The sequence below is a fragment of the Rhizorhabdus histidinilytica genome (assembly GCF_900167915.1).
Classification (GTDB): Bacteria; Pseudomonadota; Alphaproteobacteria; order Sphingomonadales; family Sphingomonadaceae; genus Rhizorhabdus; species Rhizorhabdus histidinilytica.
This window is the reverse complement of sequence record NZ_FUYM01000003.1, coordinates 386,324-494,424: the sequence shown is the minus strand read 5'-3', so window position 1 is coordinate 494,424 and position 108,101 is coordinate 386,324. Positions and strand designations below refer to the sequence as shown.

119 protein-coding genes and 1 pseudogene (2 of these 120 running past the window's edge) are annotated in these 108,101 nt (G+C 67.6%); 80 read left to right on the top strand and 40 right to left on the bottom strand.

The window, feature by feature from the left end; genetic code table 11:
- Positions 1 to 1,000 carry the 3' portion of a dihydrolipoyl dehydrogenase gene (gene lpdA, locus B5X82_RS09200; protein WP_079647838.1) on the top strand. 398 nt of this gene lie to the left of the window's left edge, so the window shows 1,000 of its 1,398 coding nt (coding positions 399-1,398); its start codon lies beyond the left edge, outside the window; it ends in the stop codon at positions 998 to 1,000.
- Between the two features lie 109 nt (positions 1,001 to 1,109).
- On the top strand, positions 1,110 to 1,331 hold the full coding sequence (locus tag B5X82_RS09195; RefSeq protein WP_235862640.1) for a hypothetical protein: 222 nt from the start codon (positions 1,110 to 1,112) through the stop codon (positions 1,329 to 1,331).
- A 114-nt stretch (positions 1,332 to 1,445) separates the two neighbouring features.
- Here the strand turns inward: B5X82_RS09195 and B5X82_RS09190 are convergent, their stop codons facing one another.
- From B5X82_RS09190 to B5X82_RS09180, 3 genes are all read right to left on the bottom strand, one after another.
- Positions 1,446 to 2,372 (bottom strand): D-alanyl-D-alanine carboxypeptidase family protein, encoded by a 927-nt coding sequence (locus B5X82_RS09190; RefSeq protein WP_079647919.1) that lies wholly within the window; start codon positions 2,370 to 2,372, stop codon positions 1,446 to 1,448.
- Between the two features lie 156 nt (positions 2,373 to 2,528).
- Positions 2,529 to 3,167, bottom strand: coding sequence for a murein L,D-transpeptidase catalytic domain family protein (locus B5X82_RS09185; protein WP_079647918.1), 639 nt, complete (start codon positions 3,165 to 3,167; stop codon positions 2,529 to 2,531).
- 152 nt (positions 3,168 to 3,319) lie between these two features.
- Positions 3,320 to 4,600, bottom strand: coding sequence for a L,D-transpeptidase family protein (locus tag B5X82_RS09180; protein ID WP_079647837.1), 1,281 nt, complete (start codon positions 4,598 to 4,600; stop codon positions 3,320 to 3,322).
- 158 nt (positions 4,601 to 4,758) lie between these two features.
- On the opposite strand from B5X82_RS09180, the gene B5X82_RS09175 reads away from it, so the two are divergent.
- Both B5X82_RS09175 and cutA read left to right on the top strand, forming a co-directional pair.
- A complete protein-coding gene (locus tag B5X82_RS09175) occupies positions 4,759 to 5,694 on the top strand; it encodes a cation diffusion facilitator family transporter (protein ID WP_079647836.1) in 936 nt (311 codons plus the stop codon).
- Positions 5,691 to 6,011 carry a divalent-cation tolerance protein CutA gene (gene cutA / locus B5X82_RS09170; RefSeq protein WP_079647835.1) on the top strand — a complete coding sequence of 107 codons (321 nt, stop codon included), beginning with the start codon at positions 5,691 to 5,693 and terminating at the stop codon, positions 6,009 to 6,011. The genes B5X82_RS09175 and cutA overlap by 4 nt, the downstream gene beginning before the upstream one ends.
- Here cutA and B5X82_RS09165 read toward each other — a convergent pair.
- Entirely contained in the window at positions 6,008 to 6,349 is a 342-nt protein-coding gene (locus tag B5X82_RS09165; RefSeq protein WP_079647834.1) for a lysozyme inhibitor LprI family protein, read from the bottom strand. The genes cutA and B5X82_RS09165 overlap by 4 nt on opposite strands.
- A gap of 269 nt (positions 6,350 to 6,618) precedes the next feature.
- Between B5X82_RS09165 and rpsL the strand changes: the two genes are divergently transcribed.
- From rpsL to gdhA, 29 genes are all read left to right on the top strand, one after another.
- Positions 6,619 to 6,990 carry a 30S ribosomal protein S12 gene (gene rpsL / locus B5X82_RS09160; RefSeq protein ID WP_011952201.1) on the top strand — a complete coding sequence of 124 codons (372 nt, stop codon included), beginning with the start codon at positions 6,619 to 6,621 and terminating at the stop codon, positions 6,988 to 6,990.
- 13 nt (positions 6,991 to 7,003) lie between these two features.
- Positions 7,004 to 7,474, top strand: coding sequence for a 30S ribosomal protein S7 (gene rpsG, locus B5X82_RS09155; RefSeq protein WP_047166106.1), 471 nt, complete (start codon positions 7,004 to 7,006; stop codon positions 7,472 to 7,474).
- A gap of 116 nt (positions 7,475 to 7,590) precedes the next feature.
- A complete protein-coding gene (gene fusA / locus B5X82_RS09150) occupies positions 7,591 to 9,663 on the top strand; it encodes an elongation factor G (RefSeq protein WP_079647833.1) in 2,073 nt (690 codons plus the stop codon).
- Positions 9,664 to 9,739: 76 nt separating this feature from the next.
- Positions 9,740 to 10,930, top strand: coding sequence for an elongation factor Tu (gene tuf, locus B5X82_RS09145; protein ID WP_079647832.1), 1,191 nt, complete (start codon positions 9,740 to 9,742; stop codon positions 10,928 to 10,930).
- 117 nt (positions 10,931 to 11,047) lie between these two features.
- Positions 11,048 to 11,359 (top strand): 30S ribosomal protein S10, encoded by a 312-nt coding sequence (rpsJ, locus tag B5X82_RS09140; protein ID WP_011952197.1) that lies wholly within the window; start codon positions 11,048 to 11,050, stop codon positions 11,357 to 11,359.
- 280 nt (positions 11,360 to 11,639) lie between these two features.
- Positions 11,640 to 12,395 (top strand): 50S ribosomal protein L3, encoded by a 756-nt coding sequence (rplC, locus tag B5X82_RS09135; protein ID WP_079647831.1) that lies wholly within the window; start codon positions 11,640 to 11,642, stop codon positions 12,393 to 12,395.
- Between the two features lie 3 nt (positions 12,396 to 12,398).
- The gene (gene rplD / locus B5X82_RS09130; protein WP_079647830.1) at positions 12,399 to 13,025 is read left to right on the top strand and encodes a 50S ribosomal protein L4; all 627 of its coding nucleotides are present in this window, start codon (positions 12,399 to 12,401) and stop codon (positions 13,023 to 13,025) included.
- Positions 13,018 to 13,329, top strand: coding sequence for a 50S ribosomal protein L23 (locus B5X82_RS09125; protein ID WP_079647829.1), 312 nt, complete (start codon positions 13,018 to 13,020; stop codon positions 13,327 to 13,329). The genes rplD and B5X82_RS09125 overlap by 8 nt, the downstream gene beginning before the upstream one ends.
- A 4-nt stretch (positions 13,330 to 13,333) precedes the next feature.
- Positions 13,334 to 14,170 carry a 50S ribosomal protein L2 gene (rplB, locus tag B5X82_RS09120; protein ID WP_079647828.1) on the top strand — a complete coding sequence of 279 codons (837 nt, stop codon included), beginning with the start codon at positions 13,334 to 13,336 and terminating at the stop codon, positions 14,168 to 14,170.
- 3 nt (positions 14,171 to 14,173) lie between these two features.
- Entirely contained in the window at positions 14,174 to 14,446 is a 273-nt protein-coding gene (rpsS, locus tag B5X82_RS09115) for a 30S ribosomal protein S19 (protein ID WP_011952192.1), read from the top strand.
- The gene (rplV, locus tag B5X82_RS09110; RefSeq protein ID WP_011952191.1) at positions 14,446 to 14,829 is read left to right on the top strand and encodes a 50S ribosomal protein L22; all 384 of its coding nucleotides are present in this window, start codon (positions 14,446 to 14,448) and stop codon (positions 14,827 to 14,829) included. Before rpsS ends, rplV begins: the two co-directional genes overlap by 1 nt.
- Position 14,830: 1 nt before the next feature.
- Positions 14,831 to 15,526: a 30S ribosomal protein S3 gene (rpsC, locus tag B5X82_RS09105; protein ID WP_011952190.1), complete on the top strand. Its 696-nt coding sequence runs from the start codon at positions 14,831 to 14,833 to the stop codon at positions 15,524 to 15,526.
- Between the two features lie 62 nt (positions 15,527 to 15,588).
- Entirely contained in the window at positions 15,589 to 16,020 is a 432-nt protein-coding gene (gene rplP / locus B5X82_RS09100; RefSeq protein ID WP_011952189.1) for a 50S ribosomal protein L16, read from the top strand.
- Between the two features lies 1 nt (position 16,021).
- Positions 16,022 to 16,225, top strand: coding sequence for a 50S ribosomal protein L29 (gene rpmC / locus B5X82_RS09095; protein ID WP_079647827.1), 204 nt, complete (start codon positions 16,022 to 16,024; stop codon positions 16,223 to 16,225).
- Positions 16,226 to 16,237: 12 nt separating this feature from the next.
- Positions 16,238 to 16,498: a 30S ribosomal protein S17 gene (gene rpsQ, locus B5X82_RS09090; RefSeq protein WP_047166114.1), complete on the top strand. Its 261-nt coding sequence runs from the start codon at positions 16,238 to 16,240 to the stop codon at positions 16,496 to 16,498.
- A gap of 20 nt (positions 16,499 to 16,518) precedes the next feature.
- Entirely contained in the window at positions 16,519 to 16,890 is a 372-nt protein-coding gene (gene rplN / locus B5X82_RS09085; protein ID WP_011952186.1) for a 50S ribosomal protein L14, read from the top strand.
- The gene (gene rplX / locus B5X82_RS09080) at positions 16,890 to 17,207 is read left to right on the top strand and encodes a 50S ribosomal protein L24 (RefSeq protein ID WP_079647826.1); all 318 of its coding nucleotides are present in this window, start codon (positions 16,890 to 16,892) and stop codon (positions 17,205 to 17,207) included. The genes rplN and rplX overlap by 1 nt, the downstream gene beginning before the upstream one ends.
- Entirely contained in the window at positions 17,200 to 17,781 is a 582-nt protein-coding gene (gene rplE, locus B5X82_RS09075; protein ID WP_079647825.1) for a 50S ribosomal protein L5, read from the top strand. The genes rplX and rplE overlap by 8 nt, the downstream gene beginning before the upstream one ends.
- 31 nt (positions 17,782 to 17,812) lie before the next feature.
- Complete coding sequence (gene rpsN / locus B5X82_RS09070) at positions 17,813 to 18,118, top strand: 30S ribosomal protein S14 (protein WP_047166117.1); 306 nt, start codon at positions 17,813 to 17,815, stop codon at positions 18,116 to 18,118.
- 12 nt (positions 18,119 to 18,130) lie between these two features.
- Positions 18,131 to 18,526, top strand: coding sequence for a 30S ribosomal protein S8 (gene rpsH, locus B5X82_RS09065; protein ID WP_079647824.1), 396 nt, complete (start codon positions 18,131 to 18,133; stop codon positions 18,524 to 18,526).
- Positions 18,526 to 19,059 (top strand): 50S ribosomal protein L6, encoded by a 534-nt coding sequence (rplF, locus tag B5X82_RS09060; RefSeq protein WP_079647823.1) that lies wholly within the window; start codon positions 18,526 to 18,528, stop codon positions 19,057 to 19,059. Before rpsH ends, rplF begins: the two co-directional genes overlap by 1 nt.
- Complete coding sequence (gene rplR, locus B5X82_RS09055; RefSeq protein ID WP_079647822.1) at positions 19,059 to 19,415, top strand: 50S ribosomal protein L18; 357 nt, start codon at positions 19,059 to 19,061, stop codon at positions 19,413 to 19,415. The genes rplF and rplR overlap by 1 nt, the downstream gene beginning before the upstream one ends.
- Positions 19,416 to 20,138, top strand: coding sequence for a 30S ribosomal protein S5 (rpsE, locus tag B5X82_RS09050; RefSeq protein ID WP_079647821.1), 723 nt, complete (start codon positions 19,416 to 19,418; stop codon positions 20,136 to 20,138).
- A 6-nt stretch (positions 20,139 to 20,144) separates the two neighbouring features.
- The gene (gene rpmD / locus B5X82_RS09045; protein ID WP_047166122.1) at positions 20,145 to 20,327 is read left to right on the top strand and encodes a 50S ribosomal protein L30; all 183 of its coding nucleotides are present in this window, start codon (positions 20,145 to 20,147) and stop codon (positions 20,325 to 20,327) included.
- A 108-nt stretch (positions 20,328 to 20,435) separates the two neighbouring features.
- Positions 20,436 to 20,957 carry a 50S ribosomal protein L15 gene (gene rplO / locus B5X82_RS09040; RefSeq protein ID WP_079647820.1) on the top strand — a complete coding sequence of 174 codons (522 nt, stop codon included), beginning with the start codon at positions 20,436 to 20,438 and terminating at the stop codon, positions 20,955 to 20,957.
- 121 nt (positions 20,958 to 21,078) lie between these two features.
- Complete coding sequence (secY, locus tag B5X82_RS09035) at positions 21,079 to 22,446, top strand: preprotein translocase subunit SecY (protein WP_079647819.1); 1,368 nt, start codon at positions 21,079 to 21,081, stop codon at positions 22,444 to 22,446.
- A gap of 31 nt (positions 22,447 to 22,477) precedes the next feature.
- A complete protein-coding gene (locus tag B5X82_RS09030) occupies positions 22,478 to 23,125 on the top strand; it encodes an adenylate kinase (RefSeq protein WP_079647818.1) in 648 nt (215 codons plus the stop codon).
- 150 nt (positions 23,126 to 23,275) lie between these two features.
- Positions 23,276 to 23,425 carry a hypothetical protein gene (locus B5X82_RS26740; protein WP_176152510.1) on the top strand — a complete coding sequence of 50 codons (150 nt, stop codon included), beginning with the start codon at positions 23,276 to 23,278 and terminating at the stop codon, positions 23,423 to 23,425.
- Between the two features lie 132 nt (positions 23,426 to 23,557).
- The gene (gdhA, locus tag B5X82_RS09025) at positions 23,558 to 24,919 is read left to right on the top strand and encodes an NADP-specific glutamate dehydrogenase (protein WP_079647817.1); all 1,362 of its coding nucleotides are present in this window, start codon (positions 23,558 to 23,560) and stop codon (positions 24,917 to 24,919) included.
- A gap of 40 nt (positions 24,920 to 24,959) precedes the next feature.
- Here gdhA and B5X82_RS09020 read toward each other — a convergent pair whose 3' ends face one another.
- On the bottom strand, positions 24,960 to 26,090 hold the full coding sequence (locus B5X82_RS09020; RefSeq protein ID WP_079647816.1) for an acyltransferase family protein: 1,131 nt from the start codon (positions 26,088 to 26,090) through the stop codon (positions 24,960 to 24,962).
- 287 nt (positions 26,091 to 26,377) lie between these two features.
- On the opposite strand from B5X82_RS09020, the gene rpsM reads away from it, so the two are divergent.
- From rpsM to B5X82_RS08960, 12 genes are all read left to right on the top strand, one after another.
- On the top strand, positions 26,378 to 26,746 hold the full coding sequence (gene rpsM, locus B5X82_RS09015; RefSeq protein ID WP_011952171.1) for a 30S ribosomal protein S13: 369 nt from the start codon (positions 26,378 to 26,380) through the stop codon (positions 26,744 to 26,746).
- A gap of 88 nt (positions 26,747 to 26,834) precedes the next feature.
- Positions 26,835 to 27,224, top strand: coding sequence for a 30S ribosomal protein S11 (gene rpsK, locus B5X82_RS09010; protein ID WP_011952170.1), 390 nt, complete (start codon positions 26,835 to 26,837; stop codon positions 27,222 to 27,224).
- A gap of 82 nt (positions 27,225 to 27,306) precedes the next feature.
- Positions 27,307 to 28,368, top strand: coding sequence for a DNA-directed RNA polymerase subunit alpha (locus B5X82_RS09005; RefSeq protein ID WP_011952169.1), 1,062 nt, complete (start codon positions 27,307 to 27,309; stop codon positions 28,366 to 28,368).
- 115 nt (positions 28,369 to 28,483) lie between these two features.
- On the top strand, positions 28,484 to 28,906 hold the full coding sequence (gene rplQ, locus B5X82_RS09000) for a 50S ribosomal protein L17 (protein ID WP_079647815.1): 423 nt from the start codon (positions 28,484 to 28,486) through the stop codon (positions 28,904 to 28,906).
- A 114-nt stretch (positions 28,907 to 29,020) separates the two neighbouring features.
- Positions 29,021 to 31,156, top strand: coding sequence for a prolyl oligopeptidase family serine peptidase (locus tag B5X82_RS08995; RefSeq protein WP_079647814.1), 2,136 nt, complete (start codon positions 29,021 to 29,023; stop codon positions 31,154 to 31,156).
- Positions 31,157 to 31,205: 49 nt separating this feature from the next.
- On the top strand, positions 31,206 to 31,856 hold the full coding sequence (locus B5X82_RS08990) for a hypothetical protein (protein WP_139385066.1): 651 nt from the start codon (positions 31,206 to 31,208) through the stop codon (positions 31,854 to 31,856).
- Between the two features lie 143 nt (positions 31,857 to 31,999).
- Positions 32,000 to 33,919, top strand: a complete 1,920-nt coding sequence (locus tag B5X82_RS08985; RefSeq protein ID WP_079647812.1) for an outer membrane protein assembly factor BamB family protein — start codon at positions 32,000 to 32,002, stop codon at positions 33,917 to 33,919.
- A 96-nt stretch (positions 33,920 to 34,015) separates the two neighbouring features.
- A complete protein-coding gene (locus B5X82_RS08980) occupies positions 34,016 to 34,492 on the top strand; it encodes a hypothetical protein (RefSeq protein ID WP_079647917.1) in 477 nt (158 codons plus the stop codon).
- Between the two features lie 111 nt (positions 34,493 to 34,603).
- Entirely contained in the window at positions 34,604 to 36,196 is a 1,593-nt protein-coding gene (gene guaA, locus B5X82_RS08975; RefSeq protein ID WP_079647811.1) for a glutamine-hydrolyzing GMP synthase, read from the top strand.
- Positions 36,197 to 36,421: 225 nt separating this feature from the next.
- Complete coding sequence (locus B5X82_RS08970) at positions 36,422 to 37,060, top strand: glutathione S-transferase family protein (RefSeq protein WP_079647810.1); 639 nt, start codon at positions 36,422 to 36,424, stop codon at positions 37,058 to 37,060.
- 110 nt (positions 37,061 to 37,170) lie between these two features.
- Positions 37,171 to 37,539, top strand: a complete 369-nt coding sequence (locus B5X82_RS08965; RefSeq protein ID WP_079647809.1) for a YciI family protein — start codon at positions 37,171 to 37,173, stop codon at positions 37,537 to 37,539.
- Between the two features lie 69 nt (positions 37,540 to 37,608).
- A complete protein-coding gene (locus B5X82_RS08960; RefSeq protein ID WP_079647808.1) occupies positions 37,609 to 38,052 on the top strand; it encodes an EVE domain-containing protein in 444 nt (147 codons plus the stop codon).
- Between the two features lie 7 nt (positions 38,053 to 38,059).
- On the opposite strand, the gene B5X82_RS08955 is transcribed toward B5X82_RS08960, so the two are convergent.
- The 4 genes from B5X82_RS08955 to B5X82_RS08940 form a co-directional block, all read right to left on the bottom strand.
- Positions 38,060 to 41,086, bottom strand: a complete 3,027-nt coding sequence (locus tag B5X82_RS08955) for a ligand-binding sensor domain-containing diguanylate cyclase (RefSeq protein ID WP_235862639.1) — start codon at positions 41,084 to 41,086, stop codon at positions 38,060 to 38,062.
- 125 nt (positions 41,087 to 41,211) lie between these two features.
- Complete coding sequence (locus B5X82_RS08950) at positions 41,212 to 42,189, bottom strand: 50S ribosomal protein L11 methyltransferase (RefSeq protein ID WP_079647807.1); 978 nt, start codon at positions 42,187 to 42,189, stop codon at positions 41,212 to 41,214.
- Positions 42,179 to 42,889: an SDR family NAD(P)-dependent oxidoreductase gene (locus B5X82_RS08945; RefSeq protein ID WP_079647806.1), complete on the bottom strand. Its 711-nt coding sequence runs from the start codon at positions 42,887 to 42,889 to the stop codon at positions 42,179 to 42,181. The genes B5X82_RS08950 and B5X82_RS08945 overlap by 11 nt, the downstream gene beginning before the upstream one ends.
- Positions 42,890 to 43,183: 294 nt before the next feature.
- Positions 43,184 to 44,443, bottom strand: a complete 1,260-nt coding sequence (locus B5X82_RS08940) for a methyl-accepting chemotaxis protein (protein ID WP_079647805.1) — start codon at positions 44,441 to 44,443, stop codon at positions 43,184 to 43,186.
- Between the two features lie 167 nt (positions 44,444 to 44,610).
- Between B5X82_RS08940 and sdhC the strand changes: the two genes are divergently transcribed.
- The 4 genes from sdhC to B5X82_RS08920 all read left to right on the top strand — a co-directional run bounded on the left by sdhC (position 44,611) and on the right by B5X82_RS08920 (position 48,063).
- Positions 44,611 to 45,018 (top strand): succinate dehydrogenase, cytochrome b556 subunit, encoded by a 408-nt coding sequence (gene sdhC, locus B5X82_RS08935; protein ID WP_079647804.1) that lies wholly within the window; start codon positions 44,611 to 44,613, stop codon positions 45,016 to 45,018.
- The gene (gene sdhD / locus B5X82_RS08930) at positions 45,018 to 45,407 is read left to right on the top strand and encodes a succinate dehydrogenase, hydrophobic membrane anchor protein (RefSeq protein WP_079647803.1); all 390 of its coding nucleotides are present in this window, start codon (positions 45,018 to 45,020) and stop codon (positions 45,405 to 45,407) included. The genes sdhC and sdhD overlap by 1 nt, the downstream gene beginning before the upstream one ends.
- Positions 45,407 to 47,194 carry a succinate dehydrogenase flavoprotein subunit gene (gene sdhA / locus B5X82_RS08925; RefSeq protein ID WP_079647802.1) on the top strand — a complete coding sequence of 596 codons (1,788 nt, stop codon included), beginning with the start codon at positions 45,407 to 45,409 and terminating at the stop codon, positions 47,192 to 47,194. The genes sdhD and sdhA overlap by 1 nt, the downstream gene beginning before the upstream one ends.
- A gap of 125 nt (positions 47,195 to 47,319) precedes the next feature.
- Entirely contained in the window at positions 47,320 to 48,063 is a 744-nt protein-coding gene (locus B5X82_RS08920; protein WP_079647801.1) for a phosphocholine cytidylyltransferase family protein, read from the top strand.
- Between the two features lie 386 nt (positions 48,064 to 48,449).
- Here the strand turns inward: B5X82_RS08920 and B5X82_RS08915 are convergent.
- Positions 48,450 to 48,878, bottom strand: a pseudogene (locus B5X82_RS08915) (HIT family protein); the annotation flags it as partial.
- 16 nt (positions 48,879 to 48,894) lie between these two features.
- Complete coding sequence (locus B5X82_RS08910; protein ID WP_079647799.1) at positions 48,895 to 50,226, bottom strand: CDP-alcohol phosphatidyltransferase family protein; 1,332 nt, start codon at positions 50,224 to 50,226, stop codon at positions 48,895 to 48,897.
- Here B5X82_RS08910 and B5X82_RS08905 point away from each other — a divergent pair.
- Complete coding sequence (locus tag B5X82_RS08905; protein WP_079647798.1) at positions 50,168 to 50,860, top strand: NTP transferase domain-containing protein; 693 nt, start codon at positions 50,168 to 50,170, stop codon at positions 50,858 to 50,860. The two genes, B5X82_RS08910 and B5X82_RS08905, sit on opposite strands and share 59 nt — an antisense overlap.
- Here B5X82_RS08905 and B5X82_RS08900 read toward each other — a convergent pair.
- Positions 50,855 to 52,381 (bottom strand): lipopolysaccharide biosynthesis protein, encoded by a 1,527-nt coding sequence (locus tag B5X82_RS08900; protein ID WP_079647797.1) that lies wholly within the window; start codon positions 52,379 to 52,381, stop codon positions 50,855 to 50,857. The genes B5X82_RS08905 and B5X82_RS08900 overlap by 6 nt on opposite strands.
- A 119-nt stretch (positions 52,382 to 52,500) precedes the next feature.
- Here B5X82_RS08900 and B5X82_RS08895 point away from each other — a divergent pair, with 119 nt between their 5' ends.
- Genes B5X82_RS08895 through zapE form a run of 3 tightly spaced genes read left to right on the top strand, consistent with a single transcriptional unit; the run spans position 52,501 to position 54,870 of the window.
- On the top strand, positions 52,501 to 53,286 hold the full coding sequence (locus tag B5X82_RS08895) for a succinate dehydrogenase iron-sulfur subunit (RefSeq protein ID WP_011952147.1): 786 nt from the start codon (positions 52,501 to 52,503) through the stop codon (positions 53,284 to 53,286).
- A 19-nt stretch (positions 53,287 to 53,305) separates the two neighbouring features.
- Entirely contained in the window at positions 53,306 to 53,755 is a 450-nt protein-coding gene (locus B5X82_RS08890; protein WP_223811254.1) for a PaaI family thioesterase, read from the top strand.
- The gene (gene zapE, locus B5X82_RS08885) at positions 53,752 to 54,870 is read left to right on the top strand and encodes a cell division protein ZapE (protein ID WP_079647796.1); all 1,119 of its coding nucleotides are present in this window, start codon (positions 53,752 to 53,754) and stop codon (positions 54,868 to 54,870) included. The genes B5X82_RS08890 and zapE overlap by 4 nt, the downstream gene beginning before the upstream one ends.
- 6 nt (positions 54,871 to 54,876) lie before the next feature.
- Here the strand turns inward: zapE and B5X82_RS08880 are convergent, their stop codons facing one another.
- On the bottom strand, positions 54,877 to 57,843 hold the full coding sequence (locus B5X82_RS08880) for a CHAT domain-containing tetratricopeptide repeat protein (protein ID WP_079647795.1): 2,967 nt from the start codon (positions 57,841 to 57,843) through the stop codon (positions 54,877 to 54,879).
- A gap of 264 nt (positions 57,844 to 58,107) precedes the next feature.
- On the opposite strand from B5X82_RS08880, the gene mdh reads away from it, so the two are divergent.
- From mdh to lpdA (B5X82_RS08855), 5 genes are all read left to right on the top strand, one after another.
- Positions 58,108 to 59,070, top strand: coding sequence for a malate dehydrogenase (gene mdh, locus B5X82_RS08875; protein ID WP_079647794.1), 963 nt, complete (start codon positions 58,108 to 58,110; stop codon positions 59,068 to 59,070).
- A gap of 50 nt (positions 59,071 to 59,120) precedes the next feature.
- The gene (gene sucD, locus B5X82_RS08870; protein ID WP_047165777.1) at positions 59,121 to 60,005 is read left to right on the top strand and encodes a succinate--CoA ligase subunit alpha; all 885 of its coding nucleotides are present in this window, start codon (positions 59,121 to 59,123) and stop codon (positions 60,003 to 60,005) included.
- A 126-nt stretch (positions 60,006 to 60,131) separates the two neighbouring features.
- On the top strand, positions 60,132 to 63,044 hold the full coding sequence (locus tag B5X82_RS08865; RefSeq protein ID WP_079647793.1) for a 2-oxoglutarate dehydrogenase E1 component: 2,913 nt from the start codon (positions 60,132 to 60,134) through the stop codon (positions 63,042 to 63,044).
- A gap of 1 nt (position 63,045) precedes the next feature.
- Positions 63,046 to 64,293, top strand: a complete 1,248-nt coding sequence (gene odhB / locus B5X82_RS08860) for a 2-oxoglutarate dehydrogenase complex dihydrolipoyllysine-residue succinyltransferase (RefSeq protein WP_079647792.1) — start codon at positions 63,046 to 63,048, stop codon at positions 64,291 to 64,293.
- Between the two features lie 141 nt (positions 64,294 to 64,434).
- Entirely contained in the window at positions 64,435 to 65,826 is a 1,392-nt protein-coding gene (gene lpdA / locus B5X82_RS08855; protein WP_079647791.1) for a dihydrolipoyl dehydrogenase, read from the top strand.
- A 70-nt stretch (positions 65,827 to 65,896) separates the two neighbouring features.
- On the opposite strand, the gene B5X82_RS08850 is transcribed toward lpdA (B5X82_RS08855), so the two are convergent.
- From B5X82_RS08850 to B5X82_RS08805, 12 genes are all read right to left on the bottom strand, one after another.
- Complete coding sequence (locus B5X82_RS08850) at positions 65,897 to 66,175, bottom strand: DUF3175 domain-containing protein (RefSeq protein WP_079647790.1); 279 nt, start codon at positions 66,173 to 66,175, stop codon at positions 65,897 to 65,899.
- 8 nt (positions 66,176 to 66,183) lie between these two features.
- A complete protein-coding gene (locus B5X82_RS27225) occupies positions 66,184 to 66,318 on the bottom strand; it encodes a hypothetical protein (protein WP_268878222.1) in 135 nt (44 codons plus the stop codon).
- 63 nt (positions 66,319 to 66,381) lie between these two features.
- Positions 66,382 to 66,534 (bottom strand): hypothetical protein, encoded by a 153-nt coding sequence (locus B5X82_RS26310; RefSeq protein WP_176152490.1) that lies wholly within the window; start codon positions 66,532 to 66,534, stop codon positions 66,382 to 66,384.
- 154 nt (positions 66,535 to 66,688) lie between these two features.
- Entirely contained in the window at positions 66,689 to 67,288 is a 600-nt protein-coding gene (locus B5X82_RS08845; protein WP_079647789.1) for a flagellar basal body-associated FliL family protein, read from the bottom strand.
- Between the two features lie 16 nt (positions 67,289 to 67,304).
- On the bottom strand, positions 67,305 to 69,002 hold the full coding sequence (locus tag B5X82_RS08840; protein WP_079647788.1) for a flagellar hook-length control protein FliK: 1,698 nt from the start codon (positions 69,000 to 69,002) through the stop codon (positions 67,305 to 67,307).
- 1 nt (position 69,003) lies between these two features.
- Positions 69,004 to 69,432, bottom strand: coding sequence for a hypothetical protein (locus B5X82_RS08835; protein WP_079647787.1), 429 nt, complete (start codon positions 69,430 to 69,432; stop codon positions 69,004 to 69,006).
- A complete protein-coding gene (locus B5X82_RS08830) occupies positions 69,429 to 70,754 on the bottom strand; it encodes a FliI/YscN family ATPase (RefSeq protein WP_079647786.1) in 1,326 nt (441 codons plus the stop codon). Before B5X82_RS08830 ends, B5X82_RS08835 begins: the two co-directional genes overlap by 4 nt.
- Positions 70,751 to 71,404: a FliH/SctL family protein gene (locus B5X82_RS08825; protein WP_079647785.1), complete on the bottom strand. Its 654-nt coding sequence runs from the start codon at positions 71,402 to 71,404 to the stop codon at positions 70,751 to 70,753. Before B5X82_RS08825 ends, B5X82_RS08830 begins: the two co-directional genes overlap by 4 nt.
- Positions 71,397 to 72,431 (bottom strand): flagellar motor switch protein FliG, encoded by a 1,035-nt coding sequence (gene fliG, locus B5X82_RS08820; RefSeq protein ID WP_079647784.1) that lies wholly within the window; start codon positions 72,429 to 72,431, stop codon positions 71,397 to 71,399. The genes B5X82_RS08825 and fliG overlap by 8 nt, the downstream gene beginning before the upstream one ends.
- 4 nt (positions 72,432 to 72,435) lie before the next feature.
- Positions 72,436 to 74,172, bottom strand: a complete 1,737-nt coding sequence (fliF, locus tag B5X82_RS08815) for a flagellar basal-body MS-ring/collar protein FliF (RefSeq protein ID WP_079647783.1) — start codon at positions 74,170 to 74,172, stop codon at positions 72,436 to 72,438.
- A 3-nt stretch (positions 74,173 to 74,175) separates the two neighbouring features.
- Entirely contained in the window at positions 74,176 to 74,541 is a 366-nt protein-coding gene (fliE, locus tag B5X82_RS08810; RefSeq protein ID WP_079647782.1) for a flagellar hook-basal body complex protein FliE, read from the bottom strand.
- A gap of 11 nt (positions 74,542 to 74,552) precedes the next feature.
- A complete protein-coding gene (locus B5X82_RS08805; RefSeq protein WP_079647781.1) occupies positions 74,553 to 75,830 on the bottom strand; it encodes a sigma-54 interaction domain-containing protein in 1,278 nt (425 codons plus the stop codon).
- Between the two features lie 479 nt (positions 75,831 to 76,309).
- On the opposite strand from B5X82_RS08805, the gene B5X82_RS08800 reads away from it, so the two are divergent.
- The 3 genes from B5X82_RS08800 (at position 76,310) to B5X82_RS08790 (ending at position 79,307) form a co-directional block, all read left to right on the top strand.
- Complete coding sequence (locus B5X82_RS08800) at positions 76,310 to 77,131, top strand: flagellin N-terminal helical domain-containing protein (RefSeq protein WP_079647780.1); 822 nt, start codon at positions 76,310 to 76,312, stop codon at positions 77,129 to 77,131.
- A 457-nt stretch (positions 77,132 to 77,588) separates the two neighbouring features.
- On the top strand, positions 77,589 to 78,410 hold the full coding sequence (locus B5X82_RS08795) for a flagellin N-terminal helical domain-containing protein (protein ID WP_079647779.1): 822 nt from the start codon (positions 77,589 to 77,591) through the stop codon (positions 78,408 to 78,410).
- An 87-nt stretch (positions 78,411 to 78,497) separates the two neighbouring features.
- On the top strand, positions 78,498 to 79,307 hold the full coding sequence (locus tag B5X82_RS08790) for a hypothetical protein (protein WP_235862636.1): 810 nt from the start codon (positions 78,498 to 78,500) through the stop codon (positions 79,305 to 79,307).
- Positions 79,308 to 79,329: 22 nt separating this feature from the next.
- Here the strand turns inward: B5X82_RS08790 and B5X82_RS08785 are convergent, their stop codons facing one another.
- The 3 genes from B5X82_RS08785 to flhA are packed head-to-tail and all read right to left on the bottom strand — an operon-like array spanning position 79,330 to position 83,049.
- The gene (locus B5X82_RS08785) at positions 79,330 to 80,058 is read right to left on the bottom strand and encodes a sigma-70 family RNA polymerase sigma factor (protein ID WP_079647777.1); all 729 of its coding nucleotides are present in this window, start codon (positions 80,056 to 80,058) and stop codon (positions 79,330 to 79,332) included.
- The gene (locus B5X82_RS08780; protein ID WP_079647776.1) at positions 80,048 to 80,905 is read right to left on the bottom strand and encodes a MinD/ParA family ATP-binding protein; all 858 of its coding nucleotides are present in this window, start codon (positions 80,903 to 80,905) and stop codon (positions 80,048 to 80,050) included. Before B5X82_RS08780 ends, B5X82_RS08785 begins: the two co-directional genes overlap by 11 nt.
- Positions 80,902 to 83,049, bottom strand: coding sequence for a flagellar biosynthesis protein FlhA (gene flhA, locus B5X82_RS08775; protein WP_079647775.1), 2,148 nt, complete (start codon positions 83,047 to 83,049; stop codon positions 80,902 to 80,904). Before flhA ends, B5X82_RS08780 begins: the two co-directional genes overlap by 4 nt.
- A 216-nt stretch (positions 83,050 to 83,265) precedes the next feature.
- Here flhA and B5X82_RS08770 point away from each other — a divergent pair, with 216 nt between their 5' ends.
- Both B5X82_RS08770 and B5X82_RS08765 read left to right on the top strand, forming a co-directional pair.
- Positions 83,266 to 84,561 carry an O-acetylhomoserine aminocarboxypropyltransferase/cysteine synthase family protein gene (locus B5X82_RS08770; RefSeq protein WP_079647774.1) on the top strand — a complete coding sequence of 432 codons (1,296 nt, stop codon included), beginning with the start codon at positions 83,266 to 83,268 and terminating at the stop codon, positions 84,559 to 84,561.
- A 16-nt stretch (positions 84,562 to 84,577) separates the two neighbouring features.
- Positions 84,578 to 85,510, top strand: a complete 933-nt coding sequence (locus tag B5X82_RS08765; protein ID WP_079647773.1) for a DMT family transporter — start codon at positions 84,578 to 84,580, stop codon at positions 85,508 to 85,510.
- Here B5X82_RS08765 and B5X82_RS08760 read toward each other — a convergent pair.
- From B5X82_RS08760 to B5X82_RS08740, 5 genes are all read right to left on the bottom strand, one after another.
- Positions 85,489 to 85,806, bottom strand: a complete 318-nt coding sequence (locus tag B5X82_RS08760) for a hypothetical protein (protein ID WP_079647772.1) — start codon at positions 85,804 to 85,806, stop codon at positions 85,489 to 85,491. The genes B5X82_RS08765 and B5X82_RS08760 overlap by 22 nt on opposite strands.
- Positions 85,803 to 86,081, bottom strand: a complete 279-nt coding sequence (gene flgM, locus B5X82_RS08755; RefSeq protein WP_235862635.1) for a flagellar biosynthesis anti-sigma factor FlgM — start codon at positions 86,079 to 86,081, stop codon at positions 85,803 to 85,805. Before flgM ends, B5X82_RS08760 begins: the two co-directional genes overlap by 4 nt.
- Before the next feature lie 71 nt (positions 86,082 to 86,152).
- The gene (locus B5X82_RS08750) at positions 86,153 to 86,728 is read right to left on the bottom strand and encodes a flagella basal body P-ring formation protein FlgA (RefSeq protein ID WP_079647770.1); all 576 of its coding nucleotides are present in this window, start codon (positions 86,726 to 86,728) and stop codon (positions 86,153 to 86,155) included.
- Between the two features lie 166 nt (positions 86,729 to 86,894).
- The gene (locus B5X82_RS08745; RefSeq protein WP_079647769.1) at positions 86,895 to 87,395 is read right to left on the bottom strand and encodes a flagellar motor protein MotB; all 501 of its coding nucleotides are present in this window, start codon (positions 87,393 to 87,395) and stop codon (positions 86,895 to 86,897) included.
- Entirely contained in the window at positions 87,392 to 88,078 is a 687-nt protein-coding gene (locus B5X82_RS08740) for a motility protein A (protein ID WP_079647768.1), read from the bottom strand. The genes B5X82_RS08745 and B5X82_RS08740 overlap by 4 nt, the downstream gene beginning before the upstream one ends.
- A 44-nt stretch (positions 88,079 to 88,122) precedes the next feature.
- On the opposite strand from B5X82_RS08740, the gene B5X82_RS26735 reads away from it, so the two are divergent.
- From B5X82_RS26735 to B5X82_RS08675, 14 genes are all read left to right on the top strand, one after another.
- Entirely contained in the window at positions 88,123 to 88,296 is a 174-nt protein-coding gene (locus B5X82_RS26735) for a hypothetical protein (protein WP_176152509.1), read from the top strand.
- 44 nt (positions 88,297 to 88,340) lie between these two features.
- Complete coding sequence (flgB, locus tag B5X82_RS08735) at positions 88,341 to 88,688, top strand: flagellar basal body rod protein FlgB (RefSeq protein WP_011952114.1); 348 nt, start codon at positions 88,341 to 88,343, stop codon at positions 88,686 to 88,688.
- A 3-nt stretch (positions 88,689 to 88,691) separates the two neighbouring features.
- The gene (gene flgC, locus B5X82_RS08730; RefSeq protein WP_079647767.1) at positions 88,692 to 89,096 is read left to right on the top strand and encodes a flagellar basal body rod protein FlgC; all 405 of its coding nucleotides are present in this window, start codon (positions 88,692 to 88,694) and stop codon (positions 89,094 to 89,096) included.
- Complete coding sequence (locus tag B5X82_RS08725; RefSeq protein ID WP_079647766.1) at positions 89,093 to 89,773, top strand: flagellar hook assembly protein FlgD; 681 nt, start codon at positions 89,093 to 89,095, stop codon at positions 89,771 to 89,773. Before flgC ends, B5X82_RS08725 begins: the two co-directional genes overlap by 4 nt.
- 22 nt (positions 89,774 to 89,795) lie before the next feature.
- Positions 89,796 to 91,103 (top strand): flagellar hook protein FlgE, encoded by a 1,308-nt coding sequence (locus B5X82_RS08720; RefSeq protein WP_079647765.1) that lies wholly within the window; start codon positions 89,796 to 89,798, stop codon positions 91,101 to 91,103.
- 29 nt (positions 91,104 to 91,132) lie between these two features.
- A complete protein-coding gene (locus B5X82_RS08715) occupies positions 91,133 to 91,876 on the top strand; it encodes a flagellar basal body rod protein FlgF (protein ID WP_079647764.1) in 744 nt (247 codons plus the stop codon).
- A 22-nt stretch (positions 91,877 to 91,898) separates the two neighbouring features.
- Complete coding sequence (flgG, locus tag B5X82_RS08710) at positions 91,899 to 92,687, top strand: flagellar basal-body rod protein FlgG (protein ID WP_079647763.1); 789 nt, start codon at positions 91,899 to 91,901, stop codon at positions 92,685 to 92,687.
- The gene (locus tag B5X82_RS08705) at positions 92,668 to 93,351 is read left to right on the top strand and encodes a flagellar basal body L-ring protein FlgH (protein ID WP_079647762.1); all 684 of its coding nucleotides are present in this window, start codon (positions 92,668 to 92,670) and stop codon (positions 93,349 to 93,351) included. The genes flgG and B5X82_RS08705 overlap by 20 nt, the downstream gene beginning before the upstream one ends.
- Positions 93,352 to 93,377: 26 nt before the next feature.
- The gene (locus B5X82_RS08700; protein WP_079647761.1) at positions 93,378 to 94,481 is read left to right on the top strand and encodes a flagellar basal body P-ring protein FlgI; all 1,104 of its coding nucleotides are present in this window, start codon (positions 93,378 to 93,380) and stop codon (positions 94,479 to 94,481) included.
- Positions 94,478 to 94,837 carry a rod-binding protein gene (locus B5X82_RS08695; protein WP_079647760.1) on the top strand — a complete coding sequence of 120 codons (360 nt, stop codon included), beginning with the start codon at positions 94,478 to 94,480 and terminating at the stop codon, positions 94,835 to 94,837. The genes B5X82_RS08700 and B5X82_RS08695 overlap by 4 nt, the downstream gene beginning before the upstream one ends.
- Positions 94,834 to 96,186 carry a flagellar hook-associated protein FlgK gene (gene flgK, locus B5X82_RS08690; RefSeq protein ID WP_079647759.1) on the top strand — a complete coding sequence of 451 codons (1,353 nt, stop codon included), beginning with the start codon at positions 94,834 to 94,836 and terminating at the stop codon, positions 96,184 to 96,186. Before B5X82_RS08695 ends, flgK begins: the two co-directional genes overlap by 4 nt.
- A 12-nt stretch (positions 96,187 to 96,198) precedes the next feature.
- Positions 96,199 to 97,056, top strand: coding sequence for a flagellin (locus B5X82_RS08685; protein ID WP_079647758.1), 858 nt, complete (start codon positions 96,199 to 96,201; stop codon positions 97,054 to 97,056).
- 113 nt (positions 97,057 to 97,169) lie between these two features.
- Positions 97,170 to 98,033: a flagellar motor stator protein MotA gene (gene motA, locus B5X82_RS08680; RefSeq protein WP_079647757.1), complete on the top strand. Its 864-nt coding sequence runs from the start codon at positions 97,170 to 97,172 to the stop codon at positions 98,031 to 98,033.
- A gap of 30 nt (positions 98,034 to 98,063) precedes the next feature.
- Positions 98,064 to 99,062, top strand: coding sequence for a flagellar motor protein MotB (locus tag B5X82_RS08675; protein ID WP_079647756.1), 999 nt, complete (start codon positions 98,064 to 98,066; stop codon positions 99,060 to 99,062).
- 49 nt (positions 99,063 to 99,111) lie between these two features.
- On the opposite strand, the gene B5X82_RS08670 is transcribed toward B5X82_RS08675, so the two are convergent.
- The 5 genes from B5X82_RS08670 to B5X82_RS08655 form a co-directional block, all read right to left on the bottom strand.
- The gene (locus B5X82_RS08670) at positions 99,112 to 99,981 is read right to left on the bottom strand and encodes a lysozyme family protein (RefSeq protein WP_079647755.1); all 870 of its coding nucleotides are present in this window, start codon (positions 99,979 to 99,981) and stop codon (positions 99,112 to 99,114) included.
- Between the two features lie 61 nt (positions 99,982 to 100,042).
- A complete protein-coding gene (locus tag B5X82_RS27220; RefSeq protein ID WP_268878221.1) occupies positions 100,043 to 100,177 on the bottom strand; it encodes a hypothetical protein in 135 nt (44 codons plus the stop codon).
- Positions 100,174 to 101,427, bottom strand: a complete 1,254-nt coding sequence (locus B5X82_RS08665) for an adenosylmethionine--8-amino-7-oxononanoate transaminase (protein ID WP_079647754.1) — start codon at positions 101,425 to 101,427, stop codon at positions 100,174 to 100,176. The genes B5X82_RS27220 and B5X82_RS08665 overlap by 4 nt, the downstream gene beginning before the upstream one ends.
- Positions 101,424 to 102,053 carry a dethiobiotin synthase gene (gene bioD, locus B5X82_RS08660; protein ID WP_079647753.1) on the bottom strand — a complete coding sequence of 210 codons (630 nt, stop codon included), beginning with the start codon at positions 102,051 to 102,053 and terminating at the stop codon, positions 101,424 to 101,426. The genes B5X82_RS08665 and bioD overlap by 4 nt, the downstream gene beginning before the upstream one ends.
- On the bottom strand, positions 102,050 to 103,159 hold the full coding sequence (locus B5X82_RS08655) for an 8-amino-7-oxononanoate synthase (RefSeq protein WP_079647752.1): 1,110 nt from the start codon (positions 103,157 to 103,159) through the stop codon (positions 102,050 to 102,052). The genes bioD and B5X82_RS08655 overlap by 4 nt, the downstream gene beginning before the upstream one ends.
- Before the next feature lie 137 nt (positions 103,160 to 103,296).
- Here B5X82_RS08655 and grpE point away from each other — a divergent pair, with 137 nt between their 5' ends.
- Positions 103,297 to 103,842 (top strand): nucleotide exchange factor GrpE, encoded by a 546-nt coding sequence (grpE, locus tag B5X82_RS08650; RefSeq protein ID WP_079647751.1) that lies wholly within the window; start codon positions 103,297 to 103,299, stop codon positions 103,840 to 103,842.
- A 163-nt stretch (positions 103,843 to 104,005) separates the two neighbouring features.
- On the opposite strand, the gene B5X82_RS08645 is transcribed toward grpE, so the two are convergent.
- Together B5X82_RS08645 and B5X82_RS08640 are read right to left on the bottom strand one after the other, a co-directional pair.
- A complete protein-coding gene (locus tag B5X82_RS08645; protein WP_079647750.1) occupies positions 104,006 to 104,935 on the bottom strand; it encodes a sulfotransferase family protein in 930 nt (309 codons plus the stop codon).
- On the bottom strand, positions 104,935 to 105,387 hold the full coding sequence (locus tag B5X82_RS08640; RefSeq protein WP_079647914.1) for a copper chaperone PCu(A)C: 453 nt from the start codon (positions 105,385 to 105,387) through the stop codon (positions 104,935 to 104,937). Before B5X82_RS08640 ends, B5X82_RS08645 begins: the two co-directional genes overlap by 1 nt.
- Positions 105,388 to 105,547: 160 nt before the next feature.
- Between B5X82_RS08640 and dnaK the strand changes: the two genes are divergently transcribed.
- Both dnaK and dnaJ read left to right on the top strand, forming a co-directional pair.
- Complete coding sequence (gene dnaK / locus B5X82_RS08635) at positions 105,548 to 107,440, top strand: molecular chaperone DnaK (RefSeq protein ID WP_079647749.1); 1,893 nt, start codon at positions 105,548 to 105,550, stop codon at positions 107,438 to 107,440.
- A gap of 136 nt (positions 107,441 to 107,576) precedes the next feature.
- A protein-coding gene (gene dnaJ, locus B5X82_RS08630) for a molecular chaperone DnaJ (protein WP_079647748.1) crosses the window boundary here: on the top strand, positions 107,577 to 108,101 show its 5' portion. It continues 618 nt past the right edge of the window; only the first 525 of its 1,143 coding nucleotides appear in the window; its start codon is at positions 107,577 to 107,579; the stop codon falls past the right edge of the window.

Genomic DNA, 108,101 nt, shown 5'->3' with positions numbered 1-108,101 from the left:
GTCGGCGAAGAACATCATCATCGCGACCGGCGCCCGCGCCCGCGACCTGCCCTTCGCCAAGGCGGACGGCGAGCGGATCTGGACCTATCGCCACGCGATGACGCCCAAGGAGATGCCGACCAAGCTGCTGGTGATCGGATCGGGGGCGATCGGTCTCGAATTCGCGAGCTTCTACGGCGACTTCGGCGCCGAGGTAACGGTGGTCGAGATGCTCGACCGCATCCTGCCGGTGGAGGATGAGGAGGTGAGCGCCTTCATGACGAAGGCCCTCACCAAGCAGGGGATGAAGATCCGCCCGTCGACCGGCGTGCAGAAGCTCACCCCCTCGGCCAAGGGCGTGACCGCCGAGATCAAGGACAAGGACGGCAAGGTCACGACCGAGGAATATAGCCACGTCATCGTCGCGGTCGGCATCGTCCCCAATGTCGAGAATATCGGCCTGGAGGAGGTCGGGGTCGAGCCCGACAAGCGCTATCACATCAAGACCGACGAATATTGCCGGACCAACGTGCCGGGCATCTATGCGATCGGCGACGTGACCGACGGCCCCTGGCTGGCGCACAAGGCGATGCACGAGGCGGTGATCGCGGCCGAGCATATCGCCGGCCAGCATCCGCATGCGATGGACAAGCGCAACATCCCGGGCTGCACCTATTGCCGTCCGCAAGTGGCGTCGGTCGGCCTCACCGAAGCGAAGGCGAAGGAGGCCGGCTACACGGTCAAGGTCGGCAAATTCCCGTTCATTGGCAATGGCAAGGCGATCGCGCTGGGCGAGCCGGAGGGCTTCGTGAAGACCGTGTTCGACGAGGCGACCGGCGAGCTGCTCGGCGCGCACATGGTCGGCGCCGAAGTCACCGAGATGATCCAGGGCTACACGATCGGCAAGACGCTGGAGACCACCGAGGCCGAGCTGATGGGCACCGTCTTCCCGCATCCGACGATCAGCGAGGCGATGCACGAGAGCGTCCTCGCCGCCTATGGACGGCCGCTCCACATCTGACGGCATGTCGTTTGTCGACTGCTATCGGCGGTTGGCCGATCATTGCTTGTCTGGCACGCCTGCGCGGCGCGGAGATCGCGCCCGCGCGGGCGTCATCAGGGAGGCTGCCTTGGGCTTGGGAAGACTGTCGATTCTGGCTGGACTGGCGGTGATCGCCATCTTGAGCGGCCATCAGGCGATCGCGTGCGAGCTGTCGCAGCGGCCGAAGCCGGCCGGCAAGCTGGCGCAGCCAGGACGCGACCTGCTCGTCCATCTCCAGAAGCGGCTGGACGACCTGCTCCGCCCGGCCACGCCGAGCTTGACCCCGAGCCGCCGCTTCATCCTGCAATAAGCCAGCCGAACGCCTACGAAAAAGGACGGGCGCGATGGCCCGTCCATGCTACCCGCCCGATATCGCTCCCATCGGCAGGAGCGTGCCCTCTCTGGGATGGAGGGACTTGAAACCCTATTCGGTATCGCCTTCCTCGACCTGCAGCGCGGCGATCTGCGGAAGCGGGCGCAGACTGCGGTTGAGCGCGAAGCCCGAACTGGAGAGCAGTGCGGCCATGTCCTCCGACCGGCCGGCGCTGCGGATCTCGAGCGCGGTGAAGCCGGCATTGAGCAGCGAGGTGATGTCGCGGTCGCGCTGCCAGCCCGACGGCGAGCCGAGCACCACGGCGATCAGCCGATGCCCGTTGCGGACCGCCGAGGCGGTGAGGGTGAAGCCGCTGTCGTTGGTGAAGCCGGTCTTGATGCCATCGACGCCGGGGACGTTGCCCAGCAGCTTGTTGTGGTTCGCCATCCGCAGCTTGCCGTAGCTGAAGCTCTGCTCCGAGAAGCAGTGATAGCGGGTCGGATGGTTGCGGATCATCGCCGCCGACAGGATGGCGATATCCTGCGCCGAGGTGAAATGCCCCGGATTGGGCAGGCCGCTGGCATTGGCGAAGACGGTCTGGCGCATGCCGAGCTGGCGGGCCCTGGCGGTCATCATCCGCGCGAAATTGGCTTCGGTGCCGCCGATCTTCTCGGCCAGCGCCACCGCGACGTCGTTGGCCGACTTGACCGCGACGACGCTGATCGCGTCGGCCACCGACAGCGACTGGCCGATACCGAGGCCCAGTTTGGACGGCCGCTGGCTCGCGGCGAGTGGCGACATCACCACCCGGTCGTCGAGTTTCAGCCGACCGGCATCGAGTGCGTCGAACACCAGATAGAGCGTCATCACCTTGGTGATCGACGCCGGATGGCGGATCGCGGTCGGTTGCTCGGCGTAGAGGATTTCGTTGGTGTCGGCGTCCATCAGCACCGCGGAGAAACGCGGGGCGCCGAGCGGGCTGGCGGCTTCGGCCGGCGCCGTCGTGGAAACCACCAGGGGCAGAGGCATCACGGACATGGGCAAGGCCAGCGCCAGGCAGGCCAACCATCGTGCGAACGCAGATCCAGTCACTATCCAGTCCCCTCTTTATCGACCAGACAGGATTGAATCTAAAGCATTTTCCGGAATCGCGACAGCCGTCCTGAAGCGGCCATTCATGCGCTTCGACTCATTTTAGGCACGGTCGAGCTTGTCGGCGTAGATCAGGCGGCCCGGCCCGAGCCGCGCCATGACCTGTGCCAGATCGCTCTCCCCGAAGGCGAAGCAGCCCTCCGAACGGCCCAGCTTGCCGTGCTGCGCGATCATCTTGCGCTCGGCATACCAGGCGCCGTGGATCACCACCGCGCGGGCGCGGGCATTGCTGTTGGTGGGATCGAGCCCGTCGATCCGGCGCGAGCGGCCATGGTTGCCGTAATATTCCTCGGCGGTGACGAAGGCACCGCTCGACGAGGCGGCCGATCCCGGCGCGTTGGAGAATTTCTGGAGCCAGCCGGTGTGCGACGGATCGGAGCCGCGGCCATGGGCGACGAGCAGGCTGTCGACCTTGCCCGACGCGACGTCGAGAAGATGGAAACGCGGCGCCGAGGACGGATCGTCGAAATCGCAGATGCCGATCAGGTCGCGCACCTTGATGCGGCCGATATGCCGGCTCATGGCGGCCAGCGCGCGAGCCCGGACCTCGGGCCGGAGACGCGGTGCAGGGATAAGGGGGGCCGCGATCGAAGTCCCGCCTGCCGCCAATGCCAGACCGCCGAAAATCCCTGCACCCAGCAATCCGCGCCGGTTCACCGGCGTGTCGATGATATTCCGCAAGATGCCCAACCCGCTCTATAACTGAACTATGTCCGTTATTTAGCAGAGCAGGCTTACCATTTCATTGGCTGACTGGGCATTTGTTCCGGCGCCACGCCACATCGGGCGTGGACTTTGCACGGTTCATCGCTGCGGCGCCGACGGTCGGCCTGTCAGCGACCCGCGACCTGGAGTTCCCCTTCCATCGCCGCGCCCAGCTTCGCAAGCAGCGCCTTGTCGCGTCCGTAGGGATCGCCGACCGAGCGGACGGTGCCGTCCGGATCGGCCTGCGCGGTGAAATAGACGAGGTAGACGGGCACGCTCCGTTCGAGTTGGAGGACCTTCGTCTTGCGGGGATCCGCCAGCGCCTCGTCGAGGCCGTCGCCGCCCTGGAGCATCGCGGCGAGCTCCTCGATATTCTCGACCCGGATGCAGCCATGGCTGAGCGCGCGGTTCTGGCGCGCGAAGACCGCTCGGTTGGGCGTGTCATGAAGGTAGATGGCGTGCGGGTTCGGCATGTCGATCTTGATCCGGCCAAGCGCGTTGCTTGGCCCTGGCGCCTGCCAGGCCGAAACGCTGCCGTCCGCATTGCGGGTCCAGCGGAAGCCCTTGCCGCGCATGCCGCCCGCCTTGATGATGCTCTGTGGCACCGTCCAGCCCGGGTTGGCGACCACCGACTGGGCGTAGAGCTGGAGCTGCGGCGTCGGGGTCTTGGGCGCCCCGACCACGACATTGTAGCTGGCCTCCTCGATTCCGCCGCTGATCACCGAGAGGCGATAGCTGGGGACGTTGACATAGATGTAGCGATCGCCGAGCTCGCGCGGCATCCAGCGCCAGCGTTCGAGATTGGCGCGGAGCTGGCCGCGCAGCGCCTCGTCGCCGCGCGCGTCGGCATAGGCGGCCTTGAGCGCGCGATATTGTTCGTTGTCGGGCAGCAGGCCGCGCAGCCATGAGCCGAGCCGGCCATGGTCGAGAGCCTCGGCAAGGCCGGCGGCGATCCGGTTGGGATCGGTGGGCGGGTCGATGTACCAACCGAGCGCCGCCTTGTCGTCGATCCGGCCATTGGCGTAATCGTGCGCGATCCGCAGCGCCGAGGCGGTGGCGAGCGCGTCGAGTGCGGGACCCTTCTGCTTCGCGGCGACGGCGGCGTGCAGGGCGTCGATATTGTAGTCTGCCGGATTCAGCCCCTCCTCGGTAGATTCCTCGATGACGGAGATGAGGTCGCGGGCGTTCCCGATAGACCATCGGCCGGGCATTTCGTCGGGCGCGGCGGCGACGCTTTCGGGCGACGACATTCCGGCGGGCGCGCGGCCGCCGAAGGTGATGCAGGCGACGGCGACCAGCGGCAGGGCGGCCAGCCAATGGCCGAGACCGGGACCCTTCCGGCGGGGGCGGGCGAAAGCCCGGCTCGACGGTCTGCCGGCCGGGACGGATCGGGTGTCGTTACGCGACATGACGAGCCTCCGTGACGATAGCAGAAGAACGATCGAGGCCGCCTCGCCGATCCCTCGCCCAGCGAAATTCCGGGGAGCGGAACCAAGGAAAGTTGTGGCTCGTTCCGCCAGTGGAAAGGGGGTATTGTCGCGCGCCGGCCGCAATCGACAGGGAACCGATGACCGAACCGCCCGAGAGCCGGCTGATCCTCTTTGCCGCACTGGCCGCCAATCTCGGCATCGCGGTGGCCAAGTTCGTCGCCGCAGCGATCACCGGGTCCTCGGCGATGCTGACCGAAGGCTTCCACTCGGTCGTCGACAGCCTCAACCAACTTCTGCTGCTCTACGGACAGAAGCGGTCGAGCCGGCCTCCCGACGAGCGCCATCCCCTCGGCTATGGCCGCGAGCTCTATTTCTGGAGCTTCGTCGTCGCGATCCTGATCTTCTCGACCGGCGCTGGGCTGTCGATTTACGAAGGCGTCCTCCACATCCTGGACCCTGAACCGATCCGGATGCCGTGGATCAATTATGCCGTACTCGCGCTGTCGCTGCTGCTCGAAGGGGCGAGCTGGGGCATCGCGGTGCGCGAGTTCGGGGCGGCCAAGGGCGAGCAGGGCTGGTGGGAAGCCGTCCGCCGGTCGAAGGACCCGCCGAGCTTCATCGTCCTGTTCGAGGATTCGGCGGCGATGTTCGGCCTGTTCGTCGCCGGTGGCGGTATCACCCTGAGCCTGCTGACCGGCGACGCACGCTGGGACGGCGTCGCCTCGATCATCATCGGCCTCGCGCTGGCCGGCGTCGCACTCGCGCTGGCGCGCGAGTCGAAGGACCTGCTGATCGGTGAGCCGGCCGACCCGGAGCTGGAGGCGGCCGTGCGCGCCGCGGTCGATCGCCGTCCCGAAGTGACCGGAGTCAACGAGATCACCACCGTCCATATTGGCCCGCAGAACATCTTCCTCGGTCTCGCGGTGGACTTCGAGGATGAGGTGCCGGTCGGCCGGATCGAAGCGATGATCGCCGAGGCCGAGGCGGAGCTGCGCGCGCGCTGGCCGTCGCTGCGCGCCATCTATATCAAGCCGCAGGCGAAGCCGCCGGAACAGCCCCCGGAGCAGCCATGATCCTCGTCCTCACCAGTTGCGGCTCGGCGGCCGAGGCCGAGCGGATCGCCGAGGCGCTGGTCGGGGAGCGGCTCGCGGCCTGCGTGCAGATCCTGCCGATGCGCAGCGTCTATCGCTGGCAGGGCGCGATCGAGCGGGCCGAGGAATGGCAGCTCCAGGCCAAGACCCGCGCCGCGCTGGCCGAGCGGGTCGAGGCGCGGATCAAGGCGCTCCACGGCTATGCGCTGCCCGAGATCGTCATGCTGTCGGCCGAGGCATCGGCGGACTATGCCGGCTGGGTGGCGGCGGAGACGGGGGAGGCGGGGGAGGCGGGCTAGAACGGCCCGTGCGGATAGACCCGTTCGTCGATCACGGCCTGTAGTTCGGCGATGCGCCGGTCATAGGCGCGGGCGAGACAGACCCGGTTCGCGCCGCACGCCCGGCGCCGGGTGAGCCAGGCGGCCTGTTCGCGGCGCAGCACGTCGCGCGAGCCCATCGGGACGAAGCGCAGGTCGAGGCCGTAGAGCACCGCCATCCTCACGTCGCGATCGTTGAGCGCGCGGCTCGCACAGACCGCCCGTTCGTCGGCCAGGCGCGCACGGGCGCAGTCGAAGCTGGCCGCGCCGGCGGCCGCGGGGAGGGCGGTGAGGAGGAGGGCGAGAATCGGGCGACGCATGGCAAGGGCCTTTCGATCGGTCGCAGAGACAACGGCTGCCAAAATCCGGCGGTTCCACCGGTTGACCCGACCCGACTCCTTCTCTATAGGCGCGCCCTGCCCGAGGCCGGTCCGCCGGCGCTGGGGCGCTTGAACATTGCCGATGCGTGTGATGGCCCGGGAGGTCGCAAGAGACCGCCGGGGCCTTCGTGCATTTCCGCTTGTCCGGCAACGGGCGGCGGAAGGCGATTCGGGCATCGGTAAAGTAACTCTTAGAGGTGAAGGGCTTCATGCCGACGATCAACCAGCTGATCCGCAAGGGTCGCGAACCGCAGAAGGCCAAGTCGAAGGTCCCTGCGATGGAAAAGAACCCGCAGAAGCGCGGCGTTTGCACGCGCGTCTACACGACGACCCCGAAGAAGCCGAACTCGGCGCTGCGCAAGGTGGCCAAGGTCCGCCTGACCAACAGCCGCGAAGTGATCAGCTACATTCCGGGCGAAGGCCATAACCTCCAGGAGCACTCGGTGGTCCTGATCCGCGGCGGCCGTGTGCGCGACCTTCCGGGCGTGCGCTATCACGTTCTCCGCGGCGTGCTCGACACGCAGGGTGTCAAGGATCGCAAGCAGAGCCGTTCGAAGTACGGCGCCAAGCGTCCCAAGTAAGAGGTAGATCGAAATGGCTCGTCGTCGCCGCCCCGAAAAGCGCGAAATCCTTCCCGACCCGAAGTTCGGGGATGTCGTGCTCAGCAAGTTCATGAACAGCGTCATGCTCGACGGCAAGAAGTCCGTCGCCGAAGGCATCGTCTATGGCGCTCTCGAAACCATCGAAGCCCGCGCCAAGCGCGAGCCGCTGGGCGTCTTCCATGAAGCGCTCAACAATGTGAAGCCGGGCATCGAGGTCCGCAGCCGCCGCGTCGGCGGTGCGACCTACCAGGTCCCGGTCGAGGTCCGTCCGGACCGTTCGCAGGCGCTCGCCATCCGCTGGCTGATCTCGGCCGCCCGCGCGCGGTCGGAGCACACCATGGCCGGCCGCCTGTCGGGCGAGCTGCTGGATGCTGCGAACAACCGTGGCAATGCGGTCAAGAAGCGTGAGGATACGCACCGCATGGCCGAGGCGAACCGCGCCTTCTCGCACTATCGCTGGTAACAGCGACGCGCTTCGGGCCCGCTCCGCATGGGGCGGGCTCGAAAGTGTAACAGTCCGTTCCCATATCGTCGGTGCCGGGTCGGCAAGGCCCTTCCCCGACATCGGAGTTTAAGATCATGGCCCGCAGCCACCCGCTCGAGAAATATCGCAATATCGGCATCATGGCGCACATCGATGCCGGCAAGACGACGACGACCGAGCGTATCCTCTACTACACCGGCAAGTCCTACAAGATCGGCGAGGTCCATGAGGGCACCGCGACGATGGACTGGATGGAGCAGGAGCAGGAGCGCGGGATCACGATCACGTCGGCCGCGACGACCTGTTTCTGGAACGACCACCGCATCAACATCATCGACACCCCCGGCCACGTCGACTTCACCATCGAGGTCGAGCGTTCGCTGCGCGTGCTCGACGGTGCCGTGACGGCGTTCGACGGCGTCGCCGGCGTCGAGCCGCAGTCGGAGACGGTGTGGCGGCAGGCCGACAAGTATCGCGTCCCGCGGATGTGCTACGTCAACAAACTGGACCGCACCGGCGCGAACTTCCAGCGCTGCGTCCAGATGATCAAGGACCGCCTCGGCGCGCGTCCGGCCGTCCTCTACCTGCCGATCGGCATCGAGAGCAGCTTCGTCGGTCTGGTCGACCTGGTCGAGAATCGTGCGATCGTCTGGCTCGAGGAGAGCCTGGGCGCGAAGTTCGAGTATCGCGACATCCCGGACGACATGAAGGACGAGGCCGCCGTGGCCCGCCAGGAGCTGATCGAGCTTGCCGTCGAGCAGGACGAGGCGGCGATGGAAGCCTATCTCGAGGGTAACGAGCCCGACGTCGCGACGCTGAAGGCGCTGCTGCGCAAGGGCACGCTGGCGTTCGACTTCGTCCCCGTGCTGTGCGGTTCGTCGTTCAAGAACAAGGGCGTGCAGCCGCTGCTCGACGCCGTCGTCGACTATCTGCCGAGCCCGCTCGACATTCCCGACGTGCAGGGCGTCAAGCTCGACGGCGAGACCCCGGACTCGCGTCCGGCCGAGGACACCGCGCCGATGTCGGCGCTGGCGTTCAAGATCATGAACGACCCGTTCGTCGGCTCGCTCACCTTCGCGCGCATCTATTCGGGCAAGCTCGAGAAGGGCACCTACCTGAACAGCGTGAAGGACAAGAAGGAAAAGATCGGCCGCATGCTGCTGATGCATGCGAACAGCCGCGAGGACATCGAGGAAGCCTATGCCGGCGACATCGTCGCGCTGGCCGGCCTCAAGGAGACCACCACCGGCGACACGCTGTGCGCGCCGTCGGCGCCGATCATCCTGGAGCGGATGGAGTTCCCGGAACCCGTCATCGAGCTGTCGGTGGAGCCGAAAACCAAGGCCGACCAGGAGAAGATGGGCATCGCGCTCAACCGCCTGGCCGCCGAGGACCCCTCGTTCCGCGTCTCGTCGGACCATGAATCGGGCCAGACCATCATCAAGGGGATGGGCGAGCTCCACCTCGAGATCCTCGTCGACCGTATGAAGCGCGAGTTCAAGGTCGAGGCGAACGTCGGCGCGCCGCAGGTCGCCTATCGCGAATATCTGAAGAAGCCGGTCGAGCTGGTCTACACCCACAAGAAGCAGTCGGGCGGCTCGGGCCAGTTCGGTGAGGTCAAGGTGCAGGTCAAGCCGGGCGAGCGCGGCTCGGGCTTCGTCTTCATCGACGAGGTCAAGGGCGGCAACATCCCGCGCGAATATATCCCGTCGGTCGAGAAGGGCATGAAGGAGACCGCCGAGGGCGGCTCGCTGATCGGCTTCCCGATCGTGGACGTCGAAGTCCACCTGGTCGACGGCAAGTATCACGACGTCGACTCGTCGGCGCTCGCCTTCGAGATCACGGGCCGTGGCGCGATGCGCGAGGCGGCCCAGAAGGCCGGTATCACCATCCTCGAGCCGATCATGAAGGTCGAGGTCGTGACGCCGGAGGATTATCTGGGCGACGTGATCGGCGACATGAACAGCCGCCGTGGCCAGATCCAGGGCACCGACAGCAGGGGCAACGCCCAGGTCGTCGAGGCGATGGTCCCGCTGGCGAACATGTTCGGCTATGTGAACCAGCTCCGCTCGTTCACCCAGGGCCGTGCGCAGTACAGCATGCAGTTCTCGCACTATGACGAAGTCCCGGCGAACGTCGCGGACGAGGTCAAGGCAAAGCTGGCATAATCGGTAATTTGTGGTTATGGGCGCGTCCGCATCGGGCGGCGCGTCCGGCAATTGATTCGAAGAGAAGAGGCAAAAAATGGCTAAGGCTAAGTTTGAGCGGACCAAGCCGCACTGCAATATCGGCACCATCGGCCACGTCGACCATGGCAAGACGTCGCTCACGGCAGCCATCACCAAGGTCCTCGCCGAGACCGGCGGCGCGACCTTCGTCGACTATGCCAACATCGACAAGGCTCCCGAGGAGCGCGAGCGCGGCATCACCATCTCGACCGCGCACGTCGAGTATGAGACCGAGCAGCGCCACTATGCGCACGTCGACTGCCCGGGCCACGCCGACTATGTGAAGAACATGATCACCGGCGCCGCGCAGATGGACGGCGGCATCCTCGTCGTCTCGGCCACCGACGGCCCGATGCCGCAGACCCGCGAGCACATCCTGCTCGCCCGTCAGGTCGGCGTTCCGGCGCTCGTCGTGTTCATGAACAAGGTCGACCTCGTCGACGATCCCGAGATCCTGGAGCTCGTCGAGCTCGAGGTCCGCGAGCTGCTGTCGTCCTACGAGTTCCCGGGCGACGACATCCCCGTCATCAAGGGTTCGGCCGTCAAGGCGCTCGATGGCACCAACGACGAGATCGGCCGCAATGCCGTCCTCGAGCTGATGGCCGCCGTCGACTCGTACATCCCGCAGCCCGAGCGTCCGCTCGACAAGCCGTTCCTGATGCCGATCGAAGACGTGTTCTCGATCTCGGGCCGCGGCACCGTCGTCACCGGCCGCGTCGAGACCGGCATGGTCAAGGTCGGCGAGGAAGTCGAGATCGTCGGCATCAAGGACACCCGCAAGACCACCGTCACGGGCGTCGAGATGTTCCGCAAGCTGCTCGACAGCGGCCAGGCCGGCGACAACATCGGCGCGCTGCTCCGCGGCGTCGGCCGTGAGGAAGTCGAGCGCGGCCAGGTTCTCGCCAAGCCGGGCTCGATCACCCCGCACACCGAGTTCTCGTCGGAAGTCTACGTGCTGTCGAAGGAAGAGGGTGGCCGTCACACGCCGTTCTTCGCCAACTATCGTCCGCAGTTCTACTTCCGTACCACGGACGTCACCGGCACCGTCGAGCTGCCCGCCGGCACCGAGATGGTCATGCCCGGCGACAACGTGAAGCTCGGCGTCAAGCTCATCGCCCCGATCGCCATGGAAGAGGGCCTTCGCTTCTCGATCCGTGAAGGCGGCCGCACCGTCGGTGCCGGGGTTGTCAGCTCGATCGCGAAGTAATATAGCGCGTTCAAACGGGCCGGCCGGCCCCCTCGGGGGTCGGCCGGTTCGCTTTTGTTGATTATAGGTTGGAAAGCGGCACTATTGCCGCACGGCTCTTTCGCATCGGTGTAGGACATGGAAACGCAGAATATCCGTATTCGCCTGAAGGCATTCGACCATCGTGTGCTCGATCAGGCTACCGGCGACATCGCCGATACCGCCCGCCGTACCGGCGCGCTCATCCGTGGTCCGATCCCGTTGCCCACCCGCATCGAGAAGTTCACCGTGAACCGCGGCCCGCACATCGACAAGAAGTCGCGCGAGCAGTTCGAGGTGCGGACCTACAAGCGGCTGCTGGACATCGTGCAGCCCACCCCGCAGACCGTCGACGCGCTGATGAAGCTCGATCTCGCCGCGGGTGTTGATGTCGAGATCAAACTGGCCTAAGAAGCCGGCTCCGCGCGGGACCGAATCGGGCCCGCGCTCGTCGTTTCTCTCCCCGGCTTCGTCCGGCGCGATCGAGAAGCGACGGGAGGAGTAGGGATACCGACCGGCCCGCTCGATCGAGAGGTGCCGGTGTCCTGGTCCCCGCCCTTCGCAGCGATGCGAAGAACCGAGCCCGGGCGGGGGTCATCGATCATTGGGCTGGAGGCTTCGGTTCATACCGAAGCTTTTTTCGTTGGCACGCTCGCCGCTAACGCGAGCCTCTGTTGGGAAGGAACGGATCATGCGCACTGGCGTGATCGCGAAGAAGATGGGGATGACCCGCCTGTTCCAGGAAGATGGTCGGCACGTGCCGGTCACCGTCCTGGCGCTGGAGAATGTACAGGTCGTGGCTCGCCGCGAGCAGGACCGCGACGGTTACGTCGCCGTCCAGCTCGGCGCCGGCTCGGCCAAGCCGAAGAATCTCACCAAGCCGGAGCGCGGCCATTTCGGTAAGGCCGAGGTGGAGCCGAAGGCGATCCTCGCCGAGTTCCGCGTGTCGGAAGACGGCCTGCTCGACGTTGGTGCGGAGCTCTCCGCCGACCATTTCGTCGCCGGCCAGTTCGTCGACATCTCGGGCCGCACCCAGGGTAAGGGTTTCGCGGGCGGCATGAAGCGCTGGGGCTTCGGCGGTCTGCGCGCCACCCACGGCGTTTCGGTCTCGCACCGCTCGCTCGGTTCGACCGGTAACCGCCAGGATCCGGGCCGCGTCTTCAAGAACAAGAAGATGGCCGGCCACATGGGTGACAAGCAGCGCACCCAGCAGAACCTCGAGATCGTCCAGACCGACGCCGAGCGCGGCCTGCTCTTCGTCAAGGGCTCGGTGCCCGGTTCGAAGGGCGCCTGGCTGCTCGTCAAGGACTCGGTCAAGGTTCCGGCGCACAAGGATGCGCCGTTCCCGGCCGGCCTGAAGGTCGCCGCCAACAGCAACAGCGCGCCTGCCGAGACGCCCGCGGAGGAAGTCGCGGCTCCCGAGGCCACCGAAGGCCAGGAGGGCTGATAGATGAAGGTCAAGGTCCAGACCCTCGACGCCAAGGCGTCGGGTGACATCGAGCTCAACGACGATGTCTTCGCCGTCGAGCCGCGCGCCGACATCCTCGCGCGCGTCGTCCAGTGGCAGCTCCACAACCGTCGCGCCCCGGCGCGTGCGGCGCGTGAGCGTTCGGACGTCGCCCGCTCGGGCAAGAAGTTCGGTCGCCAGAAGGGCGGCGGTACCGCCCGTCACGGCGATCGCCGTGCTCCCGTCTTCATCGGCGGCGGCAAGGCCCATGGCCCCCGCGCCCGGGTGTTCGAGAGCAGCCTCAACAAGAAGGTTCGCGCGCTCGGCCTGAAGATGGCGCTGTCGTCGAAGGCCAAGGACGGCAAGCTGGTCGTGGTCGACACGCTCGAGCTCAAGGACGCCAAGACCAAGGCGCTCGTCGCGAAGATCGGCAAGCTCGGCTTCGGCGCGACCGCGCTGGTGATCGACGGCGAGGCGGTCGACAACGGCTTCCAGCTCGCTTCGTCGAACATCCACACGATCAACGTGCTGCCGGCGATCGGTGCCAACGTCTACGACATTCTGAAGCATGAGACGCTGGTGCTGACGCGCGCCGCGGTCGAGAAGCTGGAGGCGCGCTTCAATGGCTAAGAAGGAAGCCGTGGTGGACAACCGCCACTATGACGTGGTGCTCAAGCCCCACATCACCGAAAAGACGACTTTGCTCTCCGAGCACAACGCCGTGGTGTTCCAGGTTGCGGGCGATGCCAGCAAGCCGGAGATCAAGGCCGCTGTCGAGGCGCTGTTCAACGTCAAGGTCACTGGCGTGAACACGATCGTCTCCAAGGGCAAGACGAAGCGCTGGAAGGGCACGCCCTACCGCCGCTCCGACGTGAAGAAGGCGATCGTGACGCTGGCCGAGGGCCAGTCGATCGACGTGACGACGGGAATCTGACGCCATGGCGCTGAAGCATTACAACCCGACGAGCCCGGCCCGCCGCGGCCTGATCCTCGTCGACAAGTCGGGCCTCCACAAGGGCAAGCCCGTCAAGGCGCTGACCGAAGGCAAGCGCAAGTCGGGTGGCCGCAACAACCAGGGCCATGCGACCGCGCGCGGCATCGCCGGCGGTCACAAGCAGAAGTATCGCATCGTCGACTTCAAGCGTCGGAAGTGGGATCAGCCCGCGACCGTCGAGCGTCTGGAATATGACCCGAACCGTTCGGCCTTCATCGCCCTGGTGAAGTATGAGGACGGCGAGCTGGCCTATATCCTCGCGCCGCAGCGTCTTGGTGCCGGTGACGTCGTCGTCGCCGCCAAGAAGACCGACACCAAGCCGGGCAACGCGATGGAGATCGGCCAGGCTCCGGTCGGCACGATCGTCCACAACGTCGAGATGAAGCCCGGCAAGGGCGGTCAGATCGCGCGTGCGGCGGGCACCTATGTGCAGATCGTCGGCCGCGACAAGGGCATGGTGATGGTTCGCCTGAACTCGGGCGAGCAGCGCTACATCCGGTCGGACTGCATGTGCACCGTCGGTGCCGTGTCGAACCCGGACAATGCGAACCAGAACCTCGCCAAGGCCGGTCGCAACCGCTGGCTCGGCCGTCGTCCGCTCACCCGCGGCGTCGCCAAGAACCCGGTCGACCACCCGCATGGCGGCGGCGAAGGCCGCACCTCGGGCGGCCGTCATCCGGTGACCCCGTGGGGCAAGCCCACCAAGGGTGCGCGGACCCGCCACAACAAGGCGACCGACAAGTTCATCATCCGTTCGCGCCACGCGAAGAAGAAGAGGTAATCCATGGCCCGTTCCATCTGGAAAGGTCCGTTCGTCGATCTCCACCTTCTCCGGAAGGCGGAAGGCGCTCAGGACAGTGGCGCGCGCGCTCCGATCAAGACCTGGTCGCGTCGTTCGACCATCTTGCCGCAGTTCGTCGGTCTGACGTTCAACGTCTACAACGGCCGCAAGTTCGTGCCGGTTTCGGTCTCCGAGGAAATGGTCGGTCACAAGCTGGGTGAGTTCGCGCCGACGCGCTACTTCCCCGGCCACGCCGACAAGAAGGGTAAGCGCTGATGTCGAAGCCCGCAGCTCCCCGCCGGGTCGGTGAGAAGGAGGCCCTCGCGGTCGCCACCACCGTTCGCGGCAGCCCGTACAAGCTCAATCTGGTCGCGGGCCTGATCCGCGGCAAGAAGGCCGGCGACGCGCTCAACATCCTGACCTTCTCGAAGAAGGCGATGGCTGTCGACGTGCGCAAGGTGCTCGCCTCGGCGATCGCCAATGCCGAGAACAACCACAACCTCGACGTCGACGCGCTCGTCGTGAAGGAAGCTTCGGTCGGCAAGTCGATCGTCATGAAGCGCTTCGCCACCCGCGGCCGCGGCAAGTCGACCCGCATCATCAAGCCGTTCGCGCGCCTCCGGGTCGTCGTTCGCGAGCAGCAGGAAGAGGCTGAATAACATGGGTCAGAAGTCCAACCCGATCGGCATGCGGCTGCAGATCAACCGCACCTGGGACAGCCGCTGGTATGCCGACGGCGCCGATTACGGCCGCCTGCTGCTCGAGGATCTCAAGATCCGCAAGCACATCATGAAGGCGATCCCGCAGGCGGCGATCTCGAAGGTCGTGATCGAGCGTCCGGCCAAGCTGTGCCGCATCTCGGTCTATGCTGCGCGCCCGGGCGTCATCATCGGCAAGAAGGGCGCCGACATCGAGAAGCTGCGCCGTGCGCTCGGCAAGATGACCTCCTCGGACGTCTCGCTGAACATCGTCGAGATCCGCAAGCCGGAGATCGACTCGAAGCTCGTCGCCCAGGGCGTCGCCGACCAGCTCGAGCGCCGCATCGCCTTCCGCCGCGCCATGAAGCGCGCGGTGCAGTCGGCCCTGCGCCTCGGCGCCGAGGGCATCCGCATCACCTGCGCCGGCCGTCTGGGCGGCGCGGAGATCGCCCGCACCGAGTGGTATCGCGAAGGCCGCGTGCCGCTGCACACGCTGCGTGCGAACGTCGACTATGCCGAGGCCGAAGCCCACACCGCTTATGGTGTGTGCGGCATCAAGGTCTGGATCTTCAAGGGTGAGATCCTCGGCCATGATCCGCTGGCTCAGGACCGGCTCATGATGGAAGCTCAGACGTCGGGGGTCCGGCCGGCGCGGTAAGGGGCTACCCTTATCAGCGTCGCCTGATCGACCGGACAATCGGTGTCAGAAGGCGATAGAAAATGCTGCAACCAAAGCGCACCAAATTCCGCAAGGCCCACAAGGGCCGCATCCATGGCAACGCGCCGGGCGGCGCGTCGCTGAACTTCGGCGCGTTCGGCCTCAAGGCCCTCGAGCCGGACCGGATCACCGCGCGCCAGATCGAGGCGGCCCGCCGCGCGATCACGCGTCACATCAAGCGTCAGGGCCGCTTGTGGATCCGCATCTTCCCGGACGTGCCCGTTTCGTCGAAGCCTGCCGAAGTCCGCATGGGCTCGGGTAAGGGTTCGCCGGAGTTCTGGGCCGCCCGCGTCAAGCCCGGCCGCATCCTGTTCGAGCTCGACGGCGTTCCCGGCCCGCTCGCCCGCGTCGCCTTCGAGCGCGCGATGGAAAAGCTGCCGATCAAGACCAAGGTTGTCGCTCGCTTCGGCGAGTCGATCTACGAGGACAAGTAAGATGGCGAAGATTGCCGATCTCACTGCCAAGACCGACGACCAGCTGGCCCAGGAACTGGGCGAGCTGAAGCGCGAGCAGTTCAACCTGCGCTTCCAGGCGGCGACCAGCCAGCTCGAGAAGCCGAGCCGCGTGAGGGAGGTCCGCCGGACCATCGCGCAGATCAAGACCCTGCAGACGCAGCGCGCCGCTGCGGCCGCGAAGTAAGGAGCGCCAGCCATGCCGAAGCGCGTGCTGACCGGAACGGTGGTCTCCGACAAGACCGACAAGACCGTGGTTGTGAAAGTCGAACGTCGCGTGAAGCACGCGCTGTACGGCAAGATCATCAAGCGGTCGAAGAAGTATCACGCCCACGACGAGACCAACGAGTATCGCGAGGGTGAGACGGTGCGCATCGAAGAGACCGCGCCGATTTCGAAGCTCAAGACGTGGAAGGTGATCGAGCGGGTTGATACCCACGCGACGCCGAACCACGCCTGATTAGTGGAAGGGTCTGAACAATGATCCAGATGCAGACGAACCTCGACGTCGCCGACAACAGCGGCGCGAAGAGGGTGCAGTGCATCAAGGTGCTGGGCGGTTCCAAGCGCCGTTTCGCGACCGTGGGCGACGTGATCGTCGTCTCGATCAAGGAAGCGGCTCCGCGCGGCAAGGTCAAGAAGGGTGACGTGCATCGCGCGGTCATCGTCCGCACCGCCAAGGACATCCATCGTCCCGACGGTTCGACGATCCGTTTCGACGGCAACGCCGCCGTTCTGATCAACAAGAACAGCGGCGAGCCGATCGGCACCCGCATCTTCGGCCCGGTGGTCCGCGAGCTCCGTGCCAAGAACCACATGAAGATCATCTCGCTCGCGCCCGAGGTGCTGTGATGTCCGCGCTGAAGATCAAGAAGGGTGACCGCGTCGTCGTCCTGTCCGGCAAGGACAAGGGCAAGACCGGCGAAGTCACGAAGGCCTTCCCGAAGGAGGCCAAGGTGATCGTGTCGGGCGTCAACGTCTCGACCCGCCACCGCAAGCCGAGCCAGGCCAACCCGCAGGGTGGCCTCGAGCGCATCGAAGCGCCGCTGCATGTCTCGAAGGTCGCGATCGCGACCGCCGACGGCAAGCCCACCCGCGTCCGCTTCGAGGTGAAGGACGGCAAGAAGGTCCGCGTGGCCGTCAAGACCGGGGAGACGATCAATGGCTGACGCCTACACCCCGCGCTTCCGGAAGCTCTATGACGAGAAGATCGTCAAGGCGATGACCGAGAAGTTCGGTTACAAGAACCACATGGAAGTGCCGAAGATCACCAAGATCGTCCTGAACATGGGCGTTGGTGAGGCCACCCAGGACAAGAAGAAGGTCGAGCAGGCCGCCCTGGAGATGACCAAGATCGCCGGCCAGAAGGCCGTGATCACCAAGGCGAAGAAGTCGATCGCGCAGTTCAAGCTGCGCGAGGGCATGCCGATCGGCGCGAAGGTCACCCTCCGCCGCGAGCGCATGTACGAGTTCCTCGACCGCTTCGTCACGATCGCGCTGCCGCGCGTTCGCGACTTCCGCGGGCTCAACCCGAAGTCGTTCGACGGCCGCGGCAACTATGCCACCGGCCTGAAGGAACAGCTGATCTTCCCGGAGATCAGCTACGACTCCGTGGACAAGATCCGCGGCATGGACGTTATCGTCGCCACGACGGCGAAGACCGACGAGGAAGCGCGCGAGCTGCTGCGCCTGTTCGGCTTCCCCTTCCCGGCGGAAAACCAGGATCAGAAGCAGGCCGCGTAAGCGGTCTGCTGGATAAGGAAGAACTTAAGTCATGGCGAAACTGAGTTCGATCAACAAGAACGAGCGTCGCAAGAAGCTGGTGAAGGCTTATGCGGGCAAATATGCGCGCCTGAAGGCGATCGCGGACGACGAGAGCAAGGATGAGACGGAGCGCCTGATCGCCCGCCTCAAGATGGCCGAGCTCCCGCGTAATGCGAACCCGACCCGCGTGCGCAACCGTTGCGAGGTGACGGGCCGTCCCCGCGCTTATTATCGCAAGTTCCGGCTTTGCCGCGTGCAGCTCCGGGATCTGGCCAACAAGGGCCTGATCCCCGGCGTCACCAAGTCGAGCTGGTAAGGAACCGAGAAGATGGCTCTGACCGATCCCCTGGGTGATCTGCTCACCCGCATCCGCAACGGGCAGCGCGCCCGCAAGGACAGCGTGCTCTCGCCCGCGTCCAAGCTGCGCGCCCGCGTGCTCGACGTGCTCCAGCGCGAAGGCTATATCCGCGGCTATAGCGAGGAAGACCTCGCCGGCCACAGCGGCCTGCGCATCGAGCTTAAATATTTCGAAGGGCAGCCTGCGATCCAGCACGTCGCCCGCGTCTCCAAGCCGGGCCGCCGCGTCTATTCGGGTTCGAAGGACCTGCCGCGCGTCCGCAACGGCCTGGGCATCACCATCGTCTCGACGCCCAAGGGCGTTCTGTCCGACGCGGAAGCGCGCGAGCAGAATGTCGGCGGCGAGGTTCTCGCGGAGGTCTTCTGATGAGCCGCATCGGTAAGAAGCCGGTCACCGTGCCGGCGGGCGTCACCGCCGCGATCGAGGGCAAGACGCTGTCGGTCAAGGGTCCGAAGGGCACGCTGAGCATCAGCCTGGCCGACGAGGTGACCTATGCGATCGAAGACGGCTCGATCTCGGTTCAGCCGATCAACGAGACCAAGCGTGCGCGCTCCTTCTGGGGCATGCAGCGGACCTTGGTGCAGAACCTGATCACCGGCGTGACCGAGGGCTATTCGAAGACCCTCCAGATCACCGGCGTCGGCTATCGCGCCAACGTCCAGGGCAAGAATCTGAAGCTGCAGCTCGGCTACAGCCACGACGTCGACTTCGCGATCCCGGAAGGGATCACGATCGCGACGCCGGATCAGACGACCGTCCATATCTCGGGCATCGACAAGCAGAAGGTCGGTCAGGTGGCCGCGGAAATCCGCCGCTGGCGGAAGCCGGAGCCCTATAAGGGCAAGGGCATCAAGTACGCCGGCGAGTATATCTTCCGCAAGGAAGGGAAGAAGAAGTAATGGGCAAGGGTCTCTCTCTCTTCGAGCGCCGCCGTCGTCGCGTGCGCACCGCGCTGCGGGCCAAGGGCGGCCAGCGTCCTCGCCTGTCGGTGCATCGTTCGGGCCGTCACATCTACGCCCAGGTGATCGACGACGAGGCTGGCCGCACGGTCGCCGCCGCGTCGACCCTGGACAAGGATCTGAAGGGCAAGACCGGCGCCACGTCCGAGGCCGCGGCCTCGGTCGGCAAGGCGGTTGCCGAGCGCGCCAAGGCGGCGGGCGTCACCCAGGTGGTGTTCGATCGCGGCGGCTTCCTTTTCCATGGCCGCGTCAAGGCGCTGGCCGATGCGGCCCGCGAAGGCGGATTGGAGTTCTAAATGGCTGACGAAACCGAAATCCAGGCGGGTGCTCCGGCCGACGCCATTCCCGGTGCCGAGGGCCAGGGCGAGCGTCGGGGCCGTGGCGGCCGTGGCCGCGGCGGCAACGACCGTGGCGGCGATCGTGGTGGTCGTGGCCGTGATGGCCGTGGCCGTCGCGACGATCGTCGTGGCGCCGAGGAGCAGGGCGAGGAGCTGATCGAGAAGCTCGTCCACATCAACCGCGTCTCGAAGACCGTGAAGGGCGGCAAGCGCTTCGGCTTCGCCGCGCTGGTCGTGGTCGGCGACGGCAAGGGTCGTGCGGGCTTCGGCCACGGCAAGGCCCGCGAAGTGCCGGAGGCGATCTCCAAGGCGACCGCCGCCGCCAAGAAGGCGATGGTCCGCGTGCCTCTGCGTGAGGGCCGGACCCTGCACCATGACGGCAATGGTCACTTCGGCGCCGGCCGCGTGACGGTCCGCACCGCGCCTCCGGGCACCGGCATCATCGCTGGCGGTCCGATGCGCGCCATCTTCGAGAGCCTCGGCGTCGCCGACGTGGTGACCAAGTCGGTCGGCACCTCGAACCCCTACAACATGATCCGGGCGACCTTCGAGGCGCTGAAGGATCAGACCTCGCCCAAGTCGGTGTCGCAGCGCCGTGGCAAGAAGATCGCCGACCTGCTGGGTCGCGGCGGTGCTTCGGCCCCGGTTGCCGAGGCCGAAGCCGCGGCGATCACGGAGTAAGCGACGATGGCTGGCAAGACTCTCAAGGTCACGCAGATCGGCTCGCCGATCCGCCGCACCGCCGACCAGCGCGCGACGCTGATCGGCCTGGGCCTCAACAAGATGCACCGGACCCGCGAGCTTCAGGATACCCCTGAAGTCCGTGGCATGATCCGCAAGGTGCAGCACATGGTGAAGGTCGAGGACTAAGTCCTCGATCGACATCGCCGGCCCCTCGGGGCTGGTCAAACGGATCGAAGGGGGCTAATGGCCCCCTTCCTCTATTCAGCGCGAACATAGCGAAAGCGAGTGCAGACGATGAAACTCAACGAAATCCGCGACAACCAGGGTGCGCGCAAGGGCCGCGTCCGCGTCGGCCGTGGCATCGGTTCGGGCCTGGGCAAGACCGGCGGCCGGGGCCAGAAGGGCCAGAAGAGCCGCTCGGGCGTCTCGATCAACGGCTTCGAGGGCGGTCAGATGCCGCTCCACATGCGCCTGCCGAAGCGCGGCTTCAACAACATCTTCGCCAAGGATTATGCCGAGGTGAACCTGGGTGCGATCCAGAAGCTGGTCGACGCCAAGAAGCTCGACACCGCCGGCGTGATCGACCACGCCGCGCTGAAGGCGGCCGGCGTCGCCCGTGGCGGCAAGGACGGTGTCCGCATCCTCGGCAAGGGCGAGCTGACCGCGAAGGTCTCGTTCAAGGTCGCCGGCGTCTCGGCCGGTGCCAAGGCGGCGATCGAGAAGGCGGGCGGTTCGGTCGAGGTGATCGAGGTGGTTCCGGCCGCCGAGAAGGCCGCCGCCAAGAAGGGCACCGCGAAGGCCGCCAAGAAGGCCTGATCGCGGGTTCGCCCGTCGTCCTGGCGCTTTCCGGCTGACAAGCCGAAAGCACACATTATATGAGACGGCGGCAGACCCATGAGGCCTGCCGCCGTTTCCATTTCCGGGGTCACAGAACAAGATGGCATCCGCAGCCGAACAGATGGCCGCCAACATCAATCTGAGCCAGTTCGCCAAGGCGACCGAGCTCAAGAAGCGCCTGTGGTTCACCCTGGGCGCACTCATCATCTTCCGCCTGCTGAGCCACGTGCCGCTTCCCGGCCTCGATCCGCGGGCGCTCCAGTCGCTGTTCGACACGACCAAGGGCGGTGTGCTCGACTTCTTCAACGCCTTTTCGGGCGGCTCGCTGACCCGCATGTCGCTGATCGCGCTCGGTGTGATGCCCTATATCACCGCCTCGATCGTGGTGCAGCTCGCGACCTCGCTGTCGCCGACGCTCGCTGCGATCAAGAAGGAAGGCGAGAGCGGGCGCAAGAAGCTCAACCAGTACACCCGCTACGGCACGGTGCTGCTGACCGGCATCCAAGGCTATTTCATCGCGGTCGGCCTCGAAAGCTGGGGCGCCAGCGCCGGCATGGATGCGGTCGTGATCGACCCATACCTGTTTCGCGCGACGACGGTGATCTCGCTGATCGGCGGCACGATGTTCCTGATGTGGCTGGGCGAGCAGATCACCAGCCGCGGCATCGGCAACGGCATCTCGCTGATCATCATGGCGGGCATCGTCTCGCAGCTCCCGACCGCGCTGGCCAACCTGTTCGAAGGTGGCCGCACCGGATCGCTGTCGGCGATGTTCATCGTCCTGGCGGTGTTCGGCGTGGTCGCGCTGGTCGCCGGCATCGTCTTCATGGAGCGGGCGCAGCGCCAGGTGCTGATCCAGTATCCCAAGCGCCAGACCGCGCGCGGCATGATGCAGGCCGACAAGAGCCACCTGCCGCTCAAGATCAACACCGCCAACGTGATCCCGCCGATCTTCGCCTCGTCGCTGCTGCTGATGCCGCTGACGATCAGCCAGTTCGCCGGGCAGCGCACCCAGGGCGAGAGCCTGTGGGGCGACTTCATCATCGGCATGAACCAGTATCTGCACCACGGCACGCCGCTCTACATGGCGCTCTACGCTGCGGGCATCATCTTCTTCTGCTTCTTCTACACCGCCGTCGTCTTCAATCCGGAGGAGACCGCGGACAATCTGAAGCGCTATGGCGGCTTCATCCCCGGCATCCGTCCGGGCAAGAACACCGCCGACTATCTGGATTATGTGCTGACCCGCATCACCGTGATCGGGGCGGCCTATCTGACCTTCATCTGCCTGGTGCCCGAATATGTCACCGCGCAATATGGTCTGGGCATCGCCCTGGGCGGCACCAGCCTGCTGATCGTCGTCAACGTGACGATCGATACGGTGACGCAGATCCAGAGCCATCTGCTCGCGCACCAATATGGCGATCTCATCAAGAAGGCCAAGCTCAAGGGGGGAATGCGGAGGTGATCTTTCTGACGTTTGGGCGGAGCGTCCGCTCGTGAATATCATCCTGCTGGGTCCGCCCGGCGCCGGCAAGGGAACGCAGGCGTCGAAGCTGGTTGCCGATCGCGGCATGGTGCAGCTCTCGACAGGGGACATGCTGCGCGCCGCCGTCAAGGCCGGCACGCCGATCGGCCTTAAGGCGAAGGCGGTGATGGAAGCCGGCGAACTCGTCTCGGACGAGATCGTCTCCGGCCTGATCGGCGAGAAGCTCGACAGCATGGCCGCTTCGGAAGGCGCCATCTTCGACGGCTACCCGCGCACCGAGGCGCAGGCCCATTCGCTCGACGAGATCCTGGCGAGCCGCGGTCGCGTGCTGGACCATGTCATCGAGCTCGAGGTCGACGAGGATGCGCTCGTCGAGCGGATCACCGGACGCTACACCTGCGCCAGCTGCGGCGAGGGCTATCACGACCGGTTCAAGCAGCCCAAGGTCGCCGGCGTCTGCGACGTATGCGGATCGACCGAGTTCAAGCGCCGTCCCGACGACAATGAGGAGACGGTGCGGACCCGCATGGCTGAATATCGTGCCAAGACTGCGCCGATCCTGCCGGTCTACGAGGCGCGCGGCCTGGTCCGGCGGGTCGACGGCATGGCGGACATGGCGGAGGTTGCGGCGGCCATCGCCGCCATCCTCGACAGCTGACCGAACGCCCGCCGCAGCCTTCGTTGCGGCGGGCGGTTCGTTTTAAGCGCTTTGCTTTCTCCACATTTCGTGCATGTTCGCACGATCATGGAACGACAACCGGTCAGGCGCAGACGGCGGCGGCGGACCTCCGCGGTCCGCCGGGAAGCCATGGCGTGGCTGACCTTCTTCTTCGGTCTTGCTCGCCGGGCCGCGCGCTGGACGTGGCTGCTGCTGATCGTCAGCATCATCCTGTTGCTCGGGCTGGGCGGACCGCTGGCGCCGATCGACCATATTTTCGAGTTCTGGGGCCACTGGTAGGGTCGCAGGCGGAAACCCTCGCCGTTCCACGGAAAATCCTTGCTCACATCCCGGAATCGCGGGATGCCTGTCGTTACGGATGCCGAGTCTCAAAGCACCGGGGCGCGGGTCCTAGGAGCAGGGGAATATTCTATGGCCGTTTCCGATCATGTGGACCTCGCGACCTTCGTCGAGGGGGTGAAGAAGCGCAATCCCGGTCAGCCGGAGTTCGTCCAGGCCGTCACCGAGGTGGCGGAGGACATCTTCGACTATATCGCCGACAAGGAAGATTATCATAAGTACCAGATCCTCCGCCGCATCGCGGAGCCGGATCGGGTGATCAGCTTCCGTGTCTGCTGGGAGGACGACAAGGGCAACATCCGCGTGCAGCGCGGTTGGCGCGTCCAGAACAACAACTCGATCGGGCCCTACAAGGGCGGCATCCGCTTCCACCCTTCGGTGACCGAGAGCGTCCTCAAATTCCTCGCCTTCGAGCAGACCTTCAAGAATGCGCTGACCGGTCTGCCGATGGGCGGCGGCAAGGGCGGATCCAACTTCAACCCGAAGGGCAAGAGCACCAATGAGGTGATGCGCTTCTGCCAGAGCTTCGTGAACGAGCTCTACCGCCACATCGGCGCGGACACCGACGTTCCCGCCGGCGACATCGGCGTAGGCGGCCGCGAGATCGGTTATATGTTCGGCCAGTATAAGCGCCTGACCAACGAGTTCACGGGCGTGCTGACCGGCAAGGGCCTCGAATATGGCGGTTCGCTGATCCGCACCGAGGCGACCGGCTATGGCGCGGTCTACTTCCTGCATGAAATGCTCAAGACCAAGGGCAAGGACCTGGTCGGCCTCAACGCCGTGATCTCGGGGTCGGGCAACGTCGCCACCCACGCGGCCGAGAAGATCAACCAACTCGGCGGCAAGGTGCTGACCCTGTCGGATTCGGAGGGCTTCATCTACGATCCGGAGGGCATCACCCAGGACAAGGTCAACTGGGTCAAGGACCTCAAGACGCGCAAGCGCGGCCGCATCTCCGAATATGTGAAGGAGTTCAAGGGTTCCGAGTTCCACGGCAACGGCGCGCGTCCCTGGGGCGTGGAGTGTGACGTGGCGGTGCCCTGCGCGACCCAGAACGAGCTGAACGAGGAAGAAGCCAAGACGCTGGTCAAGAATGGCTGCTTCGCGGTCTCGGAAGGCGCCAACATGCCGACCACCCTCGAAGGAACCCACGTCTTCAAGAAGGCGAAGATCCTGTTCGCGCCGGGCAAGGCCGCCAATGCCGGCGGCGTCGCGGTGTCCGGCCTCGAGATGAGCCAGAACTCGGCCCGCATCTCGTGGAAGGAAGAGGAACTGCAGCGGCTGCTGGTCGACATCATGCAGGGCATCCATGCGCGCTGCGTCGAATATGGCGGTTCCGCCGGGACCGACCATGTCGACTATGTGAAGGGCGCCAACATCGCCGGCTTCAAGAAGGTGGCCGACGCGATGCTCGCCTATGGCGTGGTCTGATCGTCCGACCCCGATCGGTTGAGAAAGGGGAGGCGTCCGCTCAGGGAAGAGCGGGCGCCTCCTTCTTTTCGGGCCGATGCTCGGCGGGACGGCGTCCATGGTCGAGGAAGTGCCGCTCTACCACCCACCAGCTCAGCGCGCCGGCGGCCAGGGCGAGCAGCATTGACGCCAGGACGAACAGCGGGAAGGGCAGCGCGGCGGCCCGTGCGACAAGCATCTGCTGGATGACGTAGGCATAGAGATAGGTGCCGTAGGATAGGTCGCCGAACCGTGCCGTCCGGCTCAGGTCGATGCGCGGGTGGAAGGCGATCCAGAACAGCAGATAGGCCATCGCCGGCGGCGCCAGCACATGTGCCGCGACGATCCCGGCCGGCCCGTGCCCGCCGAGATGGAAGCCCAGGAAGCAGGCGGCGAGGCCGGCGAGCAGCAGCGGCGTCGAGCGCGGGATAATATCCCGGTGCAGATAGACGATCATCCCGGCGAGGAAGTTCGGCAGCACCCGGAACCACATATAGGGCCAGCCGATGACCTCCGCGACGAGCTGGGGGCCGCCCGGCTTGCGGCCGGTGATGTCGAGCCAGCACCAGGTGGCGACGACGGCGACGTAGACCAGCGGCAGCGCCCATCGGCGCAGCGGCAGCGCCAGGATGCCAAGCAGCGCGACCCCGACATAGCAGAGGGCCTCGAACTTGATGCTCCACAGCGAGCCGTTGACCGCGTGGACCGGATTGGCGGCGAACAGGTCGGGCAGCGGGAAATGATTCGCCAGCAGCAGGTTCGCGCCGATCGTCCGCGCCGCCTCCAGCGCGGTGATCGTGAAACCCGGCGGGGCGAACAGCGGCGTCACGGCGAAGGCGCAGATCGCGGTGGCGGCCAGATAGGCGGGATAGATGCGCCGCACCCGCTTGGCCGCGAAGCTGCCGATCGAATGCGAGCGTTCGTAGCTGTGCGCGATCAGGAAACCGCTGACGATGAAGAAGCCCCAGACACCGACATGGCCGGCATTGTAATAGCCGTTGGTGGCGATCGAGATCGGTTCGAACGCCTCGGTCCCGAAGCGCAGCGCGAAGCTGTGCGAGAAGACCACCAGCAGCGCCAGGACGAGCCGCATCGCGTCGAAATTGTTCCGGTAGAAGCGCGCCCGGTCGGCCGGAACCAGCATCCTGTCCATCGATCCGAACCCGTTGTCGCTCCCCGCGTCGGGGATGCCTTGCCTTCGGGCATGGTTCAAGGGCAATGCGGATGGAACGGTCGTCGCAATCCGGCGGCGAATCGCGCCGGCCGGTTGACAGGCGTGATCAGCCGCATTAGTGACGCCCGTTCCCATGCCGCTTTGCCCGGTACCGCTTCGTGCGCGTGCCGCGTTTCTTGCGTGGTGGGAGGCGGCCCCGGTCCGACGGGGCGAGCGTCGAGATGGGGCGGCCAGCCAACCGCCCCGTGGAGCAGGAGAATAGCACAGTGGCACGTATTGCGGGTGTCAATATCCCGACCAACAAGCGCGTCGAAATCGCGCTGACCTACATTCACGGCATTGGCCCGGCCAAGGCCAAGGAAATCACCGCCAAGCTGGGCATCGAGCCGCAGCGCCGCGTCCAGGACCTCAGCGATCAGGAAGTTCTCCAGATCCGCGAGGCGATCGACGCCGGCTACACCGTCGAAGGCGACCTGCGTCGCCAGGTGGCGATGAATATCAAGCGCCTGATGGACCTGGCCTGCTATCGCGGCCTGCGTCATCGCAAGGGTCTTCCGGTCCGCGGCCAGCGCACGCACACCAATGCGCGCACCCGCAAGGGCAAGGCCAAGCCGATCGCCGGCAAGAAGAAGTAAAACGTCCGGGGGACGTTTTACTCCGCCGGAGGCAGGCCCGAACGAGCGGCCCGTCCGGCGTCACGAGATTAGGTCAGGAACGAATTAGATGGCACGTGAACCCCAGCGCATTCGCCGCCGCGAGCGCAAGAACATCACCGCCGGCGTTGCCCATGTGAACGCCAGCTTCAACAACACCATGATCACCATCACCGACGCGCAGGGCAATGCGATCGCCTGGTCGTCGGCCGGCATGATGGGCTTCAAGGGCAGCCGCAAGTCGACCCCTTATGCGGCGCAGGTCGCCGCCGAGGACGCGGGCAAGAAGGCCGCCGAGCACGGCGTCCGCACGCTTGAGGTCGAGGTGAAGGGCCCCGGTTCGGGCCGTGAGTCGGCGCTCCGCGCGCTGCAGGCGGTCGGCTTCCACATCACGTCGATCCGCGACGTGACGCCGATCCCGCACAACGGCGTGCGTCCGTCGAAGCGCCGCCGCGTCTGATCCGGCGTGGGGGCTTCGGCCCCCGCTCTCCGTTTATCCGGCAGGTTGCCTCCCGCGCCTGCCATACCCCGAGGGGAACACAGTGGCTGTCAACGCAAAGAACTGGCAGGAACTCAAGAAGCCGAACGGCCTCGAAAAGAAGTCGGGTGGCGATGGCAAGCGCAAGGCGACCTTTGTCGCCGAGCCGCTGGAGCGCGGCTTCGGCCTGACGCTCGGCAACTCGCTGCGTCGCGTGCTGCTGTCCTCGCTGCAGGGCGCCGCCGTCACCTCGATCAAGATCGAGAACGTGCTTCACGAGTTCTCGAGCCTCGCGGGCGTCCGCGAGGACGTCACCGACATCGTCCTCAACGTCAAGCAGATCGCGCTCAAGATGCAGGGTGACGGCCCCCGCCGTCTCCAGCTCTCGGCGACCGGCCCCGCCGAAGTCACCGCGGGCATGATCGCCGCTTCGGGCGACATCGAGGTGATGAACACCGATCTGGTGATCTGCCACCTCGACGACGGCGCGACGCTGAACATGGAACTGACCGCCGACGTCGGCAAGGGCTATGTCACCGCCGCCGCCAACCGTCCGGTCGACGCGCCGATCGGCCTGATCCCGGTCGACGCGCTCTACTCGCCGGTCCGCCAGGTCGCCTACAAGGTCGAGAATACCCGCGTCGGTCAGGAGCTCGACTATGACAAGCTCACGCTGACGATCGAGACCGACGGCACCGTCACGCCGGAAGACGCGCTCGCCTATTCGGCGCGCATCCTCCAGGACCAGCTCCAGCTCTTCGTCCACTTCGACGACGGCATGGCGATCTCGGCTCCGGCTGCGGGCGCCGGCGCCGCTGGCGGCGCCGCGGGCGAGCCGGAAGGCGACGCCAACCAGCTCAACCGCTACCTGCTCAAGAAGGTCGACGAACTCGAGCTGTCGGTCCGTTCGGCCAACTGCCTCAAGAACGACAACATCATCTACATCGGCGACCTGGTCCAGAAGACCGAAGCCGAGATGCTGCGCACGCCGAACTTCGGCCGCAAGTCGCTCAACGAGATCAAGGAAGTCCTCGCTTCGATGGGCCTCCGCCTGGGCATGGAAATCCCGGGCTGGCCGCCGGAGAATATCGAGGAAATGGCCAAGAAGCTCGAACAGGAGTTCTGATGCGGCGGGGGGCTTCGGCTCCCCTCCCATCTGCAAGGGGGAAAGGGCGGCGCCCCGGACTGCCGCCTGGCTTGGGGTACCTCACACGGCCCTCTGACAAACGAAGGAAATCATCATGCGCCATCGCGTTGGCGGTCGTAAGCTTCAGCGGACCGCTTCCCATCGTACCGCCCTGTTCCGCAACCAGTCGGCGGCGCTCATCAAGCATGAGCAGATTCTGACCACGCTCGCCAAGGCGAAGGAGCTTCGCCCCTATGTCGAGAAGCTGATCACGCTCGCCAAGAAGGGCGGCCTCGCCAATCGCCGTCTCGCCCATGCGCGCCTGCAGGACGACACCCAGCTCAAGAAGCTGTTCGAGGTGCTGGCCGAGCGCTACGCCTCGCGCAACGGCGGCTATACCCGCATCGTCAAGGCCGGCATCCGTGCGTCGGACGCCTCACCGATGGCGATCATCGAGTTCGTCGACCGCGACGTCTCGGCCAAGGGCCAGGACTCGGGTCCGGTCGCGAGCGACGAGGACGTCGCCGAGGCGGCCTGATCGCATCTCCGCTCCTTTGCGGAGTGGGATGATCATGCAAGTCGTTGCAAAGAGAGCCGCGGGCGTTACGCTCGCGGCTCTTTTTCTTTGCATTCCGCAGGGGGTTTCCGTTCGATGCCGTCGATGATGTTGCGTGCCGCCCTTGCCTGTGTCCTGATGAGCACCGCCTTGCCTCTCTCCGCCGAAAATCCGAAGCTGCCGCCCTATCCCGAGACCCGCCGCGGCGACGTCGTCGACGAACAGTTCGGCGAGGCGATCGCCGATCCCTATCGCTGGCTCGAGAACGATGTCCGCGAGGACGCCGAGGTCGCCCGTTGGGTCGATGCCGAGAACAAGGTCACCGAGGCCTATCTCGATGCGCTCCCCGGCCGCGCCGCGATCCGCAAGCGCCTCAAGGCGCTGTGGAACTATGAGCGCTACGGCGTGCCGCGCAAACGCGGCGGGCGCTATTTCTACACCTATAACAGCGGCCTGCAGAACCAGTCGGTGCTGCTCGTGCGCGACGGGCTCGACGGCAAGGAGCGCGAACTGCTCGATCCCAACCGCTGGGCCAAGGACGGAGCGACCGCGCTCGACGAATGGCGGCCGTCGAACAATGGCGACCTGCTCCTCTATTCGATCCAGGACGGCGGCAGCGACTGGCGCACCCTGCGCGTGATCGACGTCGCGACCGGCAAGACGCTCGACGACGAGATCAAATGGGTTAAATTCTCCGATCTCTCCTGGGACGGTGACGGTCGCGGCTTCTATTATTCGCGTTTCCCGGAGCCGAAAGCGGGGGCGGCGTTCCAGCAGCTCAACCTCAACCACCAGGTCTATTATCACCGGATCGGCACGCCGCAGTCGGCGGACAGGCTGATCTATGCGACGCCGGGCCGGCCGCGGCTCAACCATAGCATCGAGACCACGCAGGACGGCCGCTACGCGCTGGTCACGTCGAGCGAGGGCACCGACGAGCGCTATGAATTGACGCTGTTCGACCTGGCCGAGCCCAATGCGAAACCGCGCAAACTGGTGACCGGCTTCACCAACGAATGGGCGCTGGCGGGCAGCGTCGGCAGCAAGCTCTATTTCCGCACCAACCTGAAGGCGCCGCGCCAGCGGGTGGTGATGCTCGACGTGGCCGAGCGGAAGCCGAAGCCCGTCGAGATCATCGCGCAGACCAGCGATACGCTGGTGGGCGTGTCGCTGGTCGGCAGCCGGCTGATCCTCGCCTATCTGGGCGACGCCAAGACCGAGGCGCAGCTGTTCGAGCTGACCGGTCAGCCGGTCGGCCCGATCAACCTGCCCGACATCGGCACCGGCGCGGGCTTCGGCGGGCGGACCGGCGATCCCGAGACCTTCTTCAGCTTCTCCAGCTTCGCGACGCCGTCGACCATCTACCGCTTCAACAGCGCGACCCGGAAGATGGAGGAGTTCATCAAGCCGAAGCTGTCGTTCGACCCGCGTGACTATATCGTCGACCAGCACTTCTACCGATCGAAGGACGGTACCGAGATCCCGATGTTCGTCGCGCGCAAGAAGTCGACCGGGCCGGGCGCGCCGGCGCTGCTCTACGGCTATGGCGGCTTCAACATCTCGATGACGCCGGGCTTCTCGCCCGCCATCCTCGACTGGATGGAGATGGGCGGCGTCTATGCGGTCGCCAATCTCCGTGGCGGCGGCGAATATGGCAAGGTCTGGCACGAGGCCGGCCGCCTCGCCAACAAGCAGAATGTGTTCGACGACTTCATCGCCGCCGGCGAATATCTGGTCTCCAGCGGGATCAGCGCCAAGGGACGGCTCGCGGCGATGGGCCGGTCGAACGGCGGCCTGCTGATCGGCGCCGTCGTCAACCAGCGACCTGACCTGTTCGCTGCGGTCAACCCGGCGGTGGGGGTGATGGACATGCTGCGCTTCAACCGCTTCACCGCCGGCCGCTACTGGGTCGACGACTATGGCGATCCCGGCAAGGAAGAGGACTTCCATGTGCTGCGCGGCTATTCGCCCTATCACAACGTCAAGGCCGGCGCCGACTATCCGGCGATCCTGGTGACGACCGCCGACACCGACGACCGCGTCGTTCCGGGCCACAGCTTCAAATATACCGCCGCGTTGCAGGCGGCGGACATCGGCGCGAAGCCGCACCTGATCCGCATCGAGACCCGCGCCGGCCATGGATCGGGCAAGCCGACCGACAAGATCATCGACGAATATGCCGATCTCTGGGCTTTCATGGGCTATTGGACGGGGATGCGCCTGCCGCAGTGACGCGGCGAAGGGGGAGGGGGCGGATATGCGGCTGATCGGGATTTTGCTGATGGCGCTCATGCTGTCGGGCGCGGTCGAGGCGTCGGTCTACAAGGATTTCGAGAAGGTCTGGGAGGCGCGGGACAAGACCTATAGATCCGAGCGCGAGACGCTCGAGGTCCGCGCAAAATCCTCTGCCGACCGCGCGATCCAGGCGCTGGTGATGGGCGAACGGACGGGAGGCGACGACCTGACCCTCGCCTTGACGGCGGCCTGGTCGCTGTCCGAGCTGGTCGGGCGGGGGCAGACCCTCTACGCCCTGCGCGAGCATATGGCGGCCCGCCCCTCCCTGGCCCTGTCCGAGGCCTGGCTCCAGGGCAAGATCGACGAGCTTCGCCGCAAGGCCGGTGAGGCCGACCTGATCGAAGGCGAGATGGAAATTCTCAAGGGACGCGACACCATCTCGGTCCAGCAGTGGATCGGTGCGCTGGAGCAACTCTCGATGATGCGCGGCACCATTTCGGGCTCGGCGGCCGAACTGGCCCTGATCGAACAGAATCTCTCCAGCTATTATCGCGCGCGCGCCGGGGAGCAGGCCGATCGGCAGCGCTTGATCGCCAGCGTGCTGGTGGGCCTTTCCGCGGCGGTTCGTTCCAAACAGAACGATTTCCAGCATCGGAGCGCCGTTTGCGCGTCGACCGGGCGATGTACCGTGCGGTGACCCTATCCGATAAATAAGCAGGCATGATTGTTTTTTTTCTTGCTACCGGACTGCGACCGTTCTTTGTAGGCGCGGCGCCCGATCCTGGGCGCGTCGAGTCGCGCGCCGCCATCAACGAGCGGTGATAGTCGGGAGAGGATAGGATGCAGCGGATCGGGCGTGGCCTTGCGGGATTGTCGCTGGCGGTCGCGGCGGCGGTGGTCGGCGCCGGAGCGGTGACGGGGCAGCCGGTGAGCGAGAGCGAGGCGCTCGAGAAGACGCGGATCCGCTCGACCGACGATTTCCAGGCCAAGGACGCCGGCGCGGTCGATCCCACCACCGCACCGGGCAAGGCCATCTTCGCCGAACATTGCGCCGTCTGCCATGAGGGCGGGGTGCCGAAGGCGCCGTCGCCGACCTTCCTGGCGATGATGCCGGGCGACGCGATCGTCGCGGCCCTGACCGACGGCGTGATGAAGGTGCAGGGTTCGGCGCTCTCCCCGGCGCAGCGGGTCGAGGTCGCCGAGTTCGTGACTCGCCGTCGCCTGTCGGGGGAGGCCAAGCCGAAGCTGCCACCGGTCTGCAAGGGGCCGCAGCTCGCCTTCGATGCCAAGGACGCGCCCCGTGCCGTGGGCTGGGGGCATGACAATCGCCGTTTCATCCCGGCCGATATGGCGAAGCTTTCCGCGGCCGACGTGCCGAGGCTGACCCTCAAATGGGCCTATGCCTTCCCCGCCGCTCTGCGCGCCCGCTCGCAGCCCAGCTATGGCTGGGGGACGATGTTCGTCGGCAGCCAGGACGGCACGATCTACGCGTTCGATCTCGACAGCGGCTGCACCAAATGGACCCAGCGCGTGTCGGCCGAGGTGCGCACGTCGATCGTCGCGGATGCCGCGACGAAGCGGCTCTATTTCGGCGACCTGCTCGGCCGCGCCTATGCGCTCGATGCCTTCACCGGCAAGGTCCTCTGGTCGGAGAAGCTCGACGATCATCCGGATGCGACGATCACCGGCACGCCGGCCCTGGGCGGCGGCCTGCTCTATGTCCCGGTCTCCTCGCTCGAGGTCACCCAGCCGGCCGATCCCAAATATGCCTGTTGCAGCTTCCGCGGATCGGTCGTCGCGCTCGACCCGGCGACCGGTGCGGTGCGCTGGCGTGCCTATACGGTGCCGCAGCCGCCCAGGGAGCAGGGCAAGAACCCGGCCGGCACCCCGATCCTCGGGCCGTCCGGCGCGCCGGTGTGGAACAGCCCCACCTATGATGCGGAGAAGGGCCGGGTCTATTTCGGATCGGGCGAGAATTATTCGTCGCCCGCCGACGACAATAGCGACGCGGTGTTCGCGGTCGACGCGAAGACCGGGCGGCGGCTCTGGCACACCCAGCTCACCAGGGGCGACGCCTGGAACGTCGCCTGCATGCTGGGCTCGGGAAGCTGCCCCAAGGAAAACGGCCCCGACCATGACGTCGCCGCCTCGACCCTGCTGATCCCGCTCGGCGGCGGCCGGCGGATGCTGGTGATCGGCCAGAAGTCGGGCGAGGCCTGGGGGCTCGATCCCGACAGTGGGCGGATCGTCTGGCAGCGGCAGCTCGGCCATGGCGGCACCCAGGGCGGGGTCCATTTCGGCATGGCAGCCGACGGCACGCGCGTCTTCGTGCCGATCAACGACATGCCCGACACCGGCGACGCGCGCGTCTACGACGCGTCGATCCGCGGATCGGGGCTGCACGCGATCGACGCCGCCACCGGCCAGGTGATCTGGAACGCCCGCGCGCCCGAGGACTGCGCCGGCCGGAAATTCTGCGACACCGGCATATCGGCGGCGGTGACGGCCATTCCCGGCGTGGTGTTCGCCGGCCATCTCGACGGGAAGTTCCGCGCCTATGACGCCGCGACCGGCAAGGTGCTGTGGCAGGTCGACACGACCCGGCCGGTGCCGACGATCACCGGCGTCGAGGGCAAGGGCGGCTCGATGAGCGGCCCCGGCGCGCTGGTGGTCGACGGCCATGTCGTGATCAATTCGGGCTACGGCATGTACAGCCACATGGCCGGCAACCTGTTGATGGTGTTCGCGCCGGCGAGGTGAGGAAGGGCGGTTGCCCCGTCATTCAGCTCACCGCAATCTGCTGGCGGCTAATCGCATTTTCCAGCATCGTAGGCGTAGCATTTGCGGGGCATCGATATGATCAAGGCATTCATCACTTCGGCGACGGCGGCGGCCCTGCTGGCGGGCGCGGCCGCTCCGGCGATGGCGCGGCCCTATTGGGGCGGCGGCTATCATCACCGTCATGGCGGCGGCGACACCTTCGGCAACATCCTGCTTGGCGCGATCATCGGGGGCGGCGCGATCGCGATCGCGTCCTCGGCCAGCAAGAACAGGCGCGAGCAGATCCCGTCACGGCGTGGCGACGACCAGCGCGACGATCTGCGCGACTCGGGCGAGGATGCCCGCCAGGTAGCGTCGATCTGTACCGACGCGGTCGAGAACATGGCGCGTGGCCCGGTCTCCTCGGTCGACTCGGTCGGCCGCGACGGCCCCGATGGCTGGCGGGTCGACGGCGTGGTTCGTGGCGAACGCGGCGACCGGCACTTCTTCTGCGCGGTGCGCGAAGGCCAGATCGAGACGATCGACATGGGCGACCGGATGGCGGCGCGCTGAGCCCGACCGGACGGCGACAATCGCGAAAAGGCCCGCTCCCGTTTCCGGGGGCGGGCTTTTTCATGCCTGCTCCATCTGGACAGCCGCGCCGCCGCCCTTTATCGGCTCCGCATGACAGCCCAGCTTCCCGCCACCGCCCCGAAGGCCAGCCAGCCGCACGAGTCGATCCTGATCGTCGACTTCGGCAGCCAGGTCACCCAGCTCATCGCGCGCAGGGTCCGCGAGGCCGGCGTCTACAGCGAGATCGCCCCCTTCAACGCCGCCGATGCGGCGTTCGACCGGCTCCAGCCCAAGGGCATCATCCTGTCGGGCGGTCCCGCCTCGGTTGCCGACATGGGCTCGCCCCGCGCGCCGCAGCGCTTCTTCGAAGCGGGCATTCCGATCCTCGGCATCTGCTATGGCCAGCAGACGATGTGCCAGCAGCTCGGCGGATCGGTGACGCCCAGCCACGACAGCCGCGAGTTCGGCCGCGCCTTCATCGAGATCAAGACCCGTTCGGCACTGTTCGACGGCCTCTGGAAGGAGGGCGAGCATCACCAGGTGTGGATGAGCCATGGCGACAAGGTCGACGCGCTGCCGCCCGGCTTCTCGCCGGTCGCGGTGTCGGAAGGCGCGCCTTTCGCCGTCACCTCGGACGAGAAGCGCCGCTTCTACGGCGTGCAGTTCCACCCGGAGGTCGTCCACACCCCCGACGGCGGCAAGCTGATCGCCAATTTCGCGCGCCATGTCTGCGGCCTCACCGGCGACTGGACGATGGCCGAGTTCCGCGCGACCAAGATCGAGGAGATCCGCCAGCAGGTCGGTGATGGTCGGGTGATCTGCGGCCTGTCGGGCGGCGTCGACAGCGCGGTCGCGGCGGTGCTGATCCACGAGGCGATCGGCGACCAGCTCACCTGCGTGTTCGTCGACCACGGCCTGATGCGGATGGGCGAGGCCGATCAGGTGGTCAGCCTGTTCCGCGAACATTATGGCATTCCGCTCGTCCATGTGAACGCCGAGACGCTGTTCCTCAACGGGCTGAAGGGCGTCACCGACCCCGAGGCGAAGCGCAAGTTCATCGGCAAGACCTTCATCGAGGTGTTCGAGGCCGAGGCGAAGAAGGTCGGCGGCGCCGACTTCCTGGCGCAGGGCACGCTCTATCCCGACGTGATCGAGAGCGTCAGCTTCACCGGCGGCCCGTCGGTGACGATCAAGAGCCACCACAATGTCGGGGGCCTGCCCGAGCGAATGAACATGAAGCTCGTCGAGCCGCTGCGCGAGCTGTTCAAGGACGAGGTTCGCGCGCTCGGCCGCGAGCTGGGCCTGCCCGAGATATTCGTCGGCCGCCATCCTTTCCCGGGGCCGGGCCTCGCGATCCGCATCCCGGGCGAGGTGACCAAGGAGCGGTGCGACATCCTGCGCAAGGCCGATGCGGTCTATCTCGACGAGATCCGCCGCGCGGGCCTCTACGACGCGATCTGGCAGGCCTTCGCGGTGCTGCTGCCGGTCCGCTCGGTCGGCGTGATGGGCGACGGCCGCACCTATGACTCGGTCTGTGCGCTGCGCGCCGTCACTTCGACCGACGGCATGACCGCCGACGTCTACCCGTTCGACGCCGCCTTCCTGAGCCGCGTCGCCACCCGCATCGTCAACGAGGTGCAGGGGATCAACCGGGTGACCTACGACTACACCTCCAAGCCGCCCGGCACGATCGAGTGGGAGTAAATCGGAATTAGCGGACGGCCGGGGGCCGTCCGCCCGATTTACTCGGCGCCGCAAGGCGCCGTGGGGAGGAATTAGCGGACGGCCGGGGGCCGTCCGCCCGATTTACTCGGCGCCGCAAGGCGCCGTGGGGAGGAATTAGCGGACGGCCGGGGGCCGTCCGCCCGATTTACTCGGCGCCGCAAGGCGCCGCGGTGAGAAGGCAGAGGGAAGGGAAAGGCGCGCCATATGGGTGACCTGGTTCTGACCACCTTCGATTGGGTTCCCATGCTGCCGCGCGGCTTCGTGCGCGACCTGCGGCCGCGTTGGGCGCTTGAAGAGGCGGGCCTGCCCTATCGCGTCGCCAGCGCGCCATTCGGCGATCGCAACGCCGAGCATCTGGCGCACCAGCCCTTCGGCCAGGTGCCGTGGCTGACCGACGGCGACCTGTCGATCTTCGAGAGTGGCGCGATCCTGCTTCACCTCGGCGAGCGCAGCGGCATGCTGCTGCCCACTGATCCGCGCGGCCGCAGCGAGACGCTGCAATGGCTGTTCGCGGCGCTCAATTCGGTCGAGATGGCGGGCCTGCCCTGGTCCCTGCTCCAATTCTCGGGTGAGACCGGCGACGGGCCGGGATGGAAGCGCATGGACGATTTCCTCACCGTCCGGCTCCAGCGCATGGAGCCGGTGCTCGCCGGGCGCGAATGGCTGGCCGGGCGCTTCTCGATCGCAGACATCGCCATGGCCGACGTGCTGCGCCTGGTCGATCGCTTCGGCGGGCTGGCGGACTATCCCGCCTGCCGCGCCTATGTGGCGCGGGCCGTGGCCCGGCCCGCCTTCATCAAGGCGCATGCCGACCAGATGGCACATTTCGCCGCGGCCGACTGAGCGCGCCGCCGCCGTCGAAGGAAATTCCGACGGGGATGTCGGTTCCCTGACGTCCCGTTCGTCGTTTCGGCGTCAGGCCGGTGAGGCCGGCGCGAACGAGGAGACGGACGATGCGTGTGATGGTTCTGGTGAAGGCCACCGAAGACAGCGAGCAGGGCTTCCGGCCCACCCCCGAGGCGCTCGCGATGTTCGAAGCGATGGGCAAGTTCAACGATGAGCTGGTCAAGGCCGGCATCATGATCTCCGGCGACGGCCTCACCCCCTCTTCGCGCGGCAAGCGCGTTGCGTTCGACGGCCCCGACCGGACCGTCATCGACGGGCCCTTCGCCCATCCCAACGAACTGGTCGCCGGCTTCTGGCTCTGGCAGGTCAAGGACATGGACGAGGCTGTCGCCTGGGTGAAGCGTTGCCCCAATCCCATGATGGGACCGAGCGAGATCGAGATTCGACCGCTATATGAGTTGGAAGACCTGCAATGATCGGTTCTCGGACGGCTGTTGTCGAAATCGGTGGCGGCGACAGCCCATATTCGTCACCTTAGGCGACCGATGGCGTGCGAGGGCCGCCGAGAGGAGATGAAGGCGATGGCGTCGCACTGGTTGGTGAAGTCGGAACCGAACAGCTATTCCTATGCCGATCTCGAACGCGACGGCCGCACCGTCTGGGACGGCGTGCGCAACAATGCCGCCGCGCTGCACCTGAAGGCGATGCAAGAGGGGGACGAGGTCCTGTTCTATCATAGCCAGGAGGGGTTGGCCGTCGTGGGAATCGCGAAGGTGGTGCGCACCGCCTTTCCCGACGCGACCGATCCGGCGGGGCGCTTCGTCGCGGTCGAGCTGGCGCCGGTCCGCGCGCTGGCGAAGCCCGTCACCCTCGCCGCGATGAAGGCGGAACCCGCGCTGGCAGGCATGGCGATGCTGCGGCAGAGCCGGCTGTCGGTGTCCCCGGTCTCCGCCGCCGAATGGGACCAGATCCTGAAGATGGCGGCCTGAGGCCAGCTCAACTCGCCGGAGCGACGACCGTCTCGACCCGGTTCCGGCCGGCTTGCTTGGCTGCATAGAGACCCGTGTCGGCGCGCGCGTAGAGGCGTCCGAAGTCCTCCTCGTCGCACAGCTCGGCTACCCCCATGCTGACCGACACCCCGATCGACTGGCCGTCGACCTTGACCCGGGCGGTGGCGATCGCCTCGCGCAGCCGGTCGGCAAGCATCCGGGCGTCGCTGATCGCGGTATCGGGCATCAGGATAGCGAACTCCTCGCCGCCGATCCGCCCGACGGCGTCGCCGTCGCGCAGATGGTCGAGAAGGAGGATGCCCGCCATCTCCAGCACGGCGTCGCCGCCCGGGTGGCCGTGGCGATCGTTGACCGCCTTGAATTCGTCGAGGTCGAGGATCGCCAGGCAGAGCGGACGCCCGCTGCGCCGTGCCGCGGCGATCTGGTCCTCCGCCAGCGCCAGGAAATGGCGCCGGTTGGCGCAGCCGGTCAGCGGATCGGTCAGCGCCAGATGGCCCAGCCGCTCGTTGGCGGCCCGCAAATCGGCGGTGCGCGAGGCGATCTGGCGTTCGAGGTCGCCTTGGCGACGGCGCAGATAGCGGGTCCGCCACCGGACGATCATCGCGATGCCGAGCAGCAGCAGCACGCCGCCGGCCAGCTTCAGCCACAGCCGCTGATACCAGGCGGGCAGCACCCGGATCGGCAGGGTGCGCTCGCCTTCGGTCCACACACCGGCCCGGTTCGAGCCGCGCAGGCGCAGTACATAATTGCCCGGCGGCAGGTTGGTATAGATGGCGAACCGCCGATTGGCGTCGGTCTCGGTCCAGTCCCGGTCGAAACCGTCGAGGCGATAGGCGTAGCGGTTGCGCTCGGGCGCGGTGAAGTCGAGTGCGGCGAACTCGACCGCCAGGCTGTTGGCGTCGGACGGCACCGTCAGCGGCGCGGAGGAGGTCGCCCGATTGACCTGCGCGACCGGCAGCGCCACCCCGCCGATCCGGAGGTCGGTCACCACCAGCGGCGGTTGCAGCGTCCAGCGGGGCAGCGGGCCGGGCCGGACGATGGTGAGACCGCCCTTCGCGCCGAACAACGCCTCGCCGACCGCGCTGGTCGCCCCGACCCCGGCATAATAGTCGACCAGCGCGGACCCGTCGGCCTGGCGCACGGCGCGGACGGCGAAGCTCGTCGGGTCGATCCGGGCGAGGCCATCGTCGGTACCGGCCCAGATCGTGCCCGATCCGTCCATCTGCAGGCTGTCGACGTTCATGTGCGGCAGGCCCTGCGCCACACCGATCCGGCGGAAGCGCCAGCGGCCGGCGGCGTCGCGGCCGGTCATCATGGCGAGACCGCCGCCGAAGGTGCCTACCCAGAGGCGGTTCCGTCGGTCGATCAGCATCGCCACCACATTCCGACCGGGCAGGCCGCCGCGGTCGGTGGCGTCGAAGGCGATACGGTCGATCGCATGGGTCGCCAGGTCGAGCCGGTAGAGCCCGTTGCGCGTTCCGATCCACAGGTCGTGCCCAAGGCCGCGCCGGATGACGTTGACGCCGTCATCGGTCAGGCGGGCATTGTCCTTTGGCCCGAACAGGACGCGGCCCGGCCGTCCCGCCCGGTCGGGGACCACGCCAAGCAGTCCGTCCTCGTCGCCGCCGACCCAGAGCACGCCGTCGTCGAAGGCCAGCGCCGTAACCGACATCTGCGGGTCGCGGCCCGGCAACGGGACCAGGCGGACGCCGTCGGCGGCGGGACCGCTGTGATAGAGGCCGCGCCGCGTGCCGATATAGACGCCGCCCCATCGATCCTCGGCCAGGGCGAAGACGATGTCGGGTGGAAGGGTGGAGCGATGGCGACTGCCGTCGCCGGGGCGCAGAGCCGCAACGCGACCGACCGCCGGATCGATCACGTCGACACCACCGTCGAGATAGCCCACCCACACCCGGCCGTCGCGGGTCGCCAGCACCGATTGCGGATCGGTCGCGCTGAGCCCGTCGACGCTGTTCTCCGAGGCGAGCATGGCCGATATCAGGCCGGACGTGCGCGGATGGTAGCTGAGCCCGCCCATGCAGCCGACCCACAGCGATCCGGCCCTGTCGCGCAGCAGCGCCCAGACGTCGTCATGGGCGAGGCTGTTCGCCACCGTGCGGTCGTGCCGGATGAAGCGTGGCTGCAGGGTCGCGAGATCGATCGCCACGACCCCGTTGCCGCGCATCCCCACCCATATCTCGCGCGGGCCGGCGGGGCTGATCGCCGATACCGAGCCCGCCGACAGGATCCGACCGTCGCCGACGGGGCGGGGTTCGGCGCCCGGCCGGTCGATCAAAAGCAGCCCGCGTCGCTGGGTCCCGATCCAGAGCCGTCCGTCGCCGTCCTCATGGAGCGCGGTGATGCTGACCGCCTCATGGTCGAGCGCGACGATCGTCCAGCCGGCGGAGCCGGGCGAGCGGCGCAGCAGCCCCCTGGTCGTCCCGACCCACAGCGCCCCGCCGCGATCGCGCAGCAACGCCCGGACCGGGGCGCCGCCGATCGCGATGGGCGTGGTCCGGACCGCCCCATTGGCCGGGTTCAGATGGTGGAGCCCCTGATCGGTTCCGACCCACAGGCCACCCCGGCCGTCATCGGCGATCGCGCCGATATGCGTCCGTCCGCCGCTGGGGCCGAGTGGGACCGGTACGAAGCGGTCGCGAAGCGCGTCGTAACGGGCGAGCCCGCCGGCACCGCCGCCGATCCACAGCGTCCCCGCCGGATCGACGTGCAGGATCTGGACCCAGTCGTCGGGCAGGCTGCCGGCGACCTCCGGATCGGCCTTGTAAGCGCGGAAGCGATAGCCGTCCCAGCGGGTGAGGCCGCCCTGCGTCCCGATCCAGATGAAGCCGTCGCGGTCCTGGGCCAGCGCGGTCGGCACCGGATGCGGCAATCCCTGGTCGCGGCCGTAATTGTGGAAGACGGTGGCGACGAGGTTGGTCCAGCGCGGTGCGGCGCGGAGCGGGTGGGGGGCCGTGAATGCGAGCGCGCACGCAGCCAGGATGCCGGCCGTCATCCTGCCGGATCGAAGGAATCCCTTCCGCGCCTGCCCCCTCAATGTCCGTGCCCCAAATGCTCCGGCTACGACAATAGCAGGCGCTCGGATGGATAATAGTGCCGAAAGGACGAAGTCCGCCGCGCTCAGCGCTTCCGCTTGACGAGCCGCAGGGTCGGCCAGTCGCCGCGGACGATCTGCCCCGCCAGATAGAAGCCCTGCCGGCGATAGGCCCGCGCGACCGCCTCGGCCTGGCTGTCGAGCAGTCCGGCGAGGATGATGGTACCGCCCGGCAGCACCGCGTTGGCGAACACCGGCGCCAGTTCGATCAGCGGGCCGGCCAGGATATTGGCGATCAGCAGGTCGTAGGGCAGCCGGGCCTTGAGCCGGCGATGCGCGAGGCCGGCGGCCACGACCAGCTCGACCTGCCCGCGCCCGCGCCCGATCGGCACGGCGTTCACCGCGGCGTTCTCGGCGGTCACCTCGATCGAGACCGGATCGATGTCCGACGCGATCACCCGGGCGGCGGGCCACAGCGTCCGCGCCGCGAAGGCGAGCAGGCCGGTGCCCGTGCCCACGTCGGCGATGTCGTCGAAGCGCAGGCCGCTGCGCTTCAGCCGGTCGAGCATCATCAGGCAACCGGTGGTCGTCTCGTGATGGCCCGTGCCGAACGCCCGGCCAGCGTCGATCACGAAACCGGTCATGCCCTCGGGCACATGGTCGGCGTTGTGCGGCGTATGGACGAAGAAGCGCCCGGCATGGATCGGCTCGAGCCCCGATTGCGACAGGGTGACCCAGTCCTCCTCCGGGATATGGGTGACGACGGGCTTCACCTTGGCGGCGCTCGGCACCAGCGCGGTAACGGCCGCGATCAGCGCCCTGGTCGGCTTGCCTTCGACATAGGCGTCGAGCTGCCAGTCCTCGGGCTTGTCCGGATCGGGCTCGCTGGTCATCAGCGTCGGCGGCGGATCGAGCAGTGCCAGCTCGGGCGGATCGCCGGCGAGTTGCTCCGCCTCGGCCTTGGTGCAGGGCAGGGTGATCTTCCAGCTTCCCTCGCGCTCGGGAGCGAAGGGGAAGCCGGTGATGCCGTCGCCCTTGGGTTCGGCCTTCTTCCTAGCGGACATAGCTGGCTCCATTGATGTCCAGGACCGCTCCGGTCATGGAAGGCGGTGCTGCGAGCGCGAGAAAGCGGATCGTCTCGGCGACCTCCTCGGGATCGGCGACGCGGCCGAGCGGGATGTCGGCGAGGAGCTTGTCGCCGCCGCGGCTCGCCAGATAGTCGTCCGCCATGCCGGTCATGGTGAAGCCGGGGCAGACGGCGAAGGCGAGGATGCCATCGGCCGCATAGCCCCGCGCGATCGTCTTGGTCATCGCCACCATGCCGGCCTTGGAGGCGGCATAATGCCAGTGCGCCGGGCTGTCGCCGCGATGGGCGGCGCGGCTCGCGACGTTGACGATCCGGCCGCCGCCGTGCCGCCGGAAATGCAGGACGGCGAGGCGGCAGAGTTCCGCCGCGGCGGTCAGGTTGATCTGCATCGTCCGGTTCCACGCCTCGGTCCAGGCGATGTCGGGCGCGTCGATCGATGCCGCTTCGAAGATGCCCGCATTGTTGATCAGCACGTCGATGCGGCCGTCGAGCCGTTCGAGCGCCTGGTCCCAGATCCGACGCGGTGCTGTCGGGTCGGTGAGGTCGGCGGCGACGGTGCCGTCGTCGCCGTCGCTGGAGCGATGGCCGACGATGCGGACATCCTCGTCCGCGAAACGGTCGGCGATGGCCTTGCCGATGCCCCGGCTGGTGCCGGTGGCGAGGATGTTGATGGTCATGCGCGGGGCCTAATGCCTGATCGCGCGGACGGCAACGGTGGTGAGGATCGTCCGCCCGCCAATAGCGTCATCCCGGCGGAGGGATTAAGAGGCCGGGGCAGGAGCCACCCGAGATCCCGGCCTCCGCCGGGATGACGGATAGGGGAAGAAAACGGGACGCGTCAGCGTCCCGCAAGCGCGAACGCGCGCCGAGCTCCGTGCTCGCCAGCGCCCCGCGCTGGCTGCGGCGTCGCTTATGCGAGGAAAGCCAAGGCGGGCGGATGCCTCGCGCCCGGCGCCTGAGGGCCAATCAAACTACGCCGCGATGCGGCTCACAAAGTCTCCGGTGATCGTTTCGAGCTTCGAAAGCTCGCCGTCGACCCGGCGGAAGCCGGCTTCGAGATGATCGATCTCGCCCGCGACATTCTCGGTGTCGGCGCGGATCGCGGAGATGGTGGTCGACATCGAATCGGCGGCGAGCGCGGTCTCGTCGACGGCGGCGGTGATCATCGTGACGGTCTGCGCCTGGGCCTCCATCGTCGTGCGGATGCGCTCGGCCGAGGTCTGGACCTCGCCGACGATATCGCGGATCGCGCCGTTGGCCTCCACCGTCTGGCGGGTCGCGGCCTGGATCGCGGCGATCTTGGCGGCGATGTCGTCGGTCGCACGCGCGGTCTGGCTGGCGAGGCTCTTCACTTCCTGCGCGACCACCGCGAAGCCGCGGCCGGCATCGCCGGCGCGGGCGGCCTCGATCGTCGCGTTGAGCGCCAGCAGGTTGGTCTGCCCGGCGATGTCGCGGATCAGGCCGAGGATCGACTCGATCGCCTGGGCATGGTCCGACAGCACCTCGGAGATCGCCACGGCATGGATCGACCGGTCGGCGGCGCGGGTCGCGATCTGGGCGGCGACCTCGACTTCAGCGCGGCTCTCCTCGATCGCGCGGATCAGGCCGGCGGCGGTGTGGGCGGCCTCGCGCATCGCCAGCGCCGACTGTTCGGCGGCGGCGGCGACCTCGGACGTCTTGCCCAGCATGCCGCGGGCCGATTGCGACGTCTGGCCGGTGCGCTGGCGCAAGCCCCGGGAATCGTCGAGCGCGCGACCCAGCGTTTCGGAGATGTTGGTGCGGAACGCGCGGCCTTCGTCGGCGAGTCCCTGATGCTGCGATGCGCGGTCCTGGACGCCGGCGGCGGTGACGGCCAGGTCGAAATGGAGCGCATGGACCATGGCCAGCGCCTCGCAACTCCGGCCGACGAATTCGGCGTCGTCGGCGCAGCGTCGCGCGATCTCGCCGCACAGCCGCGCGACCGTTTCGGCTGTCTTGCGGGCGATGTCGCCATGGCCACCATCGCGGCCCGCAGGGGTCGCGGCCTGGTCGGCATGGGCGCGCAGGCCGGCGAGCGTCACGCCTTCGGTCAGCAACGCCGTCCACTGGGAGTCGAGCTCCACCTCGCCGATCCGGGCGCCGATCGCCCTGAGTCGCGCGTTGAGGTCCGCCGAACGATCGTAGCGCGCCAGTTTCCGGCTGATTTCCTGATCACTAAGACCGATCGACTCCATGTCCTGACCGTTCATCATGGGTATCTGCGCCTCGCACTCGTTCCGCCAATCGGGGCGATTCATAGGGGGCGTTAGTAAACAGCCCGTTTAGAATGACCGAAATTCGCTGGGTGCGGGGCTCCAAAGCGCCTTGCATGGTGCGGCGCATCGTCTAAGACGGGCGCCGACGACAGAGGGAGGGCATCATGTCGCGCAATCCGGGGCGTCCGCTTTCGCCGCACCTCACTATCTGGAAATGGGGTCCGCACATGGCCGTGTCGATCCTGCACCGGGCGACCGGCGTGGGACTCGCGATCGTGGCAGGTCTGGCTTTCGTCTGGTGGCTGGTGGCGGCCGCGAGCGGGCCCGACGCCTATGCGGCCTTCTACAAGGTCGCCACGTCCTGGTTCGGCTATCTGGTCGCGATCGGGCTGACCTGGTCCTTCTTCCAGCATCTTTTCTCGGGCCTCAGGCACTTCGTGCTCGATATCGGCGCGGGCTATGAACTGAAGGTCAACAAGACGGGATCGATCGCGACGATGGTCGGCTCGGTGCTGGTCACGCTGCTGATCTGGGTTCCGATCCTGCTCTCGCTTTCGAAGGGAGCGAACTGATGGGTAACGGAACCGGAATCGGCCGCGTCCGCGGCCTCGGCTCGGCCAAGCATGGCGCGATGCACTGGTGGCGCCAGCGGGTGACGGCGGCGGGCAACCTGCTGCTCGCGACCTGGTTCGTCGTCTCGCTGTTCCGCCTGCCCAATCTCGGGCACGACGTGGTGGTGCAGTGGATCGGCTCACCGATCGTGGCGGTGCCGCTGATCCTGCTGACCGTTTCGGTCTTCTATCACATGCGGCTGGGGCTACAGGTCGTCCTCGAGGACTATGTCCATGAGGATGCCGGCAAGGTCTTCTCCCTGCTGCTGCTCAACCTCTACACGATCGCGGGCGCCGCGCTGGCGATCTTCTCGATCCTCAAGATCGCATTCGGGGGAGTGCCCGCCTGATGTCCGAGGCATATAAGATCGTCGACCACCTCTATGACGCGGTGGTCGTGGGCGCGGGTGGCTCCGGCCTCCGCGCGACCATGGGCGCGGCGGGCGCGGGCCTCAAGACGGCCTGCATCACCAAGGTATTCCCGACCCGCAGCCACACCGTCGCGGCGCAGGGCGGCATCGCCGCCTCGCTGGGCAATATGGGCCCGGACCATTGGACCTGGCACATGTACGACACCGTCAAGGGGTCGGACTGGCTGGGCGACCAGGATGCCATCGAATATATGGTGCGCGAGGCCCCGGCCGCGGTGATCGAGCTCGAACATGCGGGCGTGCCGTTCAGCCGCACCGAAGAGGGCAAGATCTATCAGCGTCCGTTCGGCGGCCATATGCAGAACATGGGCGCCGGTCCGCCTGTGCAGCGCACCTGCGCCGCTGCGGACCGCACCGGCCACGCGATGCTTCACGCGCTCTACCAACAGAGCCTGAAGTATGACGCCGACTTCTACATCGAATATTTCGCGCTCGACCTGATCATGGAGAATGGCGAGTGCAAGGGCGTGATCGCGCTCTGCATGGAGGACGGTTCGATCCATCGCTTCCGCAGCCATGCGGTCGTGCTGGCGACGGGCGGTTCGGGCCGCACCTATTTCTCCGCGACTTCGGCGCACACCTGCACCGGCGACGGCGGCGGCATGGTGCTGCGCGCCGGCCTGCCGCTCCAGGACATGGAGTTCGTGCAGTTCCACCCGACCGGCATCTACGGTGCGGGCGTGCTGATCACCGAAGGCGCGCGCGGCGAGGGCGGCTATCTCACCAATGCGCAGGGCGAGCGCTTCATGGAGCGCTATGCCCCGTCGGCGAAGGACCTCGCCAGCCGCGACGTCGTGTCGCGCTCGATGGCGATGGAGATGCGCGAGGGTCGCGGCGTCGGCAAGAACGGCGACTATATCTACCTGCACCTCGATCATATCGATCCCAAGGTGCTGGCGGAACGGCTGCCCGGCATCACCGAGACCGGCAAGATCTTCGCCGGCGTCGACCTGACCCGCCAGCCGCTGCCGGTGACGCCGACCGTCCACTACAATATGGGCGGCGTCCCCTGTAACTATCATGGCGAGGTCGTGACCCTGAAGGACGGCAACCCCGACGCGGTCGTCCCCGGCCTGTTCGCGGTGGGCGAGGCGGCCTGCGTGTCGGTCCACGGCGCCAACCGGCTTGGGTCCAACTCGCTGATCGACCTCGTCGTGTTCGGCCGCGCGACCGGTTTCCGCCTGGCGGAGCTGATCAAGCCGAACAGCAAGCACGGCGCGATCAACAAGGAAGCCGACGAGAAGGCTCTTGGCCGTCTCGACCATTACCGCAACGCCAAGGGCGGCACCCCGACCGCGCAGATCCGCCTCGACATGCAGCATACGATGCAGAAGCACTGCGCCGTGTTCCGCGACTCCGAGTTGCTGCGCGAAGGGCAGGAGAAGATCGACAAGGTCTATGCCCGCCTGCAGGACATCGGCATCACCGACCGGTCGCTGATCTTCAACACCGATCTGGTCGAGACGCTCGAGCTCGACAACATGCTGCCGCAGGCGGTGGTGACGATGCATTCGGCCGCGAACCGCAAGGAAAGCCGCGGCGCGCACATGCACGAGGATTATCCGGATCGCGACGACGCGAACTGGATGAAGCACACCATCACCTGGTTCGAAAAGGGCGCGGTGACGATCGATTATCGCCCGGTGCACGATTATACGCTCACCGACGAGGTCGAATATATCAAGCCGAAGGCGCGCGTCTACTGAACGCGCCCATCGGGAACGGTTCGGGAAAGGGGGCTCCGGCCCCCTTTTCTTTTGCGCCTGTTACCGATCGCCGGACGCCGGTTTTTCATCATCTCGCCGCAATTCCCGCTTAGGGGGCCGCCCTCATGAAGAAAGCCATCATCCTTTCGGCCGGGCAGGGCTCGCGGCTGCTGCCGCTGACGGCCGACCAGCCCAAATGCCTCATCGATTTCGCCGGCAAGAGCCTGATCGCATGGCAGATCGATGCGCTCGCCGCCAACGGCATCACCGAGATCGCGGTCGTCACCGGCTTCCGCGACGAGAAGCTGGCAGCGGCGCTGGCCGCGATCGACCAGCCGGGCGTCACCATCCGCACGCGCTTCAACCCCTTCTACAAGGTCGCCGACAACCTCGGCTCCTGTTGGATCGTTCGCGAGGAGATGGACCAGGACTTCATCATCCTCAACGGCGACACGCTCGTCTCGCCCGACATCGTCGGCCGGCTGATCGCCGGCGCTACCGCGCCGATCACCGTGACGATCGACGTCAAGGACAGCTACGACCTCGACGACATGAAGGTGCAGCGCGACGGCGACAGGCTGCTCCAGATCGGCAAGCGGCTCGAGCCGCACGAGACCAATGCCGAGTCGATCGGCATGCTCGCCTTCAAGGGCGACGGCTCCCGCATCTTCCGCGACCAGGTCGAGGCGATGATGCGGACGCCCGAGGGCGTGCTCAACTGGTATCTCAAGGCGATCCACGCGCTCGCGCCGACCGGCGTCGTCGGCACCGTGTCGATCGAAGGCCTGCCCTGGGCCGAGGTCGATTTCCCCGAGGACCTGCCGATCGCGCGAGCACTGACCGAAGGCTGGGCGCGAGGCGAAGTTTGATACGCGTTTCGCGTCGTCTCAATTCTGAATGAAATTGAACCGTTCGTCCCGAAGTCGAGGGACGTTCGCTCTCGGAAGGTGCCTCGACTTCAGCCGAAGGCTGAAGTTCGTCCCGGGCGCCTGCCTTGCAGGCGGTCGAAGGGCTCGACACGAACCGACTTTGCTTGGTCTGGAATGGGGGCTCAGTCCTTCTCCGGCCGCGAATAGTTCGGCGGATCGCTGGCGGGGAAGGATTCGTCCGAGCTTTCGTCGACGACGTCCCAGCTCTTGCCGTCCTCGTCGCGTATCGCCTCGGGGCCTGCGTCGCGAACCGGATTGGGCGCGCCGTTGCGGATCTGCTCCTGTGCCGGGCTGCCATCGGCGAGGGCCGCGCCGCTTCGTCCGTCGGCCATCAGCCCCTTGAGCCAGCCGACCAGCGCCGCGATCTGCTCGTCCGACAGCGCGACGGCCTGGCCCAGCGCGGGCGGACCCGGCCAGCCGGCGTCGGTGATCGACAGACCGTCGCGTTCGCGCTCGCCCTCATGGCGCGGGATGACGTGGAAATGGACGTGCGGGTCGACCATCATCAGCATCAGATAGTTGAGCTTGCGGTAATCGACGGCGCGTTTCAGCAGCGCCTCGATCTCCGCCGTGACCGTCTTCAGCTCGGCATGGGCCTCGGCCGGCAGCTCCCCGAACGCGGTGGCGTCCGACTTTGCGGCCAGGACGAGCGATCCGAGCGTCGGCTGGGCCGGACGCAGCAGGAGGACCCAATGGCGATAATCGTGGACCAGCGTCGCCGGCCAGCCGAATTTCTCGATCGTCGCGTTCGCCATCGGACCCTCCGTCGTGTCACACCGTCAGCCAGGACCGGATCTTTACCCCGCGCCTGCGCCGCCGCAGCGCCTGGACCAGCCGGACCGCATGGAACAGGCAGGATAGCACGGTCCACACCGCTACGGCGATCAGGCCGATGTCGGGCCGTCCGAACAGCGTGGCGACGAACAGGATCACCATGTTCGGGTTGCGCCGCGCGGTGATCAGGCGGAAGTCGCTGTCGATCTTCTCCCAGACATGGATGTGCATGCCGTTGAAGCGGCGGATGAACGCGCCTTCGATCGCTCGCTGGACGACATAGCCGCCGACGATCGCGATCATCACCAGCGTGAACTCGAGATGGGTGTAGGCCAATCCCCAATGCGACAGGCCGACGCCCCAGGCCCACCACCAGAAGGGTGGATGGATCAGGTCGACGCCATGGTCGAAGACGTTGCCCCACTCGCTGGAGGTGATGGTGCAGCGGGCGAGCTTGCCGTCGACGGTGTCGAGCACCATGAAGACCAGCCCCGCCGCCATGCCCCAGCCATATTCGCCGATCCAGAACAGCCAGGTGGCGAGCAGGCACAAGGCAGCGCCGATCGCGGTCACCTGGTTGGGCGACATGCCGATCTTCGCCGCGATCCGCGTCAGCACCAGCGCCCATTCGGGCCACAGATATTTGGTGAGGATGTCGGTGACGCCCTTGTAGGCGCCGAAATAGGTCTTGCGCTCGATCGCCTTGACGGTGCCAGGATCGAGCCTCGCGATCACCGGTTCCTCGCGCTTGCGCAGTGCGGCGTTGTAGAAGGTCCGGTTGTCCTCGACCCGTACTTCGGTAAGGCCCTCGGGAAAGCCGTTGCCCGTGTCCGAAGGAAGATGTGCGATCACCTTCTCGCCATCGAGGGTGAGGACCTGGCCCGGCCGGTCGAGCATGAATTTCAGCCAGGCGGGTTCGAACACATGGCTGGCCGCGACCAGCAGGACGGGGCCGTTGCCGTCTTCCCGGTAGCGCAGCTTCTGGGCGGCGGCCATCCGCCGCAGACGCTCGGTGCTGGACATGCCCCAAATCGGCGTCGGGTTGGTTCCGATCGATCGGACGCCGGGTACACTACTGATGTTCATGATCACCATATGAGAGTTGACGTCGGCGTTCCTTGCCGACGCGGCCTTGGGCTGGCAAGGCACGATGATGATCAATTCGGCTTTTACCGTGATCCTCCTGGCCGGGCAGCGGCCCGGCGTCGATCCGCTGGCGGAGCATTTCGGCGAGCCGTTCAAGGCGCTGATCGACGTGGCGGGCCAGCCGATGCTCGCCTGGGTCGCCAGCACGCTTGCCGCGCGCCCGGACGTGAAGCGCATCGTCATCCTTGCCCAGCAGGGCGACGCGCTGCTCGACCATCCCGGCACCCGGTGGCTGCGCGACGAGGCGCGGGTGACGGTGCGCGACAGCGGCGCTTCGATCGTCGAGGCGATCGCCGGCACGCTGCGGTCGATGCCGCAGGCCTATCCCTTCCTGCTGACCACCGCCGACAACGTCCTGCTCGACGATGCGATGATCGACCGGTTCAAGGTGGGCGCCGATGGCGCCGACATCGCCGTCGCGCTGGTCGAGCGGAAGGTGCTGGAGGCGGCCTATCCCGGCAATCGCCGCACCTGGCTGCCGTTTCGCGGCGGCGCCTATTCGGGCGCCAACCTGTTCTGGCTCGGCAGCCCGGAGGCGCTGAAGGTGCTCGCCATCTGGCGGCGGGTCGAGCAGCAGCGCAAGAAGGCGCGCGCCGTGCTCGGCGCCTTCGGCATCGGCCTTTCGCTGATGATCGCGCTCAGGATGCTGACCCTCGGCGGGGCGGTCGCGCGGGTGGGACGGCGGCTGGGTCTGATCGCGAAGGCGGTGCTGCTGCCCTATGCCGAGGCCTGCATCGACGTGGACAAGCCTGCGGACCATGCGATGGTCGAAGCGATCCTGCGGGCGCGGGCGTCCCAGCCCGATCCGGAGCTATAGCAGCCGCAGTCTCCGCGCCGTCTTGCCGAGCGCCAGCTTGTCGTCATGGCTGAGGCCGAAGCGGCCCGAGACCCAGATGCCGGCGACCAGCAGCACCGCGCCGATAGCGATGCGGGCGACGTGGTGGAGCGGCCAGAGCAGCTCGGAGAAGAGGAAGATCATCGCGCCGACCGCTGCCGCCACCGCCGCCGCGCGCGCGAAGGGGGGGGCGAAGGGGTGGAGGCGCTGGTGGTGCCAGAGCTGGACCATCGGGGTCAGCACCGACACCGCGATGCCCGCCGACACGGCGATCGCCATGCCGTCCATCCCGCCTTGCGGCAGCAGCAGCGCGCCGAGCGCCAGCGACACGGCCAAGCCGATCGCGCTGCCGACCAGCGGGTGGTGATAGCGGCTGATCACCGACTGGATCGCCGAGGCCTGGCCCGCCACCGCCTCGATCAGCCGGGTGAAGGTGAGCAGCGCGAGCGCCAGATAGGCGGCCTGAGCGCCGCTGCCGAACAGCGCGAGCAGCGCCCGGCCGCCGCCGGCGATGGTGCAGACCACCGGCGTCGCGACGACGATGGTGAGGCGGGTGGCGAAGCCGTAGATCTCGGCGACGTGGCGGATATCGTGGCGCACCGCCTCGGAGGCGAGCGGCGCCATGACATAGGAGAAGGCCTGGCGGATGAGCTGGACGCCGCTGGCGATCTTGCGCGCGATCGCGAACAGGCCGGCGGCGCTCGCCCCGGCGGCGCCCGGAATGATCAGGTTGAGGATCAGCGGCGGGGCGTCGCTGAACAGCCGGTTGACGATGTTCGACGGCAGTACGGAGATGCCGGCATAGAAGGTCCTCGCCCGCATCGAAGGGCCGGCGCCGCGCAGCACGAGATCGAGCCGGTAGTAGCGGGCGAGCAGCCGTGTCGAGAAGACGCAGGTAATCGCCAGCGAGCAGAGATGCGCGATCAGCAGGCCGAGCGTGCCGGCGCCGAGCGCCGCGAGCAGCGTCGCGGCGATCATGCGGAGGATCTGTTCCCACATCACCCGGAGGCGGATCTCCGGCCCGAACGCCTTGCGCGCACGCAACGCCGAGGTCGCGATCTCGACATAGGCCCAGAAGGGCAGGGCCCAGGCGAAGATCGCGATGCCGGTCGCCAGCTTGTCGCGATCCTTGGCGGCGACGTTGACCACCTCGGCGATCCAGTGCGCGCCGAGGCTGGCGAGCAGCGCGATGAGGATGCAGGGCGCCAATCCCAGCAGCATCGCCTGGCGCAGTGCGGCGGCGCGCTCGGCATCGTCTCGCGCCTGCGGCACGACGCGCTGCAGCGCACTGGTCATCCCCATGTCGGCGATGTTCTCGATCAGGTTCACCGCCGACCAGAGCACCATGTAGAGGCCATAGGTCGGCAGGCCGAACAGCCAGACGTAGAGCGGCTGGGAGACGATCTCGATGACGCCGCCGGCCCGTGCCAGCAGCGCGGTGCCCGCGCCCTTGGCGACCTGGCGCGATCCGGGCGGAAGCTCGGGAGGGGCGGCGGACGACATGCGCCTGCTTTAGTTTATCCCCTTGGCGGTTCAAGGGATGCTATATGGATGCGCTCAGGTGTTGAGCCGCGCGAATTCATTCGCTATCGCGGCATCCAACCAAGCAGGGGGACCGAGTCATGGCCGAGTTCGCGCTTCCGAAGAACAGCAAGATCAAGAAGAACGGCAAGGTCCACAAGGCGGCCCCCGACGCGAAGGACGTGAAGTCCTTCAAGATTTATCGCTACGATCCCGACAGCGGTGAGAATCCGCGCTACGACACGTTCGAGGTCGATCTCGCCGAATGCGGCCCGATGGTCCTCGACGCGCTGATCAAGATCAAGAGCGAGCAGGACCCGTCGGTCACCTTCCGCCGCTCGTGCCGCGAGGGCATCTGCGGTTCCTGCTCGATGAACATGAACGGCAAGAACGGCCTCGCCTGCACCACCGCGATCGAGGACTGCAAGGGCGAGGTCCGCATCACCCCGCTGCCGCACATGGACGTGATCAAGGACCTCGTGCCCGACTTCACCCATTTCTACGCGCAATATGCGTCGATTCAGCCCTGGTTGAAGACGGTCACCCCGGCCCCTTCGGGCAAGGAGCGGCTGCAGTCGCCCGACGACCGCAACAAGCTCGACGGCCTCTACGAGTGCATCCTGTGCGCCTGCTGCTCGACCTCGTGCCCGAGCTACTGGTGGAACAGCGACAAGTTCCTCGGCCCGGCGATCCTGCTCCAGGCCTATCGCTGGCTGGCCGACAGCCGCGACGAGATGACCGGCGAGCGGCTCGACGAGCTCGAGGATCCGTTCCGTCTCTATCGCTGCCACACGATCATGAACTGCGCCAATGTCTGCCCCAAGGGCCTGAGCCCGGCCAAGGCGATCGGCGAGATCAAGAAGATGGTGGTCGAGCGGCAGCTCTGATCCGGTTCACCGCGTCGTCGTGGAAATAGACACGGACCTCTACCGCTTCGGTCCGCACCCCGACATGCCGGGCTGGTCCCGGTGGGAGATCAAGGCGCAGGATCGCTTCAACGCGGTGCTCGGCGACCTCGCCGTTCGCCGCGACGGCGATCGCGCGGTGCTGCGCCTGTTCCCACAGCAACGCCATGCCAATCTCGGCAACAAGGTCCATGGCGGCGCGCTGCTGACCTTCATCGACGTCGGCCTGTTCGTCGCGCCGCTGGCGCTGGGCGACGCACGCGCGCCGCGCGGCGTCACTGTCGATCTGAGCACCCAGTTCGCCGGCGGCGCCGACATCGACGACCCGATCGACCTGATCGTCGAGGTCACCCGCGAGACCGGGCGCATGATCTTCCTGCGCGGGACGGTCGAGCAGCGCGGCGCGATCATCGCCAGCTTCATGGCGATCGTCCGCAAGGCGGCGTCATGACCGGCGTCACCGCCCGCTATGAGGATCTGGTCGCCGCCGGCGAACTGCGCCCCGACCCCGACCAGCGCGCCACCGTCGAGCGGCTCAACGCCCTGGCCCTGGCGCTGGAGGAGCAGCCGGCCAAGGGCAGCGTGCTGTGGCGGATGCTGCGCAAGGCGCCGCCGCCGGTGCGCGGGCTCTATATGTGGGGCGGGGTCGGTCGCGGTAAATCGATGCTGATGGACCTGTTCTTCGACTGCGTTCGGATCGGCGCGAAGCGGCGCGTCCATTTCCACGAATTCATGATCGAGGTGCACGAGCGGCTGCGGGCCGAGCGCGCCAAGGAGAAGGGCGATCCGATCCCGCCGGTGGTCGAGGCGATCGCCGCCGAGGCGAAGCTGCTCGCCTTCGACGAGATGGTCGTCAACAACATGGCCGATGCGGCGATCCTGAGCCGGCTGTTCACCGGGCTGATCGTCGACGCCGGGGTGACGGTGGTGACGACCTCCAACCGGCCGCCACGCGATCTCTACAAGGACGGGCTCAACCGGCAGCTCTTCCTGCCCTTCATCGACCTGATCGAGGCGAAGCTGGACGTGCTGTCGCTCAACGGGCCGACCGACTATCGGCTCGAACGGCTGGGCGGCATGCCGGTCTGGTATGCGCCGAACGGCGCGGCCGCGACCGCTGCGGTGTCCGAGGCCTTCTTCCGCCTGACCGACTATCCGCCCGAGGACCGCGCGCACGTCCCGACCGCCGACATCGCGGTGCCGGGCGGGCGCACCCTGCATGTGCCCAAGAGCCTGAAGGGCGTCGCGGTCTTCTCGTTCAAGCGGCTCTGCGCCGAGGCGCGGGGCGCCGCCGACTATCTGGCGATCGCGCGCAACTATCACACCGTGATCATCGTCGGCATCCCGCTGCTGACGCCCGAGAAGCGCAACGAGGCCGCCCGCTTCAAGGTGCTGATCGACGCGCTCTACGAGCATAAGGTCAAGCTGCTGGCGACCGCCGATGCCGAGCCCGAGGCGCTCTATCCCGACGGTGACGGCGCCTTCGAGTTCGAGCGCACCGTATCGCGGCTGATGGAGATGCGCAGCCAGGACTATCTCGCCGCCGGCCACGGCCTGGAGGAATAGGCCGGCTCAGCGCCCGACGAAGACGAAGGGCGCCCAGTTGACCGGCTGCTCGGCGCCTTCGAACGGCCGCTTGTCGATCATCCGCAGCATCGCCTCGCGCAGGGCCCGCGCCGGATCTTCGCCGCGTCCATATTTCTGGACGGTCTCGATCGAGAGATAGGCCGCCGCATCGTCGCGGACCGCCCAGTGCGAGGCAAGCAGGTTCCGGCCGCCCGCATAGAGGAAGGCCCGGGCGATGCCGGCCAGGCCGCTGTCGTCGCCGCTGCCGCCGGCCGCCGTGTTGCAGGCGGACAGGATCACCCAGTCGGCAGCCAGGCGCAGCCGCATGATCTCGCTGGCGGTCAGCAGTCCATCGTCGGAGCCGCCCGGCGTCATCACCAGCGCGGGCTCGTCGAGCCCGTCGAGATCGCCGGCCATCAGGCCGTGGGTGGCGAAGGCGAGGACGTTGGTGCGCGTCAGGTCGGCGGTGCGGATCGCCTGCTCGGTCGCCCGGCTGCCGGTGAGGATCGATTGTTCCGGTGCGGCGAGTGCGCGTCCGACGGTGCGAAGCTCGGGCTCGGTGGCGGGCAGCGCGGGCAGGTCCCGGACCTGCCGGGCGATGTCGGCCGACCGGAACGCCATCGCCGTGCCCGCCGGTGCCAGCTCCGGCGCCCCGACCGCGAAGAAGCTGTGCACCTTCCGTCCGGTGCCAGACGAGCGGGCGGATGTGACGCTGGCGATGGACGGCAGGGTGACGAGGACATGATCCCGGATCAGCCAATGCGCATTGCCAAGGGTGGGATCGCTTCGGCGCGGTGCGAGCACGGCTAGGGGAAGCGTCGTCAGGCTCGCATTGGCCGCGACGAGCAGACGGGATTTTTTCGCTAGGATGCTCCGAATGGCCTTGGGGAGCAGGATGTCGTGCAGCCGTGCCGAGGCGTCGAAATTGAAACTGGTCGCTGCCTGCTCGTCCGAGATCGCGGCGCGGGTTGGCGACGCGGCGCGAAGGGCGAAGCTTTGTCCCGCCGCCGCCGCCTGGGGGCTGATGCCCGCCCGGAGCCTCGTCACCAGCGTCGCGATCTGTTGCGCGGTGGCTGGGGACATGGCCATGGAGACGCGGTCCCGCGTGATCGCGAACAGAGTGGTGCGACTCTCGGATACCCCAGCGATCAACAACGCTTCGTCGGACCGGAGCCCCTCGCGCACGGCTTCCAGCGTGAGCGGCTCCGAGCCCGCTGGCACGACGAGCTGGGGCGCGCGGGCGGCCAGCGCGGCGGTGCGCTGGTCGAGCCGCGCCGCGGCGGCCTTGCGCTGGCCGGCCACCGCTTCGATCGTCGCCGCGTCGGCGCCGCGTCCGGCGAGGCGAAGCTGACGGTCGAGCAAGGCTTCGAGCTCGATCGCGGCGTCCTGGCGCTCGCGGATGAGCTCGGCCAGCTGCGGATCACCGGCCGCCGAGCGCGCTTCCTCCTCCTGCACGGCGCGCCCCGCCGAACTCTCCATCATCCGCTGGGCGAGGCGGAAGGCCAGCGCTTCGTCGCCGGCGGTCACCGCGGCGTCGAGCGCCCAGCCATAGGCCGCCCGAATCTCGAGCTCGAGGCCCGATCGCCGGGTGCCGGCGGCGCGCAGCCGGGCCAGGCGCTCGTCGAGCAGCGCTGCCGCTGCCTCGACCCGCTTGAGCCCACCCGCCTTGTCGCCGCCATGCACCTCGATCGCGCCCAGCCGCGCTTCGCCGGTGAGGTTGGCGACGTCTTCGGCCGGGAAGGTCGAGCGGCGCAGGGTCTGCGCCTCCGTCTGGGCGGTCTTCGCCGCCTCCATGTCGCCTTGCTCGAACGAGAAGATGGCGAGCTGGTCGCGGCCGGTGATGCGGTCACGGTGGAAGGGTGGCAGCTTGCGGTCACGCGTGGCGTTCACCTCACGCAGGATTTCGATCGCCTGCTTGCGGTCGCCCGAGGCGGCGAGCGCATCGGCATAGCTTTCCCGTGCCATCAGCGTGCGCTGGGCGTCCGGGCCGATCCCCTTGGTCAGGATGTCCGTCGCCTGCCGCGCCATGGTGATCGCCTCGTCGGTCTTTCCTTGGGCGATCAGCGCCTGCGCGACCGTGACCATGTAGCTCACCGCCTGCTGGCTCTGGCCGAAGCGGGCGACGGCGATGTCCACCGCCTTGCGCGAAACCGCCTCCGCTTCGCCGGGGCGGCCGAGGGTGAGCAATATCCGGGCGAGGGTGTTGAGATTGGTCGCCAGATAGGGGTGACCCTTGGGCATGAAGCCCTCCAGCGTCGCCTGCGTCGCGCGCGCTTCCTCGATCGCCTCTTCCAGCCGGCCCGACTGCAGGAGGAAGGTCGGCAGGTTGGCGAAGCGCGGCGCGGCGTTCACCGGGATGGTCTCGTGCCGGCGATCCTCGGCATTGGCCTTGCGGATCAGTTCGATAGCCTTGTCGAAATTGCCGAACTCGAACTCCGCATTGGCATAGTTGGAATAGGCGGCGGCGACGTTGCTGCTCGGCTTGCCCTCGCTCTTCGCGATCCGCCATTCGAGGACCCGGGCGGCGAGCTTGCGCGCGCGATCATGATCGCTGAGCGTCATCAGGATCACGACCTGCGCATTGGCCAGTTCCATCCGCCGGTCGCGATATTCCGCGCCGCCAGCTTCGAGCCGCGCGCCCAGCCGCTCGGCCCGCGCCAGCGCGCCGGTGACGTCGCCCTGCAGATAATCCGCGGTGACGAGTTCGCCTTCCAGCCAGGCCAGCTCGGGGTGGCCGGCGGGATAGAGCGTCTCGCCATAGGCCAGCACCGCTTCCCATGCCTTGCGATAGGCGGCCGGATCGGCGCCCTCGTCCAGGTCATCGGCGGCCTTGCGCATCTTCTCCAGCCGCGCCTTCTCGGTCGGCGACGGTCCGGCGGCGGTGGTCGGACGGGCCGCGGACAAGGGAGGTGCCGATGTCGCGAAGGCGCCCGCCATCGCCATCGTCACCGCCAGAACGACGTGCTTTTGCATTGCCCTAGACCCCCGTTGCCGGACCGATGCTAGCCGATGGCGCGTGAACCGCAACCGACAGATGCCTGTCGGGCAAGGCTTGGTCACGGCGTCGGCCTCGTTCGCGCCGCCAACGTCAGCTTTCCCGCCATCCGAAAAAACTTGTCTTGTTCGCATATGCAATGGTTGCCCCGGCGGGATCACAGGGCTAAGCGGGCGTCGCAATTCGGGCGGTCGCGATCGCGTGGGCGCCTTCCTATGCGATCTTCATGTCGGAGGAGTCGGATGGCTCGTACTAAAATTGCGTTGATCGGTGCTGGCAATATCGGTGGGACGCTCGCGCATCTGGCGGCCTCGAAGGAGCTGGGCGACGTCGTCCTGTTCGACGTGGTCGAAGGTGTGCCGCAGGGCAAGGCGCTCGACCTGTCGCAGTGCGGCCCCGTCGAGGGCTTCGATGCGAAGCTCAAGGGCACCAATGACTATGCCGACATCGCGGGCGCGGACGTCATCATCGTCACCGCCGGCGTCGCCCGCAAGCCGGGCATGAGCCGCGACGACCTGCTCGGCATCAACCTGAAGGTCATGAAGGCCGTCGGCGAGGGTATCAAGGCGAACGCCCCCGACGCCTTCGTCATCTGCATCACCAACCCGCTCGACGCGATGGTGTGGGCGCTGCGCGAATTCTCGGGCCTGCCGCACAACAAGGTCGTCGGCATGGCCGGCGTCCTCGATTCGGCGCGCTTCGCGACCTTCCTCGCCGAGGAGTTCAACGTCTCGGTCCAGGACGTCACGACCTTCGTGCTCGGCGGCCACGGCGACACCATGGTCCCGGTCGTCGAATATTCGACCGTCGCGGGCATCCCGATCCCCGACCTGATCAAGATGGGCTGGTCGACCCAGGAGCGCATCGACGCGATCGTCCAGCGCACCCGCAGCGGCGGCGGTGAGATCGTCGCGCTGCTCAAGACCGGCTCGGCCTTCTACGCGCCCGCCACCTCGGCGATCGCGATGGCGGAGAGCTATCTGAAGGACAAGAAGCGGGTCCTGCCCTGCGCCGCCTATCTCAGCGGCGAATATGGCGTCGACGACCTCTATGTCGGCGTTCCCGTGATCATCGGCGCGAACGGCGTCGAGAAGATCGTCGAGATCAACCTGTCGGAATCGGCCAAGGCCAATCTCCAGGTCTCGGTCGATGCGGTTAAGGAGCTGCTGGTCGCCTGCAAGGGCATCGACAGCTCGCTCGCCTAACCCGCATTGGAATCGCCCTCCCCAGGGAAAAAGGAAGGTTCGACAGGCACATGAGTATCCTGGTCAACAAGAATACCAAGGTCATCACTCAGGGTATGACCGGCAACACCGGCACCTTTCATACCGAACAGGCGCTTGCCTACGGTACGCAAATGGTCGGCGGCGTCACGCCGGGCAAGGGTGGCACCACCCATATCGGCCTGCCGAACTTCGACACCGTCCACGAGGCGGTGGCCGCCACCGGCGCTGACGCCAGCGTCATCTACGTTCCGCCGCCCTTCGCGGCCGACTCGATCCTGGAGGCGATCGACGCCGAGGTTCCCCTCATCGTCTGCATCACCGAGGGTATTCCCGTGATCGACATGATCCGGGTGAAGCGTGCCCTGCAGGGTTCCAAGTCGCGCCTGATCGGACCGAATTGCCCGGGTGTCCTGACCCCGAACGAGTGCAAGATCGGCATCATGCCGGGTTCGATCTTCAAGAAGGGCTCGGTGGGCGTTGTTTCCCGCTCGGGGACGCTTACCTATGAAGCGGTGTTCCAGACCTCGGCCATCGGCCTGGGCCAGACCACCGCAGTCGGCATCGGCGGTGATCCGGTCAACGGGACCAACTTCATCGACGTGCTCGAACTGTTCCTGGCCGACGACGAGACCAAGTCGATCATCATGATCGGTGAGATCGGCGGGTCGGCCGAGGAAGAAGCCGCGCAGTTCCTGCGCGACGAGGCGAAGCGCGGCCGCAAGAAGCCCATGGCGGGCTTCATCGCCGGTCGCACGGCGCCTCCGGGCCGTCGCATGGGCCATGCCGGGGCAATCGTCTCGGGTGGTCAGGGCGGCGCCGAAGACAAGATCGCCGCGATGGAAGCGGCGGGCATCAAGGTCGCGGCGAGCCCCTCGGAGCTCGGCACGACCCTGGCGGAGGTTCTGAAGGGTTAAAAAATACCAGCCCCGCCATCCGGCGGGGCGGCGTTTCACGCCAGGTTAACGTACATCAAGTGTATCAACCCACGTTGCTGTGCTTCGGGCCTAAGTCCCGGGGTGGGTGCAGACAAGGATGGTGAGATGGGCATCGAAGGCGTCGAGTTCGACGGACCGGAGGGAGTCAGTGCTTCCTTCGTTGAATCGCTTTATCGTCAATATCGCTCGGACAAGTCGAGCGTGGAGCCGAGCTGGCAGGATTATTTCGCCGGCATCGAGGCGGGGGTTTCGGGGCCGAGCTGGGCCCGCACCAACTGGCCGCCGACCAGCACCGACGCGCTGACCGCGGCGCTCGATCCCACCCAGATGGAGGTGCCCGCGAAACCGGCCAAGGCCGGTGCGGCGCCCGTGCCGGCCGCTCCGGCACCGGCCGCCGGCGCGACCCCGGCCGAGGTGGAGCAGCGCGCGCTCGACTCGATCCGCGCGATCATGCTGATCCGCACCTATCGGGTGCGCGGCCACCTGCTCGCCAATCTCGATCCGCTCGGCCTGTCGCAGCGCGAGGAGTCGGAGGACCTGACCCCCGCTTGGCACGGCTTCACCGAGGCCGACATGGACCGGCAGGTCTACATCGCCGGCTTCCTGGGCCTCGACTGGGCGACCCCGCGCGAGATCCTCGCCATCCTCCGCAGGAACTACTGCGGCAATGTCGGCGTCGAATATATGCACATCAGCGACGTGGAGGAGCGCCGCTTCCTCCAGGCGCGGATGGAAGGCAAGGACGCCGAGATCAGCTTCACGCCCGAGGGCAAGAAGGCGATCCTCAACAAGGTGATCCACGCCGAGCAGTGGGAGAAATTCCTGGGCCGCAAATATGTCGGCACCAAGCGCTTCGGCCTCGACGGCGGCGAATCGATGATCCCCGCGCTTGAGGCGGTGATCAAATATGCCGGCGCCTATGGCGTGAACGAGGTCGTGATCGGCATGGCCCATCGCGGCCGCCTCAACGTCCTCTCCAACGTCATGGAGAAGCCCTATCGCGCGATCTTCAACGAGTTCGCGGGCGGCTCCTCCAATCCGGAGGACGTCGGCGGATCGGGCGACGTCAAATATCACCTCGGCACCTCGACCGATCGTGAGTTCGACGGCAACAAGGTCCACCTGAGCCTCGCGCCGAACCCGTCGCACCTCGAATGCGTCAATCCCGTGGTGCTCGGCAAGTCGCGCGCCAAGCAGACCAAGCTCGACGACCTCGAACGGTCGAAGGTGCTGCCGATCCTGCTGCACGGCGACGCCGCCTTCGCGGGTCAGGGCATCATCATGGAGTGCTTCGGCTTCTCCGGCCTGCGCGGCTACAACACCGGCGGCACGATCCATTTCGTGATCAACAACCAGGTGGGCTTCACCACCTCGCCGCAGTTCGCGCGCTCCTCGCCCTATCCGTCGGATATCGCGAAGATGGTGCAGGCGCCGATCCTGCACGTGAACGGCGACGATCCCGAGGCGGTCACCTTCGCCTGCAAGGTCGCGACCGAGTTCCGCCAGACCTTCAAGCGCGACGTCGTCATCGACATGTGGTGCTATCGCCGCTTCGGTCATAACGAAGGCGACGAGCCGGGTTTCACCCAGCCGCTGATGTACGAGGCGATCCGCAAGCATCCGCCGGTCAGCGCGATCTACAGCACGCGGCTGGTGCAGGAAGGCGTTATCGACGCCGATTGGACCGGCAAGGCCGAGGCCGAGTTCGTCGCTCATCTCGAAACCGAGTTCGAGGCGGGCAAGGGCTACAAGGTCAACAAGGCCGACTGGTTCGAAGGCGACTGGACCGGGTTCGCCGAGCCGCGCGAGGCGATCACCGAGCGCCGGGCCGCCGTCACCGGCATCTCGGCCGAACTCTTCGATGACCTCGGCCGCCAGCTCACCACCGTCCCCGAGGGTCTGTCGATCCACAAGACGCTCAACCGCATCCTCGACGCGAAGAAGGAGATGTTCGCGTCGGGTACCGGCTTCGACTGGGCGACCGCCGAGGCGCTGGCCTTCGGCTCGCTGCTGCGCGAGGGCTATGGCGTCCGCCTGTCGGGCCAGGACTCGGGCCGCGGCACCTTCAGCCAGCGGCACGCCGTCTGGGTCGACCAGAAGGACGGGCACAAGTACATCCCGCTCTCGGCGATGGACCGGCGCTTCCAGGTGCTCGACAGCCCGCTCTCCGAGTTCGGCGTGCTCGGCTTCGAATATGGCTATGCGTCGGCGGCGCCGAACACGCTGGTCATGTGGGAAGCCCAGTTCGGCGATTTCGCCAACGGCGCGCAGGTCATCATCGACCAGTTCATCTCGTCGGGCGAGGCGAAGTGGCTGCGCGTCAACGGCCTCGTGATGCTGCTGCCGCACGGTTATGAAGGGCAGGGGCCCGAGCACAGCTCGGCCCGGCTGGAGCGTTATCTGCAGCTCTGCGCCGAGGACAATATGCAGGTCGCCAACTGCACGACGCCGGCCAATTATTATCACATCCTGCGCCGGCAGATGGTCCGTCAGTTCCGCAAGCCGCTGATCATCATGACGCCGAAGTCGCTGCTCCGTCACAAGTCGGCGGTGTCGACGGCCGAGGACATGATGGGCGAAAGCCGGTTCCAGCGCGTCCTTCCCGACAACAACCCGCCGGAGGACAAGGACGTCCGCCGGGTGGTGCTCGTCTCGGGCAAGCTCTTCTACGAGCTGGCCGAGGCACGCGACGCGGCCGGGGACGCGAACACCACGATCCTGCGGCTCGAGCAGCTCTATCCTTTCCCGGCCGACGCGCTGATCACGCGGCTGGGCCGGATGCCCAACCTCGAGACCGTGGTCTGGGCACAGGAGGAGCCGAAGAACCAGGGCGCCTGGACCTTCGTCGAGCCCTATATCGAGAAGGTCCTGACCGAGGTGGGCGGCGCGCCGCGTCGCGCCATCTATGCCGGCCGCAAGGCCGCCGCCGCGACGGCCACCGGCCTCGCCCGTAACCACGCCGTCCAGCAGGCGGCACTGATCGCCGACGCGCTCGGCCACGAAGCGAAGGGTAAGTAAGATGGCAACCGATGTGGTGGTGCCGACGCTCGGCGAATCGATCACTGAAGCGACGCTGGGCCAGTGGCTCAAGAAGCCCGGCGAGGCCGTGAAGGCCGATGAACCGATCGCCAGCCTGGAGACCGACAAGGTCTCGGTCGAAGTCCCGGCTCCGACCGCCGGCGTCATCGCCGAGCTGGTCGTCGGCGAAGGCGATACCGTCAATGTCGGCGCGGTGATCGCGCGGATCGACGCGGGCGCGACGGCTTCGACCGCTGCGACCCCGGCGGTCGAGGATCGCAACGCGATCGGCCAGGCCGAGGCGGCTGCCCCGGCCGAGCCTGCCGCGGCGCCGGTCGAGGAGGCGGGCGACCCCGTCACCCTGTCGCCGTCGGTCCGCCGCGCGGTGCTGGAGCATGGCGTCGACCCGTCGAAGATCAAGGGCACCGGCAAGGACGGCCGCCTGACCAAGGACGACGTGATCGCCGCGGCGAAGACCCAGCCGAAGCCGGCCGCCGCAGCGGCGGCTCCGGCCGCGGCGCCGGTCGCTGTCGCCGCGCCGGCGGGCGAGCGCCGCGAGGAGCGGGTCCGCATGACCCGCCTGCGCCAGACCGTCGCGAGCCGTCTCAAGGAGGCCCAGAACACGGCCGCGATCCTGACCACCTTCAACGACGTCGACATGACGGCGGTGATCGAGGCACGCAACAAGTACAAGGACCTGTTCGAGAAGAAGCACGGCGTCCGCCTGGGCTTCATGGGCTTCTTCGTGAAGGCGGCCTGCATGGCGCTGCGCGACGTGCCCGCGGTCAACGCCTCGATCGAGGGCGACGAGATCGTCTATCGCGACTATGTCGACGTCTCGGTCGCGGTATCGGCGCCGAATGGCCTCGTCGTCCCGGTGATCCGCGACGCGCAGGACCTGTCGGTCGCGGGGATCGAGAAGACGATCGGCGACTTCGGCGCCCGTGCCAAGGCCGGCACGCTCAAGCTCGAGGAGATGAAGGGCGGCACCTTCACCATCTCGAACGGCGGCGTCTTCGGCTCGCTGATGTCGACCCCGATCATCAATCCGCCGCAGGCCGGCGTGCTCGGCCTGCACCGGATCGAGGAGCGCCCGGTCGTCCGTGACGGACAGATCGTCGCACGGCCGATGATGTATCTGGCGCTCAGCTACGATCACCGCCTGATCGACGGCCGCGAGGCGGTGACCTTCCTGGTCGCGATCAAGAACGCGATCGAGGATCCGACCCGCCTGCTGATCGATCTGTAATTCCCGTCGCCCCGGCGACCCGTCCCCGGCGAAGCGCCGCTTTGCCGGGGATGACGAACCGGGGCCGCCAAAGGGAGGGCGATCCCTTTCCCCTTGCGCTGCCGGCCTCCCACGGCAGGACGACCCAGAAAGGCATATGACATGTCCGACTATGATTTCGACGTGATCGTCATCGGCGCAGGCCCGGGCGGCTATGTCGCCGCGATCCGCGCGGCGCAGCTCGGCCTCAAGACCGCCTGCGTGGAGAGCCGCGCGACGCTCGGCGGCACCTGCCTCAACGTGGGTTGCATCCCGTCCAAGGCGATGCTCCACGCGTCCGAGCTCTATGATGAGGCCGCCAGCGGCAAGCTCGCCAAGCTGGGCATCAAGGCTCAGGTCGAGCTCGATCTCGACACGATGCACGGGCAGCGCCGCGACGCGGTCAAGGGCCTGACCGGCGGCATCGAGTTCCTGTTCAAGAAGAACAAGGTCGAATGGCTCAAGGGTCATGCGGCGTTCATCGGCAAGGACACGATCGACGTCGCGGGCAAGAGCTACCGCGCTAGGAACATCGTCGTCGCCACCGGCTCCAACGTCACTCCGCTGCCTGGCGTCGAGATCGACGAGAAGGTCGTCGTCTCCTCGACCGGCGCACTCGAGCTGGCCAAGGTCCCCGGCCATCTCGTCGTGATCGGCGGCGGCGTTATCGGCCTGGAGCTGGGCTCGGTCTGGAAGCGCCTCGGCGCCAAGGTCACCGTCGTCGAGTTCCTCGACCAGCTCCTGCCGGGCATGGACGGTGAGGTCCGCAAGGAAGCCGCCAAGATCTTCAAGAAGCAGGGCATTGAGCTCAAGCTGTCGACCAAGGTCACCGGTGTGACCGTCAAGGGCGACAAGGCGAGCGTCACCGTCGAGCCCGCTGCCGGCGGCGCGGCCGAGACGCTGGAGGCCGACGCCGTGCTGGTGTCGATCGGCCGCCGCCCGAACACCGACGGGCTGGCGCTCGAACGGGCCGGGCTGACCGTCAACAAGCGCGGCCAGATCGAGGTCGACCACGACCTCGCCACCGCGGTCCCCGGTATCTGGGCGATCGGCGACGTCGTCCCTGGTCCGATGCTGGCGCACAAGGCCGAGGACGAGGGCATCGCCGTCGCCGAGAATATCGCCGGCCTGACAGGCATCGTGAACCATGACGTCATTCCCGGCGTCGTCTACACCATGCCTGAGATCGCCGGCGTGGGCCTGACCGAGGAGGAGGCGAAGGAGCGCGGCGAGGTGAAGGTGGGCAAATTCCCGATGCTCGCCAATTCGCGCGCCAAGACCAACCATGAACCCGACGGCTTCGTGAAAGTGATCGCCGACGCCAAGACCGACCGCGTCCTGGGCGTCCACATCATCGCCTCGGTCGCCGGCACCATGATCGCGCAGGCCGCACAGGCGATGGAGTTCGGCGCGACCAGCGAGGACATCGCTTATACCTGCCACGCGCATCCGACCCATTCGGAAGCGATCAAGGAAGCGGCGATGGCCGTGACCGGCAAGCCGATCCATATCTGATGCACCGGCGGGGGGAGAGGTTCCGGCCCCTCCCTCCCTTCCACGTCACCCAGCCTGCGCGGGGTGACGTTTATTTCTCCTTCCCGAACGCCTTCCGCAGTTCGTCCTTTGCGGCTTCCAGGACCTTCTTCTGCTTCTCCGGAAGGTCCTTGCCCGCGCGATTGATGTAGAAGGTCAGCATCGACATCGCCGATCGGAACGGCGTCGCCTTGCGCCGGCGGCTATGCTCTGCCGATCGTTTGAGCGAGCGGGCGATCTCGGCCGGATCGGATTTGGTGAAGACGCCCCGATCGAGCGTGAGCGCGTCCGAATGCTCGGTCACCCGCTGCGACCATTTATGGGTCGTCATCGCCAGCCTCAGAGCGGCGATATGCCGAGGAATTTGAGCAACCCGAGCACGAGCAGCAGCAACGCGATCGCGGCGATGATGCCGCCGACGTTCATGCTGCTCTTCTCGACGACGACTCTTTCGTCACGGTTCACGTCAGCCATGATATTCCTCCTGCCTTGTGATCGACGTTCGAACGAGCGGAATGGCTCTACCGTTCCGGATGTTCAGTGGCGCTTGAAATACTGGACTTCGCGCTCGTGCTTCTCGGCCGCCGCGCGCGACGAGAATGTGCCGAGGTTGCGGCGCTTGCCGGTCTTGGCGTCCGGCTTGCGCGAGTAGAGGCGATATTCGCCCGACTTGAGCTTGCGGATCATCATCCTTCTCCTATCGGCGGGGAGAACGGAAGGAACGAGCCCGGCGTTCCGCTCGATACGTGATCGGAACGATTTGGCATGAGGCGCGACGCGGCGGACAAAAAAGCCCCCGGGCGGAAACCCGGGGGCTCTTCCTCGCAACGCTGCGTGACGAAACTTACTGGACGACCATGCTGGTGAAGTAGACGTTGTCGATACCGCCGAAGCCGGTGCGCTGGCGCAGCACGTCGTTGATCGCGGTCTTGAGGTCCTTCTGGAGCTTCACCTTGCCCTCCGGGGTCGAGATGGTGAAGCTGTCCTGTTGCGCCATCACCATCAGGATCGCCGAGCGGATCGGCATCTCATTGTCCTTCAGATTGTCGAGCACCTTCTGGTCGTAATAGGTCGAGACGCCCAGCCCGACCTGCGAGAAGCCGTCCGAATCGCGCAGGTTGGAGGTGAACGGCTGCTCGAAGGTGTAGAAGGTCGCCTTGTATTTGGTCGGGTCGGGGGACGCGTCGGTCTCCAGGCCCATTGGTAGGGTCTTCTTCTCGCCATGATCGCCCTGGTCCGCCCCTTCCTTGGGGACGAGCTTGGGGGCGTTGGGGTCCTCGGCGGGCTTCGCGTGGCCGCCGGCCAAGCCGGCGCCGGCCGCGTATAGCCCGGCTCCGACACCGATGCCGGCGAACAGGAGGGCGACGACGAGCATCACCAGGATGCCCTTCATCTTGCCCGGCTTCTTGGGCGCCTCGGCGGCGGGAGCGGCGGCAGCACTCATCGTTCACATCCCATGATCAGGCATAGAGATCACCATCGTCACGCGATGCCGAATCGCCGGCATCGTCACGAATCGCGGCCTGTGTACGGGCAAAAGGTTGATGATCTGCTGACGCGGGCTGGCGTTGCTGTCCTGACTGACCTTGCTGGCCGTGGGTCGAGGCGGACGAGCCATAGCCGCCGCTCTGGCCCTGCTGGTTCAGGTCGACATGCGATTCGCTCACGCGCAGGCCCTGCGCGCGGACCTCGGCGAGCAGCCGCGGCTGCGCGTCGGCGATGATCGCGCGGGTCTGGTCGGTCTCGGCGGTCATGCGGATCGCGGTACCCGACGCGCCGTTGGCGATCTCGACGGTCAGCGCGCCGAGATGCTCGGGATTGAGCTGGAATTTGAGGTGGCCCTGGTGCGTGGCCGCCTGGCTGATATCGCGCGCCAGCCGATCGAGCCACTGATTGTCGCGAGCAAGATCGAGATGCCGGGCGATGACCTGGTCGGGCTGGTCGACCGCGGCCGGAGAATCGGCGGCCGCGGCATCGTTCACCAACGGGGCAACGGCGACCGGCTGGGCGACGGCCACCTGCGGAGCGGCGGCCGGGGCCATTGCCGCCGGAGCTGGGGTGGCGGCGGGCCGGGCCGGTTCGGCGGCGTCCTCGGCCGGGCGAGCGGCGTCGGCGAGCGGGGCGGGCCCATCGCCGCGCTGCGGCCGCGCACCGGCGACGATCGTTGCCGGGGCCGCTGAGGGTGCCGGGGCTGGGGCATCGGCGACGGCAGTCGGTACGGAGCTCACGGCCTTCGCGACGGCTTTGCCGTCCTTCGGCCTGGCGGTTTCGGCGATGACGGTTTCGACGGTGACGCCATCGGCCGGGGCGAGCGCGACCTGATCGGTCGGGACGACCGCCGCGACCGGCGTCTCGACCGGCGCTGCGACGGGAAGATCGGGGAGCGGCGCGACCGGGATCGGCGCGGCGGTGGCCTCCTTCACCGGCGGCTGGCCGGCGGGGTGGAAGGCGGCCTTCAGCGAGGCCAGCAGCGAGGCGATGTCGCTGGGCAGCGATTTCGGCGCGGCGGCGGTGGCGACCGGAGCCTGCTTCGCATCGGTCGGCGCCGGCGCGGGTTCCGGCTCGGCCGTCGCGGCGGGAGCCGGATCGACGGTCGCGGCGGGCGGAGCCGGCGGCGCGGCCTCGTCGGGGACGGGCACCGCAGGCTGGCCGGCGCGCGCCGGGAGCTGCGGCGCTGGCTGCACGACGGGCGCCGGCACGGTGACGATGACCGCGGCGGTGCGGTTGGTCGCCGCCGTCGGAGCTGCGACCGGCGCTTCTGCGACAGGCGCGGCCTGCGGCGTGACGGGTGCGGCCGTGGCGGTGGGAGCCGGGATGACGGTGACCTGCGCGGCGGCGGTCACCATCGCGACGATGTCAGCGAGCAGGTCGCTCGACGTATCGCTCGCATTATCCTTGGTCTCGTCGGCTGGTGCGGTCGCGAGCATCTCGTCGACGATCGTGGCGGGGGTTTCGGCGTCGCCCTCGCGGCCGGTCTCGGCGCTGGTGCCCTGCTGCGCACCTCTGTCGCCGGACTTGGCTTCGGCGACGAGCTGCGCGAACATCACGGGGGGCGCCGGGGTGGCCGGAGACCCGGAGGCGGCGATGGCGGCCCCCGGCTGCGGCGCCGAACCCACGCTCAACGCGATCGCGGAGGTCGAAAGCGCGGCAACACCCATCTCAATTGTCCCCTTCATTGGTCTTGGCGAGCTTCGGCCGGAACGACGCGGCCATCCGCGCCTCGGTCCACTCGGTCAGCGCCTGCACCGCCCGTGCGTCGAGCTTTGCGGCGCTTTCCTGGCGCTGGCGCGCTTCGAGCCGCTCGGCCACCTTCTGCTCGGCGGTCGCCTTCGCTGAGGCGATCGCCCCGCTCAGGCCGTGGCGGGCATTATCGAGCCGCAGCGCGAGCTCACCCCGGTTCTGCAACGCCGCACCCGACACCGGCCCGACCGGCAGCGTCAGGCTGTCGCGCAGGCTGGCGAGTTTGGCGGCGTTGGTTTCGAGCTGATCGACCTGCGCCTCGGCGCTGGCCGCGGCGGACGCGGCAAGCAGGTGCTGCGCCGCCCGCACGCGCGTGATCCGCGCCCGCTTCCGGACCAGCGCCTTCATCCGCCGAACGCCTCAACCAGCGCCTGGACCGACTGGGCATAGTCGACGCGGTCCTTCTGGCCCTGGCTGATGAACTCGAGGATATGGTCGTGCCGCGCGATCGCGACATCGACGATCGGATCGCTGCCGGTGCGATAGGCACCCATCAGGATCAGGTCGCGATTCTCCTCATAGACCGCCCAGAGCCGGCGGAGGATCTGCGCCGCCTGCTGGTGCTCGGGCGTAACGATGTCGCTCATCACGCGGCTCAGCGACTTGCCGACGTCGATCGCGGGGAAGACACCCTGCTCGGCCAGGCTGCGCGACAGGATGATATGGCCGTCGACGATCGCGCGCGCGGTGTCGACGATCGGATCATCGGTGTCGTCGCCGTCGGCGAGCACTGTGTAGAGCGCGGTGATCGATCCGCCCGAATGGGCATCGACGCCGGCGCGCTCGATCAGGCGCGGAATCAGGCCGAGAGCGGATGGCGGATAGCCCTTCATCGTCGGCGGCTCGCCCAGCGACAGGCCGATCTCGCGCTGCGCGTGGGCGACGCGGGTGAGGCTGTCGATCAGCAGCAGGACGCGCTTGCCCTGCGCACGAAAATATTCGGCGATAGCGGTCGCGCGCATCGCGGCGCGCAGGCGCAGCACCGGCGGATGGTCGGCGGGGACCGCGACGACGACGCTCTTCTGGCGGACCGGGCCCGCCAGCTTGGTCGCCAGGAAGTCCGAAACCTCGCGGCTGCGTTCGCCGACCAGGCCGACGACGATGATGTCTGCATCGGCGCCCGCGATCATCTGGCCCATCAGCACCGACTTGCCGACGCCCGATCCGGCGGCGATCGCGATGCGCTGTCCGACGCCGGCGGTCAGCAGTGCGTTGATCGCGCGGACGCCCATGTCGAACGGCTCGGTGACGCGGGCGCGGTCGAGCGGATTTCCGCGCCGGCCGGCCAGCGGCCAACGTTCGGAGGTGGCGATCGGGCCGAGCCCGTCGATCGGGTTGCCGAGCGCATCCATCACCCGGCCGAGCAGCGTCTCGCCGACGTCGACCGATCCGCCCCGCCGGTCGGGCTCGACCCGCGCGCCGGCGCTGTGCGGCGCATCGGCGTCGAGCGCCATCAGCAGCGTGCGGTTGCCGCGGAAGCCGACCACCTCGGCGAGCGCCGCATGGCCGTCGGCGTCGATCACGCGGGCGTTGGAGCCGACCGGCATCGGAAAACCGGTCGCCTCGAGCATCAGCCCGTCATAGGAGGCGAGGCGGCCAATCCTGCGCGGGCCTGCATGGTCGATCTCGACCGCGCCGAGCATCGCTTCGGCTCTCGCGGCGAGGCTCATCGGGGGAGACCCATGCCATCGAGCTGCGCGCGCAGCCGGGCGAGGCGAACCTGCGGACCGTCCTCGATCCAGCCTTCGCCGCTTTCCAGGATGATCGTGCCAGAGGCGAGATGATGGTCGGGTGCGACCGGCAGGCCGAGGTCGACCCCGTCGAGCATCGCGATGTCGTCAGGGTGCAGGCGCAGCCGGGCGGGACCGGACTCGGCGGTGACCATCTCGGCGATCGTCTCTGCGCGTTCGCGGAGCGTCGCCGGGTCGATCTTCACCTCGCCGACGACCTGGCGGACGAGGCGAGCGACCGTCTCGGCGAGCACTGCGGCGAGCGGGCCGGCCGGCTCGGGCTGCAGCGCCTCGGCCGATCGGATCAGTTGGGCCAACGCCTCGCGCTCGCGGGCGAATTCGGCAAGCACCGCCTGCCGGCCATGGTCGAAGCCTTCGGCAAACGCATCGGCGCGGATCGCCTCGATATCGGGCGCGGGATCGTCCTCCGGCGCGCTCGCCATCGCGCTCGGCGCGAAGTCGCTCGCCCGGCGGCGCGGATGGCCGGCGCCCCCGCCCCAGGCGGTGAAGCTGCTCGACGGCGCCGGGCGGGTCCAGGCGTCGACCCGGGTGGCGGCGATGCCGATCTCGCTGGTCCAGACCTCAGACAAAGTCGTCGCCCTTGCCGCCGAGGCTGATCGTGCCTTCCGCCGCCAGTTTGCGGGCGACGGCGAGCATCTGCTTCTGCCCTTCCTGAACGTCGGCGAGGCGCATCGGGCCGCGATCGGCGATCTCGTCCTGGATCGATTGGGCGGCGCGGCTCGACATGCAGCCGAAGATCTTGGCGCGCAGCTTCTCGTCTGCGCCCTTGAGCGAGACGACGAGGATGTCGCTTTCGACCGCCCGCAGCAGCGTGCCGAGGTCCTTCTCGGTCAGCGCCATCAGATTGTCGAAGACGAACATCTCCTCCTCGATCGTGCGGGCGACGGTCTTGTCGAGCTTTTGCAGCGCCTTGATGATCCGCTGCTCGGCGGCCTTGCGGGAGCTGTTGACGATTTTCGCGGCCTCGCCCGCGCCGCCGCGCCGGGTGGTCGCGCCGGTCGACTGGGCCGTGGCGGGGCGGCTCAGCAATTCGTCGAGCTCGGCCAGCGCGGTCTCGGTCACCGGCCCCATGGTGGCGACGCGATAGACGAGGTCGGCCTGCATCTCTTCGGGCAGCAGCGCGAGCACGTCGGCGGCGCGCTGCGCGTCGAGGAAGGCGAGGACGATCGCGGCGATCTGGGGATGCTCGAACGCGATCAGGTTGGCGATCTGCCGAGCGTCCATCCACTTCAGGTTTTCGAGCGCGTTGGTATGCTGGACCGGGGTGATGCGCTGCAGGACCTGGTCGGCTTTGTCCTGCCCCAGCGCCTTGTGCATGATGCCCTTGATCTGGCGCTCGACGCCGAAGCCCAGCGTGGTGCGGACCCGGGCTCGGTCGACGAATACGTCGAACACGCCGTCGATCTCCTGTTCGGAGATGTTGGCGACGTTGAACATCGCGCCGCCGAGATGCTGGACCTCGTCGGGTTCCAGGCGGCTCAGCACGGTGGCGGCCTCCTCTTCGCCGAGCAGCATCAGCAGGATCGCGGCGGCGGAGCTGCCCGAAGGCTCGACCGGCGTCGCGTTCTCCGTATCGATCGGGGTTCCGTCGGCCATGGCGTCAGTTCGCCCCCGGCATGTCGGCGCGGATCAGGTCGCGGACGACCAGTGCAGCGCGGTCGGGGTCCTGCCGGACGAAGTTGCGGATCAATTCGGCCCGATTGGCATAGCCCGGGGTCGCTTCGATCATATCGAGGGTGACCGGCTTGTTCGGGTCGATCAGCGCCTGCTGGGCCATTTCGGAGGCGATCTCGGCACGGATGGTGGGGTTGGTGCCCTGCGGCAGGCGTCCGCCCGAGGCGACCATCGCATCGAGCGCGGCCTTCTTCTCCTCGAGATAGGCGGCGCGGCGCTTGAGCAGCGGCTTGGCGACGCCGAACACGAGCAACGCGACGACGAGCAGCGCCGACAGGTTGCGGGCGAGGGTGGACACCCAGGGGGCATCCCACCAATTGGGCTTGGCCTCGGCCTCCTCGGCGACGGCGAAGCTGCGCGCCGACAGCGCGACGACGTCGCCGCGCGCCTGGTCCGCGCCGATCGCGCCGCGCACCAGCGTCTCGATCGACGCCAGCTCGGCGCGGCTGAACTTGCGGCTGCCCTCGCGCAGCGCCACCGCGACCGACAGCCGCTTGACGGTGCCGATCGGCGCGCGGGTCACGGAGACCTCGCGGCCCAGCTCATAGGTGCGGTTGTAGTTCTCGGAGGTCTTGCCGGCATTGGCGGCATCCGTGGTGCCGGCGGCCGGCGCGGCGACGGTCTGGTTCGGCGCGGCGGCGACCTGGCTGGCGGCGGGCGGCTGGTTCGACAGCGCGCCGGGGATGCCGGTCGCTTCGCCGTCCTTCTTGTCGCCGGTCCAGCTTCCCTGCTCCTGGCGGACCACGGCGGTATCCTTGGGGTAGCTCTCGCGCGTCGCCTGGGTCTCGGTGAAGTCGACGTCGGCGTGGACCTCGGCGGTGAAGTTGCCGGGGCCGACGATCGGGGTCAGGATCTTGGTGAGCGCGTCGAGATAGCGCTGCTCGATCTTGCTCTGGATGTCGACCTGCCGGGTCGAGGCCTGGCTCATCGGATCGCTGCCCGACGCGGACAGCAGGCGGCCCGCCTGGTCGACGATCGAGACGCCGTCGGGCGACAGGTTCGGCACCGACGAGGCGACGAGGTGGACGATCGCCTGGACCTGCGAGTCCGACAGGGCGCGGCCGGCGCGCAGGCGGAGCATGACCGACGCCTGCGGCTTGGCCTCGTCGCGCAGGAACACGCTGGGCTGTTCGGCGGCGACATGGACCTTGGCGCTCTCGACCGCGTCGATCGCCTCGATCGTGCGGGCGAGGTCCATCTCGCGCGCGGTGCGCAGCTTCTCGCCTTCGACCGCGCGGCTGGCGCCAAGCGGCAGCGAGGAGATGAGGGCGTCGCCGTCGGGCGCGGACTTGGGCAGGCCCTGCTGCGCGAGCAGCATCTTCGCCTGGTAGAAGCTCGTCTCCGGTACGGTGAGCGCGCCGGTGCCACGGTCGATCTGATAGGGGATGTTGGCGGTCTTGAGCGCCTCGGCGACCGCCGCCTTGTCGGCGTCGCCCATCCCGGCGAACAGGTCGCGCTGCGGCGCGCCCGACATCGTCGACCAGAGCAGTGCGGCGCCGCCGAGCAGGCCGATCAGGCCGACCATCGGCAGGCTGCGCTGGACCGCGGGCTGGCCCGTGAAGTCCTTGATCCGTTCGAGCACGGCGCCGGTGCCGACGCCCGAACCGGCCGGCGAGCCGGTCAGCGCGGGGGCGGAGGCGGGGGAGGGGATGATGTCAGCCATCGATTATACCGGCATGCTCATGATGTCCTTGTAGGCGGACAGGAGTTTGTTGCGGACCTGGAGCGTCGCCTGGAAGCCGACACTGGCCTGCTCGCGCTGGAGCATCACCGCCGCGATGTCGGTGGTCTCGCCGCGTTCGTAGCTCTCGGTGATCGCGCCGGCCTTCGCCTGCATGGCGTTGACCTCGGTGATCGCGCCGCGCAGCGTCGAGGCGAAGTTGCCGTCGGGCGCGGCGGTGGCGCTGCCGATCGCGCCGGCGCCCGTCAGCGGGTTCGGCGCGGGTGCGGCGGCCGCCTTCTGCAGCGCGCTGTTCTGCTGCAATATGGCGTTGCGCATCGCCAGGAGATTGCTGGTGTTGACGGTCGTCATCGTGCGCTCCCTCAAGCCACCGCGCGCATATCGGCCATGCGATAGCGCAGGGTGCGTTCGGAAATGCCGAGCCGCTGGGCGGCGCGGAGACGGTGGCCGCCCGTGGCGGCAAGGGCTTCCTCGATCGCACGGGCCTGGCTGATCCGCTTGGCGTCGGCCAGGCGGATCGGCGTCGGCTCGGCGATGGCGGCGGGTGCGACCGGCGCGGCCTCGGCCGGCGCGGAGGCGCGCGGCGCGGCGGGCGCGCGGTCGATGATCAGGTCGTCGGCTGCGATCCGCGTGCCGTCGCGCATCAGCATCGCGCGCTGCAGGACGTTCTCCAGCTCGCGGACATTGCCCGGCCAGTCGTGCGCCATCAGCCGGTCGAGCGCCTGCGCGGTCGGCCAGGCCAGCTCCTCATGCTCGGGCGTATGGCGCAGCATCAGGGCGGCGGCGATCGCGCGGATGTCCTGGCGGCGAGCGCCGAGCGGCTTGAGGACGAGCGGCATGACGTTGAGCCGCCAGTAGAGATCGGCGCGGAAGCGGCCGGCCTCGACCTCGACGGCGAGGTCGCGGTTGCCGGCGGCGATGATGCGCAGGTCGACCGCGACCGGCGCGGTGGCGCCGACCGGCAGGACCTCGCGCTCCTGAAGCGCGCGCAGCAGCTTGGCCTGGAGGGCAAGCGGCAGCTCGGCGATCTCGTCGAGCAGCAGCGTACCGCCCTCGGCCGCGCGGAACAGGCCTTCGCCCGCGCCGCTGGCGCCGGTAAAGGCGCCCTTCTGGTGGCCGAACAGCATCGCCTCGAGCATCGTCTCGGGCAGCGCCGCGCAGTTGACCGCGACGAACGGCTTGTCGGCGCGCGGCGAGGCGGCGTGGATGTAGCGGGCGACGCCCTCCTTGCCGGTGCCGGTCTCGCCGAGCAGCAGGACGGTGGCGTCGCTGCGGGCGATGCGGGCCGCCAGGCCCAGAAAGCGGGCGCTCTCGGGCTCGCCGCAGGCCGGCATCGGGCGGGGGCGGATCAGTTCGGCGATCAGCGCGTGGCCGAACGCCATGTCCTCGAAGCCGAAGATGATGGTCGCCGGGCGGCCGATCTTGGCGCGGCGCAGCACCGGGGCGCCGTCGGCGAAATCGATCAGAATGTCGTGCTGTCGGGCCATGCCGACTTCGGTGACGTGCAGGATGCGGCGGCCGTCGCGGCTCTGGGTCGCGGCCGGATCGATCAGCATCGTCTCGATGCCGGCGCCGGCCAGCCACGACACGAGCGTCGGCTGCGAACCCTGCGCCTTCTCGCTGATGCCGATCATCACCATCGCCGTCCTTCTCGCGGATCCGGCGTGCCAGTCACGCCCGCTCCTTGCCGGACATGCTTACCGGCGGATTAACTTAAAAAGTCTTAATAGACCGCGCGCCGCGCGGGCCCGGACCCGTGCCCGTCGCGCGCCCGCGCGTGAGGGAAACTCGAACCTGTCGATCATCTCTTTGTAAGATAAGGATTTTACCAAGGCCGGCAGGTGGTTTCCATCCTTTGGTCGAACCCGGCAAAAAATTGCCGGGGGCGCCTTGCATCGTGTGTCGCGGGGAGGGGGCCGCTATGGCAGCAGCGGCGATCTTGAAGAAAGTTTGAAAAATTTACTCATATGAATCAATGATTTGATTGAAAAATTCCGAAAAAAACGACCGTGGTGAATTTTCACGGTTAAAGCCCGGGTAAGCACGGCCGTTAATGGGATCGAGGCGAGAACGGCCAGCACCGGATCATCGCCCCTTTAACCAGGTAAGGACTGATCCAATGACCGTCATCAACACCAACATCTCTTCGCTGCGTGCCCAGAATGCGGGCCGCCTGGCCGACCAGCTCCAGTCGACCGCGATGGCCCGTCTTTCGAGCGGCAAGCGCATCAACTCGGCGAAGGACGATGCCGCCGGCCTCGCCATCGCCTCGTCGATGACCGCTTCGATCCGCGGCATGTCGGTCGCGATCCGCAACGCCAATGACGGCATCTCGCTGTCGCAGACCGCAGAAGGCGCCCTTGGCGAAGCCGCCAACATGCTGCAGCGGGTCCGCGAGCTGGCGGTGCAGGCCGCCAACGGCACCTATCAGACGACCGATCGCGCCAATCTGCAGACCGAGGTTGCCGCGCTTCAGTCGCAGATCTCCGACATCGTCACCGGCACGAAGTTCAACGGCAACACGCTGTTCTCGGCGACGTCGGGTACCAGCTTCTCGATCCAGACCGGCATCAACTCGGGCGACACCACCGCGATCTCGGTCGGTGCCCTCGACAAGGTCGCCGCGGCCTATGCCGCCACGATCAAGGTCGACACGGCCGCCAATGCCGGCCTGGCGATCACCGCCGCCGACAATGCGCTGACCCAGGTCGCCACAGTCCGGGCCAGCCTCGGTGCCAATCAGAACCGGCTCGACGCGACGATCAACGTGCTGACCGCGAACATCACCAATCTGTCCGAAGCCCGCTCGCGGATCGAGGATACCGACTTCTCGGTGGAATCGACTGCGCTCGCCAAGGCCGGCATCCTTCAGCAGGCGTCGACGGCGATGCTCGCCCAGGCGAACCAGAGCCAGCAGAGCGTGCTCAGCCTGCTCAAATAAGACTTCCACCTCATCATTTGCTGGCCGAGACGGCCCCCGGTGCATCCGCATCGGGGGTCGTTTCGGTTTTTGCTTGTCCCTTCGCCATGACCGAAACCGTCATGCTGAACTCGTTTCAGCATCCACCGGGAGGCCGGACTTCGATCTCGGGGCTCCTGTTGCGAATGCCCGCCTGTTCTCCGGGACAGCCTGAGCGGCCTGGTGGATGCCGAAACGAGTTCGGCATGACGGGGAGGGGCGGGTGGCGCGCCGGCGACAGGATCGCATAACCCTCGAAAAAGCGCCGATTTCTCGCCTTTCCAGGCGCCTTTCACACCCTGTTAACCACGAAAATCAAGGTTAACCCGCGCTAACCATCTTTCTTCCTTAAGCCCGCTTTCGGGGCGTCGTTACCGGTTTCGTGGCGAGGACGGCCGAGTGAGCCGGAACGCCGAGTAGTAGCGGAAGGATTTTTCAAATGGCTGTCATCAACACCAATATCTCGTCGCTGCGTGCGCAGAATGCGGGCCGTCTGTCCTCGCAGCTGCAGGCGACCGCGATGGAGCGCCTGTCGAGCGGCAAGCGCATCAACAGCGCCAAGGACGACGCCGCCGGCATGGCGATCGCTTCGTCGATGACCGCGTCGGTCCGCGGCATGTCCGTCGCGATCCGTAACGCCAACGACGGCATTTCGCTGGCGCAGACCGCCGAAGGCGCGCTGGGCGAGGTCAGCAACATGCTGCAGCGCATCCGCGAACTGTCGGTCCAGGCTGCCAACGGCACCTACCAGTCGACCGATCGCGCCAATCTGCAGACCGAGGTCGCGGCGCTCCAGTCGCAGATCACCGACGTGGTGACCAAGACCAAGTTCAATGGCAACACGCTGTTCTCGGCCACCTCGGGCACCAGCTTCGCGATCCAGACCGGCGTCAATGCCGGCGACAGCACCTCGATCTCGGTCGGTGGTCTCGACAAGGTCGCTGCGGCCTATGCCGCCACGATCAAGGTCGACACGGCTGCCAATGCCGCGCTGGCGATCACCGCCGCCGACGATGCGCTCAGCCAGGTCAACACCGTCCGGGCCGGGCTCGGCGCGACCCAGAGCCGCCTCGACGCCGCCGTCAACGTGCTGACCGCGAACGTCACCAACCTGTCTGAGGCCCGCTCGCGGATCGAGGATGCGGACTTCTCGGTGGAATCGACCGCGCTGGCCAAGTCGCAGATCCTGGCCCAGGCCTCGACCGCGATGCTCGCCCAGGCGAACCAGAACGGTCAGAGCGTCCTTAGCCTCCTGCGCTAAGACCGGCACCGGGGCGGTCCGGCCAACGGTCCGCCCTTCCAGACAGGCCCCCGGCGCAGCGTTTCCCCCGCGCCGGGGGCCTTGTCCGTGAGATTTCATGCCATCGACGGGATCAGGGTGATGGACGCGACCAAGGGTACGAGCGGAAAGGGTTTCGATGCGGCGCTGAAGGCGCTCGAGGATCTCGAGACGAGTGTCGCCCAGGCTCGCGAGGACAAGCCCGTCCCGCCGGCCGCCGAGCCGGCCCCAGCGGTCGAGCCGGCTCCGGCCACCGTGATCACGGCGGTGCCGATCGTCGAGGTCGAAGAGGTTCCCGCCGCGTCCGGGGCCGAAGCCGAGGCTGTTCCGCAACAGCAGCCCAACCCGCAGCCGACATCGCAGGACGAGCCCGCCGCCGAACCGGCTGCCGTGGCCGCCCCCGCAGCCGCACCTTTGCCGACCCCCATTCCGGAGCCCGTCGCGGTCGCGCCGGCTCCCTCCCGCAGTGCGATGCTCGGCCGGGTGGCGATCGGCCTCGGCCTGGTGTCGAGCCTGGTCTCCGCCGCTGGCCTCGTGATCGCCGAGCGGACGATCATGTCCGCACAGCTCGTCGTCGCCGATGCGCGCGAGCGCCAGGCGCAGCTCGAAAGCGCGACCCGATTGATCCACGACCTGCGGATCGTCCGCGACCGGCAGGTCGAACTGCTCAGGGCGCAGCAGGCCCAGCTCGCCAGCGCACCGGTGACCAGCGCCGAGCTCCAGCATCGCATGGAAAACCTGCAGAAGGGCCTGCTCGAACGCGACCCGCTGACCCAGGTCGTCCGCGCCGTGCACGAAGGGCAGGTCGCGACCAACGCCCGGCTCAACGAGTTCGAGCGGAAGATGGACCGGATCGAAACCGTGATCGGGGGGCGTTAGGCTCTGCCCCCTCCGGGTGGGATCAACCCCACTCTCGCAGCGACACGCGCAGCTTGTCGAGGGCGGCCTTCTTGATCTGGCAGACGCGCGCGGCGCCGATGCCCAGCGTCTGGCCGATCTCCTCGAGGTTCATCTCCTCGACGAAATAGAGCTGGAGGACCATCGCCTCGCGCTCTGGCAGTCCTGCGATATGTTCGGCCAGCGCTCCCGCCAGCTCCTCGCGCTCGATCGTCTGGTCCACGCGTTCCTCGACGTCGGCGAACCACATCGACTGGTCCGAATAGACCTCGTCGATCGACTCGTGATAGGTCGCCGCGGTCTCGTCGAGCAGCGCCCGGAAGGCAGCGCCGTCGAGGCCGAGCGCCTGGGCGAGTTCGGACTCGCTGGGGCTGCGGCCGTGCCTCTTCTCGAAATCGGCCTTGGCCGTGAGCAGCGCGCGACGCTTCGCCATCGCCGACCGGGTCAGCGCCGCCTGGCGGCGGAGATGGTCGATCATCGCGCCGCGCACCCGCATCGACGCATAGGTCGAGAAGGCGTGGCCGCGATCCTCATAGCCGTTCGCCGCCTCGACCAGCGCGATCATGCCGATCTGGATCAGGTCCTCGACGTCGATCGCGGTCGAGACCCGGCCATGGACGTGCCAGGCGATCTTGCGGACGAGCTGCATGTGCGCGCGGACCAGGTCCTCGGGCCGCGTCTTCTGCGGCTTGCGGCCATAGGTGAGCGTCGTGTCGATCTTCTCAGCCAGCACGGAACACCGCCTCCATCCCGAAGAAGCTGTCGCCGCCGCGCCGGGCGGGGATGGCGAGCGTGTCGATCGTGCGGCCGAGCTGCGCGATCGCCTGCGCGGCGCGCGCGTGCGGATATTGATCGACGACCAGGCGACGGCGCGCGGCGGCGGTCAGCACCCGGTCGTCGCGGGGAATGGCGCCCAGATGATTGAGCGTCGCGTCGGTCAGGAAGCGGCCGGCGACGTCGCGGAAGCGGCGGAACAGCTCCTGGCCCATCGCCTCGTCGGCCACGCGGTTGGTGACGATCGCGATCTCGCGCACGTCATGTTCCAGCGCGAGCAGCTTGACCGTGCCATAGGCATCCATGAACCGCTCGGCATCGGGCGCCAGCACGACGATCGGCAGGTCGGCAGAGGCGACCATGTCGAGCGTGTCGGGATCGGCGCTGCCGGGGGTGTCGACGATCACGAAGTCGAGCGAGCGGCGGTGCGGACGGAAGGCGTCGGCGAGCTTGAGCCGCGCGGACAGGTCGACACGGCCGGCCCGGTCGGCCGGACCGGCGGGGACGACGAACAGCGCCTCGGGGCCGTCGACGACGATCTCGTCGACGGTCAGCCGGCCGCCGACCACGTCGTCGATCGAATGGGCCGGGTCGAGACCCATCATGCGGGTCGCGTCGGCCGGGCCGGGATCGCAGTCTACCAGCATCGCGCGGCGCCGCATCTTCGACAGGCTGAGCGCCAGGTTTGCCGCGATCGTCGTCTTGCCGACGCCGCTGCGACCGCAGGCGATGCTGATCACGCGCGCGCTGCGCGCCTGGCCGGCGGTGCCGGGCAGCTCGGTGACGTTGGGCCAGGCGAGGGTCATTCTGCCGTCTCCATCGGCCGGGCGCTCAGCGCGCCGGCGCTACCATTGTTGGCGGGGCCGCCGCCGACCACCGCCGCGACCTCGACCGCCTTGCCGTCGGGAATCTCGAGGAAGGACATCACCGGGGTCTCGGGCAGGTGCGGCTTGAGGAGCCGCGCCAGCGCGCGGCGCGCGATCGGCGATGTCACGATCGCGAAGCGGGTCGCGCTGTTGACCAGCGGCATCGCGGCTTCGGAGATCGCCGAAACGATGCGGTTGGCGAGCGCCGGCTCGAACGGATGGCTGGCGCCCGGCGAGGTACGGACCGCCTGGGCCAGCAGCGATTCGAGTCCGGCGTCGAGGGTGACGACCGGCAGCGGCATCTTCACCGGCACCAGCGTCTGGACGATCAGCGCGCCGATCCGCGAGCGGATGTTCTCGACCAGCGAGAGGCCGTCGGCCGACTGGCCGGCCGCGTCGACCATCGCCTCGGCGATGCGGCGGAAATCCTTGAGCGGAACGCCCTCGGCGAGCAGCGCGCGGCAGGCGGAGGCGATCTGCGCCAGGCTGAGCGGCTGCGGAGTGAGGCCGGCGACGAGCTGCGGCGCGGCCTCCTTGAGCGCGTCGAGCAGGCGCTGCGCCTCGTCCATGCCGAACAGGTCGGCGGCGGTGGCGGCGATCACCTGGTTCAGGTGGGTCGCGACCACGGTCGCCGGATCGACCACCGTATAGCCCGCGACGATCGCGTCGCCGCGCCTGTCGGGGCTGATCCACACGGCTTCGAGGCCGAAGCTCGGGTCGCGACATTCGCGGCCCTCGACCCGGCCCTCCAGGTCGCCGCTGTCGAGCGCCAGCAGCTGCTCGGGGAAACATTCGTCCTCGCCCATGATCACGCCGGCCACGGTGATGCGATAGGCGTTGGGCGGCAGGCTGAGATTATCGCGGACGCGGACGAGCGGGATAACGAAGCCCATCTCGCGCGAGAGCTGGCGGCGGATGCCGGTGATCCGGGCCATCAGCGGCGCGCCCTTGCGCTCGTCGACCAGCCCGACCAGGCCGTAGCCGAGTTCGAGGCCCAGCGCCGAGCCGTCCGAGATCTCGTTCCAGTCGATGCTGTTCGGGGAGACCGGGGCGGGCGCGTTGGCGGCCTCGGCGGCGGCGACCTCGATCGCCTGCTCGGCCTTCTTCATCTTCGACAGCTTCCAGGCGACGAAGCCGGCGACGGCGGCGGCCGACAGGATGATCATGTGCGGCATGCCGGGCACGATGCCGAGCAGGCCGAGGATCGCTGCGACCGGCGTCCAGGCGCGGGCCGAGCCGAACTGGCTGGTGATCTGGCCCGACAGGTCGAGCGGGGAGGAGACGCGGGTGACGATCGCGGCGGCGGCGATCGACAGCAGCAGCGCCGGGACCTGCGCGACCAGCGCGTCGCCGATCGCCAGGATGATGTAGGTCGACGCGGCCTCGCTCAGCGACAGGCCGTGGCTCAGCGTGCCGAGGATCAGGCCGCCGAAGATGTTGATGACGAGGATCAGCACGCCGGCGACCGCGTCCCCCTTCACGAACTTCGACGCACCGTCCATCGATCCGTAGAAGTCGGCCTCGGTGGCGACCTCCTGGCGGCGGGCCTTGGCTTCCTCTGGGGTGAGCAGGCCGGCGTTGAGGTCGGCGTCGATCGCCATCTGCTTGCCGGGCATCGCGTCGAGGGTGAAGCGCGCCGACACTTCCGAGACGCGGCCGGCACCCTTGGTGATCACGACGAGGTTGATCACCATCAGGATGCCGAACACGAACAGGCCGACCGCATAGTCGCCGCCGATCAGGAAATTGCCGAAGCTTTCGATGACGTGGCCGGCGGCGGCGGGGCCGGTGTGCCCGTCGACCAGGACGACGCGGGTCGAGGCGACGTTCAGCGACAGGCGCAGCAGCGTCGCGAACAGCAGCACGGTCGGAAAGGAGGAGAAATCGAGCGGCTTGGCGGCATTGAGCGCCACCATCAGCACCGCCAGCGAGATCATGATGTTGGCGATGAAGCCCATGTCCAGCACGAAGCTGGGCACCGGGATCACCATCAGGCCGACGAGCATCAGCGTCGCGAGCGGCAGGATCGCGCTCTTGCCGGTCATCGCCCAGAGCTTGCGAGTCACGGAGTGGGGAGCGGCCATGACTCAGTCCCTCCCGCCGGGAAGCGGGTGCCCGGACCTGCGTGAATCGGGGATATTCCGTGTAACCGACATGCGATCCTCGATGATCCTCGCGTGAATGCGGGATGAGCAATGCGCGGAACGTGGTTAATTTTGAGTTAGGAATGGTGAAGATCGCCCTCCGCCTCGACAAGGCGACAAGTCTGAGCCAGACCGGCGCGAAAGGAGACGCCACCGATGGACAAGCCCGCTTACCGCCCCGAGACCCTGGCGCTGCACGCCGGCTGGCGCGCCGATCCGACGACGGGAGCGGTGGCGCCGCCCATCTACCAGACGACTTCCTACCAGTTCCATGACGCCGGCCATGCCGCGCGGCTGTTCGCTCTGGAGGAATTGGGCAACATCTACACCCGCATCGGCAACCCGACGACGGCGATCCTCGAGGACCGCATCGCCGCGCTCGAAGGCGGCGCGGCGGCGCTGGCGGTCGCATCGGGGCAGGCCGCCTCGGCCTATGCGATCCAGAACCTCGCCCGCGCGGGCGACAATATCGTCGCCGGCACCGACCTCTACGGCGGCACCTGGAACCTGTTCGCGAACACGCTGCGCGACATGGGGATCGAGGTGCGCTTCGTCGATCCGGCCGATCCGCAAGGCTTCGTCGCCGCCTCCGACGACCGCACCCGCGCCTGGTATGTCGAAACGCTGCCTAATCCCAAGCTGGTCGTCTGTCCGATCGCCGAGCTCGCCGCCGCCGGTCGGCCGATGGGCATTCCGCTGATCGTCGACAATACCGCCGCGCCGCTGATCGCCCGGCCGCTCGACCATGGCGCTGCGATCGTCGTATATTCGACCACCAAATATATCGGCGGGCACGGCACCTCGATCGGCGGCGTCATCGTCGACGGCGGCAATTTCGACTGGGAGGCTTTCCCCGATCGGCAGCCCAATCTCAACACGCCCGATCCGAGCTACCATGGCGCCGTCTGGGCGCAGGCGGCCAAGCCGCTCGGACCGATCGCCTATATCCTGCGCGCCCGGACGGTCCTGCTGCGCGATCTCGGCGCGGCGCTGTCGCCGTTCAACGCTTTCCAGATCCTGCAGGGGTTGGAGACGCTGCCGCTGCGCATGCCTCGCCATTGCGAGAACGCGTTGGCGGTGGTGCGATTCCTGTCGAATCGCGCCGGCGTGACCCGGGTCATCCATCCTTCGGTCCAGACCGGCGACGCCCGCGCGCGCGCCGATCGCGTCCTGACGGGCGGGCAGGGCGGCCTGCTCGGCTTCGAGTTGGCCGGCGGGGTCGAGGCCGGGCGCCGCTTCATCGATGCGCTGCGCCTCTTCTACCATGTCGCCAATATCGGCGATGCGCGCAGCCTGGCGATCCATCCGGCCAGCACCACCCATTCGCAGCTCTCGGCCGAGGAACAGGCGGCGGCCGGCGTCTCGCCCGGTTATGTCCGCCTGTCGATCGGGCTGGAGCATATCGACGACATCCTCGCCGATCTCGACCAGGCGCTCCAGACGGCCGGCTGATCGACACACGCTCGTGATGACGACCGACCGGCGGCGCACGCCGCTCTATTCCTATGCGACGCTGGCGGCGGTGATGCTGTTCTGGTCGGGCAACTTCATCGTCGGCCGGGCGGTGCAGGGCGCGGTCCCGCCCTTCACCCTGGCGCTGGTCCGCTGGAGCGGGGCGGCACTGGTGCTCGCGCCCTTCGCGTGGAAGCACCTCCGCGCCGATCGCGCGCTGCTCGCGGCACAGTGGAAGGTCGTGCTGCTGCTCGGCCTGGTCGGCATCGCGGCGTTCAACGGCTTCGTCTATGCCGGGCTCCAATATACCACCGCCACCAATGGCCTGTTGCTCCAGGCGGCGATCCCGGCGCTGGTGCTGCTGTTCGACCGGATGCTGTTCGGCCAACGCGCTACGCTCGCGCAGATGGCGGTGGTGCTGCTGTCGATCGCCGGGGTGATCCTGATCGTGCTGCGCGGCGATCCGTCCGCGATCCTGTCGATCGGGCTCAACATCGGCGACCTGCTGGTGCTGTGCGGGGTGGTGGGCTGGGCGGCCTATACCAGCCTGCTGCGGCTGCGGCCGGCCAGCCATCCGCTCAGCTTCCTGTTCGTCGCCTTCCTGATCGGTATCGCGACGATGGCGCCGCTGGCGATACTCGAATGGGCGCGCGGCGCGCGGGTCGTGATGGGCTGGGGGGCGGTCGGCGCCTTCGCCTATGTCGCGCTGCTGCCGTCGCTCGCCGCCTATATGCTCTACAATGCGGCGGTTCATGATCTGGGCGCGGGGCCAGCGGGGCAGACGATCACGCTGATGCCGCTGTTCGGCGCGCTGTTGGCGGCGGGGCTGCTCGGGGAGAAGCTCCATGCCTACCACCTGACCGGCATGGCGTTGATCCTGGGCGGTATCCTGCTCGGCGCCTGGATGCGTCCGGACCGCCCGCCCGATCAGCGGTCGGGGCGGCCGTAGGTCGCGGGGGTACAGTCGAACCGGCCGGCCGCCATGGCGAGCAGGTCGATCCGCTGGCGGGTCCGGTCCACCAGATAGCGGACGCGGGCGCGGGCGCCGTCGGCGATCCGCATCGCCTCTTCAAGCCGGGCGCGGAGCTCCGGGGACAGGGTGCGGCGGTCGAGCGTGTCGAGCGCCTCGACGCTGCGGGCCAGAGCCGGCAGCGCCGCTTCGATGGCGTCGATGTCGTGCGTGTCGAGCGCGGCGATCAACGCCTCGCTCGACACGATCAGAGCTTCGACGACCGGGTTCGTCATTTGGACGCGCCGGGCAGGTCGAGCGCGATCATCTTCGCCGCGATCGCCTTGGCGTCGATCGGATATTGGCCGGACGCGATCGCCTGCCGGATCGCCTCGATCTTCTCGCTGTTGACCGGCGGTCCGGCTTCCGCGAGCGCGGCGACGAGCGAGGGCGCCGCGACCGGCGCGCTGCCGGCGGACTCCACCGGGGCCGGCGACGCCAGCGGCTTCACCGTCTCGTCCTTCGCCTGACCGATGCGGGTCGGGCTGGCCTGTCCTACCCCATTGATCATGACCATTCCTTTCATTCCTGGCCCGAGGGCCGCGATTCCACCTGTGCCGATGATAACGACAGGTTTCGAATTTATTTAAATCCGATCAGGCGGACTCGGCCGACATCGATCACTTCCGCGAAGATTGTCGAGCCTTTCGAAGCGGTTGCGACCCTCACCCGACGGCCGATATCGGCATCCTCCATCGCCGTCGCGTCGATGCTGATCGAGAAGGACGGTCCCTGGGCGACGAGCTGGACGGGATCGCCCTTGCGAACCGCAGCGTTGGCCGCGGCGGTGCCGCCGTCATAGCCGCCGCCGGTTGCGCCGCCCGCGTTCATCGCCATGCCGGCACGCATCAGCGGCACGCGCAGGCGCCAACCGGAGGTGGTGCAGCGCACGGTGACCGAGCTGGCGCTCGGCGGGTCGATCTGGATCGCGCCGGGGCAGGCGGCGAGCCGCATGCGGCGGTCGATCGGCGCCAGCGGGCCACCGGGCGCGCCGACCTCGGCGCCGACCGAGGCGACCACCATGCGTTCGAGCTGGCCGAGGTCCTGCGCGGGCGGCAGGGCGCTCTGCGCGGCGAGCGGGGCCGCGACGCCGAGTGCGGCGGCGGCCAGCGCCAGGGGCCGAAAGGCGATGCGCGTCGTGGGCAGGTTCCGGTTCATGCTGCCGAGCCTATCCGCCCAACAGCAAAGATTTGGTTAACGTCGCGCTTACCATATCGGCGGGAGGGGGATCACCCCGGCGGGCGGCGGGTTCCCGGGCGTCCTGCGGCCAGCACAGAGACAGGAGCGCCCGTCGTGGGAACCCGGCTCGCCCGCCGGGGGACCGTCATCGGGGCGGAGGCCCCGAAAGCCGTTGGACCGAGATGCGCTGGCCCCGGGCGGAGTCGCTGGCGCGCATCGGCGGCAGGGTGATCTCGATCATCGCGTCGGCCAGTCCGCCGGAGCGGATCGCGCGGGCGACCGCGGTGGCGCGCGCCGCCGCCAGCTCCCAGCTGTCGAGCCGGGCCGACTGGCCGTCGCGGCCCTGGCTGGCGACGACGACCCGCGCCCCGGCCTTGGCGGCGGCGGCGCCGATCGCCTTCAGTCGCTGGATCGCGCCGGGCTTGAGGATCGCCTCGCCGCTCTCGAAGATCGCGGCGGCGGCGAAGCCCTGGAGGTCGGTGCTCGAAGCGCCGCCCGCGCCGTCGCCGCCGAACGCGTCGCGGATGCCCGCCGCCAGCTTGAGCCGGTCTGCGGCCTGCGCCTGCATCAGCACGAAGAAGGCGAGGAGGAGGAGGGCAAGGTCGGCGAAGCTGAGCACCCAGCGCTGCGAGATCTCGCGTCTCATAGCACGGTCCTCAGGTTCGGGCGGACGATCGCGGGGGGCAGGCTGTCCAGTTCCTCGCGCGCGAGCAGCTCGAGCTGTCGGCATGCCGCGGTCTGCCAGGCGAGTTCGGCGTCGGAGAGGGTTTCCAGCCGGCCTGCGATCGGCCCTGCCACCGCCGAGGACAGGATCACGCCATAGAGGGTGGTGAGCATCGCCACCGCCATCGCCGGGCCGATCGCCGCCGGGTCCTCCATATGCGCGAACATCTGGACCAGGCCGATGATGGTACCGATCATGCCCATCGCCGGCGCCGTCTCGGCGATCGCGCGCCATACGCCGATCACGCCCTGGTGGCGCTGGCGACGGGCCTCGATGTCGGCGCTGGCCCAGCGGACGAAGTCGGCCGCGCCTCGGGCATCGGACAGTTCGCGCGCGGCGCGCAGCAGGAAGCGCTGGGCGGTCTCGACCCGGTCGACGCAGGCGAGGCTGCGGACCTCGGCCAGTTCGCGGATGCGGCTCACCGAGACGCGGGCGGCGGCGGCATCGGCGTTGGGATCGGCCCGGCCGAGCAGCGAAAGCGAGGAGAAAGCGCGGCCGATATCGGCGCGGGTCGCGCGGAAGGCGGTGGTGAGCAGGGTCCCGCCGAACACGATCCCGATCGCCGTCGGGTCGATATATCGGGCGATTTGTTGAAGCAGGACCATCGTTTCCCCAATGCCCGAGACCGGTCAAGGGACCGTTGCCGAACATGGCTAACGAACCCGGCAAGATCGACCGGCAAAAAGCTGCCGCCTCCGGCAAAGACCTGCCGGTTCCGCGTCAGATCGCAGAAATTTCGGGGGTGATCGCCCCGTTAACCATGTTTGGCACGGCAGTTGCTTGGGTGGTGGCCAAGGCAGCCGTCGAGCCTGTTCGAACATGATTAACGGCCGCCCCTGACGGGACTTTAGAAGGTGAAGCGAAAAAATGGCTGATCCGCTTTTCGGGATCCACGGCAAGGCACTGGAGCTGCGGTCGCAGCGCCTGTCGATGCTGGCGTCCAACATCGCGAATGCCGCCACGCCGAACTACAAGGCGCGCGACATCGATTTCCAGAAGGCGCTGTCCGACGCGACCGACGGGATGAGCGCGGCGCAGGCCGCCGACGCCCATATCGGCTATCGCGTCCCGCTCGAAACCTCGCTCGACGGCAACACCGTCGAGCTGTCGACCGAGCAGAACCAGTTCGCCGAGAACGCCCTGCGCTACAAGACCACGCTGTCCTTCCTCGAAGGCCGGATCGGCACGGTCATGCAGGCGCTGAAGGGAGAATAAGCCATGGCGGGCAACCTCTCCGTCTTCGACATCGCCGGTCGCGCCATGTCGGCCCAGATGGTCCGGCTCAACACCTCGGCTTCGAACCTCGCCAATGCGGGGTCGGTCGCGGGCAGCAAGGCCGAGGCGTTCCGCGCGATCAAGCCGGTATTCTCCTCGGTCACCGACTCCCCCGGCGTCGCCACGGTCAAGGTCGACCAGGTGGTCGCCTCCAACATCGAGCCGACCAAGCGCTACGATCCCAACCATCCCAAGGCCGACAAGGACGGCAATGTCTGGGAAGCGGGCGTCGACCAGGCGCAGGAGCTGGTCGAGATGATGGAGACCGCGCGCCAGTACCAGAACAACGTCTCGGTCATGCAGACCGCCAAGACGCTCACCCTCGATACGCTGAGGCTCGGCAAATGACGATATCCACCGGTAACAGCTATCTCGACAGCCTGGGCTCGACGAAGGGCTCGACCACGACGACCACCAAGAAGAGCAACGAGTCGCTCAGCCAGAACGACTTCCTGAAGCTGCTGACCACGCAGATGCAGACGCAGGACCCCTTCAACCCGGTCGACAACACCCAGATGGTCGCGCAGATGGCGCAATTCTCCCAGACCACCGGCATCGCCGAGATGAACCAGTCGCTCAAGTCGATGGTCCAGAGCCTCCAGCAGTCGCGCGTCGCCGATGCCGCCAACTGGATCGGCAAGGCGGCGCTGCTGCCGTCCAAGGCGGCGAGCGCGCTGGCCGACGGCTCGTTCGCCGGCAACGTCACGCTGCCGGACGCGGCCTCGCGGGTCGACATCAGCCTGGTCGATGGCTCCGGCACCGTGGTCTACACCGGCAGCGCCACCAACGTGCCGGCCGGCGACGTCCCCTTCTACTGGGACGGCAAGGACCAGGACGGCAATCCCGTCGCCGGCCCGCTGACCATCGTCGCCTCCGCCAAGGACGGCGAGGCCAAGGCGATGACCGACATCGTCACGTCGAGCTGGGCCACCGTGGCGAGCGTCAGCTCGCCGGCCAGCGGTTCCACCAAGATCGTCACCCCGCTGGGCAATTTCGACCCGGCGGACGCCCTTCAGCTTTCCTGATTTCGGTAACGGAGCAAACCCCATGTCCTTCTACACCGCGCTTTCCGGCCTCAAGGCCTCGCAGACCGACCTCGCCGTCATCTCGAACAACATCGCCAATGTCGGCACCACCGGCTTCAAGCGCAGCGGCACGGAGTTCGGCGACCTCGTCTCCTCCTCGCCGATGCAAAGCTCGGGCATCGCCGGCCAGGGCACCCGCCTGCGCGGCATCGCCCAGCAGTTCACCCAGGGTGGCCTCGAATCGTCGGAGCGCTCGCTCGACCTCGCCATTTCGGGCCAGGGCTTCTTCGTGACGCGCGCGTCCAATTCGAACGGACAGGTCAGCTACACCCGCAACGGCGCGTTCAGCGTCGACGCCAACCGCTTCCTGACCGACTCCGCGGGCGCCTATCTGCAGGTGCTGCCGACCGACACCAAGGGCGCCGTCACCGCGACCGGGCTCAGCTCGGCGCGCTCGATCCAGCTCCCACTCACCTCGGGCACCTCGAAGGCGACCCAGACGATCGACCTGTCGGTGACCTTCCCGTCGGCGGGCGACGTGCCCGCGACCCGGTCGACCTACAGCACGTCGAACCCCTACAAGTTCGACCGCACCGATCCGAACAGCTACAACCAGTCGACCACCACCACGGTCTATGACGCGGCGGGCAACGCCTTCCCGATGACCACCTATTATGTGCGCGAGAACCTTCCGAGCGGCACCACCACCGACACCAACTGGACTGCGCACACCTTCATCGGCGACACCGAGATCAGCTACGACAGCTCGGCCGCGACGCAGCCCGCGCCGCTGACGCTGACCTTCGACGGGACCGGTGCCAAGACCGCCCCGTCCGGCACCATCAATCTCGGCCCGCTGACCCCGAACGGCGCCTCGGCCCCGCTCGAGTTCAGCCTGACCTACAGCGGCAGCACCAAGATGGCGGCCTCGCCCTTCACGCTGACCAGCTTCGATCAGGACGGCTATGCCGCCGGCCAGCTCGACAATGTCTCGGTCGGCGCGGACGGCCTGATCGTCGCGACCTTCTCGAATGGCGACAGCCAGGCGCTGGGCAAGATCATCCTTGCCAACTTCTCCAATCCGGAGGGGCTGCGCCAGCTCGGCGACAGCAAGTGGGGTGCCACCGGCCTGTCGGGCGAACCGATCATCGGCGAGGCGAGCAGCAACGGCACCGGCCAGATCCAGTCGGGCGCGCTGGAGCAGGCCAATGTCGACATCACCGAGGAGCTGGTCGCACTGATCCAGGCGCAGCGCAATTTCTCGGCCAATGCCAAGACGATCGAGGCGGCCAACACCATGACCCAGACGATCGTCAACCTGCGCACCTGATCTTGAGCGACGATTAAGGGACCCCGGCCATGGACAAGCTGATCTACAGCTCCCTTTCGGCGATGCGATCGGCGATGGCGCGTCAGACGATGACCGCCAACAACCTCGCCAACGCCAACACCGTGGGCTTCCGCGGCGAGATGAGCTCGAGCACGGCGCTGTGGCTCAAGGGCGACGGGTTCGACAGCCGCGCGACCAATTCGGGCGAGGTCACCTCGGCCGACATGAGCGAAGGCACGATCAACGAGACCGGCCGGGACCTCGACGTCGCGCTCCAGGGCAAGGACACGCTGCTCGCGGTGCAGAGCCGCGAGGGCGACGAGGCCTATACCCGCCGCGGCGATCTCCAGATCGGCGACAGCGGGCTGCTGACCACCGGCGACGGGATGCCCGTCCTCGGCGACGGCGGGCCGATCACCCTGCCGCCCTACGACAAGCTGGTGATCGCCGGCGACGGCACGATCTCGATCGTGCCGCAGGGCGGGGACCCGACCCAGATGCAGATCGTCGACCGGCTCAAGCTGGTGTCGACGAATGGCAGCGCGGTCGCCAAGGGTCTTGACGGCCTGTTCCGCCCGCTGAGCGGCGGCACGCTGGGCGCCGATCCCCAGGCGGCGGTGCGGCAGGGCGCGATCGAGGGATCGAACGTCAACGTCTCGACCACGCTGATCGACATGATCGAGGCGAGCCGGGACTGGGACATGCAGGTCAAGATGATGAGCTCGGCCCAGGATATCGACAAGGCGTCCGCCGATCTGATGCGGTTTGATTGAGTTTAGAACGGAGTAGCTTGCCATGAGCAATGCAGCACTGCACGTCGCGCGCACGGGCCTCGATGCCCAGAACATGCGCATGCAGGTGATCGCCAACAACCTGGCGAACGTGAACACCACCGGCTTCAAGCGCGACCGCGCCAGCTTCGAGACGCTCGCCTATCAGGCGATGACGGCGCCTGGCGCCGCTTCTTCGGAGTCGACCAAATTCGCGACCGGCACCAATCTCGGCACCGGCGTCCAGATCAACGGCACCGCCAAGATCCAGACCCAGGGCGCGCTGCAGGAAACCGGCAATCCGCTCGACATGGCGATCCAGGGCGACGGCTATTTTCAGGTGCTGCTGCCCGATGGCCGGACCGGCTATACCCGTGACGGCAATTTCAACCGCTCGGACGACGGCACGATCGTCACCGCCGACGGTTATCAGCTCCAGCCGCAGATCCAGATCCCCGAGAACACGACCAACCTGACGATCGCCGCCGACGGCACGGTGAGCGCGACCCAGGCCGGCGAGACCAGCTCCACCGAGCTGGGCAAGATCGAGCTGGCGCGCTTCTCCAACCCGGCCGGCCTCCAGGCCGAGGGCAACAACATCCTGACCGAGACCGCCGCGTCGGGCCAACCGCAGACCGGCCCCGGCGGCATCGACGGGCGCGGCACGATCCAGCAATCGTCGCTCGAATCCTCGAACGTCAACATCGTCGAGGAGCTTGTCGACATGATCGAGACGCAGCGCGCCTATGAGGTGAACAGCAAGATGATCTCCTCCACCGACCAGATGCTGCAATATGTCAACCAGAACCTCTAAGGCCCTCCTGCTCGGGGCGCTCGCGGCGCTGTCGCTCGCGGCCGCCGCCGATCCGGCGCTTGCCCGCAAGCGCGCCCGCGACATCGACTATTCGCCGGTGTTCGCCGCGGAACCGCTGCCGCCGCAGGCGAACGGTGCGATCTACCAGGCCGCCAACGGCTATTCGGCGCTCACCAACGGCGCGCGCGCCGCGATGGTTGGGGACATCGTCACGATCACGCTGGTCGAACGGACCCAGGCGGCCAAGTCGAACAGCGCGTCGACCGACCGCTCGGGCGAGCTGGGCCTGACCCCGCCGGCCACCGGGCCGCTGTCGCTGTTCAAGCCGACGGACGTCGGCGCGAGCGGGGGCAGCAGCTTCACCGGCAAGGGCGCCGCCGCCCAGTCGAACCAGCTCAACGGCGAGATCAGCGTCTCGATCGTCCGGGTCTATCCGAACGGGACGATGCTGGTGCGCGGCGAGAAGCTGCTGACGCTCAACCGCGGTGACGAGAACATAGCCGTCACCGGCCTGATCCGCGCGGCCGACATCGGCCCGGACAACCGGGTTCCGTCGACGCGCGTCGCCGACGCCCGCATCACCTATTCGGGCAAGGGCGAGATCGCCCGCGGCTCGCGGCAGGGATGGCTTAACCGTTTCTTTTCCATCTTGAGTCCATTCTGATTAAGAATTTCGAGGATTGGCCGTTCATGTTCCGCGCCCTGATCACCGCCCTGTTCTGTTTCTCCGGCCTCGCCATCGCGGGGGCGGGCCATGCCGAACGGATCAAGGACATCGGCAGCTTCGCGGGCCTGCGCGCGAACCAGCTCACCGGCTACGGGATCGTCGTCGGCCTGGCGGGAACGGGTGACGACAGCCTCGACTATTCGACCCTCGGCATGAAGGGGGTTGCCTCGCGCTTCGGCCTGCAGCTTCCGGCCGGCGTCAACCCGGCGCTCAAGAATGCGGCGGCGGTGATGATCACCGCCGAGTTGCCTGCCTTCGCCAAGCCCGGCCAGCGCCTCGACGTCACCATCTCGGCGCTGGGCAAGGCCAAGTCGCTGCGCGGCGGCACGCTGATCATGGCGCCGCTGATGGGCGCCGACGGCCAGATCTACGCGATGGCGCAGGGCAATCTCGCGGTCGGCGGACTCGGTATCGACGCCGCCGACGGCTCCAAGCTGACGATCAACGTGCCGACCGCCGGCCGCATTCCCGGCGGGGCGACGGTCGAGCGCAGCGTCGACGCCGGTTTCGCGACCACGCCGCAGCTCCGTTTCGACCTGGCGGAGGGCGACCTCACCACCTCGCAGCGCGTCGCCGCCGCGATCAACGGCCGGCTCGGCCAGCCGATCGCCCGCTCGATCGACGCCACCACCATCACTATCGACGCGCCGCAGGGCGCGGAGGTCCGCACCGCGCTGATGAGTCGGATCGAGAATCTGGAAGTCGACACGGCGGAGGCTCCCGCGCGCGTCGTCGTCAATGCGCGCACCGGCACCGTCGTGATCAACGGCGCCGTGCGGATCGCACCCGTCGCCGTCACCCATGGCAAGATGACCGTCCAGGTCGACGAGAAGCCGCAGATCATCCAGCCGCAGCCCTTCTCGCGCGGGCAGACCGCCGTCCAGCAGTCGAGCGCGATCAATGTCGAGCAGGAGGCCCGGCCGATGTTCGAGTTCAATCCCGGCGCGTCGCTGGCCGACATCGTCAAGGCGGTCAATGCGATTGGCGCCTCGCCGGCCGACCTGGTCGCGATCCTCGAGGCGCTCAAGCAGGCCGGCGCGATGAAGGCGGAGCTTGTGGTGCTATGATCGGCAGCGTTTCCGCGAAGATCGGCGCGCTCGCCGATCCCAAGGCGAGCGAGCTCGATCAGCTCAAGGCCGCCGCGAAGCAGTTCGAGGCGATCTTCACTCGCCAGATGCTCAAGTCGACCCGCGACGCGAAGCTGTGCGATGACGATCTGTTCGGAAGCGACGCGACCGACCAGTTCCGCGACATGCAGGACTCGAACCTCGCCGACCAACTCGCGAACAAGGGCGCGATCGGCATCGCCGACCTGCTCGTCCGCCAGTTCCAGGCGCGCGTGGCAAAGCCCGCCGCCACGACCGGATCGGCCGATCCGGCGGTGTCGGCCGACGCTGCCAAGGCTGACGGGGCGAGCGGATGAGCGATCTTCTTCAGATCGGCCGCTCGGGCGTCGTCGCCTATCGAACCGCGTTGGCCACGGTCGGCGAGAATGTCTCGAACGCGGAGACCGAGGGGTATAGCCGCCGCAAGGTGGTGCTCAACGAGTCCGCAGTCTCGTCGTCGAACAATTATCTCTACCGTTCGTCCGCCGTGTTCGGCGGCGTCGAGGCGGGCAGCGTCCAGCGCATCTTCGACAATTATCGCAGCACCTATGCGCGCTTCGCCAATTCGGAGGCGGCTCGCGCCGACGCGAAGGCGACCTGGCTCGACACCGCCGAGGCGGCGCTCGACGATTCCGACGTCGGCCTGGGCGTGAAGATGTCGAGCGTGTTCACCGCCGCCGAGGCGATGAGCGCCGACGTCAGCAGCGACACCAACCGGCTGACCCTGCTGACCGCACTCGGCAATGCGGTGAACCAGTTCAAGACCACCTCGACCGCGCTGCGCTCGGCGGGGGACGGCGTCTCGACCGCGGCGCAGAACAGCGTCGCCAAGCTCAATGACGACCTGCGCACGCTGGTGCAGATCAATTCGGCGTTGCGCCGCGCCGGCGAGGGATCGTCGGGGCAGGCGCTGCTCCAGGACCAGCGTGACCAGGTGTTGCAAAGCATCTCCAACACCGTCGGCATCGACGTGAAGCTGGAGGATGACGGCCGTGCCACGGTCAAGCTGCTCGGCGACAGCACCGTCACCCTGGTCGACGCCGCCAGCACCAATGCCGGCTATGTCGGCCTGGTCGCGTCGGACAGCGGCCGGTTCTCGCTGATCGCCTCCGGCTTCGGCGGCGAGATGGCGATGAATCCGCAGTCGGGCGCGCTCGCCGGGCTCGCCGACGCCGCCAACGTCATCGCCTCGCGCCGAGAAGCGCTCGACACGATCGCCGGCCGCTTCGCGCAGGTAATCAACGAATGGAACGCCGCTGGCGTCGACCGTAATGGCGATCCGGGCGCGGCACTGATCACCGGCACCACCGCGGACACGCTGGAGGTCGCGACCACCGACCTGTCGAAGATCGCCGCCGCGAAAGGCGGCGTCGCCAACGGCAACGCGCTTGCGCTGAAGGACTATCGCAATGCCAGCGGACCGGAGGCGCAATGGTCGCAGCTGGTCTCGGCGCATGCGCAGAGCGTGTCGGCCGCCAAGGCGGAACAGTCGGCGACCGCGTCCCAGCGCGACGGCGCCTACCAGCAGCTCGACGACGTCACGGGCGTCGATCTCGATGTCGAGGCGGCCCAGCTCCTGCGGTTCCAGCAGGCCTATAACGGTTCGGCCAGGATCATCCAGATCGCTCGCGAAACCCTCCAGGAAATCCTGGGCTTGTTCAATTAGAAGGATTGACCGGTGATCTCCGCGACCCGCTACAGCGCCATTGCGCAAATCAACCGGCAGGCGAAGCTGGGCGAGGAGATCGCCCGCGCCCAGACCGAGATCTCGACCGGCAAGAAGGTGCAGAAGGCGTCCGACGATCCGATTTCGGCGGCTCGCATCGCCGAGCTGCGCCGCGTGCAGGCCGACCAGGTCACCTGGTCGCGCAACATCCAGACCGCGCAGTCGGTCGCCGCGCAGGTCGACACGCAGATGGGCAACATGGCCGACATCTTCAATCGCGTGAAGGAGCTGACGCTTGCCGGGCGGTCGGATTCGGCCTCACCCGCCGATCGCGCGGCGATGGTGCTGGAGCTGCAATCGCTGCGCACCGCGCTCAGCAACATCTCCACCGCGACCACGCCGACCGGCCAGCCGCTGTTCCCGACCGACGCCCCGCTGCAGATATCGGTGTCGTCGACGGTGCGGCTGGCGGCGACGGCGCAGCGCTCGACCGTGTTCGAAGGCATCGCCTATACCCATGGCACCGGCGATCTCGACGATGTGATCGGAACCGCGATCGATGCGATCTCCACCGATGACGCCACAGCGCGTCGCGCCGCCGCCGACATCGCGCTGTCGGACATCGACGTCGCGGTCCAGCACGTCACCGACCAGCGCGCCGCGCAGGGCGTCCGCGCCCAGCAGCTCGACGTCGCGGCCGACACGCTCGAAGGCGTCTCGACCCAGCTCGCCGAGGAACGCAGCTCGCTCGAGGACACCGACGTCGCGGCGGCGATCATGAAGCTCAACGCCAAGACCCTGACGCTGCAGGCCGCGCAGGCCGCCTTCGCCAAGGTCAACAGCAACACCTTGTTTGATTTTCTACGGTAGGGCCGAGGTGACGCGGCATGGATAAAGCATCTGCTTTTCGTGCCGTTAACGGTGATGGGGGAGGGACGGGCCGCCGGACCCGGACCCGACGGAATTCCTGGGAGTAAGCGTTCATGTTTGCTGGCATCGGCCTGGTCATTCTCTTCGCCATGGTGTTCGGGGGATTCGCCTTCACCGGCGGCGACCTGGAACCCGTGCTGCATGCCATCCCGCACGAGATGCTGATCATCGGCGGCGCCGCGCTCGGCGCGGTCGTTGCCGGCAACTCGATGAAGGAGCTCAAGGCGCTCGGCGGCGGCTTCGCCAAGGTCTTCAAGGGGCCGAGGTATAACAAGAAGGACTATCTCGACGTCATCTTCCTCGTCTCGACGCTGATGAAGAAGCTGCGGACCGAGGGACCCGTCGCGCTCGAGCCGCATATCGAGGACCCCAAGAGCTCGACCCTGTTCGCCGAATATCCGAAGCTGCTCAAGGACGATACGTTGATCCACATGATCACCGACACGCTGCGTCTGGTGGTCATCTCCTCGGGCACGCTCGATCCGATGGCGGTCGAGGACGTCATGGACAACGCGCTGAAGACGCACCACCATGACGAGATCAAGCCCGCCGACGCGATGCAGAACCTCGCCGACTCGCTGCCCGCGCTCGGCATCGTCGCGGCCGTTCTCGGCGTGGTGAAGACGATGGGCTCGATCGACAAGCCGCCGGCGATCCTCGGCGCGATGATCGGCTCGGCGCTGGTCGGCACCTTCCTGGGCGTGTTGCTCGCCTATGGCATCGTCGGCCCCTTCGCCGGCCGCTGTCGCCAGGTGATCGAGGCCGACGCCGCCATCTACGGCGTCGTCAAGCAGATCATCATCGCCTCGCTGCACGGCCACCCGCTGCCGCTGGTGATCGAAGCCGCCCGCTCGGGCATCACCCATGTCAACCAGCCCGCCTTCGCCGACGTGTTCGACGGCATGCGCGGCCGCTGAGCCCACGGCGCATAGAGGAACGCCTCCACCATGGCGCAATCGCCCACGAAGCGCGGCAGGAACGAGCCCGAACCCCGCCCGATCATCATCAAGAAGATCATCGCGGAAGGTCATGGCGGCCATCATGGCGGCGCCTGGAAGGTCGCCTATGCCGACTTCGTGACGGCGATGATGGCCTTCTTCCTGCTGATGTGGATCCTCGGCGCGACCAACGAGAAGCAGCGCAAGGGCATCGCTGACTATTTCACGCCGACGATGGTCCAGTTCAAGGAGAAGAGCGCCGGCTCCAACGGCATCTTCGGCGGCGAGTCGGTGGTCGACAAGGACAATTACCCGCACCGCGCGGCCCAGACCGGGTCGAAGTCGATCAGCATCCCCAAGGATGCGTCGGGCGGCGAGAAGGAGGGGGCCGGTGCGGCCAAGTCACGCGATCGCGCGGCCTTCCAGAAGCTCAAGCTGCTGCTTCAGGCGAAGATGGCGGCCGATCCCAAGCTTGCGAAGATGATGCACAATGTGCGGATGGTCGAGACGCGCGAGGGGTTGCGGATCGACCTGGTGGACCAGGCCGACTTCGCGATGTTCCGGTCGGGCACCGACGAGCTTTCGCCGGAAGCGCGCGCGCTGATGAAACAGGTCGCCGAGGTGACCAATTTCGCAGACAATTCGGTGATCGTGCGCGGGCATACCGATGCGATGCCCTATTCCAAGGGCCGCACCGTCAACAACTGGACGCTCTCGGCCGCGCGGGCCGAGGCGACCCGTCGCGCCCTTTCCGACTTCGGCGTCGCCAACACCCGCTTCGCGCGGATCGAGGGCGTCGCCGATCGCGAGCCCTATGTCGCGGGCGATCCCTATGATCCGCGCAACCGGCGCATGTCGATTACCCTGGCCTGGTCGGCGGGGGATACCGCCGAGGGACCGGTCGACCTGATGGCGGGAGGCGGTGCGAGCGACCCGACCGCGATGCCCGCCGCCGGGCTGGCGCAGATCGCGGCGCGCAAGGCAGGGAAGCAGGACGCCGGACACTAACAGTCCATTCGTCCCAAACGGTTACGCTTTCGGTGACGCGGGAACGCCGTCAGGCGTCGAGGCTGGTGTCGGTGATGCTGCCGTTGCCGTCGGCGGCGAGCATCATATAGGCGAGCCTCGCATTTGCGGGATTGGGCTTGAGCAGGTTGAGCCGCTGGTTGCCGATCATCGCCAGCATCTCGCTGGTGTCGGGGGTCGCCTTGCCGTCGCCCTCGAACACCTCCTTCGCATAGGCAAGGCGGAGCGTGTCGGCGCCGAAGGCGTCGCCGGGCTTCGCGGGTGTGGCGTTCGGCGGCGCGCCATTGTCGTCGATCTTCTTCGCCATCAGCGCATAGACCTGCGACAGCGATCGGGCGTTGCCGCCGCCGTCGTAGAAGATCGAGCGATTGGCGCGCGCCTCGCGCGGGAAGAGCGCGGCGGCGCTGGCGTCGGGGCGCGCGTCGGCGGCCTTGAGGAAACGGGTCGCGCCTTCGAGGCCCAGGAAGTGGGCGAAATAGAGATCGGCCGAGCGCGGCTGGCGGCCGAGCGACGCCTTCAGCCCGTCGGCGTTGTCGCTCGCGAACTCGGCAGCCATCAGCGAAGAGGCGTCGGGGTCGTTCTTGAGCGCCATCACCTGGTCGCGCACCGCGCGGTCGACCTTCCAGCTCCCGTCGCCGCGCCGGCTGATCGCGTCGGCGGCCCAGCCGAGGCCGTGCTTCGCGCCGTACATCTTGACCGCGCCGAGCCAGCTCTGGTCGATGAACTGGAACAGCCCGCCGGCCGAACTCGATCGCGCCTGGGCGTTCGGGTTCAGCCCGCTCTCCGAGCGCGCCTGGTTGAGCAGATAGGTGAAGTCGACCCCGACCCGCTGCGCCGCGCGGCCGATCGCCCCGCGCACGCCGGCCTCCCGCTCGACGCGGCCGAAGCCCGGCAGGCTCATGAGAGGGGTCCTGTTAACACCCCTTAATTATCGCTGATCATGGTTAACGAAGGGTTGCGGCTCAGACGGCGCTGTCGTCGGAACCCTCGTCGTCCTTGTTCGGCGCGCGTGGCAGGCGCTTGATCCGGCTGATCCCCGCGAACATCGGCAGCAACAGGACGAGCAGCAGGATCGCGGCGACGATCTGCTTCTTCATGCTGCCATCTCCAGCGCTGCCGCGAGGATCGCGTCGTAGATCGCGTCGAGGTCCTTATCGTCTATACAATAAGGCGGCATCACATAGATGGTGTTGCCCATCGGCCGGAGCAGCAGGCCGTTATCGCGGAAGAAGCGGCCGAGCATCGGCGCCATCGCCGACAGATAGTCGCCATAGGGATCGACGAACTCCATCGCCGTGATCGTGCCGAGCTGGCGCTTGCCGACGATCAAGGGATGGTCGAGCCGATCGAGCCGCCGCGCCTGGCGGTGGACGAGCGCGCCGATCCGGTCGAGCACCGGCTCCTCCTGCCAGATCGCGATATTGGCGTTGGCGGCCGCGCAGGCGATCGGGTTGGCGGTGTAGCTCGACGAATGGAAGAACATCGTCGCGCGGTCCTGCGACAGGTGCGCGTCGAAGATGTCCCGCGTCGCGAGCGTCGCCGCCAGCGGGATCGCGCCGCCGGTCAGTCCCTTGGACAGGCACATCAGGTCGGGTTTCACCCCGGCGTGCTGGCAGGCGAAGAGCATGCCGGTGCGGCCCCAGCCGGTCATCACCTCGTCGGCGATGAACAGCACCCCCTCCCGCGCGCAGATGTCGCGCAGCGCCTTCAGCACGTGCGGCGGATAGATCAGCATCCCCCCGGCCCCGAGGATCAGCGGCTCGACGATCAGCGCGGCGGGCGGCGGGTCCTGTGCGCAGATCGCCTCGAGCGCGGCGATCGTCCGGTCGCCGTCGCCGGTCGGGAAGGGCAGGGTGTCGACGTCGAACAGCAGCGGCTGGTAGGCGCGGTTGTAGACCCCGCGCTCGCCAACCGACATCGCGCCGATCGTGTCGCCATGGTAGCTGTGCTCCATCACGACGATGCGGTGGCGCGGCTTGCCCCGGTTGAGCCAGGTGCCGAGCGCCATCTTCAGCGCCACCTCGACGCTCGTCGATCCGCTGTCGGAGAAGAAGACATGGTCGAGCCCGGCGGGGGTGATGTCGACCAGCGCGCGCGCCAGCGTCTCGGCCGGCTCGTGGGTCCAGCCGGCGAAGATCAGCTGGTCGAGCTTCTCCGTCTGGGCGCGGATCGCGGCCATGATCCTGGGATTGCAATGGCCGTGCGTCGTCACCCACCAGGACGAGATCGCGTCGACATAGCGGCGGCCGTCGGCGGCGTGGAGCACGGCGCCTTCCGCCCGCTCGATCCGCGGAATCTCCTCGTCCAGGCCGTGCTGGGTGAAGGGGTGCCAGACGGGCGAGCTCATGGGGCGAAATCCTCGGGCGAGAAGGCGGCGGCGAAGGCGGCGGTGAGGGTACCGGCGTCGAGCGGGTCGAGCCGGGGCAGGCGGCCCAACCGCCGGACGCCGCCGATCGCGGCGATCGTCCGCTCGCTCTCCTCCTGCGGATCGCCGATGAAGGCGATGCCGAGGATCGGGATGTCGCGCGCGCGCAGCGCCTCGATCGTCAGCAGGCTGTGGTTGATCGTCCCGAGCGCGGTCCGCGCCACCACCACCGTCTCGAACCGCCAGCCCGCGAAGATGTCGGCGAACAGCAGCCCGCCCGCCAGCGGCACCAGCAGCCCGCCCGCGCCCTCGATCACCAGCCGCCGGTCGCAGGGCGGCGGCGCGAGTAGCGAGGGATCGATCACGACATTGTCGATCGCCGCGGCATGGTGCGGCGAGGCGGGGGTTTCGAGGCGATAGGCCTCGGGCAGGACTCGATCGTCGGGGAGGCCGGACAGGCGGCGCACCGTGTCGCTGTCGGTGCCATCGGCCAGCCCGGCCTGCACCGGCTTCCAGTAGCAGCCGTCGAGCATGCCGGCGAGCCCGGCGGAGAAGACGGTCTTGCCGACGTCGGTGTCGGTGGCGGTGACGACGATCGCGCGGGTCATGCGGTCAGCTCCGTGACGGCGTCGGCGAGGGCCGCGACCGCGGCCTCGTCGACGTTGAGGGTCAGCGAGATGCGCAGCCGGGCGGTGCCGGTCGGCACGGTCGGTGGCCGGATGCCGCGGACGTCGAAGCCGCGCCGCTGGAGTCCGGCAGCGACCGCCATGGCGCGGGCGTCGTCGCCGAGGATGACGGGGACGATCTGCGATCCGCTGGGCGGCAGTCGCTCGCCCGCGAAGGCGACGAGCCGGGCGAGCCGCTCGCGCCGTTCGGGCTGGGCGCGGACGAGGTTGAGGCTGGCGCGGACGGCGGCGGCGGCGAGCGGCGAGGGCGCGGTCGAGAAGATGAAGCCGCGTCCCTTGTTGATCAATATGTCGGCGATGACACGGGGGCAGCAGACCAGCGCCCCCTCGCAGCCCAGCGCCTTGCCGCAGGTCCGCAGCACGACGACGTTCTCGCGGCCGTCGAGACCGTCGGCGAGGCCCCGACCGTCGCCGCCAAAGACGCCGACGGCATGGGCGTCGTCGATCAGCAGGAAGGCCTCCTCGCGATCGGCGAGCGCCGCCAGCTCGGCAAGCGGGGCCTTGTCGCCGTCCATGCTGTAGAGGCTTTCGACCGCGATCCAGACGCGGCCCTTGTTCCCCCCGGCGCGCCAGCGGGCGATCGCGTCGGCGAAGGCACCGACGTCGTTGTGCTGGGCGGCGACCGTCGCCGCGCGGCCGAGCCGCATCCCCTCATGCGCGCTGGCGTGGATCAGCGCATCGTGGACGATCAGGTCGCGGCCGCCCGGAAGGGTCGAGAAGATCGCGCTGTTCGCGGCGAAGCCCGAGGAGAAGAACAGGCTCGCTTCGCTGCCGAAGAAGGCCGCGGCCTCGATCTCCAGCGCCTCATGCTCGGGATCGTTGCCGCGCAGCAGCCGCGACCCGCCCGCGCCGATCGCAACACCGCGGTCGAGCGCGGTGGCGACGGCGGCGCGCAGCTCGGCCGATCGCGACAGGCCCAGATAGTCGTTCGAGGCGAAGTCGTGGCCCGCGCGCGGGATCAGGCTGCGGGTGCGCGAACGCCGGGCGATCTGGGCGAGAGCTTCGCGATGGGCGTCGAGGATCGACATGGCGCAGCCCCTAACGCCTGTTTCCCCGTCCGTGAAGCGGATGAAATCGAACGCGAGCACTGGTCGTTCGTCAGCGTTTGACTATATCAGCCGGCGAAACAGGTGCGGATCGATCCGCGAAGCTACCGGAAGAAGGCATGAGCGAAGAGAATATCGGCGAGAACGAAGTCGAAACCCCCGAGACCGAACCGTCGGCCGAGGCCGAGGTCGAGAGCCCGTTCGCCAAGCTCGAAGGCGAGCTGGAGAAGCTCCGCAACGAGGTGCTATATGCCCAGGCGGAGACGCAGAACGTCCGCCGCCGGCTCGAGAAGGAGAAGGCCGACGCCTCGGCCTATGCCGCGACCGGCTTTGCGCGCGACATGCTGTCGGTCGCCGACAATCTCGGCCGCGCGCTGGCGGCGATTCCCGCCGAGCTGCGCGAGGACGAGCGAATCAAGCCGCTGCTGACCGGCATCGAGATGACCGCGAAGGAGCTGGAGAATGTGTTCCAGCGCAACGGCATCAGCAAGATCGAGGCGCTCGGTGCCAAGCTCGACCCGAACCGCCACCAGGCGATGGTCGAGCTGCCCAGCGCCGACGCCGAGCCCGGCACGGTGATCCAGGAGATGCAGGCCGGCTACATGATCAAGGACCGGCTGCTGCGCCCGGCCCTGGTCGGCGTCGCGAAGGCTCCTGAAGCCTGAGTCCTAAAGAATCTCCCTCCCCTTCAGGGGAGGGATGTAAGGGTGGGGTACGGAGTGAGGGGGGCGATCCCCCTTCACGGAGTTCCGCGCGACGATCAGGCAAGGCTCGCTGCGCTCGCACCCATCCCCTGGCCCCCTCCCTTGAAAGGGAGGGGGAACGCCCTCAATCCCTCGACAGGATGTCGTACTGGCGGCGCTTCATCCGTGCCTTGGCCTTGCGGCTCCCCAGCTTCGCGATCAGCCCGCCCTTGAGCCACAGCCCGGTGCCGAGCCGCTCGCGGCGGTGGTTGGCGAGGATCAGCTTGTTCTGGATATCGAACGCGGCGCGGCGCAGCATCGACGGCGGACGCACCGTCCCGCTCAGGAAATAGCCGTTCTGAAGCAGCCAGCGCGCGGCGCTGTGCTCCGCTGCGGAGATTTCGCGCATGTCGGCCTTGCGCCAGCGACCCGCCGGCTCCTGGTCGATCGCCGCCGCCGGCTGGAGCATCGCCGGCACGAACGGCACCCGCAGGAACTCGCACAGGCGGCGCAGCTCATATTCCGGCTCGCTGGCGAGCATCTCATATTTGAGGGTGAATTGCCGGTCGGGCGGCAATTTGTGCGACATCCGGTCCCAGAGCGTCTCGACCTCGACCCAGTCGGCGACGCCGTGCCAGAGGTTGCCGGCCTCGCGGTGGCGGATGCGGGCGGCGGCGACGTCGCGCCCGTCGCGAACCAGATGGATGAAGCGCGCATCGGGCCACAGCCACAGGATACGGTCGAAATGGTGGCGGATCGTCGCGCCGGTGACGGTCGCGCCGGGCTTCGCCGCGGCGAGCTGGTCGAGCAGCGCGCGGGCGATGCCGGTGAAGGGCAGGCCGGTCGGAACGGTCAGGCCCAGCTTCCTGAACCGGTTGTCGAACTCGACCGAACGGACGAAGGCCTCGCGCTTCAGGAAGCGCCCGTCGGGGGTGATCGCATCGACGAGGAAATCGACGTCCGGGGCGATCGTCACCGCCGGGTGCCGGTCCAGCAGCTGGCGCACCGCCGCACAGCCCGATCGCGGCGCGGCGACCAGGAATACAGGCGGGGCGATGGCCGGCGTGGAAGCCATCAGTGGCGCATGCCGCCCATGTCGTCTCCGGCCGCGACCGACTTGGCCTCGACTTCGATCCTGGTGCCGCTGGCGAAGGTGAACAGCATCGGCACGCCGGTGCCCGCCGTGATTCGAGGGTCGACGCCGAACAGCATCGCGTGGCTGCCGCCCGGCGCGAACTCCACGGTCTTGCCCGCCGGGACGGGCACTTGGGTGATCGGCCGCATCGTCATCACGCCCCCGTTCATGACGCTCTCGTGCAACTCTATCTTGTTCACCACGGCGCTGTCGATCCTGACCAGGCGATCGTCCTTCGCGCCGCCTTCCAGCGTGAAATAGGCGCCGGCCGGGCCACCGGGGACCGCGGCGAGCCGTACCTGGGCGTCCTTGACGAGCGGCTTGTCGGCGCGCTGGGGCTGGCAGGCGGACAGTGCGACAAGGGCCAGGGCGGCGACAATCGTGCGATGCATCGGAAACTCCGTGAAAATCAGCATCCAATTAGGAGCTGTTGCGTCTTGCAGCAAATGAATCCCCACCTATATCGCCCCCATTCAATGCGATCGGCCGCATACTCGCCTCGTTATCTGGGGGTATGGACGGGATCGGTTTTGGGGGTTTGAAAGGACTGGAATGGCTAAGGTAATCGGTATCGATCTGGGCACCACCAACAGCTGCGTCGCCGTGATGGAAGGCGGCAAGCCCAAGGTGATCGAAAATGCGGAAGGCGCGCGGACCACGCCGTCGATCGTCGCGTTCGCCAAGGACGGCGAGCGGCTGATCGGCCAGCCGGCGAAGCGTCAGGCCGTCACCAACCCTGACAACACGATCTTCGCGGTCAAGCGCCTGATCGGCCGTCGCTTCGACGATCCGATCACCAAGAAGGACACCGAGCTGGTCCCCTATCACATCGTGAAGGGCCCGAACGGCGACGCGTGGGTGCAGGCGGGCGGCGAGGATTATTCGCCGTCGCAGATCTCGGCCTTCACGCTGCAGAAGATGAAGGAGACCGCCGAGAGCTATCTGGGCGAGACCGTGACCCAGGCGGTGATCACCGTCCCGGCCTATTTCAACGACGCCCAGCGCCAGGCGACCAAGGATGCCGGCAAGATCGCCGGCCTCGAGGTGCTGCGCATCATCAACGAGCCGACGGCGGCGGCGCTCGCCTACGGCCTCGAGAAGAATGACGGCAAGACCATCGCGGTCTACGATCTCGGCGGCGGCACCTTCGACATCTCGATCCTCGAGATCGGCGATGGCGTGTTCGAGGTGAAGTCGACCAACGGCGACACCTTCCTGGGCGGCGAGGACTTCGACGCCAAGCTGGTCGAGTTCCTGGCGGCCGACTTCCAGAAGGCCGAGGGCATCGACCTGACCAAGGACCGGCTCGCGCTGCAGCGGCTCAAGGAAGCCGCCGAGAAGGCGAAGATCGAGCTGTCGTCGGCGCAGACCACCGAAGTCAACCTGCCGTTCATCACCGCCGACGCGACCGGCCCGAAGCACCTGGTCAAGTCGATCAGCCGCGCCGATCTGGAGCGTCTGGTCGAGCCGCTGATCCAGCGCTCGATCGAACCGGTCAAGAAGGCGCTGGCCGACGCCGGCCTGAAGGCGGCCGACATCGACGAGGTCGTCCTGGTCGGCGGCATGACCCGCATGCCCAAGGTCCGCGAAGTCGTTAAGAGCTATTTCGGCAAGGAACCGCACACCGGCGTCAACCCCGATGAGGTGGTGGCGATGGGTGCCGCGATCCAGGCGGGCGTGCTCCAGGGCGACGTCAAGGACGTGCTGCTGCTCGACGTGACCCCGCTGTCGCTGGGCATCGAGACGCTGGGCGGCGTGTTCACCCGCATGATCGACCGCAACACGACGATCCCGACCAAGAAGTCGCAGACCTATTCGACGGCCGACGACAACCAGAACGCCGTCACCATCCGCGTCTTCCAGGGCGAGCGTGAGATGGCGGCCGACAACAAGCTGCTGGGTCAGTTCGACCTGATCGGCATCCCGCCGGCGCCGCGCGGCGTGCCGCAGATCGAGGTCACCTTCGACATCGACGCCAACGGCATCGTCAACGTGTCGGCCAAGGACAAGGGCACCGGCAAGGAGCAGCAGATCAAGATCCAGGCCTCGGGCGGCCTTTCGGATGCCGACATCGACAATATGGTGAAGGACGCCGAGAAGTTCGCCGAGGAGGACAAGAAGCGCCGTGCGGCGGCTGAGGCGAAGAACAACGCCGAAAGCCTGATCCACACGACCGAGCGCCAGCTCCAGGAGCATGGCGACAAGGTCGACGCCGGCCTCAAGTCCGAGATCGAGGCTGCGATCGCCGAGGCCAAGACCGCGGTCGAGGGCGGCGATGCCGATGCGATGACCGAGAAGGCCCAGGCGCTCGCCCAGGTCGCGATGAAGCTCGGCCAGGCGATCTACGAGAAGGAGCAGGCGGCTGCCGCAGCTCCGGGCGAAGAGGCGCCGAAGGACGACGATGTGGTCGACGCCGAATTCTCGGAAGTCGACGACAAGAAGTAAGGCGTCGATGATGCCATGACCTTACCGGCCCCGTCAGCGATGGCGGGGCCGTGTATCGTCTGGCAAGAGTCGGCGGTATTATTGGCTGCGCTTCGGGGGAAGCGGGCGCGGGGCATGTGGTGGTCTACGGGGCGCGATGAGCACGGATATCGATTATTACGAGCTGCTCGAAGTCGAGCGCACGGCCGACGACAAGGTCCTCAAGTCCGCCTTCCGGCGGCTGGCGATGCAATATCATCCGGACCGCAATCCCGGCGATCATACGGCCGAAGCGAAGTTCAAGGCGATCAACGAAGCCTATGACTGCCTGAAGGACCCGCAGAAGCGCGCCGCCTATGACCGGTTCGGCAAGGCGGCATTCCAGAATGGCGGGCCCGGGGCCGGCGGTTTCGGCGGCGGCGGCTTCGAAGGCTTCTCCGACATCTTCGAGAATATCTTCGGCGAGTTCATGGGCGGCGGCCGTGGCGGCGGCGGGCAGCGCTCCAGCGTTCGGCGCGGCGCCGACCTGCGCTACGATCTCGAGATCACGCTCGAAGAGGCCTATGCGGGCAAGCAGGCGTCGATCACCGTCGACGTCGCGGCGCAGTGCGACCGGTGCGACGGATCGGGCGCCAAGCCCGGCACCGGCACCCAGCATTGCAAGACCTGCGGCGGCCACGGC

What these genes read in the sequence shown, in the direction of transcription:
- B5X82_RS08840 (WP_079647788.1), bottom strand. Translation starts at nt 69,002, where the DNA reads ATGGGTGTTGCCGCGCTTTCGACCTCCGCGATCGCGTTGAGCGTGGGT.
- sucD (WP_047165777.1), top strand. Translation starts at nt 59,121, where the DNA reads ATGAGTATCCTGGTCAACAAGAATACCAAGGTCATCACTCAGGGTATG.
- flgG (WP_079647763.1), top strand. Translation starts at nt 91,899, where the DNA reads ATGAGCAATGCAGCACTGCACGTCGCGCGCACGGGCCTCGATGCCCAG.
- B5X82_RS08740 (WP_079647768.1), bottom strand. Translation starts at nt 88,078, where the DNA reads ATGGTCCTGCTTCAACAAATCGCCCGATATATCGACCCGACGGCGATC.
- B5X82_RS26740 (WP_176152510.1), top strand. Translation starts at nt 23,276, where the DNA reads ATGGCGTGGCTGACCTTCTTCTTCGGTCTTGCTCGCCGGGCCGCGCGC.
- B5X82_RS09020 (WP_079647816.1), bottom strand. Translation starts at nt 26,090, where the DNA reads ATGGACAGGATGCTGGTTCCGGCCGACCGGGCGCGCTTCTACCGGAAC.
- rplC (WP_079647831.1), top strand. Translation starts at nt 11,640, where the DNA reads ATGCGCACTGGCGTGATCGCGAAGAAGATGGGGATGACCCGCCTGTTC.
- B5X82_RS08845 (WP_079647789.1), bottom strand. Translation starts at nt 67,288, where the DNA reads ATGAGTGCTGCCGCCGCTCCCGCCGCCGAGGCGCCCAAGAAGCCGGGC.
- B5X82_RS08970 (WP_079647810.1), top strand. Translation starts at nt 36,422, where the DNA reads ATGGGTGACCTGGTTCTGACCACCTTCGATTGGGTTCCCATGCTGCCG.
- B5X82_RS08940 (WP_079647805.1), bottom strand. Translation starts at nt 44,443, where the DNA reads ATGATGAACGGTCAGGACATGGAGTCGATCGGTCTTAGTGATCAGGAA.
- B5X82_RS08990 (WP_139385066.1), top strand. Translation starts at nt 31,206, where the DNA reads ATGGCGCTCATGCTGTCGGGCGCGGTCGAGGCGTCGGTCTACAAGGAT.
- flgB (WP_011952114.1), top strand. Translation starts at nt 88,341, where the DNA reads ATGGCTGATCCGCTTTTCGGGATCCACGGCAAGGCACTGGAGCTGCGG.
- B5X82_RS08780 (WP_079647776.1), bottom strand. Translation starts at nt 80,905, where the DNA reads ATGACCCTCGCCTGGCCCAACGTCACCGAGCTGCCCGGCACCGCCGGC.
- odhB (WP_079647792.1), top strand. Translation starts at nt 63,046, where the DNA reads ATGGCAACCGATGTGGTGGTGCCGACGCTCGGCGAATCGATCACTGAA.
- rplR (WP_079647822.1), top strand. Translation starts at nt 19,059, where the DNA reads ATGGGCAAGGGTCTCTCTCTCTTCGAGCGCCGCCGTCGTCGCGTGCGC.
- rpmD (WP_047166122.1), top strand. Translation starts at nt 20,145, where the DNA reads ATGGCTGGCAAGACTCTCAAGGTCACGCAGATCGGCTCGCCGATCCGC.
- rplP (WP_011952189.1), top strand. Translation starts at nt 15,589, where the DNA reads ATGCTGCAACCAAAGCGCACCAAATTCCGCAAGGCCCACAAGGGCCGC.
- B5X82_RS08895 (WP_011952147.1), top strand. Translation starts at nt 52,501, where the DNA reads ATGGCCGAGTTCGCGCTTCCGAAGAACAGCAAGATCAAGAAGAACGGC.
- rplE (WP_079647825.1), top strand. Translation starts at nt 17,200, where the DNA reads ATGGCTGACGCCTACACCCCGCGCTTCCGGAAGCTCTATGACGAGAAG.
- B5X82_RS08770 (WP_079647774.1), top strand. Translation starts at nt 83,266, where the DNA reads ATGGACAAGCCCGCTTACCGCCCCGAGACCCTGGCGCTGCACGCCGGC.
- mdh (WP_079647794.1), top strand. Translation starts at nt 58,108, where the DNA reads ATGGCTCGTACTAAAATTGCGTTGATCGGTGCTGGCAATATCGGTGGG.
- rplD (WP_079647830.1), top strand. Translation starts at nt 12,399, where the DNA reads ATGAAGGTCAAGGTCCAGACCCTCGACGCCAAGGCGTCGGGTGACATC.
- dnaK (WP_079647749.1), top strand. Translation starts at nt 105,548, where the DNA reads ATGGCTAAGGTAATCGGTATCGATCTGGGCACCACCAACAGCTGCGTC.
- B5X82_RS08805 (WP_079647781.1), bottom strand. Translation starts at nt 75,830, where the DNA reads ATGGTGATGATCGGCATCAGCGAGAAGGCGCAGGGTTCGCAGCCGACG.
- B5X82_RS08985 (WP_079647812.1), top strand. Translation starts at nt 32,000, where the DNA reads ATGCAGCGGATCGGGCGTGGCCTTGCGGGATTGTCGCTGGCGGTCGCG.
- rplN (WP_011952186.1), top strand. Translation starts at nt 16,519, where the DNA reads ATGATCCAGATGCAGACGAACCTCGACGTCGCCGACAACAGCGGCGCG.
- B5X82_RS08750 (WP_079647770.1), bottom strand. Translation starts at nt 86,728, where the DNA reads ATGAACCGGAACCTGCCCACGACGCGCATCGCCTTTCGGCCCCTGGCG.
- grpE (WP_079647751.1), top strand. Translation starts at nt 103,297, where the DNA reads ATGAGCGAAGAGAATATCGGCGAGAACGAAGTCGAAACCCCCGAGACC.
- flgK (WP_079647759.1), top strand. Translation starts at nt 94,834, where the DNA reads ATGAGCGATCTTCTTCAGATCGGCCGCTCGGGCGTCGTCGCCTATCGA.
- B5X82_RS08865 (WP_079647793.1), top strand. Translation starts at nt 60,132, where the DNA reads ATGGGCATCGAAGGCGTCGAGTTCGACGGACCGGAGGGAGTCAGTGCT.
- B5X82_RS08995 (WP_079647814.1), top strand. Translation starts at nt 29,021, where the DNA reads ATGCCGTCGATGATGTTGCGTGCCGCCCTTGCCTGTGTCCTGATGAGC.
- B5X82_RS08765 (WP_079647773.1), top strand. Translation starts at nt 84,578, where the DNA reads ATGACGACCGACCGGCGGCGCACGCCGCTCTATTCCTATGCGACGCTG.
- B5X82_RS08980 (WP_079647917.1), top strand. Translation starts at nt 34,016, where the DNA reads ATGATCAAGGCATTCATCACTTCGGCGACGGCGGCGGCCCTGCTGGCG.
- motA (WP_079647757.1), top strand. Translation starts at nt 97,170, where the DNA reads ATGTTTGCTGGCATCGGCCTGGTCATTCTCTTCGCCATGGTGTTCGGG.
- rpsE (WP_079647821.1), top strand. Translation starts at nt 19,416, where the DNA reads ATGGCTGACGAAACCGAAATCCAGGCGGGTGCTCCGGCCGACGCCATT.
- B5X82_RS08695 (WP_079647760.1), top strand. Translation starts at nt 94,478, where the DNA reads ATGATCGGCAGCGTTTCCGCGAAGATCGGCGCGCTCGCCGATCCCAAG.
- B5X82_RS08910 (WP_079647799.1), bottom strand. Translation starts at nt 50,226, where the DNA reads ATGACGATGCGCTTCACGTCCGGGCGCGCGGCAAGCGTGCTGGCGACC.
- B5X82_RS08720 (WP_079647765.1), top strand. Translation starts at nt 89,796, where the DNA reads ATGTCCTTCTACACCGCGCTTTCCGGCCTCAAGGCCTCGCAGACCGAC.
- B5X82_RS09165 (WP_079647834.1), bottom strand. Translation starts at nt 6,349, where the DNA reads ATGCGTCGCCCGATTCTCGCCCTCCTCCTCACCGCCCTCCCCGCGGCC.
- B5X82_RS26735 (WP_176152509.1), top strand. Translation starts at nt 88,123, where the DNA reads ATGGCTAACGAACCCGGCAAGATCGACCGGCAAAAAGCTGCCGCCTCC.
- B5X82_RS27220 (WP_268878221.1), bottom strand. Translation starts at nt 100,177, where the DNA reads ATGAAGAAGCAGATCGTCGCCGCGATCCTGCTGCTCGTCCTGTTGCTG.
- B5X82_RS08645 (WP_079647750.1), bottom strand. Translation starts at nt 104,935, where the DNA reads ATGGCTTCCACGCCGGCCATCGCCCCGCCTGTATTCCTGGTCGCCGCG.
- rpsN (WP_047166117.1), top strand. Translation starts at nt 17,813, where the DNA reads ATGGCGAAACTGAGTTCGATCAACAAGAACGAGCGTCGCAAGAAGCTG.
- rplF (WP_079647823.1), top strand. Translation starts at nt 18,526, where the DNA reads ATGAGCCGCATCGGTAAGAAGCCGGTCACCGTGCCGGCGGGCGTCACC.
- B5X82_RS08675 (WP_079647756.1), top strand. Translation starts at nt 98,064, where the DNA reads ATGGCGCAATCGCCCACGAAGCGCGGCAGGAACGAGCCCGAACCCCGC.
- B5X82_RS08835 (WP_079647787.1), bottom strand. Translation starts at nt 69,432, where the DNA reads ATGAAGGCGCTGGTCCGGAAGCGGGCGCGGATCACGCGCGTGCGGGCG.
- rpsQ (WP_047166114.1), top strand. Translation starts at nt 16,238, where the DNA reads ATGCCGAAGCGCGTGCTGACCGGAACGGTGGTCTCCGACAAGACCGAC.
- cutA (WP_079647835.1), top strand. Translation starts at nt 5,691, where the DNA reads ATGATCCTCGTCCTCACCAGTTGCGGCTCGGCGGCCGAGGCCGAGCGG.
- B5X82_RS08800 (WP_079647780.1), top strand. Translation starts at nt 76,310, where the DNA reads ATGACCGTCATCAACACCAACATCTCTTCGCTGCGTGCCCAGAATGCG.
- B5X82_RS27225 (WP_268878222.1), bottom strand. Translation starts at nt 66,318, where the DNA reads ATGGCTGACGTGAACCGTGACGAAAGAGTCGTCGTCGAGAAGAGCAGC.
- rpsJ (WP_011952197.1), top strand. Translation starts at nt 11,048, where the DNA reads ATGGAAACGCAGAATATCCGTATTCGCCTGAAGGCATTCGACCATCGT.
- B5X82_RS08955 (WP_235862639.1), bottom strand. Translation starts at nt 41,086, where the DNA reads ATGACGGCCGGCATCCTGGCTGCGTGCGCGCTCGCATTCACGGCCCCC.
- B5X82_RS09175 (WP_079647836.1), top strand. Translation starts at nt 4,759, where the DNA reads ATGACCGAACCGCCCGAGAGCCGGCTGATCCTCTTTGCCGCACTGGCC.
- B5X82_RS08745 (WP_079647769.1), bottom strand. Translation starts at nt 87,395, where the DNA reads ATGAGACGCGAGATCTCGCAGCGCTGGGTGCTCAGCTTCGCCGACCTT.
- B5X82_RS08655 (WP_079647752.1), bottom strand. Translation starts at nt 103,159, where the DNA reads ATGTCGATCCTCGACGCCCATCGCGAAGCTCTCGCCCAGATCGCCCGG.
- fusA (WP_079647833.1), top strand. Translation starts at nt 7,591, where the DNA reads ATGGCCCGCAGCCACCCGCTCGAGAAATATCGCAATATCGGCATCATG.
- rpsC (WP_011952190.1), top strand. Translation starts at nt 14,831, where the DNA reads ATGGGTCAGAAGTCCAACCCGATCGGCATGCGGCTGCAGATCAACCGC.
- fliG (WP_079647784.1), bottom strand. Translation starts at nt 72,431, where the DNA reads ATGGCCGACGGAACCCCGATCGATACGGAGAACGCGACGCCGGTCGAG.
- flhA (WP_079647775.1), bottom strand. Translation starts at nt 83,049, where the DNA reads ATGGCCGCTCCCCACTCCGTGACTCGCAAGCTCTGGGCGATGACCGGC.
- B5X82_RS08830 (WP_079647786.1), bottom strand. Translation starts at nt 70,754, where the DNA reads ATGAGCCTCGCCGCGAGAGCCGAAGCGATGCTCGGCGCGGTCGAGATC.
- rpsS (WP_011952192.1), top strand. Translation starts at nt 14,174, where the DNA reads ATGGCCCGTTCCATCTGGAAAGGTCCGTTCGTCGATCTCCACCTTCTC.
- B5X82_RS08795 (WP_079647779.1), top strand. Translation starts at nt 77,589, where the DNA reads ATGGCTGTCATCAACACCAATATCTCGTCGCTGCGTGCGCAGAATGCG.
- B5X82_RS08920 (WP_079647801.1), top strand. Translation starts at nt 47,320, where the DNA reads ATGAAGAAAGCCATCATCCTTTCGGCCGGGCAGGGCTCGCGGCTGCTG.
- B5X82_RS08715 (WP_079647764.1), top strand. Translation starts at nt 91,133, where the DNA reads ATGGACAAGCTGATCTACAGCTCCCTTTCGGCGATGCGATCGGCGATG.
- rpsK (WP_011952170.1), top strand. Translation starts at nt 26,835, where the DNA reads ATGGCACGTGAACCCCAGCGCATTCGCCGCCGCGAGCGCAAGAACATC.
- secY (WP_079647819.1), top strand. Translation starts at nt 21,079, where the DNA reads ATGGCATCCGCAGCCGAACAGATGGCCGCCAACATCAATCTGAGCCAG.
- B5X82_RS08700 (WP_079647761.1), top strand. Translation starts at nt 93,378, where the DNA reads ATGTTCCGCGCCCTGATCACCGCCCTGTTCTGTTTCTCCGGCCTCGCC.
- B5X82_RS09190 (WP_079647919.1), bottom strand. Translation starts at nt 2,372, where the DNA reads ATGTCCGTGATGCCTCTGCCCCTGGTGGTTTCCACGACGGCGCCGGCC.
- B5X82_RS08760 (WP_079647772.1), bottom strand. Translation starts at nt 85,806, where the DNA reads ATGACGAACCCGGTCGTCGAAGCTCTGATCGTGTCGAGCGAGGCGTTG.
- B5X82_RS08705 (WP_079647762.1), top strand. Translation starts at nt 92,668, where the DNA reads ATGTCAACCAGAACCTCTAAGGCCCTCCTGCTCGGGGCGCTCGCGGCG.
- B5X82_RS09180 (WP_079647837.1), bottom strand. Translation starts at nt 4,600, where the DNA reads ATGTCGCGTAACGACACCCGATCCGTCCCGGCCGGCAGACCGTCGAGC.
- sdhD (WP_079647803.1), top strand. Translation starts at nt 45,018, where the DNA reads ATGGGTAACGGAACCGGAATCGGCCGCGTCCGCGGCCTCGGCTCGGCC.
- rplQ (WP_079647815.1), top strand. Translation starts at nt 28,484, where the DNA reads ATGCGCCATCGCGTTGGCGGTCGTAAGCTTCAGCGGACCGCTTCCCAT.
- B5X82_RS08640 (WP_079647914.1), bottom strand. Translation starts at nt 105,387, where the DNA reads ATGCATCGCACGATTGTCGCCGCCCTGGCCCTTGTCGCACTGTCCGCC.
- flgC (WP_079647767.1), top strand. Translation starts at nt 88,692, where the DNA reads ATGGCGGGCAACCTCTCCGTCTTCGACATCGCCGGTCGCGCCATGTCG.
- B5X82_RS08880 (WP_079647795.1), bottom strand. Translation starts at nt 57,843, where the DNA reads ATGCAAAAGCACGTCGTTCTGGCGGTGACGATGGCGATGGCGGGCGCC.
- rpmC (WP_079647827.1), top strand. Translation starts at nt 16,022, where the DNA reads ATGGCGAAGATTGCCGATCTCACTGCCAAGACCGACGACCAGCTGGCC.
- flgM (WP_235862635.1), bottom strand. Translation starts at nt 86,081, where the DNA reads ATGATCAATGGGGTAGGACAGGCCAGCCCGACCCGCATCGGTCAGGCG.
- sdhC (WP_079647804.1), top strand. Translation starts at nt 44,611, where the DNA reads ATGTCGCGCAATCCGGGGCGTCCGCTTTCGCCGCACCTCACTATCTGG.
- B5X82_RS08670 (WP_079647755.1), bottom strand. Translation starts at nt 99,981, where the DNA reads ATGAGCCTGCCGGGCTTCGGCCGCGTCGAGCGGGAGGCCGGCGTGCGC.
- B5X82_RS08965 (WP_079647809.1), top strand. Translation starts at nt 37,171, where the DNA reads ATGCGTGTGATGGTTCTGGTGAAGGCCACCGAAGACAGCGAGCAGGGC.
- B5X82_RS08905 (WP_079647798.1), top strand. Translation starts at nt 50,168, where the DNA reads ATGCTCGCCTGGGTCGCCAGCACGCTTGCCGCGCGCCCGGACGTGAAG.
- rplX (WP_079647826.1), top strand. Translation starts at nt 16,890, where the DNA reads ATGTCCGCGCTGAAGATCAAGAAGGGTGACCGCGTCGTCGTCCTGTCC.
- bioD (WP_079647753.1), bottom strand. Translation starts at nt 102,053, where the DNA reads ATGACCCGCGCGATCGTCGTCACCGCCACCGACACCGACGTCGGCAAG.
- B5X82_RS08900 (WP_079647797.1), bottom strand. Translation starts at nt 52,381, where the DNA reads ATGTCGTCCGCCGCCCCTCCCGAGCTTCCGCCCGGATCGCGCCAGGTC.
- rplV (WP_011952191.1), top strand. Translation starts at nt 14,446, where the DNA reads ATGTCGAAGCCCGCAGCTCCCCGCCGGGTCGGTGAGAAGGAGGCCCTC.
- rpsG (WP_047166106.1), top strand. Translation starts at nt 7,004, where the DNA reads ATGGCTCGTCGTCGCCGCCCCGAAAAGCGCGAAATCCTTCCCGACCCG.
- B5X82_RS08950 (WP_079647807.1), bottom strand. Translation starts at nt 42,189, where the DNA reads ATGTCCGCTAGGAAGAAGGCCGAACCCAAGGGCGACGGCATCACCGGC.
- rpsL (WP_011952201.1), top strand. Translation starts at nt 6,619, where the DNA reads ATGCCGACGATCAACCAGCTGATCCGCAAGGGTCGCGAACCGCAGAAG.
- B5X82_RS08665 (WP_079647754.1), bottom strand. Translation starts at nt 101,427, where the DNA reads ATGAGCTCGCCCGTCTGGCACCCCTTCACCCAGCACGGCCTGGACGAG.
- rplO (WP_079647820.1), top strand. Translation starts at nt 20,436, where the DNA reads ATGAAACTCAACGAAATCCGCGACAACCAGGGTGCGCGCAAGGGCCGC.
- zapE (WP_079647796.1), top strand. Translation starts at nt 53,752, where the DNA reads ATGACCGGCGTCACCGCCCGCTATGAGGATCTGGTCGCCGCCGGCGAA.
- sdhA (WP_079647802.1), top strand. Translation starts at nt 45,407, where the DNA reads ATGTCCGAGGCATATAAGATCGTCGACCACCTCTATGACGCGGTGGTC.
- B5X82_RS08945 (WP_079647806.1), bottom strand. Translation starts at nt 42,889, where the DNA reads ATGACCATCAACATCCTCGCCACCGGCACCAGCCGGGGCATCGGCAAG.
- B5X82_RS08850 (WP_079647790.1), bottom strand. Translation starts at nt 66,175, where the DNA reads ATGACGACCCATAAATGGTCGCAGCGGGTGACCGAGCATTCGGACGCG.
- B5X82_RS08725 (WP_079647766.1), top strand. Translation starts at nt 89,093, where the DNA reads ATGACGATATCCACCGGTAACAGCTATCTCGACAGCCTGGGCTCGACG.
- rpsH (WP_079647824.1), top strand. Translation starts at nt 18,131, where the DNA reads ATGGCTCTGACCGATCCCCTGGGTGATCTGCTCACCCGCATCCGCAAC.
- fliF (WP_079647783.1), bottom strand. Translation starts at nt 74,172, where the DNA reads ATGGCTGACATCATCCCCTCCCCCGCCTCCGCCCCCGCGCTGACCGGC.
- guaA (WP_079647811.1), top strand. Translation starts at nt 34,604, where the DNA reads ATGACAGCCCAGCTTCCCGCCACCGCCCCGAAGGCCAGCCAGCCGCAC.
- lpdA (WP_079647791.1), top strand. Translation starts at nt 64,435, where the DNA reads ATGTCCGACTATGATTTCGACGTGATCGTCATCGGCGCAGGCCCGGGC.
- B5X82_RS08960 (WP_079647808.1), top strand. Translation starts at nt 37,609, where the DNA reads ATGGCGTGCGAGGGCCGCCGAGAGGAGATGAAGGCGATGGCGTCGCAC.
- fliE (WP_079647782.1), bottom strand. Translation starts at nt 74,541, where the DNA reads ATGACGACCGTCAACACCAGCAATCTCCTGGCGATGCGCAACGCCATA.
- B5X82_RS09125 (WP_079647829.1), top strand. Translation starts at nt 13,018, where the DNA reads ATGGCTAAGAAGGAAGCCGTGGTGGACAACCGCCACTATGACGTGGTG.
- rplB (WP_079647828.1), top strand. Translation starts at nt 13,334, where the DNA reads ATGGCGCTGAAGCATTACAACCCGACGAGCCCGGCCCGCCGCGGCCTG.
- gdhA (WP_079647817.1), top strand. Translation starts at nt 23,558, where the DNA reads ATGGCCGTTTCCGATCATGTGGACCTCGCGACCTTCGTCGAGGGGGTG.
- tuf (WP_079647832.1), top strand. Translation starts at nt 9,740, where the DNA reads ATGGCTAAGGCTAAGTTTGAGCGGACCAAGCCGCACTGCAATATCGGC.
- B5X82_RS26310 (WP_176152490.1), bottom strand. Translation starts at nt 66,534, where the DNA reads ATGATGATCCGCAAGCTCAAGTCGGGCGAATATCGCCTCTACTCGCGC.